The following is a 112,958-nucleotide window of genomic DNA, read 5'->3' on the forward strand; positions in this document are numbered from 1 at the left end:
GCTCGACGGTCTGGCCCAGGCGCAGCGCCATCAGGTTGACCGACGGGGGCTCACTGACCGTGGGTGAGGGCGGGAGGGCGCCTCCGACGCCGCGGACCCGGGTGCCGAACCACCGGTCGTGCCAGCCGCGCCGGCCCCCGGCCGGGTCGGTGGCCGCACCGAGTGCGAGGAGCGCCCAGGCGAGGCCGGCGGTGGGCAGGCCGGCGAGGGTGAGGCACGTCGTACGCAGCACTCCGCGCCCCGCGCCCGGCGGCCGGCCGCTGCGGTGGTCGACCAGGACGGTGCGGGCGAGCAGGCGCCCGGGCGTCCGGCCGGTCGCGCCGTCGCACGCCCCGAGGACCAGCACCACGAGAGCCGCGGCGGCCGGCACAGCCACGGGTGAGGCGCTCGGCGCCAGCCACCAGGTGGTGGCGGCCGTGAGGGCGACGAGTGCCTGGTCGAGGGTGAGGCCGCGCAGACGCGCGTCGAGGTCGGGCAGTCGTGACGCGACCCCCGCGGTCACGGCCGACGGACCTCGATCGTCACGCCGTCACCCAGGTCGATCACAGCACCGGGGAGCAGCGAGACCGGCGAGCCGGGGCGGAGCTCCTCCTGGGAGAGGCCGGGCTGGGCCACCACGGTGCCGTTGGTGGAGCCGAGGTCGGTGACCACGGCCGTACCGAGGTCGAGGCCCTCGCCCGGACGGATCTCGACGTGGGTGCCGGAGACCTCCTGGTGCGGGCTGGGCACCGTGACCAGGCGGGCGTCCGGGCTGCCCGGCCGCGCCGTCGGGCCACGCCCGACGAGGACCGGACCGTCGACCGGCACGGTGGCGCCGTGGTTGAAGACGAGCAGGGCCACGGCCTGGCGCTGCGGCGTGGTGACGGCGTCGGGCAGGTCGGGCGACTCCTCGGCCGGGACACCGAAGCCGAGCACGCTCAGCCCGCCCTCCTCGACCGGCGGGAGGTGGCTGGTGACCTCCTCCTGCCAGGCCGGCGTCAGCGGCACCGAGGAGAGCGGGACCGTCTCGAGCGGCTCCTCCTCGGTGGGCGGCGGGGAGGCCTGCGCCGGAGGCACGATCGGAGGCACGATCGGAGGCACGATCGGAGGCACGATCGGCGTGATCACCGGCTCGACCACCCGGACCTCGGGTCGGGCAGGAGGATCGGCAGGAGCCGGGACCTCCCCCCACATGAGGGCGCCGACGCGCGTCAGGCCCGGACGCAGGGTGAACTCCGCGGAGCCCTCCGGCCGACCGGGCAGCTCGACGACCAGTGCGACGATCCCGCTGAAGGAGTCCTCCGACCACACTCGGTCGCCGGCACGCACGCGCACGTGGCCGTCGTGGGTGTGGGCGACCACCTCGACCTCGCCGCGCACCAGCACGCGCACCCGGTCGTCGCGGGTCTCCACCAGCGCCAGGTCGCCGAGCGCTGAGATGCCGTCGGCCAGCAGCGCGTCGAGCACCGCGACCAGGTCTGCCCCGTCATCCACCAGCGGCCAGAGCGCCGCGGCCCTGGCGCGGTCGGCGGGCGGCAGGACCACCGTCACCGACGCGCCGACGACGCCGAACCAGCTCCCTGCCTGGGCGGTGCACTCAGTCATCCCTGCTCCTTCGACCCGATCGCCTCTCCTCTCCCCCACATCGACGACGAGCGCCGTCGCGTTGTCCGTGCCGCCTGCGGAGAGGGCTGCCGCGACCAGCGCGTCAGCCACCTCCTGTGGACGGGAGGTGGCGGTCAGCGCCGCCAGCACCGCCAGCTCCTCTCCACCGACGATGGCCGCTGACCCCGTCCGTGCACAGGAGCAGTCGCGCGCCGCGGACAGCGGCAGCTCCAGGAAGTCGGGCTCGGCACCTCCCTGCTGCTGAGCGCGCGGGTGACCACGTGGCGCTCGGGGTGCACGGCCGCCTGCTCCGGCGTCAGCTCGCCGCGGGCCAGGAGCTGCGCGACCACCGAGTGGTCGGCGGTGACCTGCCGGGCACCGGAGGGCTCGACGGCGTACGCCCGCGAGTCACCGACGTGGGCGAGCAGCCAGCCGGCCCGTCGGCACCGCTGACCAGGACCGCGACGACGACCGTCGTGCCGGCGTACCAGATGCGTGAGTCCTCGCTGTGCCGCTCGACATATGCCCTCAGCCGAGCCTGCGCCCGGACCAGCAGCGAGCACCGCGTCGCGGCGCCTGCCGGCGTGAGCTCGCGGCCCGCGAGACGGGCCAGCTCCTCCACGGCGATGCGGCTGGCCACGTCTCCCCCGGCGTGGCGCCCATCCCGTCGGCGACCACGAAGACCGGGGAGGAGGCCGCCCAGGCGTCCTCGTTGACGGTCCGCACGTGCCCCACGTGGCTCGCGCCCGCGTGCGTCACACGTGACGCCGACCCGCGCCCCACCTCAGATACATTGCCGTCCTGCCTCGACCCGGCCCCCGCACGGGGACTCGCCGAGTAGCGTAGGAGGGATGTCGGCACGCTGCACCGTCCACCCCCGCCCGTGGGGGCGACCGCCTGCCCCCACCCTCTCCGAGCACCTGCGCAGCTGGTCGGACGAGCGCCTGGCCCACCTCTTCGCCCTCCGCCCCGACCTCACCACCCCGGCACCCCAGGACTCCGGCCAGGTGGCCTCCCGGGCCGGCACCCGGGCGTCGGTGCTGCGTGCCCTCGACGACCTGACCCGGCTCGAGCTGGCCGTGCTCGACGCCGCGGTCGTCCTGGGCCACGCGACGCGCGAGGAGCTGCTGGCCGTCGTCAACGCCGACGACGACGCCGCCGGGGAGGCGCTCGACCACCTGCTCGCCGTCGCCCTGGTCTGGCCCTCGACCAGCGGCCTGCGCGCGCTCAACGGGGTCGCCGACGCGTTGCGCGGCGACACCGCCAGCGGCGTCAGCGGGCTGCGTCCGGTCGCGCCGCACGCGCTCACCCGCGAGCAGGCCGTCGAACGGGTCGCCGCCCTCTCGCCCCAGGCGCGGGCGCTGCTCGCCCACGTCGCCGACAGCGGCGGTGAGGCGACCACCGGTCGGGCCCGCACGCCCCGCTCGGTCGAGGAGGCGACCACCCCGGTGGAGGAGGTGCTGGCGCACGGACTGCTCGTGCCCAACCAGAACGGCGCCTTCCAGCTGCCGGGCCAGGTCGGCCTCGCCCTGCGCGGCGGCACCACGACCACGGCGCTTTGCGACGACGTACCACCGGTGGCCACCAGCGAGCGCGACCCGGCCCTGGTCGACCGGGTCGCCGCCGGCGCCGCCTTCGAGCTCGTACGCCGCACCGAGCTGCTGCTCGACCACTGGGGGCTGCGGCCGCCCACCGTCCTGCGCAGCGGCGGCCTGGGGGTGCGCGAGCTCAAGGCGGTGACGACCGAGCTGCACGTCAGCCCCCACGAGGCGGCACTGGTGCTCGAGGTCGCCGTCGCCGCCGGCCTGCTCGCCGAGGGCCCCGACGCCGACGGCGTGAGCGCCTGGCTGCCCACCCACGCCTTCGACACGTGGAGCGCCTCCGACCCCGCCGAGCGGTGGCTGACCCTGGCGCGCGCCTGGTGGGCCAGCCCCCGCCTGGCCGGCCTCGTCGGCACCAAGGACCCAGCAGGCAAGACCCGCAACGCGCTGGCCCCCGACGCCTCCAGCGTCTTCGCCCCCGAGGCGCGCGAGATGGCGCTCCGCGAGCTCGTGGGACTGCCCCGCGGACAGGCGCTCGCCCCGGGCACCGGCCTGCCCTCGCTGGTCGAGCGGATCGGCTGGCTGCGGCCGCGCCGCCCCCGCAGCCGCGACGAGATGGTCGTCTGGGCGGTGGCCGAGGCCGCGATGCTGGGGCTCACCGGCATGGACGCCGCTGCGTCGTACGCCGCCCCCTTCCTGGCCGAGGACCACGCGGCCACCGTCGCAGCCCTGGCGCCCCTGCTGCCCAGCGCGGTCGACCACGTGCTCGTCCAGGCCGACCTCACCGCCGTCGCCCCCGGACCGCTCACCCCGGACCTGGCCCGCACCCTGCACCTGGTCGCCGACGTCGAGTCGCGCGGTGGCGCGACGGTCTACCGCTTCACCCCGGCCTCGGTCCGCCGGGCGCTCGACGCCGGCTGGTCGGCCGCCGAGATCCACACCTTCCTGGCCGAGACCTCGCGCACGCCCGTTCCGCAGCCGTTGAGCTACCTGGTCGACGACGTGGTGCGCACCTTCGGCACGGTGCGCGTCGGGCACGCCGAGTCGTTCCTGCGGGCCGACGACGAGCAGGCGCTGACCGAGCTGCTCCACCACCCCCAGGCCGCCTCCCTCCACCTGCGCCGCATCGCCCCGACGGTGCTGATCTCCACCCTCCCCCTCGACCTGCTGCTGCCGCGTCTGCGTGAGCTCGGCCAGGCGCCGGTCGTCGAGGCTGCCGACGGCACGGTGCACGTCGCGCGACCCGACCTGCAGCGGGCGCGCACACCGCGTACGACGCCGGCACCGGCGACCCGGGCCCGCGAGACCGCGCGGGTCACCGCCGTGGTCGCGGCCGTGCGGGCCGGCGACCGGGCCTCCGACGCCGCCCCGGCACGCTCCACGACCGCGACCACCCCCACCTCCGCGCTGGCCGTGCTGCGTGAGGTGATCGAGGCGTCGGGCACCGTGCTCATCGGCTACGTCGACAACCACGGCACCACCACCGAGCGCATCGTCGACCCGCGCCGGCTCGAGGGCGGCCAGCTGACGGCCTACGACCACCGCACCGAGGACGTACGCGGCTTCTCGGTGCACCGCATCACCGCCGTCACGCCGGTCCCGCAGCCCTGAGGGACGCCCCCGTAGTCTTTCGGGGTGAACGACGGCCCCTTGATCGTGCAGTCCGACAAGACGCTGCTGCTGGAGATCGACCACGAGCGCGCCCAGGAGTGCCGCCGGGCGATCGCCCCCTTCGCCGAGCTCGAGCGCTCCCCGGAGCACGTGCACACCTACCGGCTCACCCCGCTCGGCCTGTGGAACGCGCGCGCCGCGGGCCACGACGCCGAGGAGGTCGTGCACACGCTGCTGGAGTACAGCCGCTACGCCGTGCCGCACGCACTGCTGGTCGACGTCGCCGAGACGATGGCCCGCTACGGCCGGCTGCGCCTGGAGAAGCACCCCACCCACGGGCTGGTGCTCTCCAGCACCGACCGCCCCGTGCTCGAAGAGGTGCTGCGCGCCAAGAAGGTCAAGGGCATGCTCGGCGAGCGGCTCGACGACGACACCGTGGCGGTGCACCCCTCCGAGCGCGGCAACCTCAAGCAGGCGCTGCTCAAGCTGGGCTGGCCAGCGGAGGACTGGGCCGGCTACGTCGACGGCGAGGCCCACGCGATCGACCTGGCCGAGGACGGCTGGAGCCTGCGCGACTACCAGCGCGACGCCGCGGAGTCGTTCTGGCACGGCGGCTCGGGCGTGGTCGTGCTGCCCTGCGGCGCCGGCAAGACGATCGTCGGCGCCAGCGCGATGGCGCACGCCAAGGCCACCACCCTGATCCTCGTCACCAACACCGTCTCGGCGCGGCAGTGGAAGGACGAGCTGGTGCGCCGCACCACGCTCACCGAGGATGAGATCGGCGAGTACTCCGGCGCCGTCAAGGAGATCCGCCCGGTCACCATCGCGACCTACCAGGTGCTGACGCTGCGTCGCAAGGGCGTCTACCCGCACCTCGAGCTGCTCGACGCCCGCGACTGGGGCCTCATCGTCTACGACGAGGTGCACCTGCTGCCGGCGCCGATCTTCCGGATGACCGCCGACCTCCAGGCCCGTCGCCGCATCGGTCTGACCGCGACGCTGGTGCGGGAGGACGGCCGCGAGGGCGACGTCTTCTCGCTGATCGGCCCGAAGCGCTACGACGCCCCGTGGAAGGACATCGAGGCGCAGGGCTGGATCGCGCCCGCCGACTGTGCCGAGGTGCGCGTGACGCTCACCGACGCCGAGCGGCTCACGTACGCCGTCGCGGAGAACGAGGACAAGTACCGCCTCGCAGCCTGCACCCCGGCGAAGCTCGCGGTGGTCAGGCGGTTGGTGGAGCAGCACGCCGACCAGCCCACCCTGGTGATCGGTCAGTACATCGACCAGCTCGACGAGATCGCGGAGATGCTCGACGCCCCCGTGATCAAGGGCGACACCTCGGTGAAGGAGCGCCAGCGCCTCTTCAACGCCTTCCGCTCCGGCGAGATCTCGCTGCTGGTCGTCAGCAAGGTCGCCAACTTCTCCATCGACCTGCCCTCGGCCGAGGTGGCCGTGCAGGTCAGCGGCTCCTTCGGCTCACGCCAGGAGGAGGCCCAGCGCCTCGGACGGCTGCTGCGCCCCAAGGACGAAGGGAAGACCGCGCACTTCTACACGCTGGTCTCGCGCGACACCGTCGACGCCGAGTTCGCGGCCAACCGGCAGCGCTTCCTGGCCGAGCAGGGCTACGCCTACCGGATCGTCGACGCCGCCGACGTGTGAGGCGTCGGGCCGGAGGTCAGCTCGACGGGCCCAGCTGGAGGTAGAGGGTGAAGCGGTCGCTGCGGTAGGCCGAGCGTGACACCTCGACCACCCGCTCGCCGTGCACGGCGCGACGCGAGACGCGGAGCACCGGCGCCAGCTCGCCGGCGGCGAAGTCGAGCAGCTCGCGCTCCTCGTCGCTGGCCAGGTCGGCCTGGATGGAGTCCTCCGACCAGGTGGGCCGCAGGCCGCGCAGGCAGAGCGCCTCGTACAGGCTCTCGGGCATGACGCTCTCGAGCACGCCGGGCAGTACGTCCGGCGCGAGGTAGACATCCTGGACGCAGATCGCCTCTCCCCCGGCGCGCCGGAGCCGCCGCCAGTGGACGATCGCGGAGCCCGCCTCCACCTCGAGGGCGCGGGCCACACCGGGACCGGCCTGCTCGACGCGGGCCAGCAGGGTGACGGTCTCGGCCACCTGGCCACGGCGTGCCACGGCCTCGCTGAAGCTGGCCACCTGGGTCTGCTGGCGACGGGGACGGGCGACGAACGTGCCCCGTCCGGGCATCCGCTCCAGCAGACCCTCGACGACGAGCGCGTCGAGCGCCTGGCGCACGGTCATCCGGGCGACGCCGAACTGGCTGACCAGCTCGCGCTCCGACGGGGCCGGGGTGCCCGGGGCCGCGCCCTGGACGAGCTTGCGCACGTGCTCGCGCACGACGACGTGCTTGAGCTCGCGCGCTGTCTCGACGGTCTGTCCCACGCGCCGCAATCTAGGACGCCGACCCCCTCCGCGTCCGGCGAATGCGACAACGTCACACCGCCGACCGCCTCACGCGGTCGAGATCGCCTGCAGCACGTCGAGCCTGGCGGCCCGTCGGGCGGGCAGCACCGCGGCCAGGACCCCGACCAGGAGGGCGACCGCCCCGAAGAGGCCGAGCTGTCCCAGGGCACGGCGATGACCTCGAGGCCCTCGTCGCGCAGCGACTTCATCAGCGCGATCCCGAAGCCGACGCCGAGGCCGATGCCCAGGCCGGCGCCCAGCAGCGCGATCACCACCGACTCGACGGTGATCATTCGGCGCAGCTGGCTGCGGTTGAGGCCGATCGCCCGCAGCAGCCCGATCTCGCGGGTGCGCTCGATGATCGACAGGGCGAGGGTGTTGACGATGCCGAGCACGGCGATGAAGAGGGCGAGACCGAGCAGGGCGAAGATCATCAGCACCATCTGGTCGATCGGTTCGCGCTGCTCGGCGGCGAACTCGCTCTGGTCCTGCAGGATCACCGTCGGGAGCTCGGCGACCACCTGGGAGAGCCGGTACTCGACGATCGCCGACGGCGACTCGACGTCGATGATGAGGAAGTTGTCCCGGTCGCCCAGCTTGAGCCGCTCGAAGGTCTTCGGCGAGGTCACCACCGGGAACGGCACCACCGGTGTGTCGGCGAAGATGCCGACCACCTTCAGGGTGACCCTGCGCGAGTTGATCAAGCTCCTGAGCCGGCCGCCGACGCGCACGCCGCGCTCACGGGCGTACGTCTCGCCCAGCACCGCCTCGCCCGGGCGCAGGTCGGTGGTCCGGCCCACGACCCGCTGGAGGCCGACGAGCCCCTGCAACGCGCCCGGCGGGGCGGCGGTGAACCCCTGCGGCGTGGGCTCGCCGTCGAGGACGACCTGGCCCCAGGCGAAGCGCAGGGCTGCCACGTCGCGCACACCCTCGACCTTGCGCATCTCCTGCGCGACGGTCGCCGGGAACGACTGCCCCGAGACGTTGGAGGCCACGTAGTCGCCGCGGAAGTTCTCCGCGAGCGCCCGGTCGACGCTGGCCTTGGCGGAGTCGCCCACGATGGCCATCGTGGTGGCCAGGGCGAGCCCGATCATCAGGGCCGAGGCGGTGGCCGTGGTGCGGCGCGGGTTGCGCAGGGAGTTCTGGCCGGCCAGGTGGCCGACGGTGCCGAGCAGCTCCGCGAAGAACCACCGTGCGGCCAGCAGGAACGGCTGGCACAGCACCGGCGCCGCCGCCGCGACCCCGAGCAGGATCGCCAGGATGCCGCCACCGACGTACCAGACCGCATTGGCGACGTCGTCGCCCAGGCCGTGCCACAGCGAGAGCCCACCGAGCGCGACCAGCACCAGCCCGCCGGCGAAGCGGTTGCGCAGCGACGTCTCCGGCATCGCGACGTCGTCGCGCATCGCCTGGACCGGCGCGATCTTGGTGGTGCGCCGGGCGGGCAGGCCGGCGGCGGTCATCGTGACCAGGATGCCGACGACGTACGCGACGACGAAGGTGCGTGGGGCGAAGACCAGCGGCTGCCCCGACAGGTCGAGGCCGAAGGTGCCGAAGAGGGCACGGATGACCATCGCCATCACGATCCCCAGGCCGATGCCGAGGGTGGAGCCGGCGATCCCCACGACCAGCGCCTCCAGCAGCACCGAGGCGCTCACCTGTCGGCGCGATGCCCCAAGCGCGCGGAAGAGCGCCAGCTCCTTGCTGCGCTGGGCGACGAGGATCGAGAAGGTGTTGACGATCAGGAAGGCGCCGACCACCAGCGAGATGCCGGCGAAGATCAGCAGGAACGTGGTGAGGAAGGAGATGCCCCTGAGCAGACCGGAGGCCGACTCGTCGGCGACGTCGTCACCGGTCCGGGCCTCGTAGCCCTCGGGGAGCACCTTCGCCACGGCGTCGCGGAGCTCGGCCTGGCTGACTCCGGGCTCGGCGGTCACCCAGGCGGTGTGGAAGGTGTCGGGCTCGGGGAGGAAGAGCTTCTGGGCGGCCTTGGTCTCGAAGCCGACCCAGGTGGCGCCGCTGAACGACCCGCCCTCGGCGAAGTCGGCGACCCCGACCAGCGTGGTGGTCACCACCTCGTCCCCGACCACGACGTTGACGTCACCGCCGATCGTGTGGCCCGAGCGGGTGGTGGTGATGGCGTCGAGCACGATCTCGCCCGGCCCGCGGGGCTCGCGTCCGGTCACGATCTCCAGGCCGGTGAGGCCGTGGCCGGCGGGGGCCCCGGTCCAGTTGCCGGCCAGCGAGGGTGCGCCGAGCGTGCCGAGCGGCTTGTTCTCCTTGTCGAAGACGATGACGCTGGTCGCCAGCACGTTGCCGTCGGCGCGGGCGGCGCCGTCGACCTTGGCCAGCTTCGCCACGAGCGAGACGGGCAGCGTCGACGGACGGGGGGCGCTGGCGCCCTGGCCCGGCGTGCCGGCGACGACCTCCTCGGCGTCGGCCTTGACCGGCGAGACGACGACGTCGCCGACGGTCGAGGCGAAGAGGGCGGTGAAGCTGCGGCCCAGGGTGTCGGTGAAGACCAGCGTCCCGGCGACGAAGGCGACGCCGAGCACGACGGCGAAGGTGCTCATGAGCAGCCGGACCTTGCGGCCGAGCAGGCTCTTCAGGGCGGCCGGAACACCTCAGCCCCCGTGCGCGACCGCAGTCATGGCGGTCATGATCTCCAGGACCCGCTCGCGCGTGGGCTGGCGCAGCTCCTCGACGATGCGCCCGTCGGCGAGGAAGACCACCCGGTCCGTGTACGCAGCCGCGACCGCGTCGTGGGTGACCATGACGATCGTCTGCTGGTGCTCGTCGACCGAGCGGCGCAGCAGTGACAGTACCTCGGCGCCGGAGTGGGAGTCGAGGTTGCCGGTGGGCTCGTCGGCGAAGACGATCTGCGGCCGGCTCACCAGCGCCCGGGCCACGGCGACGCGCTGCTGCTGGCCGCCGGAGAGCTCGTTCGGCTTGTGGTCGAGGCGGTCGCCGAGGCCCACGGTCCGGATGACGTTGCGGTACCACCGTCGGTCGGGCTTGCGCCCGGCGATGGAGAGGGGCAGGAGGATGTTCTCCTCCGCCGTCAGCGTCGGGACCAGGTTGAAGGACTGGAAGACGAAGCCGATCTCGTCGCGCCGCAGCCTGGTCAGCGCGTCGTCGCCGAGCCGCCCGATCTCCTGGTTGCCGATCCAGACCTCGCCACGGTCGGCGGTGTCGAGAGCCGCGCAGCAGTGCATCAGGGTCGACTTGCCCGAGCCGCTGGGGCCCATGACGGCGGTGAACTCACCGGCCTCGATGTCGATGCTGACCCCGTCGAGCGCCCGGACCGCCGCCGGGCCGTGCCCGTAGGTCTTGCTCAGGTCACGCACGCGCGCTGCTGGGGGGCCGAGCCCGTACGGGTGCCCGGCCGCGTGCCTCGCGGCGCCACTCATGCTCCAACCCTCCCTTGCCGCGCCAAATGACGCGGTCCCTCCCTCGGTGAAACCATAGGGGGCCGACGGCTGTGCGCAACTCGGGTGACCGTAAAGCTTGCCGCATCGAACACCTGTTCGATACGGTGGGGTGGTGGAGTACCAGACGACGCTCTTCGCCCTCGACGCCCCCGGGACGGCCCCGCTGGCGCCCGAGCGGCGCGTGCTCAGCCACGGCGCCTGGGTCGACGTGCAGCGCAGCTGGCTCGGCGAGGCCGACGACGTCTTCCGCACCATGGTCGACGAGGTCCCGTGGCACGCGGAGCAGCGCCAGATGTACGACCGCGTGGTGGCGGTCCCGCGTCTCCTGCACATGTACGGCGTCGGCGCGCCGTTGCCGCACCCCCGGCTGGCCGAGGCGCGCGAGGCGCTGTCGGCGCACTACCTGCCCGAGCTCGGGGAGCCGTTCGTGACCGCCGGGTGCTGCTTCTACCGCGACGGCCACGACTCCGTCGCCTGGCACGGCGACACGATCGGCCGGGGCCGCAACCACGACACGATGGTCGCCATCGTCTCCCTGGGCGACCCGCGCCGCCTGCTGCTCCGACCGCGTGAGGGCGGCCGGTCGATCGCGGTGACGATGGGTCACGGCGACCTGGTCGTCATGGGCGGCAGCTGCCAGCGCACGTGGGAGCACGCCGTGCCGAAGCAGGCGCACGCCGGCCCGCGGATCTCGGTCCAGTTCCGTCCGCTCAACGTGTTCTGATCCGGGCCGCGAGCCGCCGCCCGGCGTTGGTCCGCTTGACGGTGAGGCCCGGGCGCACGGCCGGCAGCGCGAACGCCGCGAAGGCGCCGGGCACCAGGGCGACCAGCGACATGTGGGGGCCCAGCAGGACCAGCCACACGGCGTACGCGACCAGGGCGGCGACGACGCCGAAGGCGATGCCGCTGCGCGGCCCGGCGGCGCTGACCAGCCCCTCCCGGGTCGCCCACCCACGCAGCTCGGCGGTGGTCGCCGGGTCAGGTCCCCGACCGCTGAGCAGGTAGGCCGCCTGCTCCGGGCTCACCCCCTCGACGGGCACGGCGTCCGCCGCAGTCGCGTCGTCGAAGGAGGCACCCAGGGCGATCCGCCGTCCGAGCCATCCCGCGAAGACGACGGCGGCCGCCACCGGTGCCAGCAGCCACGGCCACGGGCTGAGCACCGGGTTCATCCACACCGGCCAGAGCTGGCGCGTCCGGGCCTCGGATGCAGCCACGGGCAGGCTCGCGGTGACCGTCACCGGCGTACGCGGCGCCAGCCCCTGGGCCGTCACGGTCACCGTGGCGCCGTCGACGTCGGCGGCGCAGCCGGTCTCGCCCTGCGCGCAGGTGACCTCGGCATCGGGGGCGGCGGGGAGCCGCAGCGTCAGCTCCGCGACGTCGACGGCCTGCGCGATCGTGTCCGGGACGAGCTCGGCCCTCACCTCCGAGGCGCCGCTCCCGCTGGCCAGCTGGACGTCGTCGATCTCGTACTTGAGAACCACGGTGTGCTGGCCGGGCTCACGCAACCGACCCCCGACCTCGACCACGTGGAAGCGGCCGCCCTGCTCGGTGCGCCACTCGAACTCCCCCGGGCGCCCGTCGACGACGACGGCGACCTCACGAGGCACGCGTCGCAGGCGCGGCTGGTCGGCGTCGTACTCGTCGAAGACCCGCGAGACGGCCGCGCCGCCGTCGCCGACGTCGAGCACCAAGGTCTCGGTGGCGACCAGGTCGGCGTCGTCGTCGACCTCCAGCACCGCGTTGTAGCGGCTGACCCGGACCTCCGCACCACCCGCGCTGGGCGCGTCACCCACGAGGTAGCGCAGCGCAGGGAGGCAGGCGAGGGTCACGAGCGCGGCGAGCACCAGCCACGGCACCACTCTCGTCATGGGCCCGACCCTAGTTCCCGGAGGGCAGGAGTGGTCAGCGGCGCCCCGCGGGCTCGTCCCAGCCGCGTCGGGGGCTGCGGCTGCCCATGGCCTCGTCCCGCGAGCGGTAGACGATGTAGGGCCGGGTGAGGTAGCCGACGGGCGCCGAGAAGACGTGGACCAGGCGGGTGAAGGGCCACAGCGCGAAGAGGGCGAAGGCGACCAGCGCGTGCAGCTGGAAGCCGATCGGGGCGTCGGCCATCAGCGAGGCGTCGGGGTTGAAGGCGAGGAACGAGCGGTACCAGACCGAGACGCCCTCCCGGTAGTTGTACTCGCCCCCGAGGGTGAAGATCGACCCGGCGATGGTGTTCCACATCCCCAGGAAGATCGCGGCCGCGAGGAAGAGGTACATCACCTTGTCCATCCCCGTCGTGGCGCTGAAGACCGGCCCGACCGTGCGCCTGCGGTAGATCAGGATGACCAGGCCGACCGTCGCGGCGATGCCGGCCAGGAGCCCTCCACCGACCGCCACGTAGTGGTACATGTGGTCGTCGATACCGACCGCGTCGGTCCACGACCGCGGGACCAGCAGCCCGATCACGTGGCCGCCGACGACCCCGAGCATGCCGAAGTGGAAGAGCGGGGAGCCGAGCCGCAGCATGCGGTCCTCGTAGAGCTGCGACGACCGCGTGGTCCAGCCGAACTTGTCGTAGCGGTAGCGCCACACGTGGCCGACCACGAAGGTGGCGAGGCAGAGGTAGGGCACGATCACCCACAGGAAGACGTCCATCAGGGGGCTCCCACCGGGATGCGGGCCGACGAGATCAGGGTGGGGCCGCCCGGTGGCGGGGCCAGGGCCGGGTCGCCGTAGCCCCCGAGCCCCACCTCCTCGGCCGGTGGGCCGGCCTCGACCAGACGGCGTACGGCGTCGGCGTCGTCACCGTCGAGCGGCGGCAGGGTCGCGCAGACCGCGGCCACCACGCCCCACCACGGCGAGCCCAGCCCGTCGTCGAAGCCGGCCAGGGCCAGGCGGAGCATCTCCAGGCCCGCCCGGTGGTCGAGCAGCAGCTTCAGCGCACCCGCCGTGTCGACCAGCGCCCCGAACTGCAGCACCACGCTGACGTGGTCGGGCAGCTCGTCCTCGTCGGGGTCGAACTCGACGCCGGCGGCGCGGTAGGCCTCCTTGAACTCGACCAGCGCCAGCCCGCGGCGGCGGGTGTCACCGTGCGAGAAGTAGGTGAGGTAGGGCGAGCACTTGCGGGTCAGGTCGAACGCCTTGACGTAGTCGACCTGCAGCTCGCGCAGGTCGTGCGTACGCAGGTGGTCGATCACCGGCTGCAGGTGCGGGTCGTCGGGCACCAGGGCCTCCAGCCCGTCGAGGGCGGCCAGGAGCCGCTCGTCGGGGTAGTCGAGCAGGGCCGCGCAGACCGCCCACACCGGGCGCACGTCCCGCTGCGTCCCGCGACGCGTACGTCGTGACCTCACCGCGCACCTCCCGACTTCGGCGGGAAGAGTCCCTCGGGGACTCCCCGGCCGTCCCAGTTGAGCAGGTTGACCCGCCCCGCCTCCGCGCCGCCGCCGGCCAGCTCGTCGCTGGTGTCGGAACCCTGCCGTTCCTTGAGCATCTGGAGGTTCTCCGCGGCGACCGGGTTGAGCCGGCCCGAGCCCTCACCGAAGAGGCTCTGCTGCTGGCCCCCGCCGTACTCCGAGACGGGGCAGTCGGTCGCCAGCTCCTCCAGCGCGTGGGCCTGCTCGGCGTGGGCGGTGGGGATGACGTAGCGCTCGGAGTACTTGGCGATCGCCAGCAGCCGGAACATCTCGTACATCGTCTCGCCGTCCATCCCCACGGAGGCGGGGATCGACTCGTCGGGGTCGCGCCCCAGGTTGATGTCGCGCATGTAGGAGCGCATCGCTGCGAGCTTGCGCAGCACGTCGTTGACCGGCGTGACGTCGCCGGCGGTGAAGAGGTTCGCCAGGTACTCGACCGGGATGCGCAGGGTGTCGATGGCCGCGAAGAGGTTCTCCGCGTCCTCAGCGTCGTGGCCGGTCTCCTTGATCACGTCGACGACCGGTGAGAGCGGCGGGATGTACCAGACCATCGGCATCGTGCGGTACTCCGGGTGCAGCGGCAGGGCCACCTCGTAGCGCGAGATCAGCGCCCAGATCGGGGAGCGTCGCGCGGCCTCCATCCAGTCACCGGGGATCCCGGCCTCCTCCGCCGCGGCCTGCACCTGCGGGTCGAACGGGTCGAGGAAGCACTCCCGCTGCGCCCGGTAGAGGTCCTGGTCGTCCTCCACCGAGGCGGCCTCGAGCACCTTGTCGGCGTCGTAGAGCACGAGCCCGATGTAGCGCAGCCGACCGACGCAGGTCTCCGAGCAGACGGTCGGGATGCCGACCTCCACGCGGGGGTAGCAGAAGGTGCACTTCTCGGCCTTGCCGGTCTTGTGGTTGAAGTAGACCTTCTTGTAGGGGCAGCCCGAGACGCACATGCGCCAGCCGCGGCAGCGGTCCTGGTCGACCAGGACGATGCCGTCCTCGCTGCGCTTGTAGATCGCGCCGCTGGGGCAGGAGGCCGCGCAGGACGGGTTGAGGCAGTGCTCGCAGATCCGGGGCAGGTAGAACATGAAGGTCTGCTCGAACTCGAGCTTCACCTTGTCCTCGATGCCCTTGAGCATCTCGTCCTTCACCGCGTGCTTCGTGGAGCCGGCGAGGTCGTCGTCCCAGTTGGCCGACCACTCGATGTTCATCGTCTTCCCGCTGAGCAGGGAGACCGGGCGGGCGACCGGGAAGGTCTTCGACGCAGGCGAGCGCAGCAGCGTCTCGTAGTCGTAGGTCCAGGGCTCGTAGTAGTCCTGGATGGAGGGCAGCTTGGGGTTGGAGAAGATCGTGACCAGCTTCTTCATCCGGCCGCCGGCCTTGAGCTTGAGCCGCCCCTTGGGGGTGCGGACCCAGCCGCCCTTCCACTCCTCCTGGTCCTCGTAGGTCCGCGGGTAGCCGAGGCCCGGCCGCGTCTCGACGTTGTTGAACCAGACGTACTCGGTGCCGCTGCGGTTGGTCCACGCCTGCTTGCAGGTGACCGAGCAGGTGTGGCAGCCGATGCACTTGTCGAGGTTCATCACCATGGCCATCTGAGCCATCACGCGCATGTCGTCGCCCCTGTCCCTCAGTACTCCACCGGCGTGCGCCGCTTGCGGATCGTGGTGACCTCGTCGCGGTTGTTGCCGATCGGACCGATGTAGTTGAAGAAGTAGGCCAGCTGCGCGTAGCCGCCGACGATGTGGTTGGGCTTGAGCAGGATCCGGGTGAGGCTGTTGTGGATGCCCCCGCGCTTGCCGTCGCGCTCGGTGAGCGGCACGTCGATCAGCCGGTCCTGCGCGTGGTGCATGTAGACGGTGCCCTCGGGCATCCGGTGGCTGACGATCGCGCGGGCCGCCACGACGCCGTTGCGGTTGACCATCTCCACCCAGTCGTTGTCCTCGATGCCGACCTTGGCCGCGTCGCGGTCGGACATCCACACCGACTGCCCGCCGCGGGAGAGCGAGAGCATGAAGAGGTTGTCCTGGTACTCCGAGTGGATCGACCACTTGTTGTGCGGGTCAGGTAGCGCACCACCACGCCGAGCTCGTCGGTCGTGCCGAGCGTCGGCTCGCCGAAGAGGTGCGACATGTCCAGGGGTGGGCGGTAGACCGGCAGCATCTCGCGCGTCCCGAGGAACCAGTCGTGGTCGACGTAGAACTGCTGGCGCCCGGTCAGCGTGTGGAACGGCTTGCCGCGCTCGATGTTGATCGTGAACGGGCTGTAGCGCCGGCCGCCGCTCTCCGAGCCGGACCACTCCGGCGAGGTGATCACCGGCACCGGCGCCACCTGGGTGTCGGCGAAGGTGATCTGCTTGCCCTCGTGCTCGGCGGCCAGGTCGGCCAGCTCCATCCCCGTGCGCTTCTCCAGGAACTTGAACCCCTGGGTGGCCAGGTGGCCGTTGGAGACCCCGGCCAGGTGCAGCATCGCGTCGGCCATCTGCACGTCGGTCTCGACCTTCGGCTGCCCGTCGCCGGCGCCGCCGCGCACCACGCCGTTGCGCTTGCGCAGGATCTCGACCTCACGTCGTACGTCGTAGGCGACGCCCTTGGTGAGCATGCCGACCTTCTCCAGCAGCGGCCCGATCGACGTCATCTTCTCGAAGATCGCGGCGTAGTCGCGCTCGGCGACCGCGATCACCGGCATCGTGCGGCCCGGCACCGGGTCGCACTCCCCCATCCGCCAGGTCCTTGACCACGCCGTGCTCGGTGGCCATCGCCTCCGGGGTGTCGTGCCACAGCGGCTTGGCGACGACGTCCTTGCGGGTGCCGAGGTGGGTCGCGGCGAGCTCGGAGAAGCGCTTCGCGATCACCTTCCAGGTGTCCCAGCCGACTTGGCTGCCACGGCGGGGCGATCGCCGGGTTGAAGGAGTGCACGAAGGGGTGCATGTCGGTGGTCGACAGGTCGTGCTTCTCGTACCAGGTCGCGGCCGGCAGGACGACGTCGCTGAAGATCGTGCTCGAGGTCATCCGGAAGTCGATCGTGGTGAGCAGGTCGAGCTTGCCCTCCGGCGCCTCGTCGGCCCAGCGCACCGAGGTCGGACGGTGCTCCGGCCCGGCCTCGGCGGCGGTCGCCGAGCTGTCGGTGCCGAGCAGGTGGCGCAGGAAGTACTCGTTGCCCTTCGCCGAGCTGCCCAGCAGGTTGGAGCGCCACAGCGACAGGATCCGGGGGTGGTTCTCCTCGGCCTCAGGGTCCTCGACCGCGAACCGGAGCCGGCCCTCCTTCAGCTCGTTCGCGACGTACGCCGGGACCTCCATGCCGGCAGCCTCGGCGTCGTCGGCGAGCGTCAGGGAGCTGCGGTCGAAGGTGGGATAGCTGGGCGTCCAGCCGAGCCGCACCGACTGCGCGAGCAGGTCCATCACGGTCTTCCCGGCGAAGTAGCCGGTGCCGGAGTCGAGGTCGTCGGCGGAGAAGGTGTCGTAGCGATACTGGGACGTGTTCACGTACCAGTACGCGGTCTGGTTCATGTGGCGCGGCGGGCGCTGCCAGTCCAGCGCGAAGGCCATGTGCTGGAAGCCCATGATCGGGCGGATCTTCTCCTGCCCGACGTAGTGCGCCCAGCCGCCGCCGTTGCGGCCCTGCGTGCCGGTGATCGTGGTGAGCAGCAGGATCGTCCGGTAGAGCTGGTCGGAGTGGTACCAGTGGTTGACGCCGGCTCCGAGCAGGATCATCCCGCGGCCCTCGGTGTCGATCGCGTTGCGCGCCCACTCCCGCGCCAGCCGGGTGACCTGCTCGGCCGGGACGCCGGTGTGCTGCTGCTGCCACGCCGGGGTGGCGGGCACCGAGGGGTCCTCGTACGACGCGGGCCACTGTCCCGGCAGCCCGTCGCGGGCGACGCCGTACTGGGCGAGGAGCAGGTCGAGGACGGTGGTGACCAGCCGGTCGCCCACCTGCACCGCAGGCACGCCCCGGCGCTCGTGCGCGACGCGGCCGTCAGGTGCGTCGAAGCGGGGCAGCTCGACCTCGTACGCCCGTGCCCCGGCCAGCCCGTGGAGGGTGAGCAACGGGTCGATGTCGCCGAGGTCGAGGTTCCACTGGCCCTCCCCCTCGGCGCCGAAGCGGTGGCCGATCGAGCCGCGAGGGATCCGCACCTGACCCGCGGCGTCGATCACCGCGGGCTTCCACATCGCGTTCTCCTGGCCACCCTCGGGGTGGTCGACGTCGCCGGCGACCAGGAACTTGCCCGGCCGGACCGCACCGTCCTCCCCCACCTCGAGGGAGACGAGGTGGGGGAGGTCGGTGAAGCGCTTGTTGTAGTCGACGAAGAACGGCACCTGGGAGTCGACGAAGAACTCCTTGAGGATGACGTGGCCCATCGCCATCGCCATCGCCCCGTCGGTGCCGGGCGCCGGGCTCACCCACTCGTCGGCGAACTTCACGTTCTCCGCGTAGTCGGGCGCCACCGCGATCACCTTCTGGCCGCGGTAGCGCGCCTCGGTCATCCAGTGCGCGTCGGGGGTGCGGGTCATCGGGACGTTGGAGCCCCACATGATCAGGTAGCCGGCGTCCCACCAGTCGCCCGACTCGGGCACGTCGGTCTGGTCGCCGAACATCTGCGGCGAGGCGTTGGGCAGGTCGGCGTACCAGTCGTAGAACGACAGCATCGGTGCGCCGATGAGCTCCAGGAAGCGGGCACCCGAGGCGTAGGAGACCGGCGACATCGCGGGGATCGGCGAGAAGCCGGCGATCCGGTCGGGCCCCCACCGCTTGACCGTGTAGACGTGGGCGGCGGCCACGATCTCGGTGACCTCCTCCCAGGTCGCCCGGACCAGGCCGCCCTTGCCGCGGGCCGCCTTGTAGCGCTTCGCCTTCTCCGGGTCCTGGACGATCGAGCCCCAGGCGACCACCGGGTCGCCGTACTGGGCCAGCGCCTCGCGGAACATGTCGAGCAGCACGCCACGGACGTACGGGTGGCGCACCCGCGTCGGGCTGTAGGTGTACCAGGAGAACGCGGCACCTCGGGGGCAGCCGCGGGGCTCGTACTCCGGGCGGTCGGCGCCGGCGCTGGGGTAGTCGGTCTGCTGCGCCTCCCAGGTGATGATCCCGTCCTTGACGTAGACCTTCCACGAGCAAGAGCCGGTGCAGTTGACGCCGTGGGTGGAGCGGACCACCTTGTCGTGGGCCCACCGGTCGCGGTAGAACGCGTCGCCCTCGCGGCCGCCGGTGGTGGTGATCGTGCGGCGGTCGTCGCTCACCTCGCTGCGGGTGAAGAACCGACGGGTGCCGACCAGGGCGTCGCTCAGCCCGCCGTCGAAACCAAGCTTCGCGTCGCTCACAGGTCTTTCCCTTTCGCCGCCGTACGCCGTCGATCGAGGCTGTGTCGCAGGTCACTATTCCCCCAGGTTCGGTACACCGCAAGGGTTGACACGGCAGCGCAAGTTGTCTTGTGTGGACCGCGACAGACCGACGGATCCGGACGCCAACGGCGTCCACTTCGAGACGTGCGCCCCACGTGACGCGCGAGCAAAGGCTTCCTCCAGGAGAGCCCATGACGGCTGCGCCCCCTGCCCCCTCCCCCGCGTCGACCAGGCCGGGCCGCCACCGCGTGCTCTGGCTCTCGACCATCGCCTTCACGCTGATGTTCGCGGTGTGGCTGATGTTCGGCATCCTCGGCAACCCGATCCGCGAGGAGTTCGGCCTCAGCGAGGTCCAGCTGTCGTGGATCGTCGCGGCGGCCGCGCTCAACGGCTCGTTGTGGCGCCTGCCCACCGGGATGATCGCCGACCGCGTGGGCGGTCGGGTGGTGCTCACCGCCCTCCTGGTCGCGACGGCGGTCCCCACCTTCCTGGTCTCCCGCGCCGACTCCTACGCCACCCTGCTGGTGCTGGCCTTCCTGATCGGCTTCGCCGGCAACGGATTCTCCGCCGGCATCTCGTGGAACTCGGCCTGGCAGCCTCGCGAGTCGCAGGGCTTCGCCCTGGGCCTCTTCGGCGCCGGCAACGTCGGCGCCTCGGTCACCAAGTTCATCGGGCCCCCGCTGATCACCGGGACGGCCGGAGCCACCTACTTCGGGATCATCGACGGCGGCTGGCGCCTCGTCCCGGTGGTCTACGCCGTGCTGCTGCTGGTGATGGCGGCGGTCGTCTGGTTCGGGACCCCGCGCCACGACCTGAAGCCCGGCACCGGGGCCCCGCTCGACCAGCAGCTGGCACCGTTGCGGCAGATGCGGGTCTGGCGCTTCAGCCTCTACTACGTCGCGGTCTTCGGGGCGTACGTCGCGCTGGCGGCCTGGCTGCCGCTCTACTACATGGACAACTTCGACGTGTCGCTGCAGACGGCGGCGCTGCTCACGGCGACCTACATCTTCCCGGCCTCGTTGCTGCGTCCCTTCGGCGGCATGGTCGCCGACCGGTTCGGGGCTCGGCGGGCGATGTACTGGACCTTCGGGGTCATGCTGGTGACCACCGGCATCCTGATGATGCCCAACGGCCACATCACCGTCGTGCACCCCGACGGCACCCAGACCGACCACCTCGCCTACGAGCTGGGCCTGGTGCCGTTCGTGCTCCTGGTCTTCGTGCTGGGGTGCGCGATGGGCGTGGGCAAGGCCGCGGTCTTCAAGCACATCCCGGAGTACTTCCCCGACAACGTCGGCCCGGTCGGCGGCCTGGTCGGCATGCTCGGCGGCCTCGGCGGCTTCGTGCTGCCGCTCCTCTTCGCCTACACGAAGGAGTGGTCGGGCTTCCCCTCCAGCACCTTCGTCGTCCTCTTCGTGCTCACCGTCGTCTGCGCGCTGTGGATGCACTGGACGGTCGTCCACATGCTCCACCGCGAGTCGCCCGAGCTCGCGCACCACCTCGACCACCCCACGCCTGAGGAGGCACCGGCATGAGCAAGTCGACGAGCCAGAGCTCCGGAGAGTGGCTGCAGTCCTGGGACCCGGAGAACGAGGCGACCTGGGACAAGCCGCTCGCCTGGCGCACCCTGTGGGTCACCACGTTCGCCCTCTTCCTCGCCTTCGCCGCGTGGTTCCTGCCCAGCGCGCTGATCCCCAAGCTCAACCCGCTGGGCTACTCCTTCACGACCTCCGAGCTCTACTGGATGGCGGCCATGCCCGGCCTGTCGGCCGGACTCTTCCGGCTGGTGTGGATGGTGCTCCCGCCCATCATGGGGACCCGCAAGATGGTCGCCCTCACCTCGCTGCTCCTGGTCTTCTCGACCCTCGGGTGGGGCGTGCGCGTGCAGGAGCCCACCGCCCCCTACTGGGAGCTGATGGTGCTGGCCTTCCTCGCCGGCGTCGGCGGCGGCGCGTTCTCGGGCTTCATGCCGAGCACGTCGTACTTCTTCCCGAGGTCGAAGCAGGGCACCGCACTCGGCCTGCAGGCCGGCATCGGCAACTTCGGCGTCTCCGCGGTGCAGCTGCTCACGCCCTACCTGATCGGCTTCTCGTGGCTGGCCTTCTTCGGGAGCTCCCAGACCATCTCGATGCCGGGCAAGGAGGCGCAGGAGGTCTGGTACCAGAACGCGGCCTTCATCTGGATCCCGCTGATGGTGATCGCCGCGATCCTGGCGTGGACGATGCTGAAGTCGGTGCCGATCAAGGCCAACATCCGCCAGCAGTTCGACATCTTCGGCAACGTCGACACCTGGCTGATGACGCTGCTCTACATCATGACCTTCGGCACCTTCGCCGGGCTGGCGGCGCAGTTCGGCCTGCTGATGGCTGACCTCTACGGCATCTCCAACCCCGACATCGTCTCCGGGACCGGCGGCGAGGCGACCGTCCTGGTCGACGGGTACGCAGTGCCCGACGTCGTGAAGTACGTCTTCCTGGGCCCGTTGGTCGGGGCCGGCGCCCGCGTGCTCTTCGCTCCCCTCACCGACCGCACCGGCGGGGCTGTCTGGACCCTGGTGTCCGGGATCGGCCTGATCGTCTCGATCGCCTTCACGATCCCCGCGCTCACCCCCGACACCACCTCGGCCGCCACCCTGGAGAGCGGCTTCAACCAGTTCCTGTGGGGGATGCTGGCGATCTTCCTCTTCTCCGGCATCGGCAACGCCTCGACCTTCAAGCAGATGCCGATGATCTTCGAGAAGCGGCAGGCCGGTGGCGTGATCGGGTGGACGGCGGCGATCGCGGCGTTCGGACCGTTCTTCTTCGGCATCGGCGTCACGACGCTGGGCCCGGTCGGCTTCTACGCCATCGGCATCGCGTGGGCCGTGATGTGCGTGGTGATCACCTGGGTGCGCTACGCCCGCAAGGGTGCCCCGAAGCCGAGCTGACGCCCGGCGGCGAGCTCAGCGCAGCGGGTCGAAGGGGGCCAGCTCGCGGGGCGACGTCCCGGTGACGATCGACTCGGCGAGCAGGCGCCCGGTGACCGGTCCCAGCGTGATGCCCCACATCCCGTGGCCGCCGGCGACGTGCACGCGCTCCGACCTCGTACGCCCGACCAGCGGCAGCCCGTCGGGCGTGCAGGGCCGCGACCCCACCCACTCGTCCCGGCGGCGGTCGAGGTCGGCACCGCGCAGGAACGGCCGCGCGGCCTCCACGATGGCGGTGATGCGGCGGGTGTCGAGGCCGGCGTCGGCCGGGCGGAACTCCATCATCCCGGCCACCCGCAGCCGGTCACCCGCGGGCGTGCAGGCCACCCGCTGGGCGGGCAGGTAGACCGGGCCGTGCGGCACCGACTCGACCGGCACCGTGAACGAGTAGCCACGTCCGGCCTGCACGGGCAGGCGTACGCCGAAGGGTCGCGCGAGCACGTTGAGCCAGGCGCCGGTCGCCACCACCGCTGCGTCGTAGGACTCGCCCGCCACCACCACGCCCGAGCCGGTGTCGGTGATCGCACCGACGCGCAGTCCGGCGACGATCCGTCCGCCGCGCTCCTCCACCGAGGCGCCCAGGGCGAGCAGGTAGGAGTTGGGGGTGACGTAGCGCTGTCCGTGGAGCCGCAGCGCCACGCCCACCTCGTCGGAGAGCGACGGCTCGATCGCGCGGGCCTCGTCGCCGGTGAGCACGTCGTACTCCAGCGGCTGGCCGCTGGCGCGGATGTGCTCGATCTCCTCCAGCAGGGTCGACCGCTCCTCGGCCGTGCGGTAGGCGGCGATGAACGACTCCGCCTCGTGCGTGGGCGCCTCGACGCCGCCCGCGGCGAGCAGGTCGAAGGCGTCCAGGGCCAGCGAGTTCACCGGGACCAACGCTCCCATCGCGCGGCGCCAGCGCGGCATCGTCGAGTTGCGGGCGAAGCGGACCAGGAACTCGAGCAGCCGCCGGTCGGCCGTCAGCGGCACGTAGACCGGCGAGCTCGGGCTGACCACCGCCCGGATGCCGTAGCGCAGCACCGCCGGCTCCGGCAGCGGGGTGGCAAGCCCGGGCGTCAACCAGCCGGCGTTGCCCCACGACGACCCGGCCGCCACACCGGTCCGGTCAAGGACCGTGACCCGGACGCCGTGCTCCTGCAGGAACCAGGCGGTGGAGAGGCCGACCATGCCGGCTCCGACGACGACGACGTGCTGGGGTGCGTAAGGCATGCCACAGCATCACCTGTGATCGGCTTCTGCGCCACCCTTCGCGTCGGACTTCGCGTCAGGCTCCGCCTCGGACTCCTCGGTGGCCCGCGGGGCGCTGGTCGACCAGGTGGCGAGCGCCGCGACCACGCCGAACCAGAGCCGCGGGTGCCGCACACCCTTGCCGCGCAGCCACCCCTCGAGACGGCGGTCGGCGGCCATTCCGAGCACGCTGGCTCCGGTGACCGTGGCGCCGACCAGCGCACCGGCCGCGGCCCGCTGGCCCGGGGAGGCCGACTCGCCGATCGCGAGGGCACCTCCGGCCACCCCTGCCAGGCCAGTGAGGGCGTGCACCGCGTTCAGTGGGCGGCCCTGGAGCCGGCGCGGGGAGACGAAGACCGTGAAGAGACCGGTGGCGGCGGCCTGGACGAGGCGGGACTCGGTGGACTCGAGGTCCCGTACGCGGGTGAGGAGGTCGCTCATGGCGCCAAAGGTAACCGGGGTGCCGAAAAGCGAGGACCCCGCCGCACTCGCGTGCGACGGGGTCCTGCTGTGACCGGAGCGGTTCCCGGTCAGGGATGCATCAGAAGCTGGGCTCCGATCAGAAGTCCATGCCACCCATGCCACCGGTCGGGTCGCCCATCGGGGCGGCCTTCTCCGGCTTGTCGGCCACGACGGCCTCGGTGGTCAGGAACAGCGCTGCGATGGAGGCGGCGTTCTGCAGGGCCGAGCGGGTCACCTTGGCGGGGTCGATGATGCCGTTGGCGATCATGTCGACGTACTCACCGGTGGCCGCGTTGAGGCCGTGGCCGGCCTCCAGGTTGCGGACCTTCTCCGCCACGACGCCACCCTCGAGACCGGCGTTGATCGCGATCTGCTTGAGCGGGGCCTCGGTCGCCACGCGGACGATGTTGGCACCGGTGGCCTCGTCACCGTCGAGCTTGAGGTTGTCGAAGGCGACGGCAGCAGCCTGCACCAGCGCGACGCCACCACCGGCGACGATGCCCTCCTCGACGGCAGCCTTCGCGTTGCGGACGGCGTCCTCGATGCGGTGCTTGCGCTCCTTGAGCTCGACCTCGGTGGCCGCGCCGACCTTGATGACGGCCACGCCGCCGGCCAGCTTGGCGAGGCGCTCCTGGAGCTTCTCGCGGTCGTAGTCGGAGTCGGACTTGTCGATCTCGGCGCGGATCTGGTTGACGCGGCCCTCGATCTGGCCGGCGTCGCCAGCGCCCTCGACGATGGTCGTCTCGTCCTTGGTGATGACGACCTTGCGGGCCTGGCCCAGCAGCTCGAGACCAGCGGTCTCCAGCTTGAGGCCGACCTCCTCGGAGATGACCTGGCCACCGGTGAGGATCGCGATGTCCTGCAGCATGGCCTTGCGGCGGTCACCGAAGCCCGGGGCCTTGACGGCGACGGACTTGAAGGTGCCACGGATCTTGTTGACGACCAGGGTCGACAGGGCCTCGCCGTCGACGTCCTCGGCGATGATGACCAGCGGCTTGCCGGACTGCATGACCTTCTCGAGGAGGGGCAGCAGGTCCTTGACGTTGGAGATCTTGGAGTTGGCGATGAGGACGTAGGGGTCCTCCAGCACGGTCTCCATGCGCTCGGGGTCGGTGACGAAGTAGGCCGAGATGTAGCCCTTGTCGAAGCGCATGCCCTCGGTGAGCTCGAGGTCGAGGCCGAAGGTGTTCGACTCCTCGACGGTGATCACACCCTCCTTGCCGACCTTGTCCATCGCCTCGGCGATGATCTCGCCGACGGTGGTGTCAGCGGCCGAGATCGAGGCGGTGGAGGCGATCTGCTCCTTCGTCTCGACGTCCTTGGCCATGGAGAGCAGCTCGTCGGAGACGGCGGCGACCGCAGCCTCGATGCCGCGCTTCAGACCCATCGGGTTGGCGCCGGCGGCGACGTTGCGAAGACCCTCGCGCACCATGGCCTGGGCCAGGACGGTGGCGGTGGTGGTGCCGTCACCCGCGACGTCGTCGGTCTTCTTGGCGACCTCCTTGACGAGCTCGGCACCGATCTTCTCGTACGGGTCCTCGAGCTCGATCTCCTTGGCGATGGAGACGCCGTCGTTGGTGATCGTGGGGGCGCCCCACTTCTTCTCGAGGACGACGTTGCGACCCTTGGGACCGAGCGTGACCTTGACCGCGTCGGCGAGCGTGTTCATTCCGCGCTCGAGGCCGCGGCGGGCCTCCTCGTTGAAAGCAATCAGCTTAGGCATGACTCCTGCGATTCCTTTTCGGAGTTCGTGGTTGTCGCGCCGGCGGGCTGCCCGCGACGGACGACCCCGGACGTACGACGGACCCTTCCCGCCGCAGTCGGTGCCTCAGCGTCACCGGTGCGCGTTGTCACTCTCGTGGCGAGAGTGCCAATGCCAGTTTTAGCACTCGACCCAAGCGAGTGCAAACGCCTCGTACGCGGCGACGGCGCCGCCCCGGAGTGGGGCGACGCCGTCGACGAGTCGTGCGTGGGTGACGAGCGCGCTCAGGCGGGCATCTTCATGAGCTTGATGCCCTTGCTGAGCGAGCCGAAGGCGGAGCGGAAGATCGTCTCCAGCTCCGAGCCGCTGGCGGCGCAGAAGAAGTAGTCGCCGTCGGCGTTCTCCTGGGTGCGCTTGACCGGGTCGCTGCAGTCGGAGGCGGTGGACGGGTTGCCGTCGGGGGCCTTGGACGCCACCCGTGCGAGCACGTCGCGCAGCCGGGAGGTGCTCGTGTTGCCCGAGATGCAGCGGCCGGTGCTGGTGTTGCTCACGGCGGCGCCGAAGCCGATGGTGATGATCAGGACGTCCTTGGCCTTGACCTCGTCGGCCATCTTCTCCAGGTTGTTGCAGCCCTGCTGACCGTAGGTCGCGTTGCGGCCCGCGCCGAAGTCCGTGGAGTTGGAGAGGCGGTAGTAGCCGTTGGTCAACACCTCGTCGGGCGAGCCGTCGGTCTCGAAGATGATGACCTTCTTCGGCGCCGGGCCGGGACGGGCCGGCAGCGACGAAAGGTTGTTGGGCGTGTTGCCGAGCAGGTAGCGGGCACCACCCTTGAGCGCCGACGCCAGGTGCGTGCCGTAGTTGCCGCTCTTGGCGCCCGGCATGCACTTCACCGACTTGACCAGCGGGTCGGTGGCCACGATGGTACCGCTGGGCCCGGTCAGGTAGCCGTTGGAGAACGGCGACGCGATCCAGCTGCCCGAGGTCGGCGAGTTGGTGGTCTCCAGCTTGGGCGTGTTGTCGGTGTTCCACAGGGGGCTGTAGGGCCAGCTGCTGCTGGTCTGCTGCTGGACGCCGGACTCCGCGCTCGTGCAGACCTCCGTGCTGAGCTTGTTCATCCGCCGCGGGTCGCTCTTGTGGATCGTGCCGAGCGCGACGTACTGGAGCTCCGGGTTCATCACGGTCAGCGAGCTCTCGATGGCGGCCTTCATCTGCTCACGGTCACCGTCGACCATCGAGGGCGTGCGGTCGGCCATCACCAAGATGTCGAGCGGGTTGGGCACGTCGTTGCCGCACGTGCCCTTGCAGGCGATCGAGACCACCGCCCCGGTGTTGCCCTCGTCGTAGCCGATGGCTGGCGCGAAGGCGTAGGGCACGACCTTGGAGTCGGCGACGCGCACGGTGTTGCACTTCACCGCACCACCCGTGCTGGCCGTGCGGGACGGGTCGCAGGGGATGAAGCAGACGAACTCGTCGCACTTCGTGCCCACGTAGGGCCGCGTGCCGTGCGGGTTGCACGTGGTCGGGATCTGGGTGTACTGCGGGGCCTTGGTCGCACCCGTGGAGGCGATGACGCACCACAGGTCGGTGGTCACGCTGGTGTTGATGTCGTTGGCGCGCGCCATGTCGCCGACGATCGTCTGGATGTCGCCCTGCTGCTCGGGCAACGCGTAGGCGCCGGCGTGCGCCGCGGCGTCCAGCGTGTCCTTGAGCTGCTGGCGAGCCGAGACCTGGCTGGCGATGTCGACGGAGATGGCGGCCAGCGCGATGAGCAGGACCAGGACCATCGAGAAGAGGATCGCGTAGGCGCCCTTCTCGTCACGGCGGCCCGCCACGCGGGCGGCGAAGCGGGAGAGCACGTTCCTCGTCGTCATTCGATTCTCATCTCTGCCTGGCGGGTGAGGTCGAAGCCGCCCGGGAAGAAGATCCCGACCGGCGTCAGCATCTTGTGCTGGTAGGCGATCTTCACGACCGCGGTGTCGCCGCTGAGCCGGTTGGCGTCGTAGGCGCCGCACGACGTGTTGGCCGGCGGGCGCTTGCAGGAGACGGTCACCGTCACCGCTCCGACCGAACGGGTCGCGTTGGTGGCCACCGCCACCACCTCGGCCTGGGTGGACTTCAGTGAGGCCGCGCGAGCGGCGTCGCGCGCAGCGTTGTTGATCATCGAGCCCCGGTTGATCATGTAACCGAAGTCGATGATGCCGAAGAGCAGCATCAAGAAGATGGGCAGGATCAGGGCGAACTCCACCGCCGCTGCACCACGCTCACCACGCTCACCACGCCTCTTGCGTCCGAGCACCATGCGTCCCTCCGCTTCCACTCCCAGACTGACGGCGCGCCCAGGGTCCAGGGCACCGCATCCTGAAGATTAGGCACCAGCCGCGGGCCAGTCCTCGGAAACCGAAATTTGCTGCGTACGCGGTCTAGTCCGCCGCACGCACGGGTGCCGGGAGGCGCCGCAGCAGGGCGTCGACGTACGGCTCGACGTTCTCCTCGCAGAGCTCGAGATAGAGCGCGGGCTCGATCAGCTCGACCTCGCTCACCTGCCACCGGCCGTCGTGGTGGAGCAGGTCGACGCGTCCGTAGTCGAGGGCGCGTCCGACCGCGGCGCCCGCCGCCTCGAAGCCGGCCAGTGCGGTGCCGACCACCGTCTCGTCGGGGGCGACACGGACGTAGGTGCCCCCGAGGTGCTCGTGGACCCGCACCTCGCCGGCCGCCGGCACCTTGTGCACCTGGCTGGCGGCCCGACCGCCGAGCACGAAGACCGACATCTCGCCGACGTCGCGCACCGAGGCCACCAGCGGCTGCACCATCAGTGCCCCGTCGGGGAGGTCGAGGGTGTCGAGGGGCTGCGCGGACTCGACCACGACCACCCCACTCCCCCGGCACCCACGCGCGGCTTCACCACCACGTCGCCCCAGTCGGCGCGCGCCCGCGCCAGGTCGTCGGGCCCGTGCAGCAGGCGCGAGGGCACCACCGGCACGACGCCGGCCTCCGCCAGTGCGACCAGGTAGGCCTTGTCCATGTTCCAGGCCATCACGTCGCTGCCGTGGGTGAGCAGGGTGACGCCCTCCACCCGTCGCGCCCACGCCAGGAACTCCTCGGGCCTCTCGATGTAGTCCCAGGTGGCACGCACCGCGACCAGGTCGGCGGCGGCCCAGTCGACCTCGGGGTCGTCCCAGACCGACCACTCGACGTCGGCACCGCGGGCGGTGAGCGCCGCGTCGAGCCGCTCGTGGCCGGGCTCGCCGGCGGGGAAGGCGCTGCAGGTCGCGAGCACGATCTTCATGCGCCGATGCTAGACACGCGTGGCTGAGTAGGGCACCTCATGGTCAATCGGTGAGTTCAGCGGCACTCTTGCCCCATGACGACGACTGTTCCCACGCCCGAGCCGGCGAGCCCACCGGTCGAGGCGGTCTCCGGGCGGCAGCTGGAGTGGCTGCGCAACGAGGTGGCCGAGTGGCGGGCCGAGGGCCTGCTCAACGAGGAGCAGGCCGCTGCCATCCTCGGCCGCTACCACGAGTCGCGGGTCTTCTCACTGACCCGGCTCCTGCTCGCCCTCGGCGCGGTCTTCGTCGGGGTCGGCCTGATCTGGCTGGTCGCGGCCAACCTCGACGCGGTGCCGCCGCTGCTCCGCTTCCTCGGCGTGACCGTGCTGTGGCTCGGCCTGCTCGTCGGCGCCGAGGTGGCCGCCTCCCGCGGCGCCGGTCGCCTGCTGGTCGGCGCCCTGCGGCTGATGGCCGCCTTCGCGATCGGCGGCGTCATCTTCCAGGCGGCGCAGAGCCTGCAGGTGCCGGCGTACGAGCCCAAGCTCGTCGGCCTGTGGGGGGCGGCGGCGCTGATCCAGGCGTACGCCTTCCGGGCCGTCGGTCCGCTGGTCATCGGCGTGGCCGGCTTCGCCGGCTGGAGCATCTCCCAGGGCCTGGTGCACGGCCCGAGCTTCGCCGACGTGGTGCTGGTCGTGGCGCTGACCCCGCTCGTCGCCCTCGGCCTCGCCGCCCTGGACGACACCCGACGCCCGGCCTTCGCCTGGGTGTGGCGTGCGGTCGGTGCAGCCCTGCTGCTGGTCGCCCTCTTCATCTCCGCCCTGCCGGTGGACGACGACGTCGAGCTCACCACCCGCTGGTGGAACCTCGCCCTCATCGCCCTCGCGGGGGTGGCGCTGGCCCTCGGCGCGCTGCGGGCCAGGGAGACGATGTCGCGGCTCGAGCTGCTGGGCGGTGTCGCCGCCCTGGGCGTCGCCATGCTGCTGGCGGCCTGGCAGGCGGGCGAGTCCGCCGACGAGATGACGCTCGCGACCTGGGCGCACACCGCGGTCGCCGTGGTCGCCTACGTGCTCGTCGCCGCGGGGGTCGCCGTGGTCGGGACGCTGCGTGACTCGGGGGCCCTGGCCGCGATCGCCACGCTGGCCCTGGTCATCTTCACGACCTTCCAGAGCTTCGCGGTGGTCGCCGCCGTGATCCAGGGGGCGTGGCTCTTCCTCGTCCTCGGCCTGGTCTTCCTCGGCACGGGGTGGGCCTTCGACCGTGGCCGGCGGCGACTCGCCGCCGCCCTCGAGGACGGAGCAGACCGATGAAGCCCACCAAGAGGCGCAGCCTCCTCGTCGCCGGCGTCGCCGTGGCCCAGCTCGTGCTGGTCGGTGTCGCGGTGGCCCCCCAGCTGTCGGCCCGGACGACCGGCGAGACCTACGAGCTCGCGGTCTCACCGGTCGACCCGATGGACCCGTTCCGCGGGGCGTACGTCGACCTCGACTACCCCGACCTGCAACCGCCGGACTCCTGGCGCCAGCCCTCGTACGACCAGGACGTCTTCGTGGTCATCGAGGAGTCCGACGGCCTGATGAAGGCCACCGACTGGACGACCGACCGGCCCGACTCCGGCACCTACCTGACCTGCTCCCCCGCCGGGTGGCCGTTCAGCTGCGGCATCGAGTCGTGGTTCGCCGACTCCGCCGAGGCCCGCCGCCTCGAGGAGGCGATGCGCGACAAGGGCGCGATCGCCGAGGTGAAGATCGACTCCCGCGGCAACGCCGCGATCGTGGGCCTGCGCGAGCGGTGAGGCAGCTCAGCCGGTGGCGACGTGGGTGACCGGCTCGTGCTCCACGGGGAAGTTGACCGACGAGGCGATGAAGCACGCCTGTGAGGCCTCGTGGTGCAGCTGCGGCACCAGCTCGACGTGCGCCGGGTCGACGACGGTGACCTCGGGGCGCAGCAGCACCCGGGTGAAACGCCCGCCGATGCCCTCCTGGCTCATGGTGCCGACCGGTCGGTCCGCGTACGCCGTGACCGTCACCCCGTGCACCACTGCGACGTGCAGGAACGACAGCAGGTGGCACTCGCTCAGTGCGGCGACCAGCAGCTCCTCGGGGTTCCAGCGGCCGGGGTCGCCGCGGAAGGGCTTGTCGGCCGAGAGCAGCAGCTCCAGCTTGTCGCCGGCCCGCGCGCTCGCGACGACGTCGCGGGCGTAGTCGCGGTAGCCGGAGGTGCCGGTGCCGCGGTTGCCGGTCCAGGCGAGGGCGAGCTCATAGGTGTGCTGGGCCACCGCCCTCACCCGGCCTGCGGGCCGAGGTCGGCGACGAGCCCCTTGAGGAAGTCGACGACACCCTCAGGGCCGTCGACGACGTGGTCGGCGATCTCCTCCAGCTCCTCGGGTCCGTCGCCGCCGTGGGAGCAGACCGCCATGGTGGCGATCCCGTCGTCACGCATGGCGCGCAGCTCGGTAAAGGCCTCGACGTCACCCAGGTCGTCACCGGCGAAGAGGAAGCCCTTGGCACTCCACTCCTCGGCCAGGCGGCTCACTGCGAGCCCCTTGTGCATGCCGGGCGCGCGCACCTCCACGACGAGGCGGCCCGGCTCCACGGCGAGGCCGTGCCGGGTGGCGGCGTCGGCGACCAGCGGCAGCAGGCGGGCGAAGGAGCCGACCGGGTCAGGCAGGCGCCGTGTGTGCAGCGCGACCGCGAGGCCCTTGGGCTCGACGTAGGCGTCGGCGGCGTCGGCACGGCGTACGAGTGAGGGCACCTCGCGCAGGAAGCCGGCCAGGCCGGCAGGGGGCCGGGGCGAGACGACGCGGCGGTCGACGGCGGTCCACCGCTCGTTGCCGTACTGCCCCAGGACGATGAAGGAGCGGTGCCGCTCGGCGATCCGGGTGCCGACCTGGTCGAGGTCGCCGAGGGCGAGCGCCTGGCGGACCGGGCGGCCGGTGACCACCGCGACGCCGCGCACCCGGTCAGCCAGCGCAACCAGGAGGTCGGGGACGTCGGGGTGGACGTGCGCCTGGGTGGGGTCCTCGACGATGGGGGCGAGGGTGCCGTCGAAGTCGAGACCGACCACGAGGTCACCGCCCGAGCGCACCACGGCCTCGTACAGCGCGGATGCCGTGGGGTCGTTGAGCTCCATGCGCCCTACTCAACCAGACGATCCCCAGCGGTCGAGCGTGAACGTGGTCACGCCGACGCGGGCGTGGTGCGCGCTCAGCCGGTCAGGATGACGGTGAGGCGGTCGAGCTTCATCGGCGCGACGGCGACCTTGGTGCGGCGGATGCCGAGGTCGAGGGCCAGCTGCTTGGCCTCGGCCTTGAGCCGCGGCGGGTGGTAGACGGTCGGCTCGGGGATGTGCCCGACCCAGTTGTCGGAGCCGACGACCTGCCAGCCGGCGGCGGTGATCTTGGAAGCCGTACGCCCGGCGAGGCCCGTGATGCCCGAGTTGTTGTAGACCTCGACGTAGACCTTGCTGCGGTCGAGCTTGGGCTTGGGCTTCTTGGTCGGGGTGGCCGACGGGGTGGGCGTCGGGGTCGGGGTGGGCGCGGTCTTCGCGACGTTCTCGACCTTGCGCTCCTGCTCGGGGGCGTCCTTGGTCGCGACGAAGGCGAAGCCGGCCATCGCCACGGCGATGACGCTCAGCATGACGACCGGCGAGGGGAAGGCGACGCCGCGCTCGTTGCGACGGCGCGAGTTCAGGGGGCTCACGACCACGCCTCAGATCTCGAAGCCGAGGCGGCGGGCGGAGCGCTGGCGCTGGCGCTGCTGACGCAGGCGGCGGAGGCGACGCACGAGCAACGGGTCGGCCTCCAGCGCAGCCTGGGAGTCGATGAGCGCGTTGAGCACCTGGTAGTAGCGCGTCGAGCTCATGTGGAACTTCTCGCGGACCGCCTGCTCCTTGGCGCCGGCGTACTTCCACCAGTGGCGCTCGAACTCCAGGATGTCGCGGTCGCGCTCGCTCAGGCCGGTGGCCTGATCGGCTCCGTTGCCCTGGAGGGCGTTGGCGGCGTCCATGTGCGTCTCCCCGTGGGTGCGTCGATCCGTGCTGCTGCGTCCACTGTAGGTGACGAACCACAACGATGTCATTCGCTTGGCGGCGCGCCGGGCGACGCGCCGCCGCCGCCCGGCACAGCCGTAGGTGCACGCGATTGGACGCGCTGCATAGGGTGTACCCGTGACCACCGCCACAGCAGACCTTGTCATCGTGGCCAACCGTCTCCCGGTGGACGAGGTCATCAACCCGGACGGCACGACCACCTGGGGCCGCTCCCCCGGCGGCCTGGTGACCGCGCTCGAGCCGGTGCTGCGTGCCCAGCACGGCGCCTGGGTCGGCTGGCCCGGCGGCATCGACCAGGAGATCGAGCCCTTCGAGTCCGACGGGCTCACGTTGGTCCCGGTGGCGCTCAGCGCCGAGGACGTCGAGGATTTCTACGAGGGCTTCTCCAACGCCACCCTCTGGCCGCTCTACCACGACGTGATCGCCAAGCCGCAGTTCCACCGCGAGTGGTGGGACGCGTACGTCGAAGTGAACCGCCGCTTCACCGAGCGCGCCGTCGAGGTCGCGGCGCCCGGTGCGACGGTCTGGGTGCAGGACTACCAGCTCCAGCTGGTGCCGCAGATGCTGCGCGAGCTCCGCCCCGACCTGCGGATCGGCTTCTACCTGCACATCCCCTTCCCGCCGGCCGAGCTCTTCGCCCAGCTGCCGTGGCGCCGTCAGATCCTCGAGGGCCTGCTCGGCGCCGACCTGATCGGCTTCCAGCTGCCGGGCGCCGCACACAACTTCATCCGTCCGTGCGCTCCCGTGTCGGCCACCGCACCCACAAGGACACCGTGCAGATGCCGGACGGGCGCGTGGTGCGCGCCGCGGCGTACCCGATCTCCATCGACGCCGAGGAGTTCGAGACCCTCGCCCGTTCGGAGGGCGTCGAGGCCCGCGCCAAGGAGATCCGCGAGCAGCTCGGCAACCCCGAGACGCTCTTCCTGGGGGTCGACCGGCTCGACTACACCAAGGGCATCTACGCGCGACTGCGTGCCTACTCCGAGCTCATCGCCGAGGGGCACCTCGACGTGCACGAGTCGATCTTCGTCCAGGTCGCCACCCCGTCGCGCGAGCGCGTCGAGCAGTACCGGCTGCTGCGCGACGAGACCGACCGCCTGGTCGGGCGGATCAACGGCGACCTCGGCCACTTCGGCCGCCCGCGATCGACTACCAGCACGCGTCCTTCCCCCGCGAGGAGATGGCCGCGCTCTACCGGGCCGCCGACGTGATGGTGGTGACCCCGCTGCGCGACGGCATGAACCTGGTCGCCAAGGAGTACGTGGCCTGCAAGTTCGACGACGAGGGGGCGCTGGTCCTCTCCGAGTTCGCCGGTGCCGCGCACGAGCTGCGGCAGGCCTGGATGGTCAACCCGTACGACATCAACGGCATGAAGGCGACCCTGCTGGAGGCGCACCGCGCCAGCCCGGAGGAGCGTCGCCGCCGGATGCGCGCGATGCGGGCCCAGGTCAAGGAGAACGACGTGGCCCGCTGGGCCGCCAACTTCCTCGGTGACCTCAGCGGCCCTTCTGGTCCTCGCCCAGACGCGCCATGACCTCGACGAGCTCGTCGCGCAAACCGGGCCCGAGCTCGCCCCACCCCGGCTGGTAGCCGTAGAGCTCGCGCAGCGGCACGGCCGAGCGCTGACCGTCCAGGATGTCGATGTCGTCGGGCGTGAGCAGGCCGGGGTGCACCACGCCGACCGCCTCGGAGACCTTGAGCAGGTCGCGGCGCAGGGCCAGGACGTAGCTGGCCAGCCGCTGGGTCTTCGACGTCGGGTCGAGGCCCCGGGTGTAGCGCGGGTTCTGGGTGGCGACGCCGACCGGACAGTGGTCGGTGTGGCACTTCTGGGCCTGGATGCAGCCGATCGACAGCATGGCCTCGCGCCCGACGTTGACCATGTCGGCACCGAGCGCGAAGGCGACCAGCGCGTTCTCCGGCAGGCCGAGCTTGCCAGCCCCGATGAAGGTGACGTCGTCGGTCAGCCCGGCGGCCGCGAACCGCTTGTGGACCTCGGAGAAGGCGACCCGGAACGGGTAGGCGACCGAGTCGGCGAAGACCATCGGCGCAGCGCCGGTGCCGCCCTCGCCGCCGTCGATGTTGACGAAGTCGACGCCGCGGGTGCGCGGCTGCATGAGCTCGACGAGCTCGTCCCAGAAGTCCATGTTGCCCACGGCCGACTTGATCCCGACGGGCAGGCCGGTGGCGTCGGCGATCTCCTCGACCAGGTCGAGCATGGAGTCGACGTCGTCGAAGGCCGTGTGGCGGCTCGGCGAGGCACAGTCCACGCCCACCGGGATGCCGCGGATCTCGGCGATCGTGCGGTCCACCTTGGCCGCGGGCAGCATGCCGCCCAGCCCCGGCTTGGCCCCCTGGGAGAGCTTGATCTCGATCGCCTTCACCGGGGCGGAGGCGACCAGGTCGACGAGCCGGTCGAGGTCGAAGCGTCCGTGCTCGTCACGGCAGCCGAAGTAGGCGGTGCCGATCTGGAAGATGAGCTCGCCGCCGTGCCGGTGGGCCGGGGCGATCGACCCCTCACCGGTGTTCTGCAGGCAGTCGACCAGGGCCGCGCCCTGGTTGAGCGAGCGCAGGGCGGGCTCCGACAGAGCCCCGAAGCTCATCCCGGAGATGTTGACCACCGACGCCGGGCGGAAGGCGTGGCGCCGTCCACGCGGCCCACCGAGCACCTTCGCCGACGGCACCGCGACGCCCTCGCTGCCGTGCCGAGCGGTGGTGGCGCCGGGGCCGGCGAAGGTGCGGTGCTTGATGATCGGATATCCGGCCAGCCCCTCGACGTCGTTGTCGGTGCCGAAGCCGAAGTAGTTGTTCTCGCCCTTCGCGCTCGCGTAGATCCAGCGTCGCTGGTCGCGGGAGAAGGGGCGCTCCTCGTCGTTGCTGGTGACGATGTACTGCCGCAGCTCCGGGCCCACCGTCTCGACCCAGTAGCGGAAGTGCCCGATGATCGGGAAGTTGCGCAGCAGGGCGTGCTGCCGCTGGGTCAGGTCGCGGACGACCACCCCGCCCAGCGCTGCCGCTGCGAGTCCCGCCACCTTGCCACCGGTCGAGATGCGTCCCATGCGTCAGGTCTAGTCGGCCCGACCAACTCTGTCGAGAGTTGCCGGTCGTTCTCGCACCGCTGGGGCTGCGGCGCCCCTAGTGTCGACCCATGACCACTGACGTCCCGAGCGTCGGGCAGTCGACACTGCCGCGCGCCGTCCGGCTGGGCTACGGCTCCGGCTCGGTCGCCACCGGCGCCTTCGGGACCGTGCCGGGCCTGATGCTGCTCCCCTTCCTCACCGACAGCCTGGGGATCGCCGCGCTCTGGGCGGGCCTCATCGTCTTCGCCCCGAAGGCCTGGGACGTGCTGCTCAACCCGGTCGCGGGCCGGATCAGCGACCGCACCGTCGACCCCCGCGGCCCACGCCGTCCGTGGCTGCTGCGGGCCGGGGTGCTGCTCGCGGTCGGCTTCGCGGTGATCTTCGCGGTGCCCGACCTGGGGTCGAAGGGGCTCGAGGCGACCTGGGTGCTCGTCGCCTTCCTGGCGACGGCGACGGCGTACGCCTTCTTCCAGGTGCCGTACGTCGCGATGCCTGCGGAGATCACCGACTCCTACGACGAGCGCACCCGGCTGATGACATGGCGGGTGGCGATCCTGGCCTTCACGATCATGCTGGCCGGGGACGGCCCACTGATCCGCGACGCGTTCGACGGCCGCACCGGCTACGCGGTGATGGGCGTCGCGATGGCCGGCGTGATCCTCCTCGGGGTGGTGGCGGCGTACGTCGGCACGCGCCGCGCACCCGTCGGCACCGTCGCCGCGGGGAGCGGCACGATCGGCGAGCAGCTCAGGGTGGTCGCCTCGTCGGCCAACTTCCGGGTCCTGCTGACCACCTTCGTCATCCAGGCGCTGGCGCTGGGCGCGATGCTCGCCGGGGTCGACTACCTGGCCGAGGAGGTGCTCGGCAGCGCCGGCCGCCACCACGATCCTCTTCCTCTGCTTCGTCGGTCCGGCGCTCGTGCTGACCCCGGCCTGGGCCCGGGTCGGTGAGCGGATCGGCAAGCGAGCGGGCTGGACGATCTCGTCGCTGGTGCTGGCGTCCGGGGCGTTGCTGGCCGCGACCGCCCAGGTGGCACCGGCGGGGCTCGTCTTCGCGGCCGTCGGGCTGGTCGGCGTCGGCTACGCCGGCTGCCAGGTCTTCCCGATGGCGATGCTCCCCGACGCCGCCGCGGTCGACGCGCACCTCACCGGCGAGAACCGGGTCGGGGTCCACACCGTGTGTGGACCGCGGGCGAGACCTTCGGGCTGGCCCTCGGACCGAGCCTGTACGCCCTCATCCTCACCCTCGGCGACTACCGCTCCTCCACCGACGGCAGCGCGGTGCAGCCCGACTCGGCGCTCACCGCGATCACCGTCGGCTTCAGCGTCGTCCCAGCCCTGCTCATCCTGGCCAGCCTCTGGTGGCTGCGTCGCTACACCTTGACCGCCGACGACGTGCGGGCCGCCCTGGCCGCGACGCCGGCACCCGCAGCTCCGACCTCGAAGGACGCACGATGAGCACCCCTGACGCCCTGGCCCGACTGCGCGCGTTGCAGGCCGACGACCTGCCTGTGCACGGTGGCCGGACGCTCGCCTACGTCTACGACTCCGGCCTGGCCGACGTCGACCGGGTCGGGCGGGAGGCCGTGGCGGCGTACGCAGGGTCGAACGGCCTCGACCCGACCGCCTTCCCGAGCCTGCTGCAGATGGAGAACGAGCTGGTGGGCTTCGCCGCCGACCTGCTCAACGCGCCCGACGAGGCGGTCGGCACGGTCACCTCGGGCGGCACCGAGTCGATCCTGCTGGCGGTCCAGGCCGCGCGGGACTCGCGCCCCGAGGTGGTCTCGCCGTCGATGGTGATCCCCGAGACCGCCCACGCTGCCTTCCACAAGGCTGCGCACTACTTCGGGGTCCGGACGGTCGTGGTGCCGGTCGGCGACGACTTCCGCCCCAACCCGTGGGCGATGGGCCGGGGCGATCGACGGGACCACGGTGCTCGTCGTCGCCTCGGCGCCGGTCGTACGCGCACGGGGTCATCGACCCGGTGACCGAGATCGCGGCGCAGGCGAAGTCGAAGAAGGTGCGCTGCCACGTCGACGCCTGCATCGGCGGCTGGGTGCTGCCGTACGCCGAGCGCCTCGGCCGCGACGTGCCCGAGTGGGACTTCCGGGTGCCCGGAGTCACCTCCATCTCGGTGGACACCCACAAGTACGCCTACGCCCCCAAGGGCACCTCGGTGCTGCTGCACCGCTCGCCGGAGCTGCGGCGGGCGCAGTACTTCGCCTCGGCCCGGTGGCCGGGCTACACGATGCTCAACGCGACCACGCAGTCGACGAAGTCGGGCGGCCCGCTGGCCGGAGCCTGGGCGGTGGTCACCACGCTCGGCGACGAGGGCTACCTGGCACTGACTGAGCAGGTGCTCGACGCGGTCGAGGCGATCGTCGCCGGCATCGGTGAGGTCGCCGGCGTACGCGTGGTCGTGCCACCGGACTCGACCCTGGTCGCGATCGCCTGCGACGAGACCCTGGACCCCTTCACGTTGACCGACGAGATGACCTCGCGCGGCTGGTACGTGCAGCCGCAGATGTCGTTCGCCGGGCGCCCCGCGACGGTGCACCTGTCGGTGAGCGCCGCGACGCTGGCCGGTGTCGACGACCTCCTGGTGGCGCTGCGCGACTCGGTGGCGGCCGCGGTGAAGGCGGGCCCGGTGGTCGTGGACCCCGGTGTCGTCGACTTCATCGCCGCGCTCGACCCCGCCCGCCTCACCGACGACGACTTCGAGGGGCTGCTGGCCGCGTCCGGGTTGATGGGCGACCCCGACGCCGGGTTGGCCCTGCCCGAGCGGATGGCCGAGGTCAACGCGCTGCTCGACGTGGCGTCGCCGGCGATGCGCGAGGCTCTGCTGGTGGCCTTCCTGGATCGGTTGGCGCGGCCGGCTCGCGAGTGAGGTCGCAACTGGTCGATGGATGTCGATTCCCCGTCCAGAGTCTGCATCCATCGACCAGTTTTGCTGGCCGCGAGGGCTGCACAGGCGCGCGGCGGTCCACAGGCGGTGAGTGACCGTGTACGCCCGGGCGCGCCGCCCGCCACGCTCGTGCCATGGAGCCACTCCTCACCCGTAGCGGGCAGCGCGCCGGCGTGCACTGGACCCGCGTCACCCACGGCGTCCATCGACCCCGCGACGCCGCCGATCCCGGGCTGGCGGACCTCCACGCCTGGCTCCGCGTGCTGCCGCCGGGCGCGCGGTTCACGCACCTCACGGCGGCACGGCTCTGGGGGTTGTGGCTGCCACCCCTCCCCGGCGACCTGCCTGTCGTCGCTGCCTGTGCTCCGACCGGTACGCGGCCGCGTCGCCCGGGGCTGCACGTCGTACGCCCCACGTCGCTGGCGCCACCCGCGGTGGTGGCGGGCCTCCCGGTCGACCCGGTCGAGGTCGCGCTGTTGACCGCGTGCCGCCACGTGGGCGACCTGGATGCGCTCGTGATGGTTGACTCAGCTCTCGCCACCGGGCTGACGACGCCGGACGCCCTGGCTGCGACGGCTGCTGGCCGGAGCCGGGGTGCCCCACGACTGCGGCGGGTGCTGGCGCGTGCCGACGTACGCACGGAGTCGCCGTGGGAGACAGTGCTGCGCGACTTCCACCGAATCGTCGACGCCGAGGTGGAGCCGCAGTTCGAGGTCACCGACGATCGGGGTCACTTCGTGGCGCGCGGCGACCTACGGCTGACGGGTCACCGTGTCCTGCACGAGTACGACGGTGGGGATCACCTGACGGTGGAGCAGCAGCGGGCGGACCTCCGCCGTCTCCGGCGTCTCGCTGCCGCCGGCTGGGTGCGACGCGGCTACACGAGTGAGGACCTGGTGCACCGCGCGACCAGCGTGCTGCGCGACGTGGACCTCACGCTGGGGCGGCCACACGACCCCGGCCGCGTACGCCCGTGGCACGCGCAGCTGCGTGCGTCGTGCTTCACGCGCGCCGGCCAGAGCGAACTCCTGCAGCAACTGTCGTCGAGCGCATGACCGCAACTGGTCGATGGATGCAGTTCTGGGCAGCCATTTCGACATCCATCGACCAGTTCTCGCTAGGTTGCGCCCATGAGCGGACTCCCCGACCTCGTGGACCGAGGCCTGATGGCCCCCGACTGGGCGGAGGCACTGGTCGCGGTCGACCCGGAGATCGACGCGCGGATCACCGCAATGGGGTCCTTCCTCCGCGGCGAGCTCGCCGCCGGGCGCGGCTACCTGCCGGCGGGCGACGCGGTCTTCCGGGCCTTCGAGCGTCCGCTGGCCGACGTACGCGTGCTGGTCGTCGGGCAGGATCCCTACCCCACGCCCGGCCACCCGATCGGGTTGAGCTTCGCGGTGGCCCGGGACGTACGCCCCCTTCCGCGCAGCCTGACCAACATCTACCGCGAGCTCGAGGCCGACCTGGGCGTCGCGCCGGCGTCGCACGGCGACCTGACGGCATGGTCGGCCCAGGGCGTGATGCTGCTCAACCGGGTGCTCACGGTGGCGCCGGGCGCGGCCGGCTCGCACCGCAGGCGCGGGTGGGAGCAGGTCACCGACGCGGCCATCGCCGCCCTCGTACGCCGCGGCGGCCCGCTGGTCGCGCTGCTGTGGGGTCGCGACGCGCAGCAGCTCAGGGGCGCGCTGGGCACGACGCCGGTCATCGAGTCCGCGCACCCCTCGCCCCTGTCGGCGTCGCGCGGCTTCTTCGGCTCGCGCCCGTTCAGTCGCGTCAGTGCCATGCTGGAGGAGCAGGGAGGAGGTCCGATCGACTGGCGACTGGAATAATGTTGAAGGTTGAATCATTATGGATGACATGAACCGCATGCCCGCCCTCTTCATCGGCCACGGGGCCCCGCCACTGCTCGACGACCCGATCTGGTCGGGCGAGCTCAAGCAGTGGGCCGCGGCCCTCCCCCGCCCCACGGCGATCCTGATCGTCTCCGCGCACTGGGAGTCCGCGCCGATCAGCCTCACCGCCAGTGGCGCCGAGCTGGTCTACGACTTCGGCGGCTTCGCGCCGAAGTACTACAACATGCGCTACGACACCCCCGACTCCACCGCGCTGTCGGCCCGGATCGCCGCGATGATGCCGGCCGGAGTCCCGGTCCACCAGCACCGCAGCCGCGGCCTCGACCACGGCGCCTGGGTGCCGCTCAAGATCATGTACCCCGACGCCGACATCCCGGTCGTGCAGATGTCGCTGCCCACCCACGACCCGGCGACGCTCATGTCGCTCGGCGAGCGCCTGCGCCCGCTGCGCGACGAGGGCGTGCTGATCATCGGGTCGGGCTTCCTCACCCACGGCCTGCCGTTCCTCAAGGAGTTCCGCATCGAGGCGGCCGCCCCGGGCTGGTCGAAGGACTTCGACGCCTGGGCCGCCGAGGCGATGCGCCGCGGCGACGTCGACGAGCTCGCGCAGTACCGCACCAAGGCGCCCGGCATGCCGTACGCCCACCCGACGGTCGAGCACTACACGCCGCTCTTCGTGACGCTCGGCGCCGCGACGAAGGCCGACGACCCGGCGCGACCAGCGCATCGACGGCTTCTGGATGGGCCTGTCGAAGCGTTCCCTCCAGGTCGCCTGAGCCTGCCTCGCACCCGGCCCCGCCGGTGTGAGAGGATGCCTCGGTGAAGATCCTGTCGATCCAGTCCCACGTCGCCTCACGACGTCACGTCCGGAAACTCCGCCGCCGTCTTCCCGCTCCAGCGCCGTGGCCACGAGGTGTGGCCGGTGCTGACGGTGAACTACTCCAACCACACCGGTTACGGCGAGTGGGGTGGCCCGATCATCGCTCCGGCTGACGTCGCGAGCGTCATCGACGGCATCGAGGCGCGTGGGGATTGCTGGGCCAGGTCGACGCCGTGCTGTCGGGCTACCAGGGCGGCGCCGGCATCGCCGACGTGATCCTCTCCGCGGTCGACCGCGTCAAGGCGGCCAACCCCGGCCGCGACCTACACCTGCGGACCCCGGGATGATGGGCAACGCCAAGTCGGCTGCTTCGTGCACCCCGACGTGCCGCCGCTCATCCGCGAGAAGGTCAGTCCCGAAGGCCGACGTCATCACGCCCAACCAGTTCGAGCTCTGGGCTTCCTCACCGAGACCGAGCCGAGCGACCTCGACTCCACCCTGGCCTCGGCCGACATCGCCATGGAGATGGGCCCGAGCACCGTGCTGGTGACCAGCGTCGAGCGGCCCGACCCCCCGAGGGGACCATCGAGATGATGGCCGTGACCCGCGAGGCCGCGTGGATCGTGCAGACCCCGCACTGCCCTTCAAGGCCAACGGCTCCGGCGACGTGACGGCAGCCCTCTTCACCGCCCACCTGCGCGAGACCGGCTCGCCGGCGCAGGCGCTGGCCGCCACGACGTCCAGCGTCTTCGACCTGCTGCAGACCACCCTCGACTCGGGCGAGCGCGAGCTGCGCCTGGTCCAGTCGCAGGAGTTCTTCGCCGAGCCGCGGATGCAGTTCGAGGTCACGCAGGTCCGCTGAGCGGACCCGCGGGGCTCACTGGCCGCGGTAGGGCGAGGAGGCGATGAGGCCGCGCGTGCGCTTCATCATGAAGGGCGAGGCCTGGCGGTGCAGCCAGGGGCGTCCGACCCACATGTAGGCGTCGACGTACTTCTCGGCGAGCTGGCGCGTCCTCTGGTCGAGCCCCCACGCCGGGTTGCCGACGTCGGTGGTCGGCGGGATGCCCAGCGTGACGCAGGTGCCCTTGAGCTTCTTGCCGCAGACGAAGGCGTGGTCGGGGTCCGGGCCGGTGTACTTGCCGAACTCGAAGCCCTTGCCGTTGGACGACGTGTTGACGATGCCCTTGCGCCCCTTCAGGCCCTTCTTGGCGAAGGCCTCGGAGATGTCCGCGATGCGCTGCACGTCCCACTCGGTCTTGTTGTAGTGCGTGGTGTTGGTGACGACGCCGTCGGCGTGCTCCATCCCCATCGCGGAGAGCAGGCGCACGGCCTCCTTGACGCCTCCCTGCCCCGGCGCGGGCCAGTCCCAGCCGCCGGTCTCGAGGTAGACGCGGGTGTTGGGGAGGGCGCCGTACTCCTTGGCCGCGAAGCGGATCAGGCCGGCGGAGAGCTTGAAGTTGGGCACGGTGCGCAGGAACGTCGAGTCGGGCTGCAGCATCAGTGCGGTCGGGGTGTCACCGATCGCGGCGGCCGACGCCTTGATCCACCGCTTGTAGCTGGCGATCTGCTTCTTCGTCGGGGCCTTCGTCCTCGACTCGGTGTACCAGGGATGCATCCGGAAGATCGTGATCTGCACGAGCGCGTCCGGGTTGCCGTTCTGCGAGAGCTCGATGTAGCGCTTCGTCTTGGCCGCGATCTCGTGGTCGGGGATCCAGGCACCCATCCAGCCGGCGCGCGGCTGGTCGATCATCCACTTGAGGTCGGCCCGCTGGACCGCGTTGGCTCGCTCGTACGCCGCGGAGGCCATGTCAGCGGGGCCGTTGTAGACGCCCCAGGTGCCGGCGAGCTTCGAGGAGCTGGTGCCGGCGTCCATGACCTTGTTGCCGTTGGCGGTGTAGTCGCCCGACGTCGTGCGCTTGACGATCTTGGCGCCCGCAGCGTTGGCGGCGACCGGGGTCACCGTCGTCGTGGGCGTGGAGAGCGCCGCTGCGGCGAGCGCGGCGGAGGCGAGCAGGGCGAGGCGTTGGAGGGCCACGGAAATTCCTTCGGAGGCGTGACATGCGACGTCAATCACGGTAGAGGTCGGCAGGCGCGCGCGTGGAATTACCGAAAATGAGGGACGACCTGTGCTGCATAGACCGGCCGGTGGGGCCGCGTGTCGGAATCGAACCGACGACATCCGTATTACAAGTACGGTGCTCTGCCAACTGAGCTAACGCGGCGTACGCCCGTGCGAGCGCGTGCCGATCCTAGTCACCGACAGGTGCGGTGCAGCGCCGACCCTCGTACGCTGCTCGGCATGGCGCTGCGCATCGTGGCCAGCCGGCCGGACCCCGCCGTGGTCCGCCTGCCCTGGCACCTCCCGCTGGAGGAGTGGGGCGATGAGTACGTCGTCCCGCTCCCCCGCGGCCTCTCGCGCCACGTCGTACGGATCGTGCGGCTCGGGTCGAAGGTGTACGCCGTCAAGGAGACCCAGGAGCCGATCGCCTTCGCCGAGTACCGGCTGCTGCGGGACCTGCAGCGGCTCTACCTGCCGGCGGTGAAGCCGCAGGGCGTCGTCACCGGGCGCACGGCCAGGGACGGGTCGCCGTTGCCGGCCTGCCTGCTGACCGAGCACCTCGCCTACTCGCTGCCCTACCGCAGCCTCTTCAGCCACGGGGTCACCGCCGACCGGGTCCCCTCGTTGGTCGACGCGATCGTGGTGCTGCTGGCCCGCCTGCACCTGGCGGGCTTCTACTGGGGCGACGTGTCGCTGAGCAACGTGCTCTTCCGCCGCAACGCCGGCGAGTTCGCCGCCTACCTGGTCGACGCGGAGACCGGCGAGCTGCGTGACTCGGTGAGCGACCGGATGCGCGAGCACGACCTGACCGTGGGCGGGGAGAACATCTTCGCCGAGCTGATGGACCTGCAGGCCTCGGGGAAGATGTCCGGCCAGCTGGACGCCCGCGAGATCGTGGCCATGCTGCACGAGCGCTACCGCCTGCTGATGGCCGAGCTCACCGGCACCGAGGAGTTCGGGCTCGACGAGATGTGGCGCATCGAGCAGCGCATCGAGCGGCTCAACGAGCTGGGCTTCGACGTCGACGAAATCGACATCGTCACCGACTACGACGGCCAGCGGGTGGAGATCCAGCCCAAGGTCGTCGACCTCGGCCACCACGCCCGCGAGCTGCAGGGGCTGACCGGCCTCAGCGTCGAGGAGAACCAGGCTCGCCGGCTGCTCAACGACCTGGCCGCCTACACCGCCTCGCACGACCTCGGTCGCGAGGACCGCCACGTGGTGGCCAGCCGCTGGCTCACCACCGTCTACGAGCCGATCGCCGCGATGGTCCCCGACGAGGCTCGCAGCAAGCTGGAGCCGGCCGAGCGCTTCCACGAGATCCTCGAGCACCGGTGGCACCTCTCCGAGGAGGCCGGCCACGAGGTCGACATCTTCGAGGCGGCCCGGGACTGGGTCGACCAGGTGCTGCCGGCGCGCCCCGACGAGGCGATCGCCAGCGACGACGCCTGACGGCTCAGCCCCGCGGCTCGAGGCCGAGCCTGGCCAGGACCATCGCCGCGATCCGCTCCGGCGGCTGGGCCACGTCGACGACCATGCCCTCCTCGTAGGGCTGGAGCTGCTCGAGGGTGTCGAGCTGCGACTCGAGCAGCGACGACGGCATGAAGTGCTCGCGCGACTCCATCCGCTGCAGCAGCAGCCCCTTGTCGCCGACGTTGTGCACGAAGAAGGTGCGCTCGCCGCCGCGTCGCAGCACGTCGCGGTAGACCTTGCGCAGGGCCGAGCAGCTGAGCAGCGTCGGCCGACCAGCCTCGTCCCGCTCCCGCGTCCAGTCGGCGAGCGACTCGAGCCAGCCCCACCGGTCGGCATCGGTCAGGGGACGACCGGAGGCCATCTTGGCGACGTTCTCCGGGGGGTGGAAGTCGTCGCCCTCGGCGAACTCCCAGCCCAGCAGCTCCTGCACCGCCATCATCGCGGTGCTCTTGCCCGAGCCGGAGACCCCCATGAAGACGAGGTGCCACGGCGCCTCGGTCGTCATCCGACCAGCCAGATCCCGCAGGCCAGCACGAAGACGGAGAGACCCAGGGTCGTCTCCATCACCGTCCAGGTGCGCAGGGTGGTCTTGACGTCCATCCCGAAGAAGCGGCTGACCAGCCAGAAGCCGGAGTCGTTGACGTGGCTGAGCACGGTGGCGCCGGCGGCGATGGCCATCACCAGGGCGACCAGCTGGACCGCACTGGGGTCGGCCGTCTCGACACCGGCCGCGATCAGGCCGGCGGCCGTGGTCAGCGCCACCGTCGCCGAGCCCTGCGCCACGCGGAGGATCGTGGCGATCACGAAGGCCGACACGACCAGCGGGAGTCCCAGGTCCTCCAAGGAGTCGGAGAGCGCGGCGCCGATGCCGCTGTATCGCAGCACACCGCCGAACATGCCGCCTGCGCCGGTGATCAGGATGATCGCGCAGATCGGCGCCAGGGCGTCGTTGAGGATCGACTCGAGCTGGGCCAGCGAGCGGCGCTTCGTGCCGAGCGTGTAGGTGGCGTAGAGCAGCGTGAGCAGCAACGCCACAGGAGTCTGGCCGAGGAAGATGAAAGTGTCGACGACCAAGCCGTCCGCACTGATCGTCTCGTTCTTGCGCAGGGTGTCCAGGACGGTGTTGGTACCGATGAGCACCAGCGGCAGGAGCAGCACCGAGAGCACGTGCAGGAACGACGGCAGGCGCGGCGCCGTGGCGGTCTCCGCCGTCGTGGGGGCGGAGTCCGTGCCCCCGGCATCCCCCATGCCACCGGCGCCGACCGCGCCGGCCGGCACCCGCTCGCCGGTGAGGACGGAGGCGTCGATCGGGACGTAGATCCTGCCGGCGTAGGCGAGCGTGAAGAGGTGGACGCCGACGAACCAGGCGATGACGGCGACGGGGAGACCGATCAGCAGGGTGAGGCCGACGCTCGCGTCGATGGTCACGGCGGCGGTGACCGGGCCGGGGTGGGGCGGCACCACGGCATGCATGGCAGCGAAGGCCCCGGCCGCGGGGAGGGCGTACTTCAGCACCGAGCCACCGAACCGGGTGGCCACCGAGAAGATGATCGGCAGGAAGACCACGAGCCCGGCGTCGAAGAAGATCGGGAGGCCGAAGAGCAGCGCGGCGACGCCGAGGGCGAAGGGCGCCCGCGCTTCCCCGAAGCGGGCGATCATGGTGTCGGCGAGCACCTGCGCGCCGCCGGTGACCTCCAGCAACCGCCCGATCATCGCCCCCAGCCCCACCAACAACGCCACGGTCCCCAACGTGCTGCTGAAGAACGAGATGGCGACGGGGGCGACGTCGGCCATCGGGATCCCTGCGGCGACCGCGGTGCCGAGACTGACGAGCACGAGTGCCACGAAGGCGTGCATCTTCAACGCGATGATCAGGACGAGCAGCACGGCGACGGCCGCCGCGGCGATGAGGAGCAGGGTCGTTGCTCCGTAGACGGGTTCCATCGGATCCATGCGGACACCTCCTGTGACCTGCTTCACACCGTAGCGGTAGGTGCCGACAGCCACGAGACTTGAGCTGACTGCCAAGGTGGGCATCGTGGGCAAGCAACCGTTCCTCCAGCGACTCGGTCGTCACTCGGCGCGGCACCGGGCAGCGTACGTCGCCACCTGGGCCGTGCTCGTGGTGGCCGGGTTCGTCACGAGCCTGGGGCTGCTCGGCGGGCAGTCGCTCTTCGACCGGCTGGAGACCGGCGACATCGTCGCGCCCGGTCAGGCGACCCAGGTCCGTGACCTGGTCACCGAGAACGACGACGGCGCCCTGCCGGTCATGCTCCGGGTCGACGGCGTCGACTTCACCGACCCCGAGCTGACGCTCGCCGTGCGCCACGCGGTGTCACGGCTCGAGCGGATCGACGGGGTCGGCAAGGTCTCCTCCCCGATGACCCACCCCGGGTGGCCCAGGGCGCCGGAGGCCTGGGCGCTGGTCGGCGACAACGACCCGGCGTCGGGGCGGTTCCTGATCGTCGTCGAGGCCGGCTCCGAGCTGGACAGCGACGTGCAGCAGGAGGTGGTGCGCGAGCTGCGCGGCTCGAGCAGCTACTTCATCGCGCCGTACGCCGAGGACCTCCAGGTCGGTGGCACCGGCCTCCTGGTCGACGACATCGTGCAGCAGATCAAGGACGACCTGAAGGTCGGCGAGGGCATCGCCATCCCGCTGTCGCTGCTGCTCATGGTGGTGGTCTTCGGCGGGTTCGTCGCCGCTGGCATGCCGATCGTCGGCGCAATCGCCTCGATCTCCGGGGCGCTGGCGATGCTGCTCGGCTTCTCCCACGTCATGACCCTCGACGCGACCGTGGTCAACATCGTCACGGTGATGGGGCTGGCGCTCTGCATCGACTACGGCCTGCTGCTGGTGAGCCGTTTCCGTGAGGAGCTGGCGCGGGTCGCGCCGGGTGTCGCCAGCAGCGAGCTCACGCGTACGCAGGTCGAGGAGGCCGTCGGCGGCGCGGTCGCGACTGCGGGACGCACCGTGCTCTTCTCCGCGGTGATCGTGGGCATCTCGCTCTCGGGACTGATGCTCTTCGAGGCCCCCGTGATGCGGGCCATCGGTGCTGCCGGGGTCTGCGTCGTCGCGGTGGCGCTGCTCGTCGCGCTGACCTTGGTGCCCGCGCTCTGCTCGCTCGGCGCTCGGCGACTGGGCAACCGGCGTGGCGCCGAGGCCGCCCCCGACGAGGGCGTCTTCAGCCAGCTGGCGCGGCTCACCCAGCGCCGCCCGGCGCTCACCACACTCGCCTCGGTGGCGGTCCTGCTGGCGCTGGCGCTGCCGGCGCTCGACCTGCGACTCAACGCCTCAGGGGTCGAGATGCTGCCGGCGAAGGCCGAGCAGCGGACCTTCTTCGAGGGCCTCGAGCGCGACTTCCCGCTCTTCGCCCCGCCCACCGTCACCGTCGTGGCCGAGGCCGACGAGGACGAGGCCCGGCGGTGGGCCGACGAGCTCGCCGAGAACGAGCTCGTCACCCAGGTCCACCCGCCCCGCGCGCTCGGCGAGGGGACCGGGCTGGTCGTCGTCGACCTCTTCACCGAGGGCGGGTCGATGGGTGACGACGCCCGCACGGTGGCCGCCGAGCTGCGGCAGGCCGACCCCGGGTTCCCGACCTGGACCGGGGGCCAGGCCGCGTCGTTGGCCGACTTCACCGACTCGGTCAAGGAGCGGGCCCCGTGGGCCGTCGCGTGGATCGCGGGCGCGACCTTCCTGCTGCTCTTCCTGCTGACCGGCAGCGTGGTGATCCCGGTCAAGGCACTGCTGCTCAACGTCGTGTCCCTGGGCGCCAGCATCGGCGTCCTGGTCTGGGTCTTCCAGTACGGCAACCTCGAGGGCCTCCTGCGCTTCGACAGCGTCGGCGGCATCGAGTCGGTGATCCCGTTGCTGGTGCTGGCCTTCGGGTTCGGGTTGTCGATGGACTACGAGGTCTTCCTGCTCGCGCGGATCATCGAGCTGCACGAGCAGGGGTTCGACGACGACACGGCCGTACGCCTGGGGTTGCAGCGCTCGGGCCGCATCATCACGTCGGCGGCGCTGATCATGGTGATCGTCTTCGCGGGCTTCGCGGTCGGGCAGATGCTGGTGATCAAGCAGACCGGCGTGGCCCTCGCGGTCGCCGTCTTCATCGACGCCACGCTCGTGCGCATGGTGATCGTCCCGGCGACGATGACGATGCTCGGCCGGTGGAACTGGTGGGCGCCGCGCTGGATGAAGCGGATCCATGCGCGCTTCGGGGTCAGCGAGCACACTTCTCCGATTGCACCGAAGTCGGCGCCCGCCAACGTCTAGGGTGGGAGCGCCCGGCGACGGTCGGGCTTAGTCACCGAGCCCAGGAGAGAGTTCCATGGTGAGACGCCGTGGCACCGCAGCCGTCGTCGCCGTCATGCTCGGCGCGACGCTCGCCGGATGCGGACAGGACGCCGAGACCGATCCCGAGAACCTCACCGGTTCGTGGGTGCTGGTCGAGTTCCAGGACGGCAACGCCTCCGACCCGCTGATCGAGACCACGGTGACGCTGAAGGACGGCCGCGTCGCGGGCAACGGCGGCGTCAACGAGCTCACCGGAGGCTTCAAGGCCGAGGAGGGCGGCAAGGTCACCTTCGACAAGGTCAGCACGAGCCGCAAGGCAGGGCCGCTCGACGCGGCCGACCAGGAGGACCGCTTCCTCGCCTCGCTCGGCAAGGTGGCCGCGTTCGAGGTCGACGAGGGTGACGACGGCGACCGCACCGAGCTCGAGCTCAAGAACAGCGTCGGCGTGACGCTCCTGTCGTTCGTCGAGGCCCCTTGAGCGAGGTCGACCGCGCCCCCGCGTGCTGGACGCCAACGTCCGCGGCGTCTTCCACGGCACCCGTACGGCAGTGCTCACCATGCTGGAGCAGGGAAGCGGCCACGTCGTCGACGTCTGGGGCAAGGGCGCCAAGAAGCCGGTGCCGTTCCAGAACGCGTACGCCTCCTCGAAGGCGTGGAACCGCAGCTTCACCCGCACCGTCCGCACCGAGCTGAAGGGCACGGGCGTACGCGTGCACGGCTACGACCCGGCCTGGTGAAGACCGAGATGCTCGGCCGGGTGACCGTCTCCCCGGGCATGGAGAAGCGGGTGCGAGCCCTGCCCCACGTCGTGGGGCTGTGGGGCCAGACGCCGGAGCGGGCGGCGACGCCGGTGCTGCGGCTGCTCGTGGACGACCGCACCGACCACGACGACCTCACCGGCCGCACCGTCGTCGGCCGCGGCCTGCGATCGGTGCTGCGGGGCAACCTGCGTGCGTCCCGGCGGATGGACATGCAGGTCCGTACGCTCGACCCGCGCGACTGACACGGCTCACAGCCAGGCGTCGACCGCAGCTGCTGCAGCGGCACCGAACGCGACGATCCGCGCCTCGGTGACCTCCGACGGGGTGTCGCGCAGCGTCTGGACCGCGATCCGGGCGGCGTCGTCCAGCGGCCAGCCGTAGACCCCGGCGCTGACCAGCGGGAAGGCGACAGTGCGCGCCCCGAGCTCGTCGGCCACCTCCAGGCAGCGGCGGTAGCAGGAGGCCAGCAGGTCGGGGTCGGTCTGGCCGGCCCGTCGGTCCGGGCCGACGCGTGTGGATCACCCAGCGGGCCGGCATCGCGCCGGCCGTGGTCCAGCCGGCGTCGCCGGTGGCCAGGCCGTCGGGGAAGCGGCGTACGCAGTCGGCCAGTATCTCCGGCCCGCCTGCGGCGTGGATGGCTCCGTCGACCCCGCCACCGCCGCGCATGCGGGAGTTGGCGGCGTTGACCACCGCGTCCACCTCCTGGGTGGTGATGTCTCCGCGGACCAGCGTCACCTCGGTCATGGGTCTACCCCACCACACCCAAGCGTCTGGCGACCTCAGGCCCGCCCATCGCCTCGACCGCGCCCGGAGACCCGACGACCACGAGGACATCGGTGGCGCGTGACATGCCGACGTACAGCCGCTCGCGGCCGCGGTCGTGGGTGCCGGACTCATTGACGCAGAGCACCACCGCGCGCCGTTCGAGCCCCTTGCAGCCCAGGACGTGGCCGTAGAAGACGTCGTCGTCCCACCATGTTTTCCAGTAGCCGACCTGACCGTGGAAGTCGGCGCGTTCGACCTGGACGGGATGGCGCTTGCCGGTCGTCACCAGCGCGACATGGCCCGGCTCCCAGCCGGCGTCGATCAGGGCGTCGACCTCATCGTCGGCGACGCCGATGGCGTCGTCGGGGTCGCAGGCGACGAACCGGACGGTGGGACCCTCGCCGCCGCGGGAGTACATCCGGCTGGGCGCGAGCGGACCGAAGGTCTCGTGGATCTGCTTGGTGTTGCGCAGGTTGTGGTCCAGCACCAACGGGACGAGCTGGACGGGTGGACGCCCGAAGCGGCCGAAGATCCGCTGGTTCTCGTCGGAGAAGACGTAGACCCCGCCGTTCTCCTCGTCCCGCAGCGACCCGAGGACCGAGGCCCACCAGGAGTCCGCGAAGTCCTGGGCCTCGTCGACGACCACGGCGTCGTACCTCTTGCTGGACGGTTGCTCGGCGGCCAGGTCAGCCATCAGCGCTGGCAGGGTCTCCTCCCAGAAGGCACTGTCGGTGCGGTCGCCCTCGGGCGCGCCCCACTGCTGCCCGAACTCGTGGAACGTGCCCACGAAGGCTGGCCGGTGGCGCCGGTCCCACGTGGCGATCGTGCTCTTGAGGTGCTCGGCCAGACCGATGGAGTAGCAGATCAGCGCCACGCGTTGGGGGCGGCGCTCGTGCAGGCCGCGCGTGAGCTCCCTCGCCTGCTGGAGCGCCAGCACCGTCTTGCCGCTCCCTGCGCCCCCACGCACCTCCACCCGATTGAGCAGCCGGGTGACCGAGAGGATGCTGGCCTGCTCCACGGTGAGCCGGTCGACGGCCGCGGCCCGTTCGTCGGACCAGTCGGCCATCGCGGGCACCGTCACCGGCCCGGTGTTGATGTCGGCCAGCGCCTCCACGTCGTCATGGTCGGGCGCTCGCTGGCCGTGCTGCTGCAGGCTGATCGTGCGCCGCAGCCGGTCGACCAGGGTCGACTGGTCATCCTTGTCGTGGAGCGCCCACCGCGGCAGGTCAGGCAGCTGGAAGTCGGGCCCGAAGCGGGTGAAAGGCGTGATGACGCCGTGGGCCCACGCGACCGGTCCCCGAGACCCCCAAAGCGGGTGGGCCTCGGCGAACCGCTTGAGGACGTACTTGGCGCGACGTGCCTGAGCGACCGGGTCGACGGGGCGTTGATCGCCCTGGTGCTCCAACCACCAGCCCTCGTGGTCGTGGCGGATCCCGGCGCCCTTGACCTCCAGCACCAGGATCCCATGACCGGGCATGGCGACGACCAGGTCAGCCTCACGGTCACCCTCGTCGTCGGTGATCCACACGTTCGCCATCAGCACGTCGTCGTCACCGAGGTGGTCGCGCAGCCGCTCCCAGACCTCCTGCTCCGACGCGGTCGCGAAGTGTGGCTCTTCCGGCACCAGCCTGACCATCGGTCCCCCTTCATCTCGTCGTACGAGGGACATGCTGCCGGTCGACGCCGACAGTTCTCCGGCGGTTCAGAGAAGTGGTCACATCGCGCGCGCCAACGACCGTCGCAACGACCACGCTCCCAGCACCAGCAGCACGACCGCCATCACCAGCAGCACGCCGAGCGGCGGAGCGATGTCGACCAGCCCTCCACCACGCCGGGTGATGTCGGCGAGCGCCTCGTAGCCCCACGAGTGCGGGACGAACCACGCCACCTTGCGCATGGTGTCGGGCATCAGCTCGAGGGGGAACATCGAGCCGCCGAGCGCCGCGAGCACCAGGCCACTGCCGACGGCGATGCCGGTCGCCGGGCCCTCGTTGTTGAGCAACGTCCCGATGAGCGTGGCAGCGCCCGCGGCGACGAGCGCGAAGACCGCCAGCACGAGCAGGGCGAGCGCGAGGTTGCCCCAGTCGACGCCGAAGAAGAGCGTCGACGCCGCCATGATGTAGGCGCCCTGGAAGAAGCCGAGCACCCACCGTCCGAGCGTGCTGCCCACGATGAGCTGGGCCGACGAGATGGGGGTCGACATCATCCGGCGGACCACGCCGAGCCGCCGCGCCTGGATCATGGTGCTGGCGCCGTTGAGCGTGGTCAGGAAGACGAAGAGCAGCAGCTGGCCCGAGGCCCCGAAGTCGAACTGGCCCATCCCGTCGAACTCCTGGCTGAAGTCGTCGGCGTAGCTCACCTTGACGGTCGGCGGGATGATCTGGGTGCGCGCCGCGGCGAGAGCCTGTGCGGCCTCGTCCTCAGCGACTCCGCGCTCGACCAGGGCGGCCTGCTGGCTCCGTTCGACGCCGAGGCCTGCGACCGCGGCCCGCAGCTCCTGCTCGACGACCTGGGCGGCGGCGGCAGAGCTGCGTACGACCTCGATGCGGACCGGCTCCCCCGCCGCGTCGGCGCTGGCCGCGGCGTCGTCGATGCGGACCGCGACGTCGACGCGGCCGCGGGCCAGCTTCTCGAGGGCGTCGTCCCAGGTGGGCGAGGAGACCACGACCTCGCGCTCCTCGAGCCGTTCGACGATGCGCTCCTGCAGCGGCTGGCCCGAACCGACGACGGCAGCACGACCGGCGTTGGCGTCGTCACCGAACTGGAGGCCGATCATCGCGACCAGGAGCAGCGGGAAGATGAAGACGAAGAAGATGTTCGAGCGGTCCCGCAGGAAGCGCGTCAGCTCCAGCCACGCGATGCTCGCCGCCGACCTCATGACAGCGCCCCTCGGTCGGGCACCAGCCGCGCCACCGTGAACATCACCAGCGCGAACCCGGCCATGATCCCGAGCGGGGCGGCGATGTCACTGAAGCCACCGCCGGCCGAGGTCGCCCCGAGCCCTCGCAGCAGGGCGGCCACCGGGTTGAGGTCGAGCAGGGTGGAGATGACCGGCGAGGTGGTGACGACCGGGAAGAACGCCCCGCCCCCGATGCCGAAGACGACGGCGCAGATGGAGGTCCCCACCCCGGCCTGCTCACTGGTCGCGGCCAGCCGGACGATGAGGAACATCAGGGAGGTCGCGGCGGCCGCGGCGCCGACGACCAACGCCGCGACGGCGGGGAGGAAGCCGAAGTCGGCGTCGAAGAACCAGCCGCCGACCGTCAGCAGCACCGACGTGGAGAGCACTCCGAGCAGGAAGCTCATCAAGGCCTTGGCAGCCACGACGGTGCTGCCGGGGATCGGCAGTGAGCGCAGGCGCGCAAGGGTGCCGTCCTCCCGCTCGATGAGCAGCTTGGTCACGCCGAAGCCGACGGTGAAGAGGAGGAAGAGCCCGGTCTGGCCGGCGACCAGTGCGGCCCCCTGGGCGAGCTGCTCGTCGGCGGTCTCGCCCTCGACCAGCTCGTACGTCGTGGAGCTGGTCGCCACGTCCCGCGCGAGGGCCTCGAGCTGGTCGACGGGGACCCCGGCGGAGGCACCGGCGTACGCCGCCACCGTGCCGTGGGTGAACTGGTCGAGCACCTGCTCCAGGACCGACATCACCACCATCCCCTCGAGCCCCGCGTCGTCGGACTCGAAGACCTGCACGGTCGCCGGGTTGCCCGACGTGACGCTCTCGGTGAACTTCTCGGGGAAGACCATGCGCAGCGCGGCGTCGTCGTCGCTCTCTGCGACGGTGACGTCGAGCCCGATCTGCTCCAGCTGCCCGAATGCCTCGACGACCGTGCCGGCCACCTGGTCGTCGGCGGGCGCCTCCACGGCGACCGTGATCGGGGAGAACTCGGTCTCGTCGGTGCTGCCGAAGACCAGGTTGAAGACGAACATCAGCAGCAGCGGGACGACGAGGCCGAAGAGCAGGACCGACTTGTCGCGTACGCCCTGGACGAGGTCGTTGGCGGTGAGCGTGAGCAGCGAGCGCACCGGCCTCAGTCCCTCAGGGCCTTGCCGGTGACGTGCAGGAAGACCGACTCGAGGTCCGGCCGGGCGATCTCGACGTCGGCCAGGCGTACGCCGGCGGCGGTCGCGGTGGCGACCACGTCGGCGACCCGGGCCGGGGCCTCGTGCACGGCGAGGGTCAGCGAGGAGCGGTCGGCGTCGACCCGGTCGACCCCGGTGAGGCCGCGCATCTGCGTCGCGGCGCCCTGCAGGTCGCCGGAGCCGCGGAGCCGGATCGTGTCGGTGCCGCCGGTGAGCCGGATCAGCTCGTCGCGCGTGCCCTCGGCCTGGAGCCGACCGCCGTCGATGATCGCGATGCGGTCGCAGAGCCGCTCGGCCTCCTCCATGTAGTGCGTCGTGTAGAGCACCGCCATGCCGGCCACGGCCAGGGACTCCACCGCCTCGAGGATCGAGTTGCGCGACTGCGGGTCGACGCCGACGGTCGGCTCGTCGAGGATCAGCAGTTGCGGCTGGTGGAGCAGGCCGATGCCGATGTTGAGGCGACGCTTCATGCCGCCGGAGTACTCCTTGGAGCGGTCCTTCGCCCGGTCGGCCAGGCCGATGATCTCGAGGACCTCCTCGACGCGGGTGTTGAGGGCGCTGCCGCGCAGACCGTGGAGCTTGCCGAAGAAGCGCAGGTTCTCCCGGGCGGTGAGCTCGGGGTAGATGGCGAGGTCCTGCGGCACGAGCCCGAGGTGACGCTTCGGCTCGACCGCGTCGGGCTTCATCTCCTCGCCGGCGACGTGGATCGTGCCGCCGTCGGCCTTCAGGAGCCCCGCGACCATCGAAATGATCGTGGTCTTGCCGGCCCCGTTGGGCCCGAGCAGCCCGTAGGTCTCCCCGGGCGCGATCCGGAACGAGACGTCGTCGACCGCCGTCAGGTCGCCGAAGCGGCGTACGAGGTGGTCGACGGTGAGTACGTCGGTCGTGCCGGTCACGAAGCCTCCCGCGGAGTTGATCTGCCTCTCGGAACCCTAGGGCACCGCACCGACGACGCACGCCGGATTCTATCCCCCTGGGGGGTTGTTGTAGTCTCTCCCGCATAACCCCCCTGGGGGATACTTGTCTGCGTGAAGGAGTTTCATAAACAGCCCACCCCGGCCCCGGCCGGACACTTCTCCCCCGGCCCACTGGGTCGACTCGGACTGTGGGTGACCACCCACCGACGCCTCGTCGCCGGGATCTGGGTCGTCCTCGTGCTCGGCCTCGGGATCTCCGCGCCGAAGGTGGAGCACAACCTGTCCGGTGCCGGCTGGCAGGCCGACGGATCCGACTCGGTGGCCGCCCGCGAGCTCGCCCGCGAGCACTTCGAGGGCAACACCTCCTCGGCCATCCAGGTGGTCGTGCACAGCGACGACGCTCCCCTCACCGAGGGCGACGGACCGGCCGTGCTGGCCGACGTCACCAAGCTCCTCGAGGACGAGGACCGGATCTCGACGGTGATCGCACCGATGCCGGGAGCCACCCTCAGCGAGGACGGGCGTACGGCGGTCGTGCTCGCCGGCGCGGGCGTCGACACCAACGAGATGGTGAAGGTCGCGACCGACATCAAGGAGGAGTTGGGCGACCTCGGGACCGCGTCGGTCGAGGTGAACCCGACGGGCGCCTCCCTGCTGTGGTCGGACTTCAACGAGGCCAACCTCTCGGCGATGCTCAAGTCGGAGATGCTGAGCTGGCCGGCCACCATGGCCATCCTCGTGCTGGCCTTCGGCGCGCTGGTCGCCGCCGGCCTGCCGCTCACGCTGACCCTCGCCGGCCTGGCCGCCTCGGCGGGCTCGCTGGTGCTGCTCAACGAGCTGATGCCGATCTCGATCTGGGCGATGAACTTCGCCATGATGTTCGCGCTCGCTCTCGGCATCGACTACGCGCTCTTCATGGTCGTACGCTTCCGCGCGGCGCGGATGGGCGCGCAGGTCAGCGCCTCGCGCGCCGTCGCGGAGATGATGGACACCGCGGGCAAGGCCGTGCTGCTCTCCGGTCTGACCGTGCTGATCTCGCTGTCGGCCGTGATGCTCGTGCCGTCGCCGTCCTTCCGGTCGATGGCCGGCGGGATCATGATCTCGGTGGTCTTCATCCTGGCGGCCACGCTGACCCTGCTGCCGCTGGTGCTCTTCAAGCTCGACCACCGGATCAACAAGTTCGCGCTGCCGTGGGTCAAGACCGGCGAGCACCGCTCCCCCGCCTTCGCGAAGTGGGGGGAGCACCTGTGGCGTCGCCCGCTCGCCTGGGGCATCGGCACCCTGGTCGTGCTCATCGCCCTCGCAGCGCCGATCATGAGCCTCAAGACGGCCATGCCGTCGATCAAGGTGCTGCCCTCCGAGGCGAGCGCCCGCGTCGGGTACGACGTCGTGAAGGAGGCCTTCGGTGACGGAGCCCCCGGCACGCTGCAGGTCGTCGTCGAGGCCGACGAGGCTGACGAGGCTGCCAAGGTCCTGACCGCCGACCGCGGCGTGGCCGGCGCGATGCCCGCCATGCCGGCCACCGACGACTCGGACCTGGCGATGATCCAGGCCGTGCCGACCGTGGACCCCTCCGACCCGGCGCTGTCGAAGACCGTCGACCGCCTGCGTGCCGACCTGCCCGACTCGGCCCTGGTCGGTGGAGCCGCGGTGGAGAACCTGGACCTGAAGGCACAGCTCGACGAGTCGACCCCGCTGGTCATCGGCGTGATCCTGGTGCTCGGCTTCCTGCTGCTGCTCGTGGCGCTGCAGGCACCGCTGATCTCGCTGCTCGGCACGCTCGCCAGCTTGCTGTCGACGGCTGCAGCCTTCGGTGTCGCGAAGCTGATCTTCCAGGACGGACACCTGTCCGGGATGCTGGGCTTCGAGTCGCAGGGCTTCCTCGACGCGTGGGCGCCGGTCTTCTTCTTCGCGATGATCTTCGCGATCGCGATGGACTACACCGTCTTCCTGCTCGCGAGCGCCAAGGAGCACTACGAGAAGTCGGGTGACCCGCGTGAGGCGATGGTCGGCGCGCTGGCGCACAGCGGCCGCGTGATCTTCGCTGCTGGCGCCGTGATGGTGGCGGTCTTCTTCACCTTCGCGATCTCGGGTCCGATCCCGCCGAAGGAGATGGGCATCGTCCTCGGTGTCGCCGTCCTGCTCGACGCGTTCCTCGTACGCCTGGTCCTGCTGCCCGTGCTGCTGCGCCTCACCGGCAAGGCCGCCTGGTGGACCCCGAACTGGCTCAAGAAGGCGCTCCCCCCGATCACCTTCTCGCACGGCTGAGAGGCGCCGAGATGAATGTCGACCGCGCCGTGCTCGCCATGGCGGGCACCGTCACCCTCATCAGCGTGCTGCTGGTGGCCACGGTCTCGAGCTGGTGGCTGCTGCTGACCGGCTTCGTCGGACTCAACCTGCTGCAGTCGTCCTTCACCGGCTTCTGCCCCGCCGCGATCGTCTTCCGGCGGTTGGGTGTACGCAGTGGGTGTGCGTTCGAGCGCTGAGTGAGGCGCTGCTAGTGGCTGAGGCCCCCTCGTCCGGTTGGGCGAGGGGGCTTTGGTGCTTCGCCCCACTCATCGCGCCTAAGCTGTGGCAAACCGAAGGGGCAGAGCGTGAAGAAGCACATCGACGTGGTCGGAGCAGTCATCCTCCGAGACGGATTGATCCTCTGCGCTCAGCGCGCGGCACGGGAACCTTGGCCGGTTTATGGGAGTTCCCAGGCGGCAAGATCGAACCCAACGAGTCGCCACGTGCAGCTCTGATCCGAGAGATCCGGGAAGAACTGCTGTGCGACGTGGAGGTCACGGACCAGATCACCACGACTCATCACGAATACGACTTCGGCGTGGTAACCCTCACGACGTTCTACGGACAGCTGCTGAGTGGTGAACCAGCTCTCACTGAGCACCAAAACATCACATGGCTCCCCCCGAGCGAGCTACATCGACTGGAATGGGCACCGGCTGACATCCCAGCCGTACGCCTCATCCAGGAGCAACTTGCGTGTCCGTAGACCCGTTTTGGCCTTCGAACGACCTGACACTGGACCTTCACCACGGCTTTCTGAGCGCTGAGACATCGGCTCCTCGTCTACGCCACCCGCACGTCGTCCTCAACGAGGGGACCGAAACAGCTCTCCGCTCCATCCTGGAATCTCTGGCGAGAGCTGATCGCTTTCTCTTCTCCGTCGCCTTCGTGACGCCCGGAGCGATCGCTGCCCTCAAGCAACATTTCCGAGATTTCCAGGGCCAGGGAACGATCGTTACGTCTACCTACCTCGGCTTCAATCCCCCTGCGGCCTTTGCCGAACTGCTCCTCCTCACGGAGGACGGCATCGACGTGCGGCTCCATCGATCGCCGGGGTTTCATCCGAAGGGCTACATCTTCCAGTCCTCCGATGCGGTCACCGCGATGGTGGGAAGCTCGAATCTGACCCCGGCCGCACTGCAACGGAACCACGAGTGGAACCTCAAGGTGTCCGCGTCTCCGGAGAGTGGTCTCGGCCAACAATTCCACCGCATCATGTCGGCCCAGATCGCGCAATCCGTGCCGATCACCGCAGAGTGGCTCGAGCAGTACACGGCTGCCTATCAAGCGCCGAGTCCGCGAGGTGGCACAGAAGTACCCCCACCGAGCGTGCCCGAGTTGCCGTCCCCGCCCCCGTTTGAAGCTCTTGAAGGCGACGGGGCCGCCACGCCCATCACAGACGTTCTCCCCGCCGGGCACCTGCCCGAGACCGGCACTATCACACCCAACGCGATGCAGAAGACCGCGTTAGAGGCCATTGCTGGCGTGCGCGCAGCTGGCGAGCGCCGCGCGATCGTGGTTTCGGCAACTGGGACTGGCAAGACCATCTTGTCTGCGCTCGCGGTGAAGGACGCAGAACCGAGGCGCATGCTGTTCGTGGTCCACCGCGAACAGATCCTCGACAAGACGATTGCTGAGTACCGACGCGTGCTCGGCGGCGCCCCCGGCGACTTCGGCAAGCTCGCAGGATCAACCAGGCAAGCTGACCGACGTTACGTCTTTGCGACGGTTCAAACCCTGAGCCTGCCTCACGTGCTCGAGGGCTTCCACCCGGACGCATTCGACTTCATCGTGTTTGACGAGGCCCACCGTGTGGCCGCGGCGTCGCATCAGAAGGTTCTCAACCACTTCACCCCCGAGTTCGCCCTCGGAATGACTGCTACGCCTGAACGCATGGACGGCCGGAACGTCTTCGAGATCTTCGACTTCAATGTCCCGTACGAGATCAGGCTCAACCACGCCCTCGAAGAGGGCATGCTCTCGCCGTTCCACTACTACGGCATCGCAGATGTCGAGTTCGACGATGGCACTACGACCGACGTCCACACCAGCCTGGCAGGCCTCGTCTCCTCCCAGCGGGTGGAGCACCTTCTAGATGCCCTGCACTCCTACGGCCAGGCGGGAGTTCCACCGCGGGGATTGATCTTCTGTAGCCGGAACGAAGAGGCTCGGGCCCTCAGCGCGGCCCTGAATAGCTCACTCCTGCGCGGCAAACGTCTCCGCACCGCGGCGCTATCGGGCGCCGACTCGGTCGAATCGCGCGAGCGCACCGTTCGACGCCTAGAATCCGGCGAGCTCGACTACGTGCTGACCGTCGACATTTTTAACGAGGGTGTCGACATCCCCTCGATCAACCAGATCATCATGCTGCGGCAGACACAGTCTGCGATTGTCTTCGTGCAGCAACTTGGACGCGGACTTCGCCTTGCACCAGGCAAGGAGTACGTGGTGGTCATCGACTTCATCGGCAACTACGCCAACAACTACCTCATCCCAATTGCGCTCTTCGGCGACGAGTCCTTGAGCAAGGAGTCACTGAGGAAGAACCTCATCGCGGCGGAAGAGCAGGGTTCTCTGCCCGGACTGTCGAGCGTCCAATTCGATCGGATCTCTCAGGAACGAGTGCTGCAATCGATCGTCGACACCGACCTGCAGAGCTCCACCAAGCTCAAGTTCGCCCTCGAGCAGATGAGGAACCGAGTCGGACGTGCCCCGACGCTGTGGGACTTCTACCGATTTGAAGGCACGGATCCAGTCATTCTGGCCACCAAGGAAAAGCACTACCTGGAGCTCACCAGAAAACTGCTCGAGGTTGACTACAAGCTCACTCATCAAGAAGACCGCGCCCTCGCCCTCCTGACGCACGAAGGGTTCACCGCACGTCGCGCCCACGAATTCCTTGTGCTGGAGCAACTGCTGACGGGAGAGGTCCACACGATTGACGAGCTGGTAACGCTCTGCGCACAGGAGGGCCTTGCCACCACAGCCGATCGGGTGCAGAGCGTCATCGACACGTTCACTCTGGTCGAGCACGCCAAGGTCGATCTGGATCGCTACGAGGCGCCCGTTGCCGAACAGGACGGTGACCTGGTCGTAGTGGACGCCGACGTGCTCTCCTCGTACACCTCCAACCCGATCTTCGCCGCGGCCGTCAATGACCTGATCAAGACGGGCAAGGCCCTGACGCGCGAGCGCTACCTTCCCGACCGTCCGTTCACACCGGGCACCCAGTACGGGCGGAAGGAGGTCACACGACTCCTGCACCTCCCGCGAAAATGGACATCGACCCTGTATGGCTACAAGGCAGACGCCACCCGGAAGGTGTGCCCAATCTTCGTCACATTGCATAAGGGCGAGGACGTATCGGCCAGCACCGCCTACGAGGACGCTCTCATCGATCGCAACTCGATGGTTTGGTTCACCAAGAGTGGCCGGACGACGAAGAGCCCCCTCGAGTCAGCCATCATCGCCAACGACTACCAACTCGACGTCTTCGTCAAGAAGTCCGACTCTGACGGGCGCGACTTCTACTATTTAGGGACGGCGAAGGTCACGCGTGCCGAGGACTCGACGATGAAGAATGACAAGGGGAAGAGCCTGCCCGTCGTTAAGACAGTCCTCACTTTCGAGCAGCCAATTCAGCAGGCACTCTTCGACTACTTCCATCCCCACGGTGACCGCCTGAGCCACTACGCCCCCAGCCTCTTTGCCCGATGCGTCCCCGTGGGGTCCACGACGAAGCACTCACCGTGACGAGTGCGCCACCAGTACGTGCCTGGTCCCAGCTGGACGACTTCCACACCGGCATGGGTCTTCCAGCGGTGGTGGCGTCGGTTCAGGGGTTGCGAGTTGTGGGTGCCGGTCTGATCTGGCGGCCCGTGGGCGACCCACGGCTCGGGATGGTCGAAGTCGACGCGACGACCACTCGATCCGGTCGACCAGGGTGCACGATCGCCGCCGGCCAGCAGCCAGATTCGCTCACGAAGCGACTCCGGATGCTCGTACGCCGTCACCCGGACCGCTTCGCGCAGGTCGATGACCGGCTTCACGGTCACGTGCGCGTGACGCAGCAGGTCGACCAGTTGGCTGGCGGCCACGGGACCGTGGTCCTCGACTCGGGCCACCGAACGAGCCGGATCAGCCAGCGCCTTGTCGGTCACGTGCACGTAGAGGCACGAGCTGGGCCTGCGGGTCGGGTCGATCGAGCGCAGGGCGTCGAGGAGGTGGCGCGGGAAGGCGGTGGTGCGCGAGGTCGCCAGATCCTCAGCCGGTTCGGCCACCTCGTCCGTCCGCTCAAGGCCATCGGCGAGCAGCAGCTCCAACAGCTCCGCCGGTCGCGCCAGCCAACCGAACGCCTCCGACCGCAGCACGTCGGCGCTGGGCTGCTCGGCGGCAGGGACCCCGGCGTCGTCGAGCCTCCCGCGCAGGATCTCGGCGACCCGTTGCACCATCGCGTCCACCCACACCGCGTCCCCGGCCTGCACGCGAGCAATAACGCAGCGCAACCCGGCCTCGTCGGTCCGCGAGGTCGTCACATAACGCCGCGCCTTCTCCACCGCCACGCGGTGGGCATGGGCCACCGGGTCGGCCTCGATCACCTTGGCCCGGGCAATCTCGATGACCCGCGAGGGCGACTCCCCCACGATCGCCCTCGACACGGCAGCGTCGACCACACCGACGGTGTCGACTCCGAGGCTGCGGGAGATCACCGCGACCTTGCGCGCGACCCACGGCTCAGCGTCCAGGGACCTCACCAGCGCCCAGGTGCGAGGCAGACGGCGCTGGAGATCCAGCACGTCAGCCATGGCAGCGCGCGCCGTCATCCAGCCGACCTGGCGCACTGCGGCCAGATCCCCGAGGCGCAGGTCGCGCACGAGCGGCGTACCTTCGCCTCCCACCTCGATCAGTCGGTCGAAGGGTGAGGCCGTCGGGTCGTCGAGTGGGTCTGATCCGTGCAGCAGGGCCCACTGGGCAACGAGCTCCAGGTCGCGCACCTCGGCCGCCCGACGGAAGTCCAGGGCGTCGACCAGCTGCGCCAGCACCTCAGCGGCCCTCGCCACCTCGGGGGCACCCTCGACGGCCTCGAGAGGGGCAAGGGAAGTGGTGGGCATGCCTCATTCTTTCGAACATACATTCGAATGCGCCAGCCTCCATTCTGGGTAACTGGCGCGGGGTCACACGCCTTCCACGCCAGCGAACGGCACGGTGACCACGCCGCTCGACGTCCGCAGGTGGTACCGCGTACGCCCCACCTTCTCCACCACTCCCACCGCTCCGGCGAAGCGGCCGGGAAGCAGGATGCGCGCCCGCTGCCCTCGACCGAGCAGCCGCGGCGCAGGCGCCCGCCCCTGCAGCGCAGCGAGCTCACGGACGTACGACGGGTGCATGGGCGCCGACTGACCTCGGTGCGTCCACTCGAAGAGGTGCTCGGGTCGGAACCCCGGCGCGCACTCACGGCAGGACGCCACCCGCTGCGGGGCACGGTGGCGCTCGACCCGGTGGCCGGCGCTGCACACCCCGACCCACGCTCCGGGCACCCGTGGCGCCTCCGCGTCCACGCAGCGACGCCCGGAGCTCCCGATCCGGACGGCGGTGGCGCGCCAGCGCTCCGAGTGGCCCTCGCCCGGACCGACGAGCGCATGGGCGATCTCGTGCAGGACCGTGTCGCGCACCTCGGCCTCACTGTGCAGGCGCGTCAGGGGCGCGCTCAGTGAGATCACCTGCGTGCTGAAGACGCACAGACCAGCCCGTCGTCGGGCCCGGTCGAACCGGAAGGTCCACCCGGCCAGCCCGTGCTCTGCCATCAAGCGCTCAGCCAGGCGCTGCGCCTCAGTCAGTTCCACGCCCGAGATCCAAGCACTCGGTGCCGACAACTTCGGCACGCCCTGCGTTCTCACCCTGCGTCCTCACCCTGTTCACCCACGACTGTCGGCGCCTCCCCCTAGGTTCTGGTCACCGACAAGCACCACACGCCACAGCACCAGGGGGACACCATGGAAACTGCCGCCATCACCAGCTGGACCTTCGTCGCCGAGTGCCCGATCCCCACCGACGTCGGGCCCCTTCTCGTCGACGGCGAGCAGCCGTGGGCCGCGTACAAGACCTTCCGCGACAGCGCCATCTTCACCAACAAGCGCCTCATCGTCCGCGACGCCCAGGGCCTGACCGGCAAGAAGGTCGAGATCTACTCCCTGCCCTACTCCGCCATCACCATGTGGTCGTCGGAGAACGCCGGCAAGATGCTCGACTTCAACTCCGAGCTGGAGCTGTGGACCCGCGCCGGCCACATCAAGATCAAGCTCAACAAGGGCGTCGACATCCGCAAGCTCGACCACCTGATCTCCCACGCAGTGCTCAACGCCTGATCCACTCAGCGGCCGTCGGCACGACAACGGCCCCCGCCCACCAGGGCAGGGGCCGCTGTCAGCGACGAAAGGAGATCAGGCAGCGACCGGCTCGGCCACGACCTCGTCCTTGAGGACCTCGCCGCCGCGCGGGGCGGCGTACACGGCCTCGTCGAGGATGCCCTCGCGCTTGGCGACCAGCGTCGGGACGAGGGTCTGTCCGGCGACGTTGGTGGCGGTGCGACCCATGTCGAGGATCGGGTCGATCGCCAGCAGCAGGCCGACGCCCTCGAGCGGCAGGCCGAGCGTCGACAGCGTGAGCGTCAACATGACGGTCGCGCCGGTGACACCCGCGGTGGCCGCGGAGCCGATGACCGCCACGAAGGCGATCAGCAGGTAGTCGGTGACGCCCAGGTCGAGCCCGAAGAACTGCGCGACGAAGATCGCGGAGATCGCCGGGTAGATCGAGGCGCAGCCGTCCATCTTGGTGGTCGCGCCGAGCGGCACGGCGAAGGAGGCGTACGCCCGCGGGACACCGAGGTTGCGCTCAGTCACCGACTGCGTCAGCGGCATGGTGCCGACCGAGGAGCGCGACACGAAGGCGAGCTGGATCGCCGGCCAGGCACCGGAGAACCACTGCTTCACCGAGAGGCCGTTGACCTTCAGCAGCACCGGGTAGACCACGAAGAGCACCAGCGCCAGGCCGAGGTAGATCGCCACCGAGAAGGTGCCGAGCGAGCCCAGCGCGTCCCAGCCGTAGGTCGCGACGGCCTTGCCGAGCAGGCCCACGGTGGCGATCGGGGCCAGCAGGATGACCCACCACAGCACCTTCTGCACGACGGCGAGGGCGGAGCGTACGACCGCCAGGAACGGCTCCGCGGCGTCGCCGACCTTCAGCGTCGCGACACCCACGGCGATGGCGAGCACCAGGATCTGGAGCACGTTGAACGAGACGCCGATCGAGCCGTCGGGCCCGGCGCTGGCGGCCAGGCCGAGGAAGTTCGCGGGGACGAGCCCGGTCAGGAAGTCGATCCAGGAGCCGGTGCTGCTCGGGGCGGCGGCCGCGTCGGCGCTGACGCTGGTGTTGGCACCGGGCTGCAGCACCAGGCCCAGCACGATGCCGATCACCACGGCGATCAGCGCGGTGCCGGCGAACCAGACCAGCGTCTTCCACGCCAGACGCGCGGCGCCGGTGACCTCACGCAGGTTGGCGATCGAGGCGACGATCGCCAGGAAGACCAGCGGCGGGACGATCGCACGCAGCAGGGTCACGAAGATCGAGCCCACCGTGGTGAGCGTCTCGGTGAGCCAGTTGGGGTCGACGACCCCGGTCTCGGCGTCGACGCCGTCGGCGCCCATCTGACGCGCGACGAGGCCGAGCACGACGCCCAGCACCAGACCGATCAGGACCTGGACACCGAACGACGGGAGCCAGCGGCGACGCGGAGCGGGACCGCTCGCCTTCGCCTCGGTGGACGTGACGGCAGAACTCATGAGGTGCCTTTCGAGGGACACAGTGGGAACACTGCAAGAGGGACACAGCAGGGACGGGTCGAACAGACGGCGGGCCGACCGGGCGGCCCTGATCCGTCACCGACAGCGGGTGCTGTGCGTGCGTGCGAGGTCGACGACGAGCCGGCGCGTCAGTCGCACGCCTGCGTCGAGGCTCGTCACGGGGGTCACGAACGGCACAACACCACGCCCCCGCCAGACATTCCTGCGGCGTACGTCACGCCCACCGGGCCGCGGTCGCCGCGGCCTCCTCGACCACGGCGGCGGTCTCGCCGGCGCCGAGCGCCTCGACAGGCGTACGCCCGCCCCACCGTTCGTCCGAGGTCGTCAGCCACAGGCCGACCGACCACACGGGCGCGCTGGCGAAGGCGGCGAGCACGTCGGGGATGCCGGGCAGGATCGCGCCGTCGGCGACCTGCCAGGTGGGGAAGACCCAGTGACCGTCAGCGGTCGGCAGCGCCAGCACGTCCTTGCCCTCGCGCATCGCCTTGACGTCGGCGGTCGCCAGCGGCTCCTCGGCGCTGCCCAGGACCTCGGCCAGGGAGCGCTCGTCGTAGAAGTCCGGGCCCACCTGCTCAGCCATCGGGTTCATCGCGACCGCCCCTGCCGGCTGGCGTCCTGTCGTCCTCTTGCTCCGTCCACGACCTGCCATGTGCCCCATCCTCCCCCACCTGACACACGGTCCGGAGAAGTCGTGTGTCCGAGCGTTCCGATCCGTGTCCGGACGTGGGAGCTCCCGGGACCTTCACGTGGACGGCCTGTGGATCTGCGCTCCGTAACTTTTTCGTCATCACCCCGTTGCGGCTGGAGAAGCCCCGGAGAAACCACCACCACAGGAGACGAAGAGATGAACGCCGCCACCACCGCCCAGACCACCAGCCGCTCCAAGAAGGTCCTGGTGCCCCTCGCGACGCTGCTCGTCGCCGGTGCCGTCGCGGTCGGCTCCGGTGCCACCTTCACCTCCACCACGGGCAACACGATCAGCGCCGTCACCTCCGGCACGCTGACCCAGTCGAACTCCAAGGACGGCAAGGCCGTCTTCAACCTCACCAACATGAAGCCGGGCGACACCGTCACCGGTGCCCTGACCCTGAAGAACACCGGCTCGCTGCCGGCGAAGTTCACCCTCACCGAGACCAAGTCGGTCAACGGCTTCGACGGCTCGCACCTCAAGCTCGTCATCACCGACACCAGCAGCGGCACGCAGGTCTACACCGGCACCTTCGGTGGCCTCGAGGACGGCGTGAAGAAGGCCCTGGGCCAGTTCGCCCCGGAGGAGGCCCACACCTACTCCTTCGCCGTCAGCCTCGACGCGGCGGCCGACAACACCCAGCAGGGCAGGACGGCCAACGCCACCTACGCCTGGGACTCGGTCCAGCTCGACGGCGAGAACATCGACCAGCGCTGACCCGCACACAGCAGCACGCAGCCCCACCTCTGCACGGGCCCCGGCCGTTCCGTAGCAATTCGTGGAACGACCGGGGCCTTCGCGTGACTCCCGGTGGAGCGCGCCTCCGTAGCGTTGACACCACAGTCGGGCAAGAGCCCGACACCCACCCACGGACGACAGGAGCACCCGGTGACCACTCCCCGCCGCCACCTCCGTTCGTGGGGAGCGCTCGTCGCCGCCGCCGCCCTCACCGTCCTCGCGGTCAACGGCCCGACCACCTCGGGCGCCACCTTCACGTCCACCTCCTCGGCCACCGGTCAGGTCACCGCTGCCGCCGACTGGACCGCCCCGACCGTCGCCGTGACCTCCCCCGGCAGCACCGTCAAGGACGTCGCCACCATCGCCGTCGAGGCGACCGACGCCGAGAGCGGCGTCGCCCAGGTGACCCTCGAGCAGCTCGCCCCCGGCACCGACTCCTGGGTGACGATCTGCACCGACACCTCGGCGCCCTTCAGCTGCTCCTGGGACACGCGTACGCTCGCCGACGGCACCTACTCCCTGCGCGCCCGTGCCCTCGACCGCGCAGGCCTCGAGGCCACCTCGACCGAGGTGCGTACGACGGTCGCCAACAAGCTCTTCGTCACCCTCGACGCCCCGGGCGACGACGTCCGCGGCACCGTCGCCCTGACGACCACCGTGCACAGCGCCGGCTCCCTCACCCATACCGTGCGCCTCGAGTACGCAGCCGCCGACTCCACCACCTGGAGGACGATCTGCTCGGGCCTGAAGAGCCCCTACGCCTGCTCCTGGAACACCACCTCGGTCACCTCGGGTGACTACGAGCTGCGCGCCGTCGTGGTCGACAGCCTCGGCCGCACCGTCGCCACCTCGGCGGTCGTCGAGGTCACCGTCGACAACGTCGCCCCGAGCGTCGCGATGGTCGACCCCGGCAGCCCGCTGAGCGGCACGCGCACCTTCTCCGCCACCGCCAGCGACGCCCACTCGGGGCTCGAGCTCGTCACGATCCAGTACGCCGCCACCGGCACCTCGACGTGGCGCGACCTGTGCGCGCCCACCCAGGAGCCGTGGTCCTGCCGCGTCGCCACCTCGACGCTGGCCGACGGCAGCTACTCCTTCCGCGCCGTCGCCACCGACAACGCCGGCAACACAACCACCTCGGCCGCCGTCACCCAGCGCCTCGTCGACAACACCGTCTCCTCGGTCTCCGTCGACGGCCCCGACTTCATGACCGGCACCGTCACCGTCACCGCCGCGGCCAGCTCGACGGCAGGCGTCGCCCGGGTGCGCCTCCAGTACGCCCCCGACGGCAGCTCGACCTGGACCGACCTGTGCACCGACACCGCTGCCCCCTGGTCGTGCGCCTGGGACACCAAGACGGTGGCCAACGGGACCTACTCCCTGCGCGCCGTCATGGTCGACGGACAGGGCCGCAGCCTCACCTCGGCGGTCGACCCCGGCCACCGCGTCGACAACAGCCCGCTGCGCGGCCTCGACGTGCAGACCGCCAACGGCGGCTACGCGGCCGGCAAGGCCGACTCCGGCGACACGGTGACCTTCACCTACAGCGGCGTGGTCGCCCCCGGCAGCCTGATGGCCGGCTGGGACGGCTCGGCGCGCAACGTCACCGTCCGGCTGCGCGACGGGGGCCTGCTCAAGCTGGGCAAGACCGACGACACCCTGGACGTGCAGACCCCCAACGGCGGCACCGTGCACCTCGGCCAGGTGAACCTCAAGGGCGACTACGTACGCAGCGGCCGCACCGCGACGTACGGCTCGACGATGACGGCCACCACCCAGACCCTCACCGACGGCACGCAGCGCACCGTCGTGACCCTGCGCCTGGGCTCGGTCACCTGGTACCAACTCACCAACCCCCGCACGGTCAAGACGACCGGGACGATGGCCTGGACCCCCTCGGCCACCGCCCTCGACACCCTCGGCCGCCCCTGCTCCACGGCCGTGGTCAACGAGTCCGGAGCAGCGGACCGCGAGTTCTGAGCAGGCATGTTGCCCGCCGTGTCATCCGGTGTCATCCGGTGGCCAACCGTGGCCAGAACCGGGATGTCCCGGGGAGCTCGCGGGGACGTTCTGTGGATCGCTGCTCCGTAGATTTTTCCTTGTCAGGCCGAGGAGCGAGAAGAAGCTCCGGCCACCACCCCAGGGAGAAACACGATGAACGCCGCCAGCCCCGCCAAGACCACCAGCCGCTCCAAGAAGGTCCTGGTCCCGCTCGCCACCCTGCTGGCCGCCGGTGCCGTCGCCGTCGGCTCCGGTGCCACCTTCACCTCCACCACCGGCAACACGATCAGCGCCGTCACCTCCGGCACCCTGACCCAGTCCAACTCCAAGGACGGCCAGGCGGTCTTCAACCTCACCAACATGAAGCCCGGCGACACCGTCACCGGCTCGCTCACCATCACCAACACCGGCTCGCTGCCCGCCGCCTTCTCGCTGACCGAGGTCTCCTCGACCAACACGTTCGCGAAGGACAAGCTGACCTCACCATCCGTGCCGCCAACGGCGCCCCCGTCTTCTCCGGCAACTTCGGTGACCTCGAGGACCGGAAGAAGAACGACCTCGGCACCTTCGCCCCGGCCGCCGCGACGACCTACACCTTCACCGTCGCCCTCGACGCCTCCGCCGACAACACCCAGCAGGGCAAGACCGCCAGCGCCGTCTACGCCTGGGACTCGGTCCAGCTCACCGGCGAGAACTTCACCGGCTGACCCGGGCGCTCGACCGCACCCGCTGAACCCCGCTGAAGCCCGCTGAAACCAGGAGAGACCGATGCCCCGCCCCCTCACCGTCGTCCGCACCGTCGCAGGATGGATCACCAACCTGCTGCTGGTCGCCGTGGTGCTCGGATGCGCGGCCTACGTGGCTCCCGGCTTCTTCGGCTACGAGCGCTACGTGATCACCGGGGCTCCATGTCCGGCACCTTCGAGAAGGGCTCCCTGGCCTTCGAGAAGCAGGTGCCGGTCGCTGACCTCGAGGTCGGTGACGTCATCACCTACCTGCCGCCCGCCGACAGCGGGGTCAGCACCCTGGTCACCCACCGCATCGTCTCCATCGAGCCGGGCGAGGGAGGCACCCGGGTCCTGCAGACCCAGGGCGACGCGAACCCCGACCCCGACCCATGGGAGTTCAGCCTCACCTCCCCCACCCAGCCCGTCGTGGTGCAGACCGTCCCCGCCCTGGGGCACGTCTTCATCGCCCTGGCCAACCCCCAGGTCCGCATCCTCGTGATCGGTGCCCCCGCAGCACTCATCGCCCTGATGGCCCTGCGCGACCTGCTCGTGGCCCTGCGCCCGCACACCCCGTCAGCAGGGGGGCGCATCCGGAGCCAGGCTCCCGGAGAGACCTCTCCGGCCTGAGCCGGCTCACCCCCAGGCCCCAGGCGTTCCGCGTAGCAAACCGTGGAACGCCTGGGGTTTGGCTGTGGAAGAGCCGAGGGATGCCGATTCGTAACGTTGAGCACCACTGCCCCCACCCCCCAGACTTCACCTTGAACGCACGGAAAGGAGCCACCCGATGAAGCGTCAGACCACGTGGGCCTCACGCCTGACCGCCGTCACGACGGCCCTCATCTCCCTGCTCCTCTGCGAGCGGCTCACCCACGACCTCTCCACGAGCTCGATCGTGCTCCTCGCCACCGTGGCCGCCCTCGGCCTGGGCGCCGCCGTCAAGATGGCGCTGCACAACTGCTTCGAGTCGCACCTGCTCGTCAGCCTGGTCACCGGCGCCACGCTGGTCGGCACGTTGCTGAGCGTGACCGTGGGCCTGCCGGGCGCCAGCCGCTCGTCACTCACCCCCGTGCACGCAGGACTGATCGGCCTCCCGATCCTCACCCTGGGCCTGCAGAACGCGGACGCCCGGTTGCGGCGCCGCCGCCGGGACGTCGCAGCGGCGCACCCGTATGCTTCCTGACCATGGCCCCCAGGTGCTGGTCGTCGAGGACGACGACAAGATCGCCGCCCCGCTCGTCCGCACCCTCGAGCGTGAGGGCTACGACGTCAGACGGGTGGCGGAGGGCCAGCCGGCCCTGGAGGCCATCGGCACCAGCCAGGTCGACCTGCTGCTCCTGGACCTCGGCCTCCCCGACATGGACGGCCTCGACGTCTGCCGCCGCGCCCGCGAGGGCGGCTTCACCGGCGGCATCATCATCCTGACCGCGCGCGACGGAGAGCTCGACCGTGTGGTCGGCCTCGACGTGGGCGCCGACGACTACCTGGCCAAGCCGTTCGGGCTGGCCGAGCTGCTGGCCCGCACCCGCGCGCTGCTCCGGCGCAGCGCCGCCGCCCCGCGGCCACCGCGGCAGCGACGAACGCCGCAGCCCCCGCCTCCCGGGGAGCCGACGGGCAGGGCCTGAGGGTCGACGTACAGGCGCGGAGGATCTGGGTGCGCGACGAGGAGCTCGCCGTCACCACCAAGGAGTTCGACGTGCTGGCCCTGCTCGACGCCGTCCGCGGGGCAGTGGTGAGTCGCGAGCAGCTGATCAGCGACGTGTGGGACGAGAACTGGTTCGGCTCCACCAAGATGCTCGACGCCACCATGGGTCGCCTGCGCCAGAAGCTCGACGAGTCGGAGGCGCCCGTGCGCATCACCACCGTCCGCGGTGTCGGTTTCCGCCTGGAGGACGCAGCGGATGCGTGAACGCCTGGTCATCGCCCTGATCGGCATGACCGTCGCGATGATCGCGATGTACGGCGTCCCGCGCGCCTACGTGCTGGCCGACCTGGTCAACGACCAGGAGAAGCTCAAGGTCGACCGCTCCTCGGTTCTGCTCGCCGCCCTGGTCACCGAGCGGACGCGCGGCGCGGGTGAGGTGGACGAGGAGTTCCTCTCCGAGTTCGTCCTCGACCGCGGCTCAATCAGCTACGTCTCCCCGACGGCGAGACCGTCGAGGTCGGCGACGCCGGGGACCCCGAGGGCAACCTCACCCGTACGCGCGAGCTGCCCGACGGCGGCAGCGTCACTCTGACCCGCTCCAGCGACATCGTCCGCGACCGCACCTCCCAGGCGTTGCTGCCGCTGATCACAACCGGCCTGGGGCTCACCGTCTTCGCCGCCATCATCGGCTTCATCCTGGCCCGACGGCTCTCGCGTCCCTTCGACGAGCTCGCCGAGGCTGCCGAGCAGATCGCGCACGCGAAGTTCGACGTGGACCTCCCGCACTACTCGATCCCGGAGGCGGAGGCGATCGGCAGCGCGCTCCGGCTGGCGTCGTCGCAGCTCGACGAGCTGCTGCGACGCGAGCGCGAGTTCGCGGCCAACGCCTCGCACCAGCTGCGGACCCCCATCACGGCGCTACGGCTGACGCTCGAGGACCTGACGATGTGGCCCGAGACCCCGCCCGCGGTGGCCGACGAGCTCAACGCCAACATCAGCGAGCTCGACCGCCTCAGCGCCGCGATCAACGAGCTGCTGGAGCTCTCCCGCGGGAAGCGGCTCGGCGAGGCCGTCGACGTCGACCTCGACCTGCTCGCCTCCGAGGCCGTCGTGCGATGGCGCGCCCACGTCGAGGAGGAGCCCGGTCGTACGCTCGTGCACGCGCCCGCCGACCCCTGCCCGGCCCATGTCCCCCCGGGACCCGTGCTGCAGGTGCTCGACGTGCTGATCGACAACGCGCTCTGCCACGGCCAGGGGCGGATCACCGTCGGCGCCCGCCGTCGCGGACAGTTCGTCGACCTGGTGGTCGGCGACGAGGGCCCGACCACCATCGACGAGGCGGTCTTCCAGCGCGGCGCCCAGTCCGACACCAGCGAGGGTCACGGGCTCGGGCTCACCATCGCCTCGCAGCTCGCCGTCGCGGCGGGTGGCCGGCTCTCGGTCGCGGACGCGGAGACGACGACCTTCGTGCTGTCGCTGCCGGCGCTCGACCCGGCCTGATCGTCGCCGAGCCTCAGGCGACCTCGAGCGGCCGGGACCAGGAGAGCCCGTCCTGGGTGAGCAGCGACGCCTCGCCCGTGACGGTGGACTTCAGGGAGACCAGGAACTCCTCGCCGTTGCTGGCGAAGCCAGCGTGCCTGACCGTGTCCGGCAGCGGGATCTCCACCACCCCGTCGGACTCGTCGAAGAGACCGGCCTTGACCTGGATGGTGTCGTAGTCGTTCGTGACCGAGGGGTACTCACCGTGCTCCTGCCTCCAGGCCTCGACGGCCTCGGCGAGCTCGTCGGTGGCGCGGATGAGCGCCTCGTCCTGCGCCTGCTCCAGCGCGACGTCGACGCGGAACGCCCCTTCCTCGTACGAGACGCTCTCACCGGAGTCGGTCGAGAGCGTCCAGCTCACGAGGGCGCCGTTCGCCCACGTGACCTCGAACCTGTCGGCCAGCTCGACGCCCGCCGGCCTCAGCGTGCCGAAGTCACTGTCCGGGTCATCGGTGAAGGTCCCGTTCCGGCCACCGCCGCCCTCCCCCACCTCGGTCTTCGCGAACTCCTCGAAGAGCACGGCCTCGTCGTGGAGTTGCCGCTGCTGCTGGCTCAGCGCCGCCATGGTGATCGTCCCCTTCACGAGGTCGATCCCGTCCTGCGTGCTCGCCGCGTCGTCAGCCTCCGCCTCGGGAGGCTTCGCCTGCTGACCGGGCTCCTCGACCGCCGTCCCCCACTCGGAGGGGTCTGGCTGCTCCGCCCCGCCGCACCCGGCGACAAGCGGCGCGGCGACGAGCAGCAGGGCGAGGCAACGACGACGCAGGCGCAGTGGGTCCCGCTCGGGGTGGATGGGCATGGCCGGACGCTATCGCTGCTGCCCGGGCCGCACGCGACCATTTCGAGGATCAGACCAGCTTGGAGACCTGGTTCCACAGCTCGTTGGCCGCGAGCACCACGAAGGCCAGCGCGATCAGCGTCATCGCCACGTTGGACCACGTCCTGTTGCGCCACTCGCGGGGCACGCGGTCGCTGTTGAGCAGCCACAGCAGCGTGATCGCGAGGAACGGCATGAAGAAGGCGCCGAGCACGCCGTAGGCGAGGATCAGCACGACCGGCTTGCCGAGGAACATCATCACCATCGGCGGGAAGGTGAGCCACAGGATGTACGCCCGGTACCAGCGCCCGTGCGCCAAGCCGTCACGGTGGTCCGGGGCGAGCTTGCGGGCCCGCGCCACGAAGTCGGCGAACATCAGGCTGACGCCATTCCACACACCCACCAGCGACGACATCGCGGCCGCCCAGAAGCCGACCAGGAAGATCTTGCCGGCCCACTCGCCGTACCGGTCGTCGAGCACCTCACTGAGGTCGAGCAGGCCCTGGTCGCCGGTCGAGACGGCGATCTGCGCGGAGTACAGCAGTTCGGCGCCGACGACGAGGGTGGCCAGGACGAAGATGCCGGTCACGGTGTAGGCGACGCGGTTGTCGAGACGCATCACCCGCATGTGACGCGGCGTCACCCACCCCTTCTCCCGGAGCCAGTAGCCGTACGCCGCCAACGTGATCGTGCCGCCCACGCCCCGGCCAGGCTGAGCACGTAGACGATGCCACCGTCGGGGATGCGCGGCACGAGTCCGCCGAGCATGTCGGGGATGTTGGGCAGGGTCAGGACGGCGGCGCCGACCATCGCGATGAACATGAGCCCGACCAGCGCGGCGCAGACCTTCTCCACCGCCGAGTAGCGGCCGAACCAGACCAGGAGCAGGCCGACGAGCCCGCTGAGGATGCCCCACCACGTGACGCTCAGCCACGGGAAGAGCGAGTGCAGGGGCAGGCCGGTGCCAGCCATGGCGGCTGCGCCGTACACGAAGCCCCAGATCACGATGTAGATCCCGAAGTACCAGGTCGCCCAACGACCGAGCGACTGCCAGCCCTCGAAGATCGTGCGGCCCGAGGCGAGCGAGTAGCGCCCCGCACCCTCGACCAGGACGACCTTCATGACGCACCCGAGGACCACGCACCACAGCAGCGCGTAGCCGTACTTGCTACCCGCGATGAGGGTGGCGACCAGGTCGACCGCACCGACGCCGGTGGCCGCGACCACGAGGCCGGGGCCGATCACCTTCCACTTCGGGGGTGCCACCTCGGTGGCGAGGCCCGCACCCGCGGGCGTCGACGGAGTGTGCTCGCTCATTCCGGTGGTGTCCCCACTGCGGGGTGGTCGCGAAACGTACGCCGCGCCCCCACTGGCCGACCTGCGCTACCGCGTATTGGTGAACCTGCCGCAGGAACCGGGTTTCCCGTTTGGGTCCCTCCTGACCGCGGGAAGCCTTTCGGCAACGGCGCCGCGGACGACCCCGGCGCCGGTCCCGGGAGGTGGTCGCGTGGTTCGAGCACCAGTCACGGGCGTCCTCGTCGGGGCAGTGATCGTCGTCCTGGCGCAGTGGGGTCCCGTCGCCTCGGCCGCCGGGGACGTCCCCCTGGTCACCTGCGCCGGCGCCACCCTGCGGACGATCGACCAGCGGATCGAACACCTCGTCGAGGTCGTCGAAGCGGTCGAGCGGGGCGTGAGCCCGCGGTCGCTGCCCGCCGCACCGACGGATCCGGCACTGGGGGCCTGCGGAGTCCAGTGAAACGGGACCGGCCCCGAGAGGAGTTCCTCTCGGGGCCGGTCCGGTGGTTCAACCGATCAGCTGCAGCCGCTGGTCGAGCCGCAGCCCTCGCAGACGTAGCAGGAGCCGGCGGGACGCATCTTCGTGCCGCAGGTCATGCAGAGCGGCGAGTCGACGGCGGTGCCGGTGATCTTCTCCAGGAGCTCGGCGGAGGTGTGGGCCTCGCCGACCACGGGCTGCGCGGGGACCTCGCGGGCCTCGGAGCCGTGGGTGTCCTTGGTCTCGACCTCGATCGCCTCGGCGTGGTCGGTCTTGAGCGACTCGGCCTCGCTGAGCTCCACGAGCGGCTCGTAGGAGCCGGTCTCGAGGTGGCGCTGACGCTCCTCGGCGGAGTAGATGCCGAGCATCGACGCTCGTCGAACGACATGTAGTCGAGCGCCAGGCGACGGAAGATGTAGTCCATGATCGACTGCGCCATCCGGACGTCGGGTCGTCGGTGAGGCCGGCCGGCTCGAAGCGCAGGTTGGTGAACTTCGAGACGTAGGTTCTCGAGCGGCACGCCGTACTGCAGGCCGATCGACACGGCGATCGAGAAGGCGTCCATCACGCCGGCCAGGGTCGAGCCCTGCTTGCCGAGCTTGAGGAAGACCTCGCCGAGCTCGCCGTCCTCGTGGGCACCCGAGGTCATGTAGCCCTCGGCGCCACCGACGGTGAACGACGTCGTACGCGAGACGCGCGACTTCGGCAGGCGCTTGCGGGTGGGGCGGTAGACGATCTTCTCGACGACCTTGGTCTCACCCTCGGCAGCGGCAGCCGCAGCGGCGTCCTTGTCGGCGGCGTCCTTCTTGGCCTTGCCGCCACCGTCGGCCAGGGGCTGGCCGACCTTGCAGTTGTCGCGGTAGACAGCCGTGGCCTTGAGGCCCAGCACGACTGCATGTAGACGTCCTCGATCTCCTCGACGGTCGCCGTCTCCGGCAGGTTGACCGTCTTCGAGATGGCGCCGGAGAGGAACGGCTGCGTGGCGGCCATCATCCGGACGTGGCCCATCGGGGCCAGCGAGCGCGCGCCCATGGCGGTGTCGAAGACCTCGTAGTGCTCGGTCTTCAGGCCGGGGGCGTCGATGACGTGGCCGTGCTCGCCGATGTAGGCGACGATCGCCTCGATCTGCTCCTGCGTAGTAGCCCAGCTTCTGAGGGCACGCGGGATGGTCTGGTTGACGATCTGCATCGAGCCGCCGCCGACGAGCTTCTTGAACTTCACCAGCGAGAAGTCGGCTCGATGCCGGTGGTGTCGCAGTCCATCATGAAGCCGATGGTGCCGGTCGGCGCGAGCACGGAGGCCTGCGCGTTGCGGAAGCCGTTGCTCTCGCCCAGCTTGATGACGTCGGCCCACGCCTGGGTCGCCATCTTGAGGACGCGGGCGTCCTCGGTGTGCAGCACCCGCACCTGGTCGTTGGCGGCCTGGTGCTTGCGCATGACGCGCTTGTGCGCCTCGGCGTTGCGGGCGTAGCCGGCGTACGGACCGACGACCTTGGCCAGCTCGGCGGAGCGCTTGTAGGACGTGCCCGTCATCAGCGAGGTGATGGCGGCAGCCATCGAGCGGCCACCCTCGGAGTCGTAGCCCAGGCCCATCGCCATGAGCAGGGCGCCGAGGTTGGCGTAGCCGATGCCCAGCTGGCGGTAGTCGCGGGTGTTCTTCTCGATCGACTCGGTCGGGAAGTCACCGAAGGCGACCGAGATGTCCATCGCGGTGATGATGAACTCGACGGCCTTGGCGAAGAGCTCGCGTCGAAGGTGTCGTCGTCCTTCAGGAACTTGAGCAGGTTGAGCGAGGCCAGGTTGCAGGCAGAGTTGTCGAGCGACATGTACTCCGAGCACGGGTTGGACGCGGTGATGCGACGGTCTCGGGGTTGGTGTGCCAGTCGTTGATCGTGTCGTCGTACTGCAGGCCGGGGTCGGCGCACTCCCAGGCCGCCTTGGAGATCGTGCGGAAGAGCGAGCGGGCGTCCACGGTCTCGATGACCTCGCCGGTGTCGCGGGCACGCAGCCCGAACTCCTTGCCCTCCTCGACCGCACGCATGAACTCGTGTCGGTGACGCGCACCGAGTTGTTGGCGTTCTGGTACTGGACCGAGGTGATGTCCTTGCCGCCGAGGTCCATGTCGAAGCCGGCGTCACGCAGCGCGCGGATCTGTCCTCCTCGCGCGCCTTGGTCTCGACGAACTCCTCGATGTCGGGGTGGTCGACGTCGAGCACGACCATCTTGGCGGCACGACGCGTGGCGCCGCCCGACTTGATGGTGCCGGCGGAGGCGTCGGCGCCGCGCATGAAGGAGACGGGGCCCGAGGCGGTGCCACCGGAGGAGAGGAGCTCCTTCGAGGAACGGATGCGCGAGAGGTTGAGGCCGGCGCCGGAGCCGCCCTTGAAGATGAAGCCCTCCTCCTTGTACCAGTTGAGGATGGAGTCCATCGAGTCGTCGACGCTGAGGATGAAGCAGGCGGAGACCTGCTGCGGCGAGGAGGTGCCGACGTTGAACCAGACCGGCGAGTTGAACGAGAAGTACTGGTTGACGAGCAGCCAGGTCAGCTCCTCCTCGAAGACCTTGGCGTCACCGGCCGCGAAGTAGCCGTGCTCGATGCCGGCCGCGGTGTAGGTCTTCACGACCCGGTCGATGAGCTGCTTGAGGCTCCACTCACGCGCGTCGGTGCCGACGGCGCCGCGGAAGTACTTGGTGGTGACGATCGTGGAGGCGTTCACGCTCCAGAAGTCGGGGTACTCCACACCGCGCTGCTCGAAGACCGTCTCACCGGTCTTCCAGTTGGTCTGGACGACGTCGCGCCGCTCCCAGGTGATCTCGTCGTACGGGTGGGTCCCCTCGGTGCTGAAGACGCGCTGCATCTTCAGTCCACCCTTGGTCACCGTCTCGCGGCCATGGAATCTCCTCAGTTCCTCGTGCTGACAACGTTGTCTGTTCGTGCGTCTGGGGCCCGGCACGCAGCTTCCCCACTGCGTACCGGGCGGTCTGTGGTCAACCGGTCGGGATCGCGGCGGCGTTGCGCTCGGCACGCATGACGTCGATCTCTGCCTCGAAGTCGGCCGCGCTCTCGAAGGCGCGGTAGACGGAGGCGAACCGGAGGTAGGCGACCTCGTCGAGGTCGCGAAGGGGGGCCAGGATCGCCAGGCCCACCTCGTGGGCCTGGATCTCGGCGGAACCGGTGGCGCGCAGGGCGATCTCCACCTCCTGACCCAGGCAGGCCAGCTGGTCCTCGGTCACGGGGCGGCCCTTGCACGCCTTGCGCACACCCTGGACCGCCTTGTCACGGTTGAAGGGCTCGCTGGCGCCGGAGCGCTTGAGCACCGTCAGCTGCATGAGCTCGACCGTGCTGAACCGCTTGCCGCACTCCGTGCAGGCACGACGACGACGGATCTGACCGCCGTCCTCGGACACGCGCGAGTCGAGGACCCGGGTGTCGGTGTGCCGGCAGTGCGGGCAGTGCATGGCGTTCCTTCTCCCTGTGGATGAAGCCGGTCCAACTGTGGATGATCGTGCTGCGGGCTGTGCATCCAATGTCCACTTCTGTGGACTAGATGTGGAAAACCACAACCGTGTAACTACTAGATGTTGTGGTAACCGTACGCGCCCTCCCCAATACTTGGCAAGCGGATCGCGCGAACTCCAGCCACATCGCGGGACGACAGAAAGATCGACCGCCATCTGCGCAGGTCACAGGCCCGACGACGACCGAAAAGGCGTCGCCACCGAAGGAGTTCCGGCCGCGTGACGCGACCCTCTCCGGGCGCCGAAGAAGGCACGCCGCGGCCACTCTCCTGACAGAATGGCGCCGTGGCCCAGGGGAAGCGTGCAGGTTCGAGACGAGCAGCTCCCCCGCCGCGGACCCTGAACACCGCAGCACTCGCGTACGCCGGTGGGATCACGCTCTGCGTCATCGCTTGGGGCTACCTCGTCTACGCGGCCATCGACTTCGGGTCGAGCGCCCGGGCCGGCAACGCCGGCGCCTGGCTCCTGCTCATCCTCGCGGGCGCGGGGGCCGCAACCTGCCTCTTCGTCGGCCTGATGCTCTTTGCGCGCCTCGGGTCGGCGCTCGGCGCGACCCGCCCTCCCCAGGGCGATGGATCAGAGCCTCCGCGGCCTACCGGCGGACGTCGCGCCGCCCGCTGACCTCGTACGTCAGTCGGCGACCGGGACGTGGATCTCCTGGCCCAGGGTGACGACGGAGGAGTCGAGGTTGTTCAGCTCGCGGATCTCCGAGACCATCGCGCGGACCTCGCCCTCCTCGGCGACCCCGGCAGCGATGCCCCACAGGGTGTCGCCCTCGTTGACCACGACGACCTCGGTCGCCTGCGGAGCGCCGGCCTCCTCGCTGGCGGACGAGACGCCGCCAGAGCCACGCCCACGACGAGGGCCAGGAGGAGCGCAGCGAGCACGACGACGACGCGACCACGACGAGTCAGACGGACCTGGCCGCGGGGAGCGGCGGCGGTGACGGTCGAGGCGGTGGCGATGGGTCATGGAGACCTCCTGGGGAAGTGGTGGTCGTGCAGGTGCGTTGCTGTCGAACTGATGTCTATGCGGACCCGCCGACAGTTTTGGATCGAGCACCTTGACCTGCCGACGAATTCGATCAGACGTTCGATCGAACACATGTGCGACGTTAGAGCAGATGTTCGAACGAATCAAGCATCTGGTCGAACAAAAGTTCGAACGCTCTCCACGTGCCCCTCAGCTACCCGATTCTCGGCATCTGTGGCGAAAGCCTGTGCGGACGTCACCCGTATGGGGCATGCAGCCGTCGCGGCGCAGCCCTAGCGTCTGCCGCATGCGAGACCTCCTGACCACGGCCTCCGACACGATCGAGGCCGACTTCGCGGCGCTCCAGGCCGCCATCGCGCGCTCCCCGTCGCTGTCGACCGCGGACGAGCCGGACGCGACCGTCTACTGGTCCACGGCGCCGCTCGCCCTGCTCAACGTGGTCGTCAACGCCCACATCGCCCCGGAGGCCGTCGCCACCCGGGCACCCGCCCTGATCGAACCGTTCCTCCGCCGCGGCCTGCCGTTCCAGTGGATCACCACCCCCTCGACGACGACGCCGGCCCTCGAGGCCACGCTGGCCCAGCTGGGGCTGCTCGCCCGGGAGTACCCCGCGATGCACACCGCCCTGGGCGCGCCCGTCGACCCGGGCACGCCGGACGACGTCTTCATCGACGTCGCTTGGCCCGACGGCGTCGAGCCGGCCAGTCGCGCCATCCTCGAGGCGCTCGGCCACCCGGCCGCCCAGCAGGAGGTCACGCTGGGCGTGCTCGACACCCTCGACCCGGCCGACAACCAGTTCTTCATCGCCCGCAGCCTCCGCACCGGCGAGGTCCTGGGAGCCAGCACCATGCACGTACGCGGCACCAGCGTGATGCTGGCGAACGTCAGCACCACGCCGGCCGCGCGCGGGCGGGGCATCGGCCGCGCCCTGGGCGCCACCATGATGAACCGCGCCGCCTCCATCGGGGCCCAGTCGGCGACCCTCATCACCAACTCCCGGGCCTACCCGACCTACGTCGAGCTGGGCTTCCGCACGCAGTTCACCTGCGTGGCGTGGGTCTGGGACCCGCGCCGCTGAACCGCACGTGACACGCCGTTCGAACACATGTTTGAACTGGGGTCGGGATCGGACTAGCGTGAACCCCACGTCAGTCCGCACCACCCAGGAGGATCCACATGCCCAAGTCCAGCGGCGACACCGGCAAGGTCGTCTCCCTGCCCGACGGACCTCCTGACGCGACCGGGCTCACCGCGCGCCAGCAGCTGGTGCTGACCACGATCCAGGAGGCGCTGGAGACCCGGGGCTACCCGCCGAGCATGCGTGAGATCGGCACTGCGGTCGGTCTCACCAGCTCAAGCAGCGTCGCCCACCAGCTCAAGACGCTCGAGGAGAAGGGCTTCCTCAAGCGTGACCCCAACCGGCCGCGCGCGCTGCAGGTCTTCCTGCCCGAGTCGATGGCGGCCTCCCGAGCCGTCTCCAGCGCGGACGACTCCGACTTCGACCCCACGGACGTGGGCAACGCGGCGCCCGCAGCGGCGTACGTGCCGGTCGTGGGTCGTATCGCGGCCGGTGGCCCGATCCTGGCCGAGCAGCGGGTCGAGGACGTCTTCCCGCTCCCCAAGCAGCTCGTCGGCGACGGCACGCTCTTCCTGCTCGAGGTCTCCGGCGACTCGATGGTCGACGCGGCCATCTGCAACGGCGACTACGTCGTGATCCGCCAGCAGCCCGACGCCGTCAACGGCGACATCGTCGCCGCGATGATCGACGGAGAAGCCACGGTGAAGACCTTCCAGCGCAAGGGCGGCCAGGTCTGGCTGCTGCCGCACAACGACGCGTACGAGCCCATCGACGGCACCCACGCCACCATCCTGGGCAAGGTCACCGCGGTCCTGCGCAGCCTCTGATCCCGGGCTCCCGTACGCCGCGTCAGCCCGCGGCCGCGATGCGGCCGAGGGCCTGGCGCACCACGGACGGGTCTGTCGTCGACCACATCGGCGGCAGGCTCGCCTTGAGGAACCCGCCGTAGCGCTTGGTCGCCAGCCGCGGGTCGAGGATCGCCACCACGCCCTTGTCCTCGGTGGTGCGGATCAGGCGACCGACCCCCTGGGCCAGCAGCAGGGCCGCGTGGGTCGCCGAGACCTGCATGAAGCCGTTGCCGCCGGCCTTGTCGGCGGCCCGCGAACGGGCAGACATCAGCGGGTCGTCGGGCCGCGGGAACGGGATCCGGTCGATCAGCACCAGCTGGCAGGTGTCGCCGGGCACGTCCAGGCCCTGCCAGAGCGTGAGCGTGCCGAAGAGGTTGGTGTGCGGGTCCTCGACGAACTGCTTCGCCAGCTCCGGCAGCTGGGCGTCGCCCTGCGCCAGGGTGGTGAGGTGCGGGAGCCGCTCACGGACGGCCTCCGCCGCCGCGTCCGCCGCCCGTCGGGACGAGAAGAGCCCCAGCGTGCGCCCCTGGGCGGCGTCGATCAGCTCGACGATCTCGTCGATCTGCGCCTTGCCGAGGCCGTCGCGACCGGGGTCCGGCAGGTGCCGGGCGACGTACAGGATGCCCTGGCGCGAGTAGTCGAAGGGTGAGCCCACGTCGAGCGCCCGCCACGGCAGCGCGTCGTCGGCGCTCACCTCGCCGGCGCCCGTGTCGACGCGCTCCGACGGCTTGAGCCCGAGGCTGCCGGCGACCGCGTTGAAGTCGCCGCCGAGCATCAGGGTGGCGGAGGCGAAGACGACCGTCTTCTCGGTGAGCAGGCGCTCACGCATCTGGGCCCACACCTGCAGCGGCGCCACGGCCAGCCGGGCCGGGATCCGCTCGCGGGCCTCGTTGAGCCAGAGCACGTCCGACTCCTTGAAGGCCGCCATCCGCTCCGCGGTGGCGAAGACCTCCTGCGCCAACCCCTTGGCCTGCGTACGCCCGGCGTCGGCGTCGCCCTCGTCCTTGCCGAAGGCGGAGACCAGGGACCGTGCGGCGTCGCGGACGAGGACCAGCGCGTCGGAGAGCTGCTCGCCGGCGGTCTCGATCCGGCCCGGCGAGGTGGCGGCGAGCGCATCGGCCAGGGCGTCCGCGGCGTCGGCCAGGTCGTCGGCGGCGGTGGAGGCCGCGCCCTTGTCGGCGATGTGCTTCTGGGAGCGCTTCGCGGCCCGCTGCACGTCACCCACGGTGAGCTCGTCGGTGGCTGCCTGGGTGACGCGGCTGACCAGCTCGTGCGCCTCGTCGATCACCACGACGTCGTAGTCGGGGATCATCGGCACGCCCTCGATCGCGTCGATGGCGAGGAGCGAGTGGTTGGTGACGATCAGGTGGGAGCTGGCCGCCTTCTCCTTGGCCCGCTCGGCGAAGCACTCCTGGGCGAAGGCGCAGCGCGCGGCGCCCAGGCACTCGCGGTGGTTGACGCTGACCTGGCGCCAGACCCTCTCGGTGTGCCGAGGGGCGTTGTCACGCTCCCCCGTGCCGCCGGTCTCGGCCTCCATCTCGGCCCAGCCACGCAACGCCAGGACCTCGGCACCCATCGAGCCCTCGGGGACGTCGACGAGCACACCCTGGTCGTCCGGGACGCCCTCGCGGATGCGGTGCAGGCAGGCGTAGTTGGAGCGGCCCTTCAGCACGGCGTACGAGGTGTCGAGCCGGTCGCCGACCGCCTCCACGAGCCGCGGGATGTCGCGCTCGACGAGCTGGTGCTGGAGCGCCAGCGTCGCGGTGGCGACGACCACGCGGTCGTGGTTGAGCAGGCTCGGGACGAGGTAGCCGAGCGACTTTCCGGTGCCGGTGCCGGCCTGGACGATGAGGTGCTGCTGCTCCGTCATCGCCCGGGCGACGGCCTCGGCCATCTCGACCTGGCCGGAGCGCTCCTTGCCCCCCAACGCCTCGACGGCGGCGGAGAGGACCTCACGGACGGGCGACTTGTCTGGCACCGGCTGAACTCTAGCCAGCCCCGCCGACAACTACGGCACCGCCGCGGTCGGTCAGACCACGGCGCCGGACTGGTCGCGCTCGATCTTGGCCTTCTCCGCCTTCTCCTTGGCCATCGGCCACTTCTGCTGCAGGTAGGTGACCAGCGGGGTGGCCACGAAGACCGAGCTGTAGGTACCGACCAGGAGACCGACCAGCAGGGCGATCGAGAAGTCGCGCAGCGAGTCGCCACCGATGATCGCGAGGGCGGCGAGGATGAACATGGTGCCCAGACCGGTGTTGACCGTGCGCGGCAGCGTCTCCACGGCAGCCTTGTTGGCCTGCGCAGTGAACGAGTCGGTCGGCTTCGAGCCCTGCCAGCGCTCACGGACGCGGTCGAAGACGACGACGGTGTCGTTGACCGACAGACCGATGATCGTCATGGCCGCGGCCAGGAAGATGCCGCCGTCGATCGGCTTGCCGAGCCAGGCGAAGAGCCCGACCACGATCGCGACGTCGTGCACCATCGCGAGCACGGCCGAGACACCGAAGGTCCACTTGAAGCGGACCGCCAGGTAGAGCAGCTGGGCCAGGAACGCGACGCCGAAGGCGATCAGCGCGCGGTCGCGCAGCTCCTTGCCGAAGGAGGCGCTGCTTCTCGTCACGCTCCAGGTCGGCCGTGCCGCCGACCGTGGCGATGGCGTCCTGGACCTGCTGCGCCTCCTCGCCGTCGATGGTGCCGGTGCGGACCAGGATCTTGTCGCCGTCGGTCTCCTGGACCGACGCGACGTCGATGCCTGCGTCGTCGAGCGCCTCACGCGCGTCGTCGGCCGTGACGGTCTTCTGCGTCGAGTACTCGAGCACCCGGCCGCCGGCGAACTCGACACCGAGGTTGAGGCCGTTGACGAAGATGCCCGACAGGGCGATGACGGTGACCACGCCGGAGAGGGCCAGCCAGTTGCGCCGCCCCTTCATCAGGTCGGGGTTCTTGCGCTCCAGCCACTTGCGCACGCGCCCGATGTCACCGATGCCGGTGACCGCCGGGTGCTTGGCGATGCGCTTGTTGGAGACGCCGATCTCGGTCAGGACGCGCGCGATGATCAGCGCGGAGATCATCGAGGCGACGACACCGATGGTCAGGGTGACACCGAAGCCCTTGATCGGCCCGGAGCCGAGGAAGAAGAGCAGGCCGGCCGCCAGCAGCGTGGTCACGTTGGAGTCGATGATCGCGCTCCACGCCTTGTTGAAGCCCACCATCAGCGCGCGGCGCAGGCCGGCGGAGGGGTACGCGGCGTACTCCTCGCGGGCGCGCTCGAAGACGAGGACGTTGGCGTCGATCGCCATGCCGATGGCGAGCACGAAACCAGCCAGGCCGGGCAGCGTCAGCGTCGAGCCCAGCGCGATGAGCATGGCGTAGGCGAGCAGGGCGTACGAGGCCAGCGCCAAGGTGGCCATCAGGCCGACGAAGCGGTAGACGGCCACGATGAAGAGGCCGGTCAGGGCGATGCCGATGACGCCGGCGAGGATCGAGTCGTCGATCGCCTTCTCTCCCAGGGTGGGGCCGGCGAAGCGGACGTCGATCGGCTTGACCTCGAGCGGCAGCGAGCCACCCTCAATCAGGGCCGCGAGCTCGTTGACCTCGTCGACGGTGAAGCCGCCGGTGATCTGGGTGCCGCCCTGGATGGAGCCGCCGCAGGAGCCCTGCACCTCGGGGGCCGAGATGACCTTGTCGTCGAGGACGATCGCGATGCGGCGCTTGTCGCCCTGCTCGCACATGGCGGCGGCGGAGAGGTCGCTGAACTTCTTCGAGCCGGCCCGGCTGAAGTCGACGTTGACGACCCACTCGGTCGAGTTCTGGCCCTGGCCTGCGTCGGCGCCCTTGATGTCCTCACCCTCGAGCGCGGTGGGGCCGATCTCGATGAACCCCTCCTCCGGGCGGTCGCTGGGGAGGATCTCGTTGCCCTTCTCTGAGGGCTTCTGCTTCTCGTCGGTGATCCCGCCGGCCACGACCGGGTGCACGGTCAGCTGGGCGGTCTGGCCGAGCTGGTCGGCCGCCTCGTCGGCGTCCTTGACGCCGGGCAGCTCGACGATGATCCGGTTCTCGCCCGAGCGCACGATGTTGGGCTCGGAGAGGCCGAGGGCGTTGACGCGCTGCTCGAGGACGGCCTTGGTGCGGTCGGTGTTCTCCGCGTTGGCCTTCGTGCCGTTGGGCGAGTCGTAGGTCTGGAGGGTGACCGAGACGCCGCCCTTCAGGTCGAGGCCCAGGGTGGGTTCCTTGTTGAGCGCCAGCGCGGCACAACCGGCCAGGAGACCGAGCACCAGCACGAAGCGGATCCAAGCAGCACGAGACATGCGCGTCATCTTTCCTCAGCGTTCTGCGCCGCCCCCATCCGGGGCGGTACGGGAACTCCAACGAGCCCCCGACGGATCAGGTTCCCACGGAACAGCGTCGCATCCCGCGCGAACCCGCCCATCGGATCGCCGCGCGGCTCAGACGGCGTACGCCCGGAGCTCGCCTGCGAGGTCCTCGTTGACCCGTCCCGACACGCGCGTCCCGTCACCGGTGTGCTCGAGCGTGACGATCTCGCCCTGCTGGTGCAGCTTGTTGAGCAGGTCGCCGCGGTCGTAGGGCAGCAGCACCTCGAACTCGATGTCGGGGCGCGGCAGCTCGGCCTCGACCAGCTCCAGCACCTCGGGGATGCCCTCACCGGTCCTGGCGGAGACCACGACGCTGTGCGGCTCGCGTTGGCGCAGCCGCGCCAGGGTCAGCGGGTCGGCGGCGTCGGCCTTGTTGATCACGACGATCTCGGGGATCCGGTCGGCCTCGATCTCGGCGAAGACCTCGCGCACCGCGGCCAGCTGGCCCTCCGGGTCGGGGTGCGAGCCGTCGACCACGTGCAGGATCAGGTCGGCCTCGCCGACCTCCTCCAGCGTCGAGCGGAACGCCTCCACCAGCTGGTGGGGCAGGTGCCGGACGAAGCCGACGGTGTCGCTCATCGTGTAGACGCGGCCGTCGCTGGTCGTCGTGCGCCGCGTCGTCGGGTCAGGGTCGCGAAGAGCGCGTCCTCCACCAGCACGCCGCGTCGGTCAGCCGGTTGATCAGCGACGACTTGCCGCGCGTGGTGTAGCCGGCGATCGCGACGCTCGGGACCTTGTTGCCGCGGCGCTTGGAGCGCTTGGTCTCGCGGACCTTCGACATCCCCTTGAGCTCGCGGCGGAGCTTGGCGATGCGGTCGTTGATGCGACGGCGGTCGGTCTCGATCTTGGTCTCACCGGGGCCACGGCCACCGATGCCCTCACCGCCGGCGACCCGTCCACCGGCCTGGCGCGAAAGGTTGCCACCCCATCCACGCAGGCGCTGCTTCATGTAGCTCAGCTGGGCCAGCTCGACCTGCGCTGGCCCTCCTTGGACTTCGCGTGCTGGGCGAAGATGTCGAGGATCAGGGCGGTCCGGTCGACGACCTTGACCTTGAGCGGTCCTCGAGGTTCCTCAGCTGGCTGGGGGCGAGCTCACCGTCGCAGAGATCACGGTGTCGGCGCCGGTCGCCTTCACGATCTCGGCGAGGCCCTCGACCTTGCCGCGACCGATGTACGTCGCGGGGTCGGGCCGCTGGCGGCGCTGGTAGACGGCCTCCAGCACCTCGGAGCCGGCGGTCTCGGCGAGCGCGGCCAGCTCGGCCATCGAGTTCTCCGCGTCGGCGACGGTGCCCTCGGTCCAGACGCCCACCAGGACGACCTTCTCCAGGCGCAGCTGGCGGTACTCGACCTCGGTGATGTCCTCGAGCTCGGTGCGCAGCCCGGCGGCGCGCTTGAGCGCGTAGCGCTCGGCGAGGTCCATCTCGCCGGTGGTGGCCTCGTCGAGCTCGGGGTCGGGCTCGTCGGCATAGCCCGCGCCGGGCACGTCGGCATAACCGGAGACGAAGTCGTCCGTCTCCTCCTCGGCGTCGTCGTCGAGGGCGTCCGCCAGGTCGGCGTCGTCGTCCCAGGTGCGGGTGGCGGCGAGCTCGTCGGCGAGGGTGAAGTGCTTGTGGTTCGTCATATGCCGTCCAGCCTAGGTCGCCGCACCAGACAGCGCGACTGGATATCCGGCGCCGGCGTGACGGTCAGAGGTCCGTCTCGCCCCGGGCCACCAGGACGGCCGGCCCGGTCATCAGGATCCGGTCGTCGTCGGTCCACGTGATCGACAGCGTGCCGCCCGGCACGTCGACCCTGTACTCCGTGCCCCGCGGCGCCCCGTCGAGCACGGCCGTCGCGACCATCACCGCACAGGCGCCGGTGCCGCAGCTGCGGGTCTCCCCGGAGCCGCGCTCGTGGACGCGCATCGCGACGTGGTGCTCGCCCCGGCGGACGACGAACTCCACGTTGACCCCGTGCGGGTAGACGTCGACGTCGTGGCCCGGCGCCTCCAGCAGCGACCCCGCCTCGGCGAGGTCGTCGACAAAGGTGACCGCGTGCGGGTTGCCCATGTCGACGTTGGCCGCGGCCATGGCCCGCTCCCCCACCGTGACGGTCGAGTCCACGCCCAGCAGCGGCTTGCCCATGTCGACGGTGAGCAGGTCACCGGAGACGGTGACGACCTTGACCCCGCGCGGGTGGCGACCTCGATCGGACGGTCGGCGTCGACCAGGCCCTCGTCGAGGAGGTGGCGGGCGAAGACCCGCACCCCGTTGCCGCACATCTCCGACAGCGAGCCGTCGGAGTTGCGGTAGTCCATGAACCACTCGGCGCCCGACTCCCCCAGGGCCTCGCTGCGGACCACGCGCAGCACGCCGTCGGCCCCCAGGCCGGCCCGGCGGTCGCACAACGCCCGCACGCGCTCGGCGGAGAGCTCTCCGTGCAGCGAGCCGTCGTGGTCGGGCAGCAGCACGAAGTCGTTCTCCGTGCCGTGGCCCTTGAGGAAGGGGTAGGTCACCGACCCATCATCCCACGGGGGCGGACCCCGGCCCCAGGACCGTGTAGCGGGTGCAGACGAAGTCGCCGTTGCGCACGACCTCCTCCAGCTGCAGCTCCACCCGGGCCGGCAGCAGCGGCGCACCGGCCCCCAGCGTCACCGGCGCGAGCTGCACCCAGAGCTCGTCGACCAGCCCGGCCTCCACGAAGCGCGCCACGAGCGCACCGCCACCCACCAGCCAGAGGTCCTTGCCGCCCGCAGCTTCGACGGCCTCGGCGTGCAGGCTGCGTACGTCGTCGAGGGTGTCGGCGGCGACGAAGCGGACGCCGTCGGCCGGCGCGAAGTCACGGTGGGTGAGCACCCAGGTGGGCATCCCGCCCACGGCCGCCTCCTCGCCGTGGTCGACCAGCCACTGCCAGGTCGAGGCGCCCATCACCGCCGCCCCCAGACGCGGCTGCACGGTCTCGAACCCCATCGCCGAGCCCATGTCGATGTCCCGGCTGACCAGCCACGACAGGTCATGGTCAGGGTCGGCGATGAAGCCGTCGAGCGAGCAACCGGTGTAGAAGAGCGTCGTCATGCGTCCATTTCGATCCAGCGTTTGCTTGGAAAGTCAAGGCCGTCCACGTGATGGTCAACACACTTCCCACGAGACTTACCAATCGGTAAGTTTCGGAGGCGTAGGGAAGGGGCGACCCACCCGACACGCAAGACTTCCGCCGCACATCCGGCTCTACGCGGCGGAACCCCGTACTGGGGAGGGAGACACGGAGGGCGGTCCTGGGAGGGATCGCCCTTCGGTCATTTCTGTGGCAGCTGCGGCAGGGCGGCGACGGCCCGGTCGAGCCGGTCGTCGGCGTCGTACGGCACCCAGGCGATGCGGTCGTCCTTGCGGAACCACGACTCCTGGCGGCGCGCGAACCGTCGCGTCGCAACCACCGTGCGCTCCTTGGCCTGCGCGAGGTCGAGGTCGCCGGCGACGTACGCCGCCACCTCGCGGTAGCCGATCGCCATCGAGGCCGTGCGGCCCTGTGCCAGCCCCCGCTCGAGCAGGCGCTCGACCTCCTCGACGAACCCCTCGGCGAACATCTGCTCCACACGCTGCGCGATCCGCTCGTCCAGCGTCGGGCGGTCGATGTCGACCCCGACCTGAACCGTCAGCGGGTCGGCGTACTCCAACCGTGGAAGGGTGGCGCTGTAGGGGCGCCCGGTCAGCTCGACGACCTCCAGCGCACGGACGATCCGGCGGCCGTTCTCGCCCAGGATGGTGGCGGCGGCCTCGGCGTCGACCGCGGCCAGTCGACGGTGCATCTCGGCCGCGCCCACCTCCGCCAGCTCGGCCTCGAGGCGGCGGCGCACGGCCTGGTCGGTGCCGGGGAAGTCGAACTGGTCGACCACGGCACGCACGTAGAGCGCCGACCCGCCGACGAGCACCGGCGTACGCCCGCGCCCCCGGACCTCGGCGATCGTCGCGCGGGCCAACTGCTGGAACTCCGCCACGCTCACTGCCTCGGTGACCTCCATCAGGTCGAGGAGGTGGTGCGGGATGCCGCGGCGCTGGTCGGGCGGCAGCTTGGCGGTGCCGATGTCCATGCCGCGGTAGACCTGCATGGCGTCGGTGTTGACGATCTCGCCGTCGAGCCGCTCGGCCAGGTCGAGCGAGAGTCCGGTCTTGCCGGCGGCGGTCGCCCCGACCACGGCGACGATCGGCGGCAGGCTCATGCGACTAGTGTTCCAAAGTGCGGGAGCGCTGCGGGCACTCCCCCGACCAAGGGAGACGAGATGGGATTCCTCGACGACGCCAAGGCCAAGCTCACCGACGCGGTCGACAAGTCCGGCGACAAGATCGGTGACGCCCTCGACAAGGCGGGCGACATGGCCGACCGGAAGACCGGCGGCAAGCACGCCGACAAGATCGACGGCGGCGTGGCCAAGGTCAAGGACGCGCTCGACGGACTCGACGGCAAGAAGGACGACGACCTCGCGTGAGCAGCTCATCGGACGCCGGGACGCTCGACCGCTTCGTCGTCGTCCCGGCGTCGTACGTCTACCTGCTGCGTGAGGGCGAGTCGGGCACCGAGGTGCTCCTGCAGCAGCGCGGCGACGTGCCCTACATGGCCGGCCACTGGGCTGCCGGGGCCGCCGGGCACGTCGAGCGCGGCGAGGACGCCTTCAACGCGGCCCGGCGCGAGCTGCGCGAGGAGCTGGACGTGAGCGCCGAGCTGCAGTTCGAGTTCACGATGCAGCGCACCCAGCACGCCGACGCCATCGACGAACGGGTCGACTTCTTCTTCACCGCGCGTGCCTGGGAGGGCGAGCCCCGGGCGGTCGAGGGGGCCAAGTGCGCCGGTCTCGGGTGGTTCGGGCTGGACGAGCTGCCGAGCCCGATGGTTCCGCACGAGGCGCACGCGCTGGCCCACCTCGGGAGCGGCCTGCCCTACCTCACCTTCGGCTTCTGAGCCGGCGCCGGAGGGTTGTCGCCCGGGCCGCGCGGGTACGGGAGGGAGCACCCGTCCCTGAGATCTCGAGGAGTCAGCATGAGCACCCTCCCCCCGAAGCCCGACCCCGTCACCGAGGAGCCCGAGCTCAAGCCGGGCGGCATCGACGCGATCCCGGACGACCCGGACGGCCTGGGCCTGCCGCGTGACCTCGCGCCGGAGAACAACCCGGCGGTGGACGACGAGCTGCCGGACGAGATCGCCGAGCCCGACGACAAGGACCAGGCACCGTCCGGCGAGGCCGACGACCAGGAGGCCGGCACCGAGCGCGACCCGGAGGCCGGTCAGCTGGACGAGGAGGGCAACCCGGAGCCGCCCGCCTGACCGAGCACCTACGAAACAGCGGTGCCAATCGCACGAGGGGCCACCTGAGTGGGTCGCTCAAGCGATTGGCACCGCCTTTTCGTTGCCAGCTCCAGCACGGTTCGAACCCGCTCCGGCTCCAGCACCACGTCTTCCCAGGTGAACCGGAGCACCAGCCAGGGCCGCGGTGAAGTCGTTGTAGCGACGGGCGTCCCGCACCAGCGCTGAGCGCCCGCCGTGCCACTTGAACGAGTCGGACTCCAGGACGATCCCCAGCTCGAGGTCCACGAGGTCGGGCCTCCCGATGAATCGGCCGCCCGAGTAGAGCGGCGCCTGTGGCCGGACAGTCAGACCTCGTACGTCGAGCGCCACTGCCCGCAGACCCGACTCGAACGGGTTGGCGGCCAGGTCGGTCGCGGCAGCGGCCACCCTGCGGGCCTGACGCGCGCCGTGCCCCCTGGCCTCCCCAGCGACTCGGGCGAGCCATCCGGGGGTGCGCCCCTGACGCAGCGCCGAGTCGGCGAAGGCGAGTGCCGCAGGGAACGAGCAAGCCCGCAGGCAGTCGAGCATCGTGCGGTCCGGCGACGTGAGACCGTCACGGACGTCGTCGGGATGCAGGTCGACCCGGTGCAGCGTCACGTCCCGCGAGCGCTCCTGGCTGACCCGCCGGCGAACCGGCAGGGTCACGTGGGGCTGCTCAGGCGCCAGGAGCACCGGCCACCCGTGGTGCAGCGCTGCGCTCTCGTGCGAGAGCACGCCGTTGAGCGCGTGCGCACGCCGGCGGTCGGCTGCAACACCCGGCAGGGCGAAGCGCCCACGCCCCACCCTGACCAGCCGCCCGACCTCCACCGCTCGGTCCAGCGCCGTCCGGCCGAGCGGCGCCTCGAGCTCGGCACGCGTGGCCAGCCCACCGGACCGGCGCAGCAGCTCCTCGACCTCCACACCCCCACGGTGCCGCAACGACGACGGGCCCCGTGGAGTCTCTCCACAGGGCCCGTCGGCTCAGCTCAGCTCAGGCGCCGCACGCCGGCGCGGCCGGCGGCAACGGGGCAGGCACGCCGATCGACGGCATCCCGAGCCCCACGCCGGCAGTGGGCGCAGGTGCAGCGGTGCGCTTCTCCCAGGCGTCGCCCGAACGGGTGCGGCGCACCGCGCGGATCGGGGCATCGGCGATCAGGTGGTGCGGGGCCGCGCGGGTGATCTCGACGGTGACCATGTCGCCGGGACGCACGGAGTCGGCGTCGACCTCGGAGAAGTCGGTCGCGAAGTGGACCAGGCGGTTGTCCGGGCCACGGCCCGACAGCCGGTGCGTCTCGCCGTCCTTGCGGCCCTCTCCCTCGGAGACCATCAGCTCGACGGTGCGACCGACGATCTTCTTGTTCTCCTCCCAGGTGATCTCCTCCACCAGTGCAGCGAGGCGTTGGTAGCGGTCCTTCACCACGGCGGGGTCGACCTGGTCGGGCATCGTCGCGGCGGGCGTCCCCGGACGGATCGAGTACTGGAAGGTGAACGCCTGCGCGAAGCGCGCCTGCCGCACGACCTCCATCGCTGGAGGAAGTCCTCCTCGCTCTCACCGGGGAAGCCGACGATGATGTCGGTGGAGATCGCGGCGTCGGGGATCGCGGCGCGGACCTTGTCGAGGATGCCGAGGAACTTCTTCTGGCGGTAGGACCGGCGCATCGCCCGCAGCACCACGTCGGAGCCCGACTGCAGCGGCATGTGCAGCTGCGGCATCACGTTCGGCGTCTCGGCCATCGCCTCGATCACGTCGTCGGTGAACTCGGCCGGGTGGGGCGAGGTGAAGCGCACCCGCTCGAGGCCCTCGATCTCGCCGCAGGCGCGCAGCAGCTTCGAGAAGGCCTGGCGGTCGCCGAACTCGACGCCGTACGCGTTGACGTTCTGCCCCAGCAGGGTGACCTCGGTGACGCCCTCCGCGACCAGCGCCCGCACCTCGGCGAGGATGTCGCCGGGGCGCCGGTCCTGCTCCTTGCCGCGCAGCGACGGGACGATGCAGAAGGTGCAGGTGTTGTTGCACCCGACCGAGATGGAGACCCACGCGGCGTACGCGGAGTCGCGCTTGGTCGGCAGCGTCGAGGGGAAGACCGACAGCGACTCGAGGATCTCGACCTGGGCGGCCTCCTGCGACCGGGCCCGGTCGAGCAGGGCCGGCAGCGAGCCGATGTTGTGGGTGCCGAAGACCACGTCGACCCACGGCGCCTTCTTGACGATGAGGTCTCGGTCCTTCTGCGCCATGCAGCCGCCGACGGCGATCTGCAGGTCGGGCTTCTTGGCCTTCACCGGGGCGAGGTGGCCGAGGTTGCCGTAGAGGCGGTTGTCGGCGTTCTCGCGCACGGCACAGGTGTTGAAGACGACGACGTCGGCCTGCTCACCGTCCGGCGCGGCGACGTAGCCCGCGTCCTCGAGCAGCCCGGTGAGGCGCTCGGAGTCGTGGACGTTCATCTGGCACCCGTAGGTCTTCACCTCGTACGTGCGGGGCGCAGGTCCAGCGGCAGGGGTCACGTCGAGCGTGGCGGCAGGCAGGGCAGGCTGTGCAGTCATGGCGCCTTCAAGGGTACGGCGGTGCGGCGGCAGGCACAGAAATCCCGCGCCAGCGCGGGGTCAGGTGGGCGACTGCGTACGGTCGTCGACCGGCAGCTCGGGCCACGACGCGAGGCGTGACTCGAGCTCGGCGACGGTGCCGTGCGGGAAGCCGTACGCCTGCCACGCGGCCGCGGAGGAGTCGCTGGCGACGTCCTCGAGGACGGACTGCGAGGCGTCGACCACGGCCCGGACCAGGTCCTGGAGCGGGACGCTCCCCTCCCAGACGGTGTGGCCGTCGTCGTCGCGCGCCTCGGGGGCGTACGTCGTCACGTGGACGATCCGGACCAGCACGGCGCCGCCGGCACGGCGCAGGAGCCAGCGGAACTCACCGGGGTCCTCGGCCCAGGCGCAGCGCGCCTCCTCGGCACCCGCGCAGAGGTCGGAGACCGCGCGGAGCAGGTCGCCGAGGGCGTCGGTGACGTGCGAGGCGGAGACCACCGCGCGCAGTCCGCGCAGGGAGATTCCCGCCGTGGCCCACCCTCCGGGGCCCACGTCGAACCAGAACTGCAGTCTCTGCGACGACGCCCAGTCGCCCCAATGGGTCGGTCGGACCACCGCCCCCACCTCCTGTTCCCGAGAACGGCCGAAAGGTAGCAGTCAGGTCACAGAGCGGTAAAGGTAGTCCTTCCGGGCCACCCCGCAGTGGCCCGGATCACCACTGTGGGACTACGTTCAGGGGCATGACAGCCGCGGTGGAGCACCAGAGCAGCGCCCCGAGCACCGAAGGACTGGTCGTCCTCAAGGGCGTGAACAAGTACTTCGGGGCCATGCACGCCCTCAAGGACATCAACCTGTCGATCAAGCGCGGCGAGGTCGTGGTCGTGATCGGGCCGTCGGGCTCGGGCAAGTCCACGCTCTGCCGCACGATCAACCGGTTGGAGACGATCTCCGACGGCGAGATCCTCATCGACGGACAGCAGCTCCCGCAGGAGGGCAAGGCCCTGGCGGGCCTGCGCGCCGAGGTGGGCATGGTCTTCCAGTCGTTCAACCTCTTCGCGCACAAGACGATCCTCGAGAACGTCACGCTCGGCCCGATCAAGGTCCGCAAGCAGAAGAAGGAAGAGGCCGAGAAGCACGCCATGGAGCTCCTCGAGCGCGTGGGCGTGGCCGCCCAGGCCCAGAAGTACCCGGCCCAGCTCTCGGGCGGCCAGCAGCAGCGCGTGGCGATCGCCCGCGCCCTGGCCATGGAGCCGAAGGTGATGCTCTTCGACGAGCCCACCTCCGCGCTCGACCCCGAGATGATCAAGGAGGTCCTCGACGTCATGGTCGACCTCGCCAAGCAGGGCATGACCATGGTCGTGGTGACCCACGAGATGGGCTTCGCGCGGACGGCCGGCGACCGGGTGATCTTCATGGCCGACGGCGCGATCGTGGAGGAGAACAGCCCCGAGGAGTTCTTCACCAATCCGCAGAGTGATCGAGCCAAGGACTTCCTGGGCAAGATCCTCAAGCACTGACCCGGGCCGGGGTCCAGCCCCGGTCTCGTCCACGTCCACAACAGAGGGAGAAACAGATGAGGTTCACCAGGACGAAGGCCCTCGCGGTCGCCACCGGGCTCGCGCTGGCCCTTGCCGCCTGCGGTGACGCGGGGGACGACGGTGACGACGGCGCTGACGTCGACGTCGCGGAGAACGCGGCCGACGACTTCGACGAGGGCACCCGCATGAAGGCGCTCGCCGAGGACGGCAAGATCCGGATCGGCGTCAAGTTCGACCAGCCGGGCATCGGCTTCAAGGGCGCCACCGACGACGCGCCGCGCGGCTTCGACCCCGAGATCGGCAAGATCCTCGCCGCCGACCTGGGCATCCCCGCCTCCGACATCGAGTGGGTCGAGACGGTCTCCACCAACCGCGAGCCCTTCCTCGAGCAGGGTGAGGTCGACCTCGTCATCGCGTCGTACTCGATCACCGACGAGCGCCGCAAGGTCGTCGGCCAGGCCGGCCCCTACTACGTCACGGGCCAGCAGCTGCTGGTGCGCTCCGACAGCGACATCGAGACCCTCGACGACGTGAAGGGCACCGAGGTCTGCTCGGTCACCGGCTCCACGTCGCTCGACAACATCAAGGCCGAGGGCGCCAAGCCCCGCGGCTTCGACACCTACTCCGAGTGCGTCGACCAGGTGCTCGACGGCGCGGTCGACGCCATGACCACCGACGGCGCGATCCTGCTCGGCTACGCCGCCGAGAACCCCGACGAGCTGAAGGTCGTCGTCGACCCGTTCTCGGAGGAGCGCTACGGCGTCGGCTACAGCCTCGACCACCCGGAGATGTGTGAGTGGATCACCGACACGCTCGAGGACGCCCAGGAGGACGGTCTGTGGGCCGACGCCTTCGAGTCCACGCTGGGAGAGTCGGGCGTCGAGACGCCCGAGCCGCCCCAGATGGACGCCTGCGCCTGATCCGCTGACGCTTCAACTGCACGACACGGTGCCGGTGGGTCGGGAACGGCCCACCGGCACCTCACAGAGAGGAGGTGCCCTGAATGAACGTGGTGTTCGACAACTTCGACGAGGTCCTCAAGGCCTTCGCGTGACGATCGGGCTCTTCGCGGTGTCCGGCATCGCCTCCATGGTCTGGGGAACGATCCTGGCCGTCTTCCGGGTCGGCCGGTGTCGATCCTCAACAAGGCGGCCGCCCTCTACGTCACCCTCTTCCGCAACACCCCGCTGCTGATGATCTTCATCTTCATGGCGGTCGCGATGCCGAAGCTGGGCTACACGTTCAAGGTCGTCGAAGGGATCGAGATCGGGGGGTGGGAGGTCTCCGCCTTCTTCTTCCGCTCCTGCCTGGCGCTGACCCTCTACACCTCCGCCTTCGTCTGTGAGGCGATGCGCTCCGGCGTCAACGCCGTCCCGCTCGGCCAGGCCGAGGCCGGTCGCGCGGTGGGCCTCACCTTCATCCAGTCGATGCGCCACGTCGTCCTGCCGCAGGCGCTGCGCGCGGTCATCCCGCCGCTCACCAGCGTGCAGGTCGCGCTGCTGAAGAACACCTCCGTGGCCGCCGTCTTCGGCATGGCCGAGGCAGTGGCCACGATGCGCATCCTCACCAACCGCAACTCCGACGAGACGATCCCGATCTTCCTGGCGTTCGCCGTCGGCTACATCATCCTCGTCGAGGTCGTCTCGCTCACCTCGTACGCGATCGAGCGGAAGGTCCGGGTGGCGCGATGAGCAACTCCGTCCTCTTCGACGCCCCCGGCCCCAGGACGGTCGCACGGCACCGCCTCTACTCAGTCCTGAGCGTCCTGGCGCTCCTGGCCCTGGTGGCCTTCGCCGTCTGGCGGCTCCACGACAAGGGCCAGCTCGAGTACGAGCTCTGGGAGCCCTTCCTCACCCCGGAGTACATCGAGTTCATCCTGGTCGACGGTCTGGTGAAGACCGTCCAGATGGCCTTCTTCTCGATCATCTTCGCCATCGTCTTCGGGCTCGTCTTCGGCGTCGGCAAGCTCTCCGACCACCGGGTCTTCCGCTGGACCTCCTGGTTCGTGGTGGAGTTCTTCCGCGCCGTGCCGGTGCTCCTCCTGATGATCTTCGTCTTCTTCCTGCTCGCCATCGGCAACGGCCCGCTCTCCCCGTTCTGGTGCGTGGTGGCCGCGCTCACCCTCTACAACGGGGCGGTGCTGGCGGAGGTCTTCCGGGCCGGCATCAACGCCGTCCCGGTCGGGCAGGCCGAGGCGGCGTACGCGATCGGCATGCGCAAGTCGCAGGTGATGGTCACGGTCCTGCTGCCCCAGGCCGTCAAGATCATGCTGCCGGCCATCATCAGCCAGATGGTCGTGGCCCTGAAGGACACCAGCCTCGGCTACGCCATCCTGGCGCCGGGCCTCACCGCGGTCGGCAAGCCGATCTACCTCGAGTTCAAGAACCAGGTCCCGACGGCCATCGTGATCACCGCGATCTACGTGATCGTCAACCTGCTGCTCACCTGGCTCGCGACGAAGGTCCAGAAGCGGCTGGTCGGCGAGAAGCCGATCCTGGCCGTGGCCGCCACCCCCGCCGCCGCCCCGACCGCGACGACCGGCCCGACGCCGTGACATGAGCGGCTCCGATCGAAAGGGCTCGACCCGGCGGATGACCGGCGCCGAGCGCCGCGAGCAACTCATCACGGTCGGGCGCGGCCTCTTCGCCGAGCGCGGCTTCGAGGGCACCGCCATCGAGGAGGTGGCGACCCGGGCCGGCGTCTCCAAGCCGGTCGTCTACGAGCACTTCGGCGGCAAGGAGGGCCTGTACGCGGTCGTCGTCGACCGCGAGGTCACCGAGCTGCTGCGGCAGATGCGTACGTCGTTGACCCCGCGCGAGCCCCGCGCCCTCCTGGAGTCGTCGGCGATCGCGCTGCTGACCTACATCGAGGCCAGCCCCGACGGCTTCCGGATCATCGTGCGGGACTCCCCACCGGGCGCCTCGACCTCGACCTTCCAGTCGATCATCGGCGACGTCGGCAACCGGGTCGAGGGGCTCCTGGCCGAGGAGTTCGAGCGCCACGGCCTCGACGCCGAGCACGCGCCGATGTATGCGCAGATGCTGATCGGCATGACGGTGACGCTCGGCCAGTGGTGGCTCGACACCCGGAGCCCGGACAAGGACACCGTCGCCGCGCACCTGGTCAACCTGGCGTGGCACGGCCTGACCGGGCTGCACGCGGACCCCGAGCTCCGCACCTGAGGGACTCTCGACGTCAAGAATCTCGACGGTGGGCTACGCTGCCTCCATGCGCGACGAAGTCGACGAACTCGTGGAGGCCTGGGCGCGGGAGCGCGCCGACCTCGACCTGACCCCGGTCGAGGTGTTCAGCCGGATCGGCCGCCTGTCGCGCCACCTCGACCTGGCCCGCAAGGACGCCTTCGCCGCCAGCGGCGTGGAGTCGTGGGAGTTCGACGTGCTCGCGGCCCTGCGCCGGGCCGGAGCGCCCTACGAGCTCTCCCCCGGGCGGCTGCTGCGCGAGACCCTGGTGACCAGCGGCACGATGACCAACCGCGTCGACCGGCTCACCACCCGGGGCCTGGTGGAGCGTCTCCCCGACCCGAACGACCGCCGCGGGGTCCTCGTACGCCTGACGCCCGAGGGCAAGAGCACCGTCGACGCCGCGTTTGAGGCGTTGCTCGACGCCGAGCGGGCCCTCATGCCCGACCTTGACGCCGACGACCGCGACCAGCTCGCGACGCTGCTGCGCCGCCTGCTCGAGCCCTTCAGCTGAGCGCCGGCGCTCAGCCCTCAGCGACCTCGGCCGCCTCGAGCCACTCCATCTCCAGCTCCTCGCGCTCGGCGGCGTTGGTCGAGAGCTGGTCGCTGAGCGCCGACATGCGGTCGTAGTCGTTGCCGGCGGCCAGCTCGGCCAGCTCGGCGTGGAGCTTCTCGTCGGCGGCTACGAGCTTCTCCATCTGCTTGTCGATCCGCGCCATCGTCTTGCGGGCGGCACGGGCCTCGGCGCTGCCGGCCTTCGCCTGCGCGGCCGGGGCCGGCGGGGTCTCCCCCGCAGCAGCCGCGACCGAGGCAGGCGAGGGTGCGGAGGGCTGCGTACGCACCACAGGGGCGGGCAGCCCGGCGGCGCGACGCTCCAGGTATTCGTCCACGCCGCGCGGCAGCATCGAGATCTGCCCGTCACCAGCAGCGCCCACACCGAATCGGTGACCCGCTCCAGGAAGTAGCGGTCGTGGGAGACCACCACCAGCGTGCCGGGCCAGGAGTCGAGGAAGTCCTCGAGCACGTTCAGCGTGTCGATGTCGAGGTCGTTGGTCGGCTCGTCGAGGAGCAGCACGTTGGGCTCGTCGAGCAGCAGCTTCAGCAGCTGGAAGCGGCGCCGCTCACCACCCGACAGGTCGCCCAGCCGGGCGGTGAGCCGGTCGCCCGTGAAGCCGAAGCGCTCCAGCAACGAGGTGGGCGTGAAGGTCTGCCCGTCGGTCGACCTGATCTCGCGCCGGATCGCGTCGACGGTCTCCAGCACCCGGGCGGTGGGGTCGACCTCGTCGATCGCCTGGGTCAGGTGCGCCAGGGCGACCGTACGTCCGTGCTTGACGCGCCCGTGCTGCGGGTCGAGCCGCTGCGAGAGCAGGTTGAGCACGGAGGTCTTGCCGGCACCGTTGACGCCGACGATGCCCACGCGGTCGCCGGGGCCCAGGCGCCAGGTGGCGTGGTCGAGCAGCACCTTCTCGCCGCGGGCCAGGTCGACGTCCTCGAGGTCGATGACGTCCTTGCCGAGCCGCTGGGTGGCGAACTTCTGCAGCTCGAGCCGGTCGCGCGGCTCCGGCACGTCCTCGATCAGGGCGTTGGCGGCGTCGATGCGGAACTTGGGCTTCGACGTGCGCGCCGGAGCACCGCGCCGCAGCCACGCCAGCTCCTTGCGTACGAGGTTCTGTCGCCGCACCTCGCTGGCGGCGGCCTGGCGCTGGCGCTCGGCCTTGGCCAGCACGAAGGCCGCGTAGCCGCCCTCGTAGGCGTCGACCTTGCCGTCGTGGACCTCCCAGGTGGTCTGGCAGACCGCGTCGAGGAACCAGCGGTCGTGGGTCACCACCACCAGCGCCGAGGGCAGCGAGACCAGGTGCTCGGCGAGCCACGCGACCGCCTCGACGTCGAGGTGGTTGGTCGGCTCGTCGAGCACGATGAGGTCGTGCGGCTCCAGCAGCAGCGCGGCCAGCGCGCAGCGACGACGCTCGCCACCCGACAGGCCGTCGACGACGCGGTCGAGGTCGATCCCGGCCAGCAGCTCACGCACCACGCCGCGGGCGGCGGGGTCGCCGGCCCACTCGTGGTCGGCCTTGCCACGCAGCACGGCCTCGCGCACGGTGTGGCTGTCGTGCAGCTCGTCGCCCTGGTGCAGGTAGCCGACGTCGAGGCCGCCGGTGCGCGAGACGCGCCCGGTGTCGGGCTCCTCCAGGCCGGTCATCACCTCGAGCAGCGTGGTCTTTCCGCCGCCGTTGCGACCGACGATGCCGATGCGCTCACCGACGCCGATGCCGAGCGAGACGTCGTCGAGAAGCGGGCGGATCCCGTACGCCTTGGAGACGCGTTCGAGGTTGAGCAGGTTGGCCATCAGTTCTCCGGGAAGGGCGAGGTGTCGACCACGTGGGCGCCGGACACGGGGCCGTGCGCGGTGAGCACCACAGGTCGGACGGAGGAGAGGGAGGAGGCCACGTCGCGGGCCGCCTCCGCCGAGTCGCAGAGGAAGACGCAGGTCGGGCCGGAGCCGGAGACGAGGCCGCGCAGGGCGCCCTCCATCTCGCCCCGGGCCAGCAGCTCACCCAGGTCGGGGCGCAGGTCGACCGCGGCCGCCTCCAAGTCGTTGTGCAGCGCCGCGGCCAGCGCGAACGGGTCGCCGGAGGTCAGCGCGGTCAGCAGCGGCTGGGCGGAGGCAGGCTCCGGCGAGGCGTCGGGGAAGAGCACGTCGTAGTGCCGGTAGACCGCCGGGGTCGACAGCCCGCCGGCGTCGGGCACCACGACCCACGACCAGTTGCCGGTGTCGTCGATCGGCGTGACGACCTCCCCCCGGCCGAGGCCCCGGGCGGTGCCGCCGACCAGCGAGAAGGGGATGTCACTGCCCAGCTGGGCGGCCAGGGCGAGCAGCTGCTCGTCGGGGGTCTGCAGGTCCCAGAGGCGGTCGAGGGCGACCAGCGCGGCCGCCGCATCGGCAGAGCCGCCGGCCATCCCACCCGCGACCGGGATCGTCTTCGAGACCTCGACGTGGGCGCGCGGGGTGCAGCCGTCGGCGCACCCCGTGGCGCAGAGCAGCGCCGCGACCTGGTCGACGACGTTGTCGCCGGGGCCGGGCAGCTCGACGGCGCCGAGGTGGTCGGCCACCGTCGTCGACAGCGACCAGTCGTCGGCGGCGTACGCCGTGAGGTCGTCGTACAGGCTCACGGCCTGGTAGACGGTGTCGAGCGGGTGGAAGCCGTCCTCGCGCGGGGCGCCGACGCCGAGGTGCAGGTTGATCTTGGCGGCGGCACGCACGGTGATGCCCTGGCGGGAAGGGTGCGTCACGCGGTCGCTCCCGACGAGGTCTCCAGGAGGGCCTCGGTGATCCGGACGAAGTCGTCGAGGACGAGCGTCTCGCCGCGGGCCTGCGGGTCGACGCCGGCGGCCACCAGGGCGGCCTCGGCACGCTCGCCCGAGCCGTCGACGAGCGACTTCAGGGTCGAGCGCAGGGTCTTGCGGCGCTGCGCGAAGGCGGTGTCGACGACGCCGAAGACCTGCTCCCGGGTCGCGGTCGTGGCCGGGGGCTCGCGCCGGGTCCACGCCACCAGGCCGGAGTCGACGTTGGGGGCGGGCCAGAAGACGTTGCGCCCGATCGCGCCAGCGCGGCGCACGTCGGCGTACCAGGACGCCTTGATCGAGGGGATGCCGTAGACCTTGGAGCCGGGCGTGGCCGCCAGGCGGTCGGCGACCTCGGACTGCACCATGACCAGGCCCCGCTCCAGGGAGGGCAGCAGCGCCATCATGTGCAGCAGCACAGGGACGGAGACGTTGTAGGGCAGGTTGGCGACCAGCGCGGTGGGCGCCGGGCCGGGGACCTCGGTGATCCGCAGCGCGTCGGCCAGCACGACCTCGAAGCGCGAGGCCTGGTCGGGGGCGTAGTCGGCGATGGTCTCGGGGAGGAGCTCGGCCAGCAGCGGGTCGACCTCGACGGCGACCACCCGGCGTGCGACCTCCAGCAGCGCCAAGGTGAGCGAGCCCAGGCCGGGCCCGACCTCGATCACCACGTCGTCCCCGGTGATGCCCGACTCCCGGACGATGCGCCGCACCGTGTTGGGGTCGATCACGAAGTTCTGCCCGCGCTGCTTGGTGGGCCGCAGGTCGAGCCGGGCCGCCAGCTGACGCACATCGGCCGGCCCCAGAAGTCGAGGGCCGGCCGATGCGTTGGTCATGGGCGCAAGCGTAGTTGTCGCGTCAGCGCAGACCCAACCCGCGCAGCGCGGAGCGGGGGGCTGGCGTCAGCGCAGACCCAGCTTGGCGGTGCAGTGCGGCCACTGTCCCCAGCCCGCGCGGGCCTGGAGGATCTTGCCGCGCTTGATCTGCTCCTCACGGCTGTGCTGGTGGGGCAGTCCGCTGCCACCGACCGAGGCCCACGTGGCGGCGCTGAACTGCAGTCCGCCGTAGTAGCCGTTGCCGGTGTTGGTGCCCCAGTTGCCGCCGGACTCGCACTGGGCGAGGGCGTCCCACACGGTGTTGCCGCTGGTGAAGACCGGGGCGGCCTTCTTGGTGCCGACCTTGACGACGGCGTCGACGGCCTTGCGGGTGACGTCGGCGGAGACCACCTTGCGGGCGACCAGCTTGCCGTTCTCGTAGCGCAGCTCGTAGACCACGTCGCGCAGGCCGGGCTTGCCGGCGCGCACGACGGTCTCGTCGCCCTCCATCATGGAGGCATCGCTGCGCTCGACGGTGTCGAAGGAGATCTTCTCGCCGTCGATGCTCTTGCGGACGATCTTGATCCGGGTGACGGTGACCTTGTCGCCGGACTTGATCTTCTTGCCGACGCGGGGCGTCACCTCGTCGTGCTGGCCGACCTTGATGCCGAGCTCGGAGAGCACGTCACCGACGGTCAGGGCGGCGACGTCGAGCTTGCGCGTCTTGCCGGCGCCGACGGCGAGGCGGATCTCCTTGGGGGTCACGACCTCCAGCGACATGCCGGAGCGACGGATGGTCGAGGAGCGGCTGGCCGAGAGCTCGGCGCCGACGAAGCGGCGACCGATCTGCGAGAGGGCCCCGTCGACGGAGGTGGCGGTCACCCAGTGGGTGGACTCCTTGCCGTCGACGTTGAGCTCGAGGGGGCGGCCGAAGGCCACGGTGATGGCGGTCCCGTCGGACACCTCGGTGTCCAGGGAGGGGGCGACCTCGTCGTACTGGCCGATCTCGATGCCTTCGGAGGCCAGGACCTCCTCGACGGTGCCGCCGAGGGCGCTGACCTCACTGCTCTTCCCGTCGAGGGTGAGCGTGACCGACTTGCTGAGGGATGCGTATCCGAGAGTGGTGCCTGCGACAGCCAGGGCAATGACGGCGCTCAGGGCGACGAGGAGCTTGCGGCTGTGCAGGAGTGACTGGATGGACGGTGCGATGCGCACGTTTCTCCGAACTTCGTGCTTCCCGGGCCTCAGGAAACCGGCACGTAGCCACGCGCACCACGACTGCGTCGTGGGGGGAGGAGCGGTGGTTCCGGGCCAGGGTTCCGTGTGGCGCCCGGGGTGCTGGTCGGGGGGTTGGATGGGTCCTGATCCCGGCCTTCAGCTCACGACCATAACCAAATCGGCGTAGTCACCCAATTCGAATCCACACATTGAGCGTAGGCCGTGACGAGGCTCTCCTCTCGTCGGCCGCACGCGCGGCGGCTACCAGGAGCCCCCGAAGGCGGCCTCGGTGTTGGCGTCGACGGCCGCGCAGAGCTCGCCCAGGTCGTCCCCGCGGACCTCAGCCATCAGCCGCATCGTGAGGGGCACGAGGTACGACGCGTTGGGCCGTCCGCGCCACGGCACGGGCGTCAGGAAGGGGGCGTCGGTCTCGACCAGGACCCGGTCGCGCGGGGTGATCGCCAGCGCCTCGCGCAGCGGGTCGGCGTTCTTGAAGGTGACGGTCCCGGCGAAGCTGAGGTGGGCGCCCCGGTCGAGGCACTCGCGGGCGAAGTCGGCGTCACCGGAGAAGCAGTGCATCACCCAGCGCTCGGGCGCCCCCTCGGAGTCGAGCACGTCGAGCACGGCTTGGTGGGCGTCGCGGTCGTGGATCACCAGCGTCTTGTCGAGCCGCTTGGCGATGTCGACGTGCCGTCGGAAGCTCTCCTCCTGCGCGGCGACCCCCTCGGGCCCGGTGCGGAAGAAGTCGAGGCCGGTCTCCCCCACCGCCCGCACGTCGGCGTGGGCGGCGGCGAGCTGCTCGATCTCGGCCAGCGCCGCCTCCAGCTGGCCCTGCTCGGCCAGGCGGGGTGCCTCGTTGGGGTGCAGCGCGACGCCGGCGACGATCGCGGCGTGGTCGCGGGCGGCCTCCACGGCCCAGCGGGCGCCGGGCAGGTCGCAGCCGATCTGCACGATGCGTGGCACGCCGACCGCGGCCGCCCGGTCGAGCGCCTCCTGGGTGCTCAGCCAGTCGCCGTCGGCGATGTCGAGGTGGCAGTGGTTGTCGACCACCGGGTGCGGCAGCGGCTCGGGGGCGGGCGGCCGCTCACGGTCACGCCGGGCGCCGGACTTCTCCTCGGTCGCCGCGCGCTCGCGGATGGCGCGGTCGCTCATCGCTGGCTCCCGACCCGGTCCAGGACCACGTCGGCGAGCAGGGCGGGTGCCTCCTCGGGGATCCAGTGGCTGACGTGCTCGAGCTCGACGTAGCGGTAGTCGTCGGTGACCCACGCGTCGCACCCCTCGGCGGCGGCGCGCGAGATGGCGGAGTCGTCGGTGCTCCAGACGTACGTCGTCGGCACGGTGACCCGTCGGCTCCAGGCGGGCTTGCGCGCGACGAGCGAGAGCGGGACCGCGCGGTACCAGGCCAACGCGGTCGCCAGGGCGCCGTCCTCGACGACCTCGCTGTGGAAGCGCTGGAGCTGGCCCGAGGCCATCCCGCTGGCCCGCAACCCCTGGTCGAGCGCGTGGGGCCGGACCTTGACCAGGCCGTCGACCAGGAACGGCACGTTGAAGAGGCCGAAGTACCACGAGCGCAGCGCCTGGCTGCTGGTCACCGTGGCCCGGGCCATCGCGCCCGGGTGCGGAACGGAGATGGCGGTCAGGGTGCTGACCAGGTCGGGACGGGTGGCGGCCACGCCCCATGCGACGACGGCGCCCCAGTCGTGCCCGACGAGGTGGACCGGGCGGCCGACCTCTTCGGCGAGGGCGATCGCGTCGTCGACCAGCGCGGAGATCCGGTAGTTCCAGCGCCCCCGGGGACGCGCTCCGGGCGAGTAGCCGCGCTGGTCGAGGGCGTACGTGCGCAGCCCGCCGTCGTGGAGCAACGGCTCGACGAGCCGCCAGCAGCTCGACCGCTGCGGGAAGCCGTGCAGCAGCACCGAAGGCTCCCCGTCGACCGGACCGCTGGTGGTCACGTCGAACTCCAGCCCGTCGCGGGTGAAGCCGGTCAGCTCCGGGGTCATCGCACGTGCACCAGGTCGTAGACCTCGCGCTTGGGCACTCCGGCCAGCTTGGCGACTGCGGCGATGGCGTCCTTGCGGCTCATCCCCCCACCCTCGCGCTCCGCGACCGCCGCGCGCAACGCCTCCGGCGTGTTCTCGACCTCTGCCACGGCCTCGGCGCCCTGCACGACGACGGTGACCTCACCGCGTACGCCCTCGCCCGCCCACGCGGCCAGCGCGCGCAGGCCTCCGCGCACGACCTCCTCGTGGGTCTTGGTCAGCTCCCGGCAGACCGCCGCCGGGCGGTCGTCGCCGAGCGCGTCGGCCATCGCGGTCAGCGCAGCCTCGGTGCGGTGCGGGGCCTCGAAGAAGACCATCGTGCGCTCCTCGCGGGCCAGCGACTCCAACCGGCGCGAGCGCTCCCCCGCCTTGCGCGGCAGGAAGCCCTCGAAGCAGAAGCGGTCGACCGGCAGCCCCGAGACGGCCAGGGCGGTGAGCACGGCGCTGGGACCGGGCACGGCCGTGACCCGGACGCCGGCCTCGACCGCAGCGGCCACCAGGCGGTAGCCGGGGTCGGAGACGCTGGGCATGCCGGCGTCGGTCACCAGCACCACCCGCTCGCCGGCCAGGAGCGCGTCGAGGAGCACCGGCGTACGCGCCTGCTCGTTGCCCTCGAAGTAGGAGACGACGCGACCGGTCAGGGTGACCTGGAGGTCGGTGGTCAGGCGCTTGAGGCGGCGGGTGTCCTCGGCGGCCACGACGTCGGCGCCGGCGAGCTCGGCGGCCAGGCGCGGCGGCGCGTCGGCGGCCTGCCCGATCGGGGTGCCGGCCAGCACCAGGACTCCGGGTCCGTCGCCCTCGCGCCGCGGGCCGTTCGCTCTGGAAGACGTCGCCTCAGTCATGGCCCCATCCTGCCGTGCGATGGCTACAGTGACCGACCGTGACCCCTGAGGCGAGGTTCCCCACGCGGGCGCGGCCGCGGTCCGAGGCCCGGACCCCGACCCCGCGCGGCATCGCCCCTGCCCACGCCCCGGAGCGCCGTGGGCTCGAGCAGCCGGTGTACGCCTGGGGTGGCGCCGCGCTGCTCGCCCTCTTCGCCTTCGTGCTGCGGGTCTTCCGGATCGGCGAGCCGAGCTCGTTCGCCTTCGACGAGACCTACTACGCCAAGCACGGCTGGTCGCTGGTCCACCACGGCTACGCCCGCAGCTACGTCGAGGGCGCCGACGCAAAGATCCTCACCGGCCAGACCGACGGCATCTGGCTCGACACCCCCGAGATGATCGTCCACCCCGAGGTCGGGAAGTGGCTCTTCGGCCTCGGGGAGCTGGTCTTCGGGATGGACCCCACCGGCTGGCGCATGGCCTCGGCGATCATCGGCTCGCTGATGGTGCTGGTGATGTGCCGCTTCGCGACCCGCGTCACCGGGTCGGTCTTCCTCGGCCTGCTCGCCGGCCTGCTGCTCTCCCTCGACGGGCTCCACCTGGTGCTCTCACGCCTGGCGCTGCTCGACATCGTCCTGGCCTTCTTCATGCTGCTGGGCGTGCACTGCGTGGTCGCCGACCGGCAGTGGTTCCGCGCCCGGGTCGCCCGGGCCGCCGACGGACCGGTGTCGGAGTGGGGTCCGGTCTGGCTCTTCCGCCCGTGGCTGCTGGCCGCCGGCCTGTGGTTCGGCCTGGCGGTCGGCACCAAGTGGTCCGCGCTCTACCCACTGGCCGCCTTCGGCGTGTGGCTGTGGGTCTCCAACGCCCTGGCCCGCCGTTCCCTGCGGGTGCGTTGGGCCGTGGCGAGGTCGGCCCTGGTCGACGGGGTCCCGGCCTTCCTCCACCTGGTCGGCGTGGCCTTCGTCGTCTACGTGCTCTCGTGGACCGGCTGGCTGCTCAACGCCGAGGAGTACGAGCAGCACCTGTCGAACACGCAGTACACGAGCTTCGGTGGCGGCAGCCAGTGGCCGAGCGCGCAGCAGCCCGACGCGGCCTGCGACGGGCTCGGTGACGCGCTGACCAGCCTCTGCGCGCCCGCCGAAACCGTGCAGTCGCTGCGTTCGCTGGCCAGCTATCACCGCGACGTGTGGAACTTCCACACCGAGTTCCTCAACGACTCGACCCACACCTACGCGTCGAAGCCGTCGGGCTGGCTGCTCATGGCCCGCCCCGTCGGCGTCGACGCCCAGCTCGACATCAAGCCCGACACCGAGGGCTGTGAGGCCGCGGCCGACTCCTCCTGCCTGCGCCAGGTTCTGCTGCTCGGCAACCCGGTGCTGTGGTGGGGCGGCTGCGTGGCGCTGCTGGCCTCGGTGGTGCTGTGGGTCGGCCGTCGCGACTGGCGCTTCGGCGTGCCGATCGTGGGTGTCGCGTCGACGTGGCTCCCGTGGCTGCGCTACGACGACCGCACGATCTTCGTCTTCTACGCGATCACGATCCTGCCGTTCGTGGTGCTCGCCCTGACGCTCTGCATCGGCGCGCTGCTCGGCCCGACGCTGCGCGCCTCACCCCGGCGTACGGTCGGGGTCGTCGCCTCGGGCGCCTTCGTCGCCGCGGTGGTGCTCGCCTTCGGGTGGTTCTGGCCGATCTGGACCGACCAGCTCATCACCCACGCAGAGTGGATGCGTCGGATGTGGCTGAAGTCGTGGATCTGACCGGGGCCGCCTGGCTCTGGACGAGGCCGCGCACGATCAGCCACTGCGCGACCAGGTAGGTCAGCATCACCCAGAAGCCGTGCGCCGGCAGCGCCAGGCCTGCGCCGCCGAGCCCGATCAGCGAGTCCGACAGCACGAAGAGCGCGGCGCCGGTCGCGGTGGCCGGCGAGATGCGGTGGGCCAGGAAGGCCATCGAGCCGAGCGCCAGGCCGTAGGTGCCGACGGCGAACAGGAACGGGTTGACGCCGCCCGTGGCGAGGAAGAAGCCGGCGAGCGCGAGCCACCACACGGCGTACGGCGCGAGCAGCGCGGGCCGTCCGGCCGTACGCGCGGGGTCGCCGGCCTTGACGAAGGTGACGGCGTAGGCGACCTGGGCGACGCCGAAGAGGCCGACGCCGGCCAGGAAGAGGTCGGGGCTGATCAGCGCCAGGTCGCCGAACCAGCTGAAGGTGACGCCGACCGCGGCCCACGGCCACCAGGCGGGGAGCGGCCTGCGGTCGACACCTCGGCCGCCCGAGGTGAGCCCCTCCCCCAGCACGAGCGCCAGGGCCGGCAGCAGCAGCGCCTTCGAGACCGGCGCGACGACGGACGCGCCCGGGACCCCGGCGGCGATGCCGAGCTGGGCGAGCAGGTGCACGCCGGTCACGGCCCAGAAGGGCACGGTGGTGCCCGGGCGCACCCCGCGCACCCGGGCCAGCTTCGAGACGGTGGCGCGCAGTCCTCGACGTGCTCTGGTTCGCATCCCCGCACCTTGCCCCAGTGCGGGCCGGATCGCGAGCGGAACGCGCCCGAAAAGTCGAGGAGGGGTCGCCTCAGCCGTCGAGGCTGGCGTAGAAGGGGCCGAGCAGCGTGGTCACGTGACCGGCGACCTCGGCCCGGTCGCGTCCCTCCTCGAGCATCCGCGAGGCCGTGTAGACGACCGCCTGGACCATCTCGGCCAACGCCTCGTCACCGCCCAGCGCGTCGAGCAGGGGGCGGACGATCTCGTCGTGCATCGCCTTGCCGGCGGTGGCCATCCGGTCACGGGCGTGGGTGGCGAGCCCGCGGACGACGGCGTGCTCACCCTCGTCGACGAGCGCCAGGTTGACCTCGACGTAGGCGGCGACCTTGGCGCCGGGGCCGGGGGCTGCGTCCATGGCGGCGTGGATCCGCTCGGACCAGCGCGGCAGGACGTCGGCGATCACGGCGTCGAGGAGCTCCTCGCGGGAGGAGAAGTACTGGTAGAGGCTGGTGCGGGCCAGCCCGGTCCGCCGCCCCACCTCGGCGAGGCTGGGGGCGGCGGACGAGTCGGCGAGCAGTGCCCGGGCAGCGTCGAGGAGGGCACGGCGCTGCTGGGCGCGGTGCTCCGCGAGGCTGTCGGCGTTGATCCGGGGCACTGCTCGCTCCTGCTCTCTCAGGACTGACGCGTGAGGCGTCCGTCGACCATCTCGTAGACGGAGTCGCAGTGTGTCAGGACGTCACGGTCGTGCGTCACCATGACGGTGGCGACACCCTGCTCCTTGGTCTCACGGGCCAGGACCTCGACGACCTCCTGCGAGCGCTGACGGTCCAGCGCGGCGGTCGGCTCGTCGACGAGCAGCACCTGCGGCCGCACCATCAGGGCCGGCACCAGGTTGGAGGACTGGAAGACGAAGCCGATGAGCTCGCGACGCAGGCGCGAGAGCTCCTTGGCCGAGCGGCCGACGAGCTGCTCGTCGCCGATCTGCACCTGGCCCGAGGTGGGGCTGCTCAGTCCGCCGGCCACGGCCAGCACCGACGACTTGCCGGAGCCCGACGGGCCGACGACCGCGACGAACTCGCCGGGGGCAAGCCCCCATCAGTCCGAACCGGGCCCGCGCGAAGCGGAGCTCGCGGAGTGCGAGGAACATGGTTCCACCTGACGGTTTGACGACACGACGTCGGCAAGTTTGCGGACGCCGTGTCGGGAAACCAACGCTGGGCACGTGGCCCGGCCTCACGGTGACGAGCGCCACCCAGGGGTATGGACACCGCTGCCCTCGCGGGCGAGGATGCCGGAGTCAGCGACACGCCGCTTCTCGAGGAGACACATGTCTAGGCGCACCCGCATCGGAGCCATGGCCGCCACCCTGGCCGCATCGGCTCTACTCGTCGGCACTCTCGGTCAGGCCTCCACCGCCTCACCGGGTCGGCACAAGCACCACAAGCCCCGGACCGTCCCGGTCCAGGTCCTGTCGTTCAACGACTACCACGGCCAACTCGAGGCACCGGCCGGGACGAGCGCCACGCTCGGCGCCGCGGAGGACCCGACCAACACCGTCGTCGGTGGCGGTGAATACCTCGCCACCCACCTCGAGCGGCTGCGCAAGGGCGTACGCCACTCCACGACCGTGGCGGCCGGCGACCTGATCGGCGGCACCCCCTTCCTCTCCGGGCTCTTCCACGACGAGCCGTCGGTGGAGTCGCTCAACGCGATGGATCTCGACATCTCCTCGGTCGGCAACCACGAGTTCGACGAGGGCGTCACCGAGCTGCTGCGCATGCAGAAGGGCGGCTGCCACCCGGTCGACGGGTGCTACACCGACCAGCCCTACCGCGGTGCCGACTACCAGTGGCTCGCCGCCAACGTGAAGTACAAGGAGGGCACCCGCAAGGCCGGGCGCACCGTGCTCCCGCCCTACGAGATCAAGCGCTACCAGGGCATCAAGGTCGCCTACATCGGCATGACGCTCGAGGGCACGCCCGAGATCGTCGCCCAGGCAGGGATCAAGGACGTCGAGTTCCTCGACGAGGCCCGCACCGCCAACACGCTGGTGCGCCAGCTCAAGCGCAAGGGCGTCGAGGCATTCGTGGTGCTGCTGCACGAGGGCGGCTTCGCCCCCGGCGGCTACGACGAGTGCGGCGGCCTCTCCGACCCGATCAAGACGATCAACGACAACCTCGACCCCGAGGTCGACCTGCTCGTCACCGGTCACACCCACTCCCCGTACGTCTGCCCGCTGCCCGACGCCCGGGGCCGCACCCGCTACGTCACGAGCGCCTCGTCGCAGGGGCGCGTCGTCAACGAGACGTGGCTGCAGCTCGACCGGCGTACGCGTGACGTCGTGCGCTCGAAGGTCACCTCCACCAACCACCTGGTGACCCGCGACGTGACGCCGGACGCGACGCAGAGCGCCATCATCGCCAAGTGGAACGCGCTCTCCGCGCCGATCGCCAACCGGGTCGTGGGCACCATCGCCACCGACATCACCCGCGCGGCCGACCGGCAGACGGAGTCGTCGCTGAGCAACCTCATCGCCGACGCCCAGCTGGCCGCCACCTCGGCCCCGGCCGACGGTGGTGCCGTGGCCGCCTTCATGAACCCCGGCGGCGTACGCGGCGACCTGACGTACGCACAGATCAGCGGCGGCGAGGCGCCGGGCGAGGTGACCTACGGGGAGGCGTTCACGGTGCAACCGTTCGGCAACCTGGTGGTGACGCTCGACCTGACGGGCGACGCGATCGAGCGGCTGCTCGAGCAGCAGTTCACCGCCGACGCCGTACGCCTGCACCTCGGCGTCTCCGAGGGCTTCAGCTACACCTACGACCTGTCCCGGCCCGCCGGCGAC

General features: G+C 70.8%; 105 protein-coding genes, 1 tRNA gene and 12 pseudogenes (2 of these 118 cut by a window edge). 52 read left to right on the forward strand and 66 right to left on the reverse strand.

Annotated features, from left to right (window positions below; all coding sequences use genetic code 11):
- From E2C04_RS14085 to E2C04_RS14095, 3 genes are all read right to left on the reverse strand, one after another.
- Positions 1–502: the 5' portion of an FHA domain-containing protein gene (locus E2C04_RS14085; RefSeq protein WP_135833068.1), read on the reverse strand. It extends 443 nt beyond the left edge of the window; the window shows 502 of its 945 coding nt (coding positions 1–502); it begins with the start codon at positions 500–502; its stop codon lies off the left edge, out of view.
- Positions 499–1,584: an FHA domain-containing protein gene (locus E2C04_RS14090; protein ID WP_135833069.1), complete on the reverse strand. Its 1,086-nt coding sequence runs from the start codon at positions 1,582–1,584 to the stop codon at positions 499–501. The genes E2C04_RS14085 and E2C04_RS14090 overlap by 4 nt, the downstream gene beginning before the upstream one ends.
- Positions 1,585–1,900: 316 nt before the next feature.
- A complete protein-coding gene (locus tag E2C04_RS14095; RefSeq protein WP_135833070.1) occupies positions 1,901–2,224 on the reverse strand; it encodes a hypothetical protein in 324 nt (107 codons plus the stop codon).
- A 211-nt stretch (positions 2,225–2,435) separates the two neighbouring features.
- Between E2C04_RS14095 and E2C04_RS14100 the strand changes: the two genes are divergently transcribed.
- Positions 2,436–4,736 (forward strand): helicase-associated domain-containing protein, encoded by a 2,301-nt coding sequence (locus E2C04_RS14100; RefSeq protein ID WP_135833071.1) that lies wholly within the window; start codon positions 2,436–2,438, stop codon positions 4,734–4,736.
- Between the two features lie 24 nt (positions 4,737–4,760).
- Positions 4,761–6,395 carry a DNA repair helicase XPB gene (locus E2C04_RS14105; protein WP_135833072.1) on the forward strand — a complete coding sequence of 545 codons (1,635 nt, stop codon included), beginning with the start codon at positions 4,761–4,763 and terminating at the stop codon, positions 6,393–6,395.
- 16 nt (positions 6,396–6,411) lie between these two features.
- Here the strand turns inward: E2C04_RS14105 and E2C04_RS14110 are convergent, their stop codons facing one another.
- Genes E2C04_RS14110 through E2C04_RS14120 form a run of 3 tightly spaced genes read right to left on the reverse strand, consistent with a single transcriptional unit; the run spans position 6,412 to position 10,565 of the window.
- Entirely contained in the window at positions 6,412–7,089 is a 678-nt protein-coding gene (locus tag E2C04_RS14110) for a GntR family transcriptional regulator (RefSeq protein ID WP_238694528.1), read from the reverse strand.
- On the reverse strand, positions 6,990–9,728 hold the full coding sequence (locus E2C04_RS14115; protein ID WP_202977804.1) for an ABC transporter permease: 2,739 nt from the start codon (positions 9,726–9,728) through the stop codon (positions 6,990–6,992). Before E2C04_RS14115 ends, E2C04_RS14110 begins: the two co-directional genes overlap by 100 nt.
- A gap of 51 nt (positions 9,729–9,779) precedes the next feature.
- The gene (locus E2C04_RS14120) at positions 9,780–10,565 is read right to left on the reverse strand and encodes an ABC transporter ATP-binding protein (RefSeq protein ID WP_135833073.1); all 786 of its coding nucleotides are present in this window, start codon (positions 10,563–10,565) and stop codon (positions 9,780–9,782) included.
- A gap of 133 nt (positions 10,566–10,698) precedes the next feature.
- On the opposite strand from E2C04_RS14120, the gene E2C04_RS14125 reads away from it, so the two are divergent.
- Positions 10,699–11,310, forward strand: a complete 612-nt coding sequence (locus E2C04_RS14125; RefSeq protein ID WP_135833074.1) for an alpha-ketoglutarate-dependent dioxygenase AlkB — start codon at positions 10,699–10,701, stop codon at positions 11,308–11,310.
- On the opposite strand, the gene E2C04_RS14130 is transcribed toward E2C04_RS14125, so the two are convergent.
- The 5 genes and pseudogenes from E2C04_RS14130 to E2C04_RS14150 all read right to left on the reverse strand — a co-directional run bounded on the left by E2C04_RS14130 (position 11,297) and on the right by E2C04_RS14150 (position 19,284).
- A complete protein-coding gene (locus tag E2C04_RS14130) occupies positions 11,297–12,454 on the reverse strand; it encodes a DUF2207 domain-containing protein (protein ID WP_135833075.1) in 1,158 nt (385 codons plus the stop codon). The two genes, E2C04_RS14125 and E2C04_RS14130, sit on opposite strands and share 14 nt — an antisense overlap.
- Before the next feature lie 34 nt (positions 12,455–12,488).
- Positions 12,489–13,223: a respiratory nitrate reductase subunit gamma gene (narI, locus tag E2C04_RS14135; RefSeq protein ID WP_135833076.1), complete on the reverse strand. Its 735-nt coding sequence runs from the start codon at positions 13,221–13,223 to the stop codon at positions 12,489–12,491.
- On the reverse strand, positions 13,223–13,918 hold the full coding sequence (gene narJ, locus E2C04_RS14140) for a nitrate reductase molybdenum cofactor assembly chaperone (protein ID WP_135833077.1): 696 nt from the start codon (positions 13,916–13,918) through the stop codon (positions 13,223–13,225). The genes narI and narJ overlap by 1 nt, the downstream gene beginning before the upstream one ends.
- Complete coding sequence (gene narH / locus E2C04_RS14145; RefSeq protein ID WP_135833078.1) at positions 13,915–15,579, reverse strand: nitrate reductase subunit beta; 1,665 nt, start codon at positions 15,577–15,579, stop codon at positions 13,915–13,917. Before narH ends, narJ begins: the two co-directional genes overlap by 4 nt.
- Before the next feature lie 17 nt (positions 15,580–15,596).
- Positions 15,597–19,284, reverse strand: a pseudogene (locus E2C04_RS14150) (nitrate reductase subunit alpha).
- Between the two features lie 212 nt (positions 19,285–19,496).
- Here E2C04_RS14150 and E2C04_RS14155 point away from each other — a divergent pair.
- Together E2C04_RS14155 and E2C04_RS14160 are read left to right on the forward strand one after the other, a co-directional pair.
- Positions 19,497–20,840 carry an MFS transporter gene (locus E2C04_RS14155; protein WP_135833079.1) on the forward strand — a complete coding sequence of 448 codons (1,344 nt, stop codon included), beginning with the start codon at positions 19,497–19,499 and terminating at the stop codon, positions 20,838–20,840.
- A complete protein-coding gene (locus tag E2C04_RS14160; RefSeq protein WP_135833080.1) occupies positions 20,837–22,231 on the forward strand; it encodes an MFS transporter in 1,395 nt (464 codons plus the stop codon). The genes E2C04_RS14155 and E2C04_RS14160 overlap by 4 nt, the downstream gene beginning before the upstream one ends.
- Before the next feature lie 15 nt (positions 22,232–22,246).
- Here the strand turns inward: E2C04_RS14160 and E2C04_RS14165 are convergent, their stop codons facing one another.
- The 7 genes from E2C04_RS14165 to E2C04_RS14195 all read right to left on the reverse strand — a co-directional run bounded on the left by E2C04_RS14165 (position 22,247) and on the right by E2C04_RS14195 (position 28,947).
- A complete protein-coding gene (locus E2C04_RS14165) occupies positions 22,247–23,479 on the reverse strand; it encodes an NAD(P)/FAD-dependent oxidoreductase (protein ID WP_135833081.1) in 1,233 nt (410 codons plus the stop codon).
- 9 nt (positions 23,480–23,488) lie between these two features.
- Positions 23,489–23,938: a hypothetical protein gene (locus E2C04_RS14170; protein ID WP_135833082.1), complete on the reverse strand. Its 450-nt coding sequence runs from the start codon at positions 23,936–23,938 to the stop codon at positions 23,489–23,491.
- Positions 23,939–24,056: 118 nt separating this feature from the next.
- Positions 24,057–25,682: a chaperonin GroEL gene (gene groL / locus E2C04_RS14175; RefSeq protein ID WP_135833083.1), complete on the reverse strand. Its 1,626-nt coding sequence runs from the start codon at positions 25,680–25,682 to the stop codon at positions 24,057–24,059.
- A gap of 263 nt (positions 25,683–25,945) precedes the next feature.
- Positions 25,946–27,532: a TadE/TadG family type IV pilus assembly protein gene (locus E2C04_RS14180; RefSeq protein WP_135833084.1), complete on the reverse strand. Its 1,587-nt coding sequence runs from the start codon at positions 27,530–27,532 to the stop codon at positions 25,946–25,948.
- Positions 27,529–27,960, reverse strand: a complete 432-nt coding sequence (locus E2C04_RS14185) for a TadE family protein (RefSeq protein WP_135833085.1) — start codon at positions 27,958–27,960, stop codon at positions 27,529–27,531. The genes E2C04_RS14180 and E2C04_RS14185 overlap by 4 nt, the downstream gene beginning before the upstream one ends.
- Before the next feature lie 121 nt (positions 27,961–28,081).
- Entirely contained in the window at positions 28,082–28,525 is a 444-nt protein-coding gene (locus E2C04_RS14190; RefSeq protein ID WP_135833086.1) for an ATP-grasp domain-containing protein, read from the reverse strand.
- Positions 28,471–28,947: an ATP-grasp domain-containing protein gene (locus tag E2C04_RS14195; protein WP_135833087.1), complete on the reverse strand. Its 477-nt coding sequence runs from the start codon at positions 28,945–28,947 to the stop codon at positions 28,471–28,473. Before E2C04_RS14195 ends, E2C04_RS14190 begins: the two co-directional genes overlap by 55 nt.
- 75 nt (positions 28,948–29,022) lie before the next feature.
- Here E2C04_RS14195 and E2C04_RS14200 point away from each other — a divergent pair, with 75 nt between their 5' ends.
- Both E2C04_RS14200 and E2C04_RS14205 read left to right on the forward strand, forming a co-directional pair.
- Positions 29,023–30,234 carry a DUF2157 domain-containing protein gene (locus tag E2C04_RS14200; protein WP_135833088.1) on the forward strand — a complete coding sequence of 404 codons (1,212 nt, stop codon included), beginning with the start codon at positions 29,023–29,025 and terminating at the stop codon, positions 30,232–30,234.
- The gene (locus E2C04_RS14205) at positions 30,231–30,716 is read left to right on the forward strand and encodes a GDYXXLXY domain-containing protein (protein ID WP_135833089.1); all 486 of its coding nucleotides are present in this window, start codon (positions 30,231–30,233) and stop codon (positions 30,714–30,716) included. Before E2C04_RS14200 ends, E2C04_RS14205 begins: the two co-directional genes overlap by 4 nt.
- Before the next feature lie 6 nt (positions 30,717–30,722).
- On the opposite strand, the gene E2C04_RS14210 is transcribed toward E2C04_RS14205, so the two are convergent.
- From E2C04_RS14210 to E2C04_RS14225, 4 genes are all read right to left on the reverse strand, one after another.
- The gene (locus E2C04_RS14210) at positions 30,723–31,199 is read right to left on the reverse strand and encodes an OsmC family protein (RefSeq protein ID WP_135833090.1); all 477 of its coding nucleotides are present in this window, start codon (positions 31,197–31,199) and stop codon (positions 30,723–30,725) included.
- Between the two features lie 5 nt (positions 31,200–31,204).
- Complete coding sequence (gene otsB / locus E2C04_RS14215; protein WP_135833091.1) at positions 31,205–32,053, reverse strand: trehalose-phosphatase; 849 nt, start codon at positions 32,051–32,053, stop codon at positions 31,205–31,207.
- Between the two features lie 74 nt (positions 32,054–32,127).
- Positions 32,128–32,622: a LytR C-terminal domain-containing protein gene (locus E2C04_RS14220; RefSeq protein ID WP_229721567.1), complete on the reverse strand. Its 495-nt coding sequence runs from the start codon at positions 32,620–32,622 to the stop codon at positions 32,128–32,130.
- Between the two features lie 9 nt (positions 32,623–32,631).
- Positions 32,632–32,928: a DUF3263 domain-containing protein gene (locus E2C04_RS14225; protein ID WP_135833092.1), complete on the reverse strand. Its 297-nt coding sequence runs from the start codon at positions 32,926–32,928 to the stop codon at positions 32,632–32,634.
- Between the two features lie 160 nt (positions 32,929–33,088).
- On the opposite strand from E2C04_RS14225, the pseudogene E2C04_RS14230 reads away from it, so the two are divergent.
- Positions 33,089–34,505: pseudogene (locus tag E2C04_RS14230) on the forward strand (alpha,alpha-trehalose-phosphate synthase (UDP-forming)).
- Here E2C04_RS14230 and E2C04_RS14235 read toward each other — a convergent pair.
- Positions 34,468–36,027 (reverse strand): FMN-binding glutamate synthase family protein, encoded by a 1,560-nt coding sequence (locus E2C04_RS14235; RefSeq protein ID WP_135833093.1) that lies wholly within the window; start codon positions 36,025–36,027, stop codon positions 34,468–34,470. The pseudogene E2C04_RS14230 and the gene E2C04_RS14235 overlap by 38 nt on opposite strands.
- A gap of 89 nt (positions 36,028–36,116) precedes the next feature.
- On the opposite strand from E2C04_RS14235, the pseudogene E2C04_RS14240 reads away from it, so the two are divergent.
- The 10 genes and pseudogenes from E2C04_RS14240 to E2C04_RS20195 all read left to right on the forward strand — a co-directional run.
- Positions 36,117–37,158 (forward strand): annotated as a pseudogene (locus tag E2C04_RS14240) (MFS transporter); the annotation flags it as partial.
- A 68-nt stretch (positions 37,159–37,226) separates the two neighbouring features.
- Positions 37,227–37,505, forward strand: a complete 279-nt coding sequence (locus E2C04_RS21065) for an MFS transporter (RefSeq protein ID WP_275106509.1) — start codon at positions 37,227–37,229, stop codon at positions 37,503–37,505.
- A complete protein-coding gene (locus tag E2C04_RS21070; RefSeq protein ID WP_275106510.1) occupies positions 37,502–38,035 on the forward strand; it encodes a pyridoxal-dependent decarboxylase in 534 nt (177 codons plus the stop codon). Before E2C04_RS21065 ends, E2C04_RS21070 begins: the two co-directional genes overlap by 4 nt.
- The gene (locus E2C04_RS21075; RefSeq protein WP_275106511.1) at positions 38,032–38,934 is read left to right on the forward strand and encodes a pyridoxal-dependent decarboxylase; all 903 of its coding nucleotides are present in this window, start codon (positions 38,032–38,034) and stop codon (positions 38,932–38,934) included. The genes E2C04_RS21070 and E2C04_RS21075 overlap by 4 nt, the downstream gene beginning before the upstream one ends.
- Before the next feature lie 152 nt (positions 38,935–39,086).
- Positions 39,087–40,007 (forward strand): hypothetical protein, encoded by a 921-nt coding sequence (locus E2C04_RS14250; protein ID WP_135833094.1) that lies wholly within the window; start codon positions 39,087–39,089, stop codon positions 40,005–40,007.
- Between the two features lie 75 nt (positions 40,008–40,082).
- On the forward strand, positions 40,083–40,781 hold the full coding sequence (locus tag E2C04_RS14255) for a uracil-DNA glycosylase (protein ID WP_135833095.1): 699 nt from the start codon (positions 40,083–40,085) through the stop codon (positions 40,779–40,781).
- Positions 40,782–40,809: 28 nt separating this feature from the next.
- Complete coding sequence (locus E2C04_RS14260; RefSeq protein ID WP_238694310.1) at positions 40,810–41,628, forward strand: dioxygenase family protein; 819 nt, start codon at positions 40,810–40,812, stop codon at positions 41,626–41,628.
- A 209-nt stretch (positions 41,629–41,837) separates the two neighbouring features.
- On the forward strand, positions 41,838–41,972 hold the full coding sequence (locus E2C04_RS21080; protein ID WP_275106512.1) for a hypothetical protein: 135 nt from the start codon (positions 41,838–41,840) through the stop codon (positions 41,970–41,972).
- 25 nt (positions 41,973–41,997) lie between these two features.
- Entirely contained in the window at positions 41,998–42,219 is a 222-nt protein-coding gene (locus E2C04_RS20190; protein ID WP_238694311.1) for a carbohydrate kinase family protein, read from the forward strand.
- A 22-nt stretch (positions 42,220–42,241) separates the two neighbouring features.
- Positions 42,242–42,487: a carbohydrate kinase family protein gene (locus tag E2C04_RS20195; RefSeq protein ID WP_238694312.1), complete on the forward strand. Its 246-nt coding sequence runs from the start codon at positions 42,242–42,244 to the stop codon at positions 42,485–42,487.
- A gap of 15 nt (positions 42,488–42,502) precedes the next feature.
- On the opposite strand, the gene E2C04_RS14270 is transcribed toward E2C04_RS20195, so the two are convergent.
- Together E2C04_RS14270 and E2C04_RS14275 are read right to left on the reverse strand one after the other, a co-directional pair.
- Complete coding sequence (locus tag E2C04_RS14270; protein ID WP_135833096.1) at positions 42,503–43,660, reverse strand: glycoside hydrolase family 6 protein; 1,158 nt, start codon at positions 43,658–43,660, stop codon at positions 42,503–42,505.
- A 111-nt stretch (positions 43,661–43,771) separates the two neighbouring features.
- Positions 43,772–43,847, reverse strand: a tRNA-Thr gene (locus E2C04_RS14275).
- Between the two features lie 77 nt (positions 43,848–43,924).
- Between E2C04_RS14275 and E2C04_RS14280 the strand changes: the two genes are divergently transcribed.
- The gene (locus E2C04_RS14280; protein ID WP_135833097.1) at positions 43,925–45,136 is read left to right on the forward strand and encodes a DUF4032 domain-containing protein; all 1,212 of its coding nucleotides are present in this window, start codon (positions 43,925–43,927) and stop codon (positions 45,134–45,136) included.
- A gap of 4 nt (positions 45,137–45,140) precedes the next feature.
- Here the strand turns inward: E2C04_RS14280 and E2C04_RS14285 are convergent, their stop codons facing one another.
- Both E2C04_RS14285 and E2C04_RS14290 read right to left on the reverse strand, forming a co-directional pair.
- Positions 45,141–45,662 carry a gluconokinase gene (locus E2C04_RS14285; RefSeq protein WP_135833098.1) on the reverse strand — a complete coding sequence of 174 codons (522 nt, stop codon included), beginning with the start codon at positions 45,660–45,662 and terminating at the stop codon, positions 45,141–45,143.
- The gene (locus tag E2C04_RS14290) at positions 45,659–47,110 is read right to left on the reverse strand and encodes a GntP family permease (RefSeq protein WP_135833099.1); all 1,452 of its coding nucleotides are present in this window, start codon (positions 47,108–47,110) and stop codon (positions 45,659–45,661) included. Before E2C04_RS14290 ends, E2C04_RS14285 begins: the two co-directional genes overlap by 4 nt.
- Positions 47,111–47,195: 85 nt before the next feature.
- On the opposite strand from E2C04_RS14290, the gene E2C04_RS14295 reads away from it, so the two are divergent.
- The 4 genes from E2C04_RS14295 to E2C04_RS14310 are packed head-to-tail and all read left to right on the forward strand — an operon-like array spanning position 47,196 to position 50,454.
- The gene (locus E2C04_RS14295; RefSeq protein ID WP_135833100.1) at positions 47,196–49,430 is read left to right on the forward strand and encodes an MMPL family transporter; all 2,235 of its coding nucleotides are present in this window, start codon (positions 47,196–47,198) and stop codon (positions 49,428–49,430) included.
- A 55-nt stretch (positions 49,431–49,485) separates the two neighbouring features.
- On the forward strand, positions 49,486–49,929 hold the full coding sequence (locus E2C04_RS14300) for an META domain-containing protein (protein ID WP_135833101.1): 444 nt from the start codon (positions 49,486–49,488) through the stop codon (positions 49,927–49,929).
- Positions 49,930–49,951: 22 nt separating this feature from the next.
- Complete coding sequence (locus E2C04_RS14305; RefSeq protein ID WP_135833102.1) at positions 49,952–50,188, forward strand: SDR family oxidoreductase; 237 nt, start codon at positions 49,952–49,954, stop codon at positions 50,186–50,188.
- The gene (locus E2C04_RS14310; RefSeq protein ID WP_135833103.1) at positions 50,185–50,454 is read left to right on the forward strand and encodes a hypothetical protein; all 270 of its coding nucleotides are present in this window, start codon (positions 50,185–50,187) and stop codon (positions 50,452–50,454) included. The genes E2C04_RS14305 and E2C04_RS14310 overlap by 4 nt, the downstream gene beginning before the upstream one ends.
- Positions 50,455–50,460: 6 nt before the next feature.
- Here the strand turns inward: E2C04_RS14310 and E2C04_RS14315 are convergent.
- The 5 genes and pseudogenes from E2C04_RS14315 to E2C04_RS14335 form a co-directional block, all read right to left on the reverse strand.
- Positions 50,461–50,956 (reverse strand): annotated as a pseudogene (locus tag E2C04_RS14315) (O-acetyl-ADP-ribose deacetylase).
- A 4-nt stretch (positions 50,957–50,960) separates the two neighbouring features.
- Positions 50,961–52,601 carry an NERD domain-containing protein gene (locus tag E2C04_RS14320; RefSeq protein WP_229721565.1) on the reverse strand — a complete coding sequence of 547 codons (1,641 nt, stop codon included), beginning with the start codon at positions 52,599–52,601 and terminating at the stop codon, positions 50,961–50,963.
- A gap of 90 nt (positions 52,602–52,691) precedes the next feature.
- A complete protein-coding gene (locus E2C04_RS14325) occupies positions 52,692–53,855 on the reverse strand; it encodes an ABC transporter permease (RefSeq protein ID WP_202977805.1) in 1,164 nt (387 codons plus the stop codon).
- Positions 53,852–54,997: an ABC transporter permease gene (locus tag E2C04_RS14330; RefSeq protein WP_135833105.1), complete on the reverse strand. Its 1,146-nt coding sequence runs from the start codon at positions 54,995–54,997 to the stop codon at positions 53,852–53,854. Before E2C04_RS14330 ends, E2C04_RS14325 begins: the two co-directional genes overlap by 4 nt.
- 5 nt (positions 54,998–55,002) lie before the next feature.
- Entirely contained in the window at positions 55,003–55,950 is a 948-nt protein-coding gene (locus E2C04_RS14335) for an ABC transporter ATP-binding protein (protein WP_135833106.1), read from the reverse strand.
- Positions 55,951–56,163: 213 nt separating this feature from the next.
- Between E2C04_RS14335 and E2C04_RS14340 the strand changes: the two genes are divergently transcribed.
- From E2C04_RS14340 to E2C04_RS14355, 4 genes are read left to right on the forward strand one after another with little or no spacing between them, the layout of a single operon-like run.
- Complete coding sequence (locus tag E2C04_RS14340; protein WP_229721564.1) at positions 56,164–58,239, forward strand: MMPL family transporter; 2,076 nt, start codon at positions 56,164–56,166, stop codon at positions 58,237–58,239.
- A gap of 11 nt (positions 58,240–58,250) precedes the next feature.
- Complete coding sequence (locus E2C04_RS14345; RefSeq protein WP_135833108.1) at positions 58,251–58,457, forward strand: YgaP family membrane protein; 207 nt, start codon at positions 58,251–58,253, stop codon at positions 58,455–58,457.
- Positions 58,458–58,471: 14 nt separating this feature from the next.
- Positions 58,472–58,966 (forward strand): (deoxy)nucleoside triphosphate pyrophosphohydrolase, encoded by a 495-nt coding sequence (locus E2C04_RS14350; RefSeq protein WP_275106513.1) that lies wholly within the window; start codon positions 58,472–58,474, stop codon positions 58,964–58,966.
- On the forward strand, positions 58,957–62,013 hold the full coding sequence (locus E2C04_RS14355) for a DUF3427 domain-containing protein (RefSeq protein ID WP_238694313.1): 3,057 nt from the start codon (positions 58,957–58,959) through the stop codon (positions 62,011–62,013). Before E2C04_RS14350 ends, E2C04_RS14355 begins: the two co-directional genes overlap by 10 nt.
- Here the strand turns inward: E2C04_RS14355 and E2C04_RS14360 are convergent.
- Positions 61,950–63,371: a hypothetical protein gene (locus E2C04_RS14360; RefSeq protein ID WP_135833109.1), complete on the reverse strand. Its 1,422-nt coding sequence runs from the start codon at positions 63,369–63,371 to the stop codon at positions 61,950–61,952. The genes E2C04_RS14355 and E2C04_RS14360 overlap by 64 nt on opposite strands.
- A 63-nt stretch (positions 63,372–63,434) precedes the next feature.
- A complete protein-coding gene (locus E2C04_RS14365) occupies positions 63,435–64,103 on the reverse strand; it encodes a SprT-like domain-containing protein (RefSeq protein ID WP_135833110.1) in 669 nt (222 codons plus the stop codon).
- Between the two features lie 150 nt (positions 64,104–64,253).
- Here E2C04_RS14365 and E2C04_RS14370 point away from each other — a divergent pair, with 150 nt between their 5' ends.
- Positions 64,254–64,625: a PH domain-containing protein gene (locus E2C04_RS14370; RefSeq protein ID WP_135833111.1), complete on the forward strand. Its 372-nt coding sequence runs from the start codon at positions 64,254–64,256 to the stop codon at positions 64,623–64,625.
- Between the two features lie 75 nt (positions 64,626–64,700).
- On the opposite strand, the gene E2C04_RS14375 is transcribed toward E2C04_RS14370, so the two are convergent.
- Together E2C04_RS14375 and E2C04_RS14380 are read right to left on the reverse strand one after the other, a co-directional pair.
- The gene (locus E2C04_RS14375) at positions 64,701–66,098 is read right to left on the reverse strand and encodes a dicarboxylate/amino acid:cation symporter (RefSeq protein ID WP_135833112.1); all 1,398 of its coding nucleotides are present in this window, start codon (positions 66,096–66,098) and stop codon (positions 64,701–64,703) included.
- 235 nt (positions 66,099–66,333) lie between these two features.
- Positions 66,334–66,699, reverse strand: coding sequence for a hypothetical protein (locus E2C04_RS14380; RefSeq protein WP_135833113.1), 366 nt, complete (start codon positions 66,697–66,699; stop codon positions 66,334–66,336).
- A 264-nt stretch (positions 66,700–66,963) separates the two neighbouring features.
- Between E2C04_RS14380 and E2C04_RS14385 the strand changes: the two genes are divergently transcribed.
- The 9 genes from E2C04_RS14385 to E2C04_RS14420 all read left to right on the forward strand — a co-directional run bounded on the left by E2C04_RS14385 (position 66,964) and on the right by E2C04_RS14420 (position 73,416).
- The gene (locus E2C04_RS14385) at positions 66,964–67,524 is read left to right on the forward strand and encodes a TasA family protein (RefSeq protein WP_135833114.1); all 561 of its coding nucleotides are present in this window, start codon (positions 66,964–66,966) and stop codon (positions 67,522–67,524) included.
- Positions 67,525–67,695: 171 nt separating this feature from the next.
- Positions 67,696–69,525 carry an Ig-like domain-containing protein gene (locus tag E2C04_RS14390; RefSeq protein WP_135833115.1) on the forward strand — a complete coding sequence of 610 codons (1,830 nt, stop codon included), beginning with the start codon at positions 67,696–67,698 and terminating at the stop codon, positions 69,523–69,525.
- A gap of 174 nt (positions 69,526–69,699) precedes the next feature.
- Entirely contained in the window at positions 69,700–70,299 is a 600-nt protein-coding gene (locus E2C04_RS14395) for a TasA family protein (RefSeq protein WP_202977806.1), read from the forward strand.
- Positions 70,300–70,454: 155 nt separating this feature from the next.
- Positions 70,455–70,901: a signal peptidase I gene (locus E2C04_RS14400; protein ID WP_202977807.1), complete on the forward strand. Its 447-nt coding sequence runs from the start codon at positions 70,455–70,457 to the stop codon at positions 70,899–70,901.
- A gap of 157 nt (positions 70,902–71,058) precedes the next feature.
- Entirely contained in the window at positions 71,059–71,454 is a 396-nt protein-coding gene (locus tag E2C04_RS14405; protein WP_135833116.1) for a hypothetical protein, read from the forward strand.
- Entirely contained in the window at positions 71,444–71,896 is a 453-nt protein-coding gene (locus E2C04_RS22140; protein WP_238694314.1) for a response regulator transcription factor, read from the forward strand. Before E2C04_RS14405 ends, E2C04_RS22140 begins: the two co-directional genes overlap by 11 nt.
- Before the next feature lie 29 nt (positions 71,897–71,925).
- Positions 71,926–72,180 carry a winged helix-turn-helix domain-containing protein gene (locus E2C04_RS22145; RefSeq protein WP_238694315.1) on the forward strand — a complete coding sequence of 85 codons (255 nt, stop codon included), beginning with the start codon at positions 71,926–71,928 and terminating at the stop codon, positions 72,178–72,180.
- Complete coding sequence (locus tag E2C04_RS14415) at positions 72,173–72,508, forward strand: hypothetical protein (protein ID WP_135833117.1); 336 nt, start codon at positions 72,173–72,175, stop codon at positions 72,506–72,508. The genes E2C04_RS22145 and E2C04_RS14415 overlap by 8 nt, the downstream gene beginning before the upstream one ends.
- 41 nt (positions 72,509–72,549) lie before the next feature.
- On the forward strand, positions 72,550–73,416 hold the full coding sequence (locus tag E2C04_RS14420) for a sensor histidine kinase (RefSeq protein ID WP_135833118.1): 867 nt from the start codon (positions 72,550–72,552) through the stop codon (positions 73,414–73,416).
- 13 nt (positions 73,417–73,429) lie between these two features.
- On the opposite strand, the gene E2C04_RS14425 is transcribed toward E2C04_RS14420, so the two are convergent.
- Genes E2C04_RS14425 through E2C04_RS21090 form a run of 3 tightly spaced genes read right to left on the reverse strand, consistent with a single transcriptional unit; the run spans position 73,430 to position 75,586 of the window.
- Positions 73,430–74,251 (reverse strand): hypothetical protein, encoded by an 822-nt coding sequence (locus tag E2C04_RS14425; RefSeq protein ID WP_135833119.1) that lies wholly within the window; start codon positions 74,249–74,251, stop codon positions 73,430–73,432.
- 49 nt (positions 74,252–74,300) lie between these two features.
- Positions 74,301–74,969 (reverse strand): Nramp family divalent metal transporter, encoded by a 669-nt coding sequence (locus E2C04_RS21085; protein ID WP_275106514.1) that lies wholly within the window; start codon positions 74,967–74,969, stop codon positions 74,301–74,303.
- Positions 74,909–75,586 carry an Nramp family divalent metal transporter gene (locus E2C04_RS21090; protein ID WP_275106515.1) on the reverse strand — a complete coding sequence of 226 codons (678 nt, stop codon included), beginning with the start codon at positions 75,584–75,586 and terminating at the stop codon, positions 74,909–74,911. Before E2C04_RS21090 ends, E2C04_RS21085 begins: the two co-directional genes overlap by 61 nt.
- Before the next feature lie 190 nt (positions 75,587–75,776).
- Here E2C04_RS21090 and E2C04_RS14435 point away from each other — a divergent pair, with 190 nt between their 5' ends.
- A complete protein-coding gene (locus E2C04_RS14435; protein WP_135833120.1) occupies positions 75,777–76,025 on the forward strand; it encodes a hypothetical protein in 249 nt (82 codons plus the stop codon).
- A 56-nt stretch (positions 76,026–76,081) separates the two neighbouring features.
- On the opposite strand, the gene E2C04_RS22405 is transcribed toward E2C04_RS14435, so the two are convergent.
- The 4 genes and pseudogenes from E2C04_RS22405 to nrdR form a co-directional block, all read right to left on the reverse strand.
- Positions 76,082–76,411 carry a hypothetical protein gene (locus E2C04_RS22405; protein ID WP_238694316.1) on the reverse strand — a complete coding sequence of 110 codons (330 nt, stop codon included), beginning with the start codon at positions 76,409–76,411 and terminating at the stop codon, positions 76,082–76,084.
- An 83-nt stretch (positions 76,412–76,494) separates the two neighbouring features.
- Positions 76,495–76,692: pseudogene (locus E2C04_RS22410) on the reverse strand (TSCPD domain-containing protein); the annotation flags it as partial.
- A 176-nt stretch (positions 76,693–76,868) separates the two neighbouring features.
- Positions 76,869–78,900: pseudogene (locus E2C04_RS21095) on the reverse strand (vitamin B12-dependent ribonucleotide reductase); the annotation flags it as partial.
- Positions 78,901–79,030: 130 nt separating this feature from the next.
- The gene (nrdR, locus tag E2C04_RS14445) at positions 79,031–79,501 is read right to left on the reverse strand and encodes a transcriptional regulator NrdR (protein ID WP_135833121.1); all 471 of its coding nucleotides are present in this window, start codon (positions 79,499–79,501) and stop codon (positions 79,031–79,033) included.
- A 345-nt stretch (positions 79,502–79,846) separates the two neighbouring features.
- Here nrdR and E2C04_RS14450 point away from each other — a divergent pair, with 345 nt between their 5' ends.
- On the forward strand, positions 79,847–80,182 hold the full coding sequence (locus E2C04_RS14450; protein ID WP_135833122.1) for a hypothetical protein: 336 nt from the start codon (positions 79,847–79,849) through the stop codon (positions 80,180–80,182).
- 9 nt (positions 80,183–80,191) lie between these two features.
- Here the strand turns inward: E2C04_RS14450 and E2C04_RS14455 are convergent, their stop codons facing one another.
- Complete coding sequence (locus E2C04_RS14455; RefSeq protein WP_135833123.1) at positions 80,192–80,533, reverse strand: LysM peptidoglycan-binding domain-containing protein; 342 nt, start codon at positions 80,531–80,533, stop codon at positions 80,192–80,194.
- 307 nt (positions 80,534–80,840) lie between these two features.
- On the opposite strand from E2C04_RS14455, the gene E2C04_RS14460 reads away from it, so the two are divergent.
- Entirely contained in the window at positions 80,841–81,632 is a 792-nt protein-coding gene (locus E2C04_RS14460; protein ID WP_158630704.1) for a GNAT family N-acetyltransferase, read from the forward strand.
- Positions 81,633–81,730: 98 nt separating this feature from the next.
- Positions 81,731–82,459, forward strand: coding sequence for a transcriptional repressor LexA (gene lexA, locus E2C04_RS14465; RefSeq protein ID WP_135833125.1), 729 nt, complete (start codon positions 81,731–81,733; stop codon positions 82,457–82,459).
- A gap of 22 nt (positions 82,460–82,481) precedes the next feature.
- Here lexA and E2C04_RS14470 read toward each other — a convergent pair whose 3' ends face one another.
- The 8 genes and pseudogenes from E2C04_RS14470 to miaA form a co-directional block, all read right to left on the reverse strand.
- Complete coding sequence (locus E2C04_RS14470) at positions 82,482–84,458, reverse strand: ATP-dependent DNA helicase (protein ID WP_229721562.1); 1,977 nt, start codon at positions 84,456–84,458, stop codon at positions 82,482–82,484.
- A 51-nt stretch (positions 84,459–84,509) separates the two neighbouring features.
- Entirely contained in the window at positions 84,510–85,322 is an 813-nt protein-coding gene (secF, locus tag E2C04_RS20230; RefSeq protein ID WP_338088775.1) for a protein translocase subunit SecF, read from the reverse strand.
- Positions 85,306–86,796 (reverse strand): annotated as a pseudogene (gene secD / locus E2C04_RS14475) (protein translocase subunit SecD); the annotation flags it as partial. The gene secF and the pseudogene secD, both read right to left, overlap by 17 nt.
- Before the next feature lie 129 nt (positions 86,797–86,925).
- Positions 86,926–88,273: pseudogene (gene hflX / locus E2C04_RS14480) on the reverse strand (GTPase HflX).
- A gap of 265 nt (positions 88,274–88,538) precedes the next feature.
- The gene (gene dapF, locus E2C04_RS21615; RefSeq protein ID WP_338088776.1) at positions 88,539–88,976 is read right to left on the reverse strand and encodes a diaminopimelate epimerase; all 438 of its coding nucleotides are present in this window, start codon (positions 88,974–88,976) and stop codon (positions 88,539–88,541) included.
- A gap of 95 nt (positions 88,977–89,071) precedes the next feature.
- A pseudogene (locus E2C04_RS21620) lies at positions 89,072–89,470 on the reverse strand (hypothetical protein); the annotation flags it as partial.
- Positions 89,355–89,906, reverse strand: a complete 552-nt coding sequence (locus E2C04_RS14490) for a dihydrofolate reductase family protein (protein ID WP_135833126.1) — start codon at positions 89,904–89,906, stop codon at positions 89,355–89,357. The pseudogene E2C04_RS21620 and the gene E2C04_RS14490, both read right to left, overlap by 116 nt.
- Before the next feature lie 221 nt (positions 89,907–90,127).
- Positions 90,128–91,048 (reverse strand): tRNA (adenosine(37)-N6)-dimethylallyltransferase MiaA, encoded by a 921-nt coding sequence (miaA, locus tag E2C04_RS14495; RefSeq protein WP_135833127.1) that lies wholly within the window; start codon positions 91,046–91,048, stop codon positions 90,128–90,130.
- 60 nt (positions 91,049–91,108) lie between these two features.
- Between miaA and E2C04_RS14500 the strand changes: the two genes are divergently transcribed.
- From E2C04_RS14500 to E2C04_RS14510, 3 genes are all read left to right on the forward strand, one after another.
- A complete protein-coding gene (locus tag E2C04_RS14500; protein WP_135833128.1) occupies positions 91,109–91,315 on the forward strand; it encodes an antitoxin in 207 nt (68 codons plus the stop codon).
- On the forward strand, positions 91,312–91,785 hold the full coding sequence (locus tag E2C04_RS14505; RefSeq protein WP_135833129.1) for an NUDIX domain-containing protein: 474 nt from the start codon (positions 91,312–91,314) through the stop codon (positions 91,783–91,785). The genes E2C04_RS14500 and E2C04_RS14505 overlap by 4 nt, the downstream gene beginning before the upstream one ends.
- 78 nt (positions 91,786–91,863) lie before the next feature.
- Entirely contained in the window at positions 91,864–92,148 is a 285-nt protein-coding gene (locus E2C04_RS14510; protein WP_135833130.1) for a hypothetical protein, read from the forward strand.
- Positions 92,149–92,205: 57 nt separating this feature from the next.
- On the opposite strand, the gene E2C04_RS14515 is transcribed toward E2C04_RS14510, so the two are convergent.
- From E2C04_RS14515 to E2C04_RS14525, 3 genes and pseudogenes are all read right to left on the reverse strand, one after another.
- Positions 92,206–93,069, reverse strand: coding sequence for a type IV toxin-antitoxin system AbiEi family antitoxin domain-containing protein (locus E2C04_RS14515; protein ID WP_158630705.1), 864 nt, complete (start codon positions 93,067–93,069; stop codon positions 92,206–92,208).
- Between the two features lie 70 nt (positions 93,070–93,139).
- A pseudogene (gene miaB / locus E2C04_RS14520) lies at positions 93,140–94,587 on the reverse strand (tRNA (N6-isopentenyl adenosine(37)-C2)-methylthiotransferase MiaB).
- 159 nt (positions 94,588–94,746) lie between these two features.
- Positions 94,747–95,283: a hypothetical protein gene (locus tag E2C04_RS14525; protein WP_135833132.1), complete on the reverse strand. Its 537-nt coding sequence runs from the start codon at positions 95,281–95,283 to the stop codon at positions 94,747–94,749.
- Between the two features lie 212 nt (positions 95,284–95,495).
- On the opposite strand from E2C04_RS14525, the gene E2C04_RS14530 reads away from it, so the two are divergent.
- The 6 genes from E2C04_RS14530 to E2C04_RS14555 all read left to right on the forward strand — a co-directional run bounded on the left by E2C04_RS14530 (position 95,496) and on the right by E2C04_RS14555 (position 99,920).
- Positions 95,496–96,185, forward strand: coding sequence for an amino acid ABC transporter ATP-binding protein (locus E2C04_RS14530; protein WP_371870090.1), 690 nt, complete (start codon positions 95,496–95,498; stop codon positions 96,183–96,185).
- 56 nt (positions 96,186–96,241) lie between these two features.
- Positions 96,242–97,126 (forward strand): glutamate ABC transporter substrate-binding protein, encoded by an 885-nt coding sequence (locus tag E2C04_RS14535; protein ID WP_135833133.1) that lies wholly within the window; start codon positions 96,242–96,244, stop codon positions 97,124–97,126.
- Between the two features lie 210 nt (positions 97,127–97,336).
- Positions 97,337–97,897 (forward strand): amino acid ABC transporter permease, encoded by a 561-nt coding sequence (locus E2C04_RS14540; protein ID WP_202977808.1) that lies wholly within the window; start codon positions 97,337–97,339, stop codon positions 97,895–97,897.
- The gene (locus E2C04_RS14545; RefSeq protein WP_135833134.1) at positions 97,894–98,760 is read left to right on the forward strand and encodes an amino acid ABC transporter permease; all 867 of its coding nucleotides are present in this window, start codon (positions 97,894–97,896) and stop codon (positions 98,758–98,760) included. Before E2C04_RS14540 ends, E2C04_RS14545 begins: the two co-directional genes overlap by 4 nt.
- A 37-nt stretch (positions 98,761–98,797) precedes the next feature.
- Complete coding sequence (locus E2C04_RS14550; RefSeq protein ID WP_238694319.1) at positions 98,798–99,388, forward strand: TetR/AcrR family transcriptional regulator; 591 nt, start codon at positions 98,798–98,800, stop codon at positions 99,386–99,388.
- A gap of 46 nt (positions 99,389–99,434) precedes the next feature.
- The gene (locus E2C04_RS14555; RefSeq protein WP_135833136.1) at positions 99,435–99,920 is read left to right on the forward strand and encodes a MarR family winged helix-turn-helix transcriptional regulator; all 486 of its coding nucleotides are present in this window, start codon (positions 99,435–99,437) and stop codon (positions 99,918–99,920) included.
- A 10-nt stretch (positions 99,921–99,930) separates the two neighbouring features.
- Here the strand turns inward: E2C04_RS14555 and E2C04_RS22415 are convergent, their stop codons facing one another.
- The 8 genes and pseudogenes from E2C04_RS22415 to rsmI all read right to left on the reverse strand — a co-directional run bounded on the left by E2C04_RS22415 (position 99,931) and on the right by rsmI (position 107,659).
- Positions 99,931–100,104 carry a hypothetical protein gene (locus E2C04_RS22415; protein WP_477529304.1) on the reverse strand — a complete coding sequence of 58 codons (174 nt, stop codon included), beginning with the start codon at positions 100,102–100,104 and terminating at the stop codon, positions 99,931–99,933.
- Between the two features lie 168 nt (positions 100,105–100,272).
- Positions 100,273–101,753, reverse strand: a pseudogene (locus E2C04_RS14560) (ABC-F family ATP-binding cassette domain-containing protein); the annotation flags it as partial.
- Positions 101,753–102,697: a 4-(cytidine 5'-diphospho)-2-C-methyl-D-erythritol kinase gene (locus E2C04_RS14565; protein ID WP_229721561.1), complete on the reverse strand. Its 945-nt coding sequence runs from the start codon at positions 102,695–102,697 to the stop codon at positions 101,753–101,755. The gene E2C04_RS14565 and the pseudogene E2C04_RS14560, both read right to left, overlap by 1 nt.
- Entirely contained in the window at positions 102,694–103,581 is an 888-nt protein-coding gene (rsmA, locus tag E2C04_RS14570) for a 16S rRNA (adenine(1518)-N(6)/adenine(1519)-N(6))-dimethyltransferase RsmA (RefSeq protein WP_135833137.1), read from the reverse strand. Before rsmA ends, E2C04_RS14565 begins: the two co-directional genes overlap by 4 nt.
- Before the next feature lie 66 nt (positions 103,582–103,647).
- Positions 103,648–104,775, reverse strand: a complete 1,128-nt coding sequence (locus E2C04_RS21100) for a resuscitation-promoting factor (RefSeq protein ID WP_135833138.1) — start codon at positions 104,773–104,775, stop codon at positions 103,648–103,650.
- A 264-nt stretch (positions 104,776–105,039) separates the two neighbouring features.
- Positions 105,040–105,930 (reverse strand): TatD family hydrolase, encoded by an 891-nt coding sequence (locus E2C04_RS14580; RefSeq protein ID WP_135833139.1) that lies wholly within the window; start codon positions 105,928–105,930, stop codon positions 105,040–105,042.
- Positions 105,927–106,778, reverse strand: a complete 852-nt coding sequence (locus E2C04_RS14585) for an alpha/beta fold hydrolase (protein WP_135833140.1) — start codon at positions 106,776–106,778, stop codon at positions 105,927–105,929. The genes E2C04_RS14580 and E2C04_RS14585 overlap by 4 nt, the downstream gene beginning before the upstream one ends.
- Positions 106,775–107,659 (reverse strand): 16S rRNA (cytidine(1402)-2'-O)-methyltransferase, encoded by an 885-nt coding sequence (gene rsmI, locus E2C04_RS14590; RefSeq protein ID WP_135833141.1) that lies wholly within the window; start codon positions 107,657–107,659, stop codon positions 106,775–106,777. The genes E2C04_RS14585 and rsmI overlap by 4 nt, the downstream gene beginning before the upstream one ends.
- 38 nt (positions 107,660–107,697) lie before the next feature.
- On the opposite strand from rsmI, the gene E2C04_RS14595 reads away from it, so the two are divergent.
- Complete coding sequence (locus E2C04_RS14595) at positions 107,698–109,392, forward strand: dolichyl-phosphate-mannose--protein mannosyltransferase (RefSeq protein ID WP_229721560.1); 1,695 nt, start codon at positions 107,698–107,700, stop codon at positions 109,390–109,392.
- Here the strand turns inward: E2C04_RS14595 and E2C04_RS14600 are convergent.
- The 3 genes and pseudogenes from E2C04_RS14600 to E2C04_RS14610 all read right to left on the reverse strand — a co-directional run.
- Positions 109,343–110,134, reverse strand: a complete 792-nt coding sequence (locus tag E2C04_RS14600) for a lysoplasmalogenase (RefSeq protein ID WP_135833142.1) — start codon at positions 110,132–110,134, stop codon at positions 109,343–109,345. The two genes, E2C04_RS14595 and E2C04_RS14600, sit on opposite strands and share 50 nt — an antisense overlap.
- Positions 110,135–110,204: 70 nt before the next feature.
- Positions 110,205–110,768 carry a TetR/AcrR family transcriptional regulator gene (locus E2C04_RS14605; protein ID WP_135833143.1) on the reverse strand — a complete coding sequence of 188 codons (564 nt, stop codon included), beginning with the start codon at positions 110,766–110,768 and terminating at the stop codon, positions 110,205–110,207.
- Between the two features lie 17 nt (positions 110,769–110,785).
- Positions 110,786–111,190 (reverse strand): annotated as a pseudogene (locus tag E2C04_RS14610) (ABC transporter ATP-binding protein); the annotation flags it as partial.
- Positions 111,191–111,440: 250 nt separating this feature from the next.
- On the opposite strand from E2C04_RS14610, the gene E2C04_RS14615 reads away from it, so the two are divergent.
- On the forward strand, positions 111,441–112,958 hold the 5' portion of the coding sequence (locus E2C04_RS14615; RefSeq protein WP_202977809.1) for a bifunctional metallophosphatase/5'-nucleotidase. Its footprint extends 231 nt past the window's final position; the window shows 1,518 of its 1,749 coding nt (coding positions 1–1,518); its start codon is at positions 111,441–111,443; the stop codon falls past the right edge of the window.

Source organism: Nocardioides daphniae, from assembly GCF_004777465.1.
GTDB lineage: Bacteria > Actinomycetota > Actinomycetes > Propionibacteriales > Nocardioidaceae > Nocardioides > Nocardioides daphniae.

Coding starts and splice junctions, on each gene's coding strand:
- E2C04_RS14090 (WP_135833069.1), bottom strand. CDS start 1,584: ATGACTGAGTGCACCGCCCAGGCAGGGAGCTGGTTCGGCGTCGTCGGC.
- E2C04_RS14100 (WP_135833071.1), top strand. CDS start 2,436: ATGTCGGCACGCTGCACCGTCCACCCCCGCCCGTGGGGGCGACCGCCT.
- E2C04_RS14115 (WP_202977804.1), bottom strand. CDS start 9,728: ATGAGCACCTTCGCCGTCGTGCTCGGCGTCGCCTTCGTCGCCGGGACG.
- E2C04_RS14120 (WP_135833073.1), bottom strand. CDS start 10,565: ATGAGTGGCGCCGCGAGGCACGCGGCCGGGCACCCGTACGGGCTCGGC.
- E2C04_RS14130 (WP_135833075.1), bottom strand. CDS start 12,454: ATGACGAGAGTGGTGCCGTGGCTGGTGCTCGCCGCGCTCGTGACCCTC.
- narI (WP_135833076.1), bottom strand. CDS start 13,223: ATGGACGTCTTCCTGTGGGTGATCGTGCCCTACCTCTGCCTCGCCACC.
- narH (WP_135833078.1), bottom strand. CDS start 15,579: ATGCGCGTGATGGCTCAGATGGCCATGGTGATGAACCTCGACAAGTGC.
- E2C04_RS14155 (WP_135833079.1), top strand. CDS start 19,497: ATGACGGCTGCGCCCCCTGCCCCCTCCCCCGCGTCGACCAGGCCGGGC.
- E2C04_RS14160 (WP_135833080.1), top strand. CDS start 20,837: ATGAGCAAGTCGACGAGCCAGAGCTCCGGAGAGTGGCTGCAGTCCTGG.
- E2C04_RS14165 (WP_135833081.1), bottom strand. CDS start 23,479: ATGCCTTACGCACCCCAGCACGTCGTCGTCGTCGGAGCCGGCATGGTC.
- E2C04_RS14170 (WP_135833082.1), bottom strand. CDS start 23,938: ATGAGCGACCTCCTCACCCGCGTACGGGACCTCGAGTCCACCGAGTCC.
- groL (WP_135833083.1), bottom strand. CDS start 25,682: ATGCCTAAGCTGATTGCTTTCAACGAGGAGGCCCGCCGCGGCCTCGAG.
- E2C04_RS14180 (WP_135833084.1), bottom strand. CDS start 27,532: ATGACGACGAGGAACGTGCTCTCCCGCTTCGCCGCCCGCGTGGCGGGC.
- E2C04_RS14185 (WP_135833085.1), bottom strand. CDS start 27,960: ATGGTGCTCGGACGCAAGAGGCGTGGTGAGCGTGGTGAGCGTGGTGCA.
- E2C04_RS14195 (WP_135833087.1), bottom strand. CDS start 28,947: ATGAAGATCGTGCTCGCGACCTGCAGCGCCTTCCCCGCCGGCGAGCCC.
- E2C04_RS14200 (WP_135833088.1), top strand. CDS start 29,023: ATGACGACGACTGTTCCCACGCCCGAGCCGGCGAGCCCACCGGTCGAG.
- E2C04_RS14205 (WP_135833089.1), top strand. CDS start 30,231: ATGAAGCCCACCAAGAGGCGCAGCCTCCTCGTCGCCGGCGTCGCCGTG.
- otsB (WP_135833091.1), bottom strand. CDS start 32,053: ATGGAGCTCAACGACCCCACGGCATCCGCGCTGTACGAGGCCGTGGTG.
- E2C04_RS14225 (WP_135833092.1), bottom strand. CDS start 32,928: ATGGACGCCGCCAACGCCCTCCAGGGCAACGGAGCCGATCAGGCCACC.
- E2C04_RS14235 (WP_135833093.1), bottom strand. CDS start 36,027: ATGGGACGCATCTCGACCGGTGGCAAGGTGGCGGGACTCGCAGCGGCA.
- E2C04_RS21070 (WP_275106510.1), top strand. CDS start 37,502: ATGAGCACCCCTGACGCCCTGGCCCGACTGCGCGCGTTGCAGGCCGAC.
- E2C04_RS14250 (WP_135833094.1), top strand. CDS start 39,087: ATGGAGCCACTCCTCACCCGTAGCGGGCAGCGCGCCGGCGTGCACTGG.
- E2C04_RS14255 (WP_135833095.1), top strand. CDS start 40,083: ATGAGCGGACTCCCCGACCTCGTGGACCGAGGCCTGATGGCCCCCGAC.
- E2C04_RS14260 (WP_238694310.1), top strand. CDS start 40,810: ATGAACCGCATGCCCGCCCTCTTCATCGGCCACGGGGCCCCGCCACTG.
- E2C04_RS14280 (WP_135833097.1), top strand. CDS start 43,925: ATGGCGCTGCGCATCGTGGCCAGCCGGCCGGACCCCGCCGTGGTCCGC.
- E2C04_RS14285 (WP_135833098.1), bottom strand. CDS start 45,662: ATGACGACCGAGGCGCCGTGGCACCTCGTCTTCATGGGGGTCTCCGGC.
- E2C04_RS14290 (WP_135833099.1), bottom strand. CDS start 47,110: ATGGATCCGATGGAACCCGTCTACGGAGCAACGACCCTGCTCCTCATC.
- E2C04_RS14300 (WP_135833101.1), top strand. CDS start 49,486: ATGGTGAGACGCCGTGGCACCGCAGCCGTCGTCGCCGTCATGCTCGGC.
- E2C04_RS14325 (WP_202977805.1), bottom strand. CDS start 53,855: ATGAGGTCGGCGGCGAGCATCGCGTGGCTGGAGCTGACGCGCTTCCTG.
- E2C04_RS14345 (WP_135833108.1), top strand. CDS start 58,251: ATGAATGTCGACCGCGCCGTGCTCGCCATGGCGGGCACCGTCACCCTC.
- E2C04_RS14360 (WP_135833109.1), bottom strand. CDS start 63,371: ATGCCCACCACTTCCCTTGCCCCTCTCGAGGCCGTCGAGGGTGCCCCC.
- E2C04_RS14370 (WP_135833111.1), top strand. CDS start 64,254: ATGGAAACTGCCGCCATCACCAGCTGGACCTTCGTCGCCGAGTGCCCG.
- E2C04_RS14375 (WP_135833112.1), bottom strand. CDS start 66,098: ATGAGTTCTGCCGTCACGTCCACCGAGGCGAAGGCGAGCGGTCCCGCT.
- E2C04_RS14380 (WP_135833113.1), bottom strand. CDS start 66,699: ATGGCTGAGCAGGTGGGCCCGGACTTCTACGACGAGCGCTCCCTGGCC.
- E2C04_RS14385 (WP_135833114.1), top strand. CDS start 66,964: ATGAACGCCGCCACCACCGCCCAGACCACCAGCCGCTCCAAGAAGGTC.
- E2C04_RS14395 (WP_202977806.1), top strand. CDS start 69,700: ATGAACGCCGCCAGCCCCGCCAAGACCACCAGCCGCTCCAAGAAGGTC.
- E2C04_RS14400 (WP_202977807.1), top strand. CDS start 70,455: ATGTCCGGCACCTTCGAGAAGGGCTCCCTGGCCTTCGAGAAGCAGGTG.
- E2C04_RS14405 (WP_135833116.1), top strand. CDS start 71,059: ATGAAGCGTCAGACCACGTGGGCCTCACGCCTGACCGCCGTCACGACG.
- E2C04_RS22140 (WP_238694314.1), top strand. CDS start 71,444: ATGCTTCCTGACCATGGCCCCCAGGTGCTGGTCGTCGAGGACGACGAC.
- E2C04_RS14415 (WP_135833117.1), top strand. CDS start 72,173: ATGCGTGAACGCCTGGTCATCGCCCTGATCGGCATGACCGTCGCGATG.
- E2C04_RS14425 (WP_135833119.1), bottom strand. CDS start 74,251: ATGCCCATCCACCCCGAGCGGGACCCACTGCGCCTGCGTCGTCGTTGC.
- E2C04_RS21090 (WP_275106515.1), bottom strand. CDS start 75,586: ATGAGCGAGCACACTCCGTCGACGCCCGCGGGTGCGGGCCTCGCCACC.
- E2C04_RS22405 (WP_238694316.1), bottom strand. CDS start 76,411: ATGCTCGGCATCTACTCCGCCGAGGAGCGTCAGCGCCACCTCGAGACC.
- nrdR (WP_135833121.1), bottom strand. CDS start 79,501: ATGCACTGCCCGCACTGCCGGCACACCGACACCCGGGTCCTCGACTCG.
- E2C04_RS14455 (WP_135833123.1), bottom strand. CDS start 80,533: ATGACCCATCGCCACCGCCTCGACCGTCACCGCCGCCGCTCCCCGCGG.
- E2C04_RS14460 (WP_158630704.1), top strand. CDS start 80,841: ATGCGAGACCTCCTGACCACGGCCTCCGACACGATCGAGGCCGACTTC.
- lexA (WP_135833125.1), top strand. CDS start 81,731: ATGCCCAAGTCCAGCGGCGACACCGGCAAGGTCGTCTCCCTGCCCGAC.
- dapF (WP_338088776.1), bottom strand. CDS start 88,976: ATGGGCAAGCCGCTGCTGGGCGTGGACTCGACCGTCACGGTGGGGGAG.
- E2C04_RS14490 (WP_135833126.1), bottom strand. CDS start 89,906: ATGACGACGCTCTTCTACACCGGTTGCTCGCTCGACGGCTTCATCGCC.
- miaA (WP_135833127.1), bottom strand. CDS start 91,048: ATGAGCCTGCCGCCGATCGTCGCCGTGGTCGGGGCGACCGCCGCCGGC.
- E2C04_RS14500 (WP_135833128.1), top strand. CDS start 91,109: ATGGGATTCCTCGACGACGCCAAGGCCAAGCTCACCGACGCGGTCGAC.
- E2C04_RS14510 (WP_135833130.1), top strand. CDS start 91,864: ATGAGCACCCTCCCCCCGAAGCCCGACCCCGTCACCGAGGAGCCCGAG.
- E2C04_RS14530 (WP_371870090.1), top strand. CDS start 95,496: ATGCACGCCCTCAAGGACATCAACCTGTCGATCAAGCGCGGCGAGGTC.
- E2C04_RS14535 (WP_135833133.1), top strand. CDS start 96,242: ATGAGGTTCACCAGGACGAAGGCCCTCGCGGTCGCCACCGGGCTCGCG.
- E2C04_RS14545 (WP_135833134.1), top strand. CDS start 97,894: ATGAGCAACTCCGTCCTCTTCGACGCCCCCGGCCCCAGGACGGTCGCA.
- E2C04_RS14550 (WP_238694319.1), top strand. CDS start 98,798: ATGACCGGCGCCGAGCGCCGCGAGCAACTCATCACGGTCGGGCGCGGC.
- E2C04_RS14555 (WP_135833136.1), top strand. CDS start 99,435: ATGCGCGACGAAGTCGACGAACTCGTGGAGGCCTGGGCGCGGGAGCGC.
- E2C04_RS22415 (WP_477529304.1), bottom strand. CDS start 100,104: ATGGAGAAGCTCGTAGCCGCCGACGAGAAGCTCCACGCCGAGCTGGCC.
- rsmA (WP_135833137.1), bottom strand. CDS start 103,581: ATGACCAACGCATCGGCCGGCCCTCGACTTCTGGGGCCGGCCGATGTG.
- E2C04_RS14580 (WP_135833139.1), bottom strand. CDS start 105,930: ATGAGCGACCGCGCCATCCGCGAGCGCGCGGCGACCGAGGAGAAGTCC.
- E2C04_RS14585 (WP_135833140.1), bottom strand. CDS start 106,778: ATGACCCCGGAGCTGACCGGCTTCACCCGCGACGGGCTGGAGTTCGAC.
- rsmI (WP_135833141.1), bottom strand. CDS start 107,659: ATGACTGAGGCGACGTCTTCCAGAGCGAACGGCCCGCGGCGCGAGGGC.
- E2C04_RS14600 (WP_135833142.1), bottom strand. CDS start 110,134: ATGCGAACCAGAGCACGTCGAGGACTGCGCGCCACCGTCTCGAAGCTG.